General features: G+C 40.8%; 100 protein-coding genes, 2 tRNA genes and 1 pseudogene (1 of these 103 running past the window's edge). 60 read left to right on the forward strand and 43 right to left on the reverse strand.

Going from position 1 to position 115,343, the window contains the following annotated elements:
- Positions 1-418: 418 nt before the first annotated feature.
- Both gppA and rhlB read right to left on the reverse strand, forming a co-directional pair.
- Positions 419-1,912 (reverse strand): guanosine-5'-triphosphate,3'-diphosphate diphosphatase, encoded by a 1,494-nt coding sequence (gppA, locus tag H5158_RS02925; protein WP_182739426.1) that lies wholly within the window; start codon positions 1,910-1,912, stop codon positions 419-421.
- 47 nt (positions 1,913-1,959) lie between these two features.
- On the reverse strand, positions 1,960-3,237 hold the full coding sequence (rhlB, locus tag H5158_RS02930; protein WP_145239899.1) for an ATP-dependent RNA helicase RhlB: 1,278 nt from the start codon (positions 3,235-3,237) through the stop codon (positions 1,960-1,962).
- Positions 3,238-3,327: 90 nt separating this feature from the next.
- On the opposite strand from rhlB, the gene trxA reads away from it, so the two are divergent.
- Positions 3,328-3,654 carry a thioredoxin TrxA gene (gene trxA / locus H5158_RS02935; RefSeq protein ID WP_145239901.1) on the forward strand — a complete coding sequence of 109 codons (327 nt, stop codon included), beginning with the start codon at positions 3,328-3,330 and terminating at the stop codon, positions 3,652-3,654.
- 181 nt (positions 3,655-3,835) lie between these two features.
- Positions 3,836-5,095, forward strand: coding sequence for a transcription termination factor Rho (rho, locus tag H5158_RS02940; RefSeq protein ID WP_064666866.1), 1,260 nt, complete (start codon positions 3,836-3,838; stop codon positions 5,093-5,095).
- A 278-nt stretch (positions 5,096-5,373) separates the two neighbouring features.
- Here rho and H5158_RS02945 read toward each other — a convergent pair whose 3' ends face one another.
- Complete coding sequence (locus tag H5158_RS02945; RefSeq protein ID WP_182739427.1) at positions 5,374-8,190, reverse strand: tetratricopeptide repeat protein; 2,817 nt, start codon at positions 8,188-8,190, stop codon at positions 5,374-5,376.
- 79 nt (positions 8,191-8,269) lie between these two features.
- Between H5158_RS02945 and H5158_RS02950 the strand changes: the two genes are divergently transcribed.
- Positions 8,270-8,854 carry a DNA-J related domain-containing protein gene (locus H5158_RS02950; RefSeq protein WP_182739428.1) on the forward strand — a complete coding sequence of 195 codons (585 nt, stop codon included), beginning with the start codon at positions 8,270-8,272 and terminating at the stop codon, positions 8,852-8,854.
- Positions 8,855-8,861: 7 nt separating this feature from the next.
- Here the strand turns inward: H5158_RS02950 and dbpA are convergent, their stop codons facing one another.
- A complete protein-coding gene (gene dbpA, locus H5158_RS02955) occupies positions 8,862-10,250 on the reverse strand; it encodes an ATP-dependent RNA helicase DbpA (protein ID WP_145239907.1) in 1,389 nt (462 codons plus the stop codon).
- A gap of 224 nt (positions 10,251-10,474) precedes the next feature.
- On the opposite strand from dbpA, the gene H5158_RS02960 reads away from it, so the two are divergent.
- On the forward strand, positions 10,475-11,878 hold the full coding sequence (locus H5158_RS02960; protein ID WP_182717463.1) for a M20/M25/M40 family metallo-hydrolase: 1,404 nt from the start codon (positions 10,475-10,477) through the stop codon (positions 11,876-11,878).
- A 93-nt stretch (positions 11,879-11,971) separates the two neighbouring features.
- A complete protein-coding gene (locus tag H5158_RS02965; protein ID WP_182739429.1) occupies positions 11,972-12,910 on the forward strand; it encodes a tetratricopeptide repeat protein in 939 nt (312 codons plus the stop codon).
- A 78-nt stretch (positions 12,911-12,988) separates the two neighbouring features.
- On the opposite strand, the pseudogene H5158_RS02970 reads toward H5158_RS02965, so the two are convergent.
- Positions 12,989-14,938: pseudogene (locus tag H5158_RS02970) on the reverse strand (alpha/beta hydrolase family protein).
- 181 nt (positions 14,939-15,119) lie between these two features.
- On the opposite strand from H5158_RS02970, the gene H5158_RS02975 reads away from it, so the two are divergent.
- Positions 15,120-16,409, forward strand: coding sequence for a hypothetical protein (locus H5158_RS02975; protein WP_182739430.1), 1,290 nt, complete (start codon positions 15,120-15,122; stop codon positions 16,407-16,409).
- Positions 16,410-16,465: 56 nt separating this feature from the next.
- Here the strand turns inward: H5158_RS02975 and H5158_RS02980 are convergent, their stop codons facing one another.
- Complete coding sequence (locus H5158_RS02980; RefSeq protein ID WP_182739431.1) at positions 16,466-17,386, reverse strand: DUF808 domain-containing protein; 921 nt, start codon at positions 17,384-17,386, stop codon at positions 16,466-16,468.
- A gap of 123 nt (positions 17,387-17,509) precedes the next feature.
- Here H5158_RS02980 and H5158_RS02985 point away from each other — a divergent pair, with 123 nt between their 5' ends.
- Positions 17,510-17,794, forward strand: coding sequence for an MliC family protein (locus H5158_RS02985; RefSeq protein WP_182717466.1), 285 nt, complete (start codon positions 17,510-17,512; stop codon positions 17,792-17,794).
- A 76-nt stretch (positions 17,795-17,870) separates the two neighbouring features.
- Positions 17,871-19,892, forward strand: coding sequence for a methyl-accepting chemotaxis protein (locus tag H5158_RS02990; RefSeq protein ID WP_182717467.1), 2,022 nt, complete (start codon positions 17,871-17,873; stop codon positions 19,890-19,892).
- Between the two features lie 84 nt (positions 19,893-19,976).
- On the opposite strand, the gene H5158_RS02995 is transcribed toward H5158_RS02990, so the two are convergent.
- Positions 19,977-22,610: an EAL domain-containing protein gene (locus H5158_RS02995; RefSeq protein ID WP_182739432.1), complete on the reverse strand. Its 2,634-nt coding sequence runs from the start codon at positions 22,608-22,610 to the stop codon at positions 19,977-19,979.
- Positions 22,611-22,776: 166 nt separating this feature from the next.
- On the opposite strand from H5158_RS02995, the gene ubiD reads away from it, so the two are divergent.
- From ubiD to H5158_RS03020, 5 genes are all read left to right on the forward strand, one after another.
- Positions 22,777-24,243: a 4-hydroxy-3-polyprenylbenzoate decarboxylase gene (ubiD, locus tag H5158_RS03000; protein WP_145239922.1), complete on the forward strand. Its 1,467-nt coding sequence runs from the start codon at positions 22,777-22,779 to the stop codon at positions 24,241-24,243.
- Between the two features lie 86 nt (positions 24,244-24,329).
- Complete coding sequence (gene fre, locus H5158_RS03005) at positions 24,330-25,043, forward strand: NAD(P)H-flavin reductase (RefSeq protein WP_182739433.1); 714 nt, start codon at positions 24,330-24,332, stop codon at positions 25,041-25,043.
- Positions 25,044-25,145: 102 nt separating this feature from the next.
- Positions 25,146-25,469, forward strand: coding sequence for a hypothetical protein (locus H5158_RS03010; RefSeq protein ID WP_259398450.1), 324 nt, complete (start codon positions 25,146-25,148; stop codon positions 25,467-25,469).
- A 29-nt stretch (positions 25,470-25,498) separates the two neighbouring features.
- On the forward strand, positions 25,499-26,212 hold the full coding sequence (locus tag H5158_RS03015) for a YafY family protein (protein ID WP_145239926.1): 714 nt from the start codon (positions 25,499-25,501) through the stop codon (positions 26,210-26,212).
- Between the two features lie 108 nt (positions 26,213-26,320).
- Positions 26,321-26,734, forward strand: coding sequence for a CBS domain-containing protein (locus tag H5158_RS03020; protein ID WP_149982176.1), 414 nt, complete (start codon positions 26,321-26,323; stop codon positions 26,732-26,734).
- A gap of 30 nt (positions 26,735-26,764) precedes the next feature.
- Here H5158_RS03020 and add read toward each other — a convergent pair whose 3' ends face one another.
- The 8 genes from add to cyaY form a co-directional block, all read right to left on the reverse strand.
- Positions 26,765-27,766: an adenosine deaminase gene (gene add, locus H5158_RS03025; protein ID WP_182717469.1), complete on the reverse strand. Its 1,002-nt coding sequence runs from the start codon at positions 27,764-27,766 to the stop codon at positions 26,765-26,767.
- 125 nt (positions 27,767-27,891) lie between these two features.
- Positions 27,892-30,585 carry a CHASE domain-containing protein gene (locus tag H5158_RS03030; RefSeq protein ID WP_182739434.1) on the reverse strand — a complete coding sequence of 898 codons (2,694 nt, stop codon included), beginning with the start codon at positions 30,583-30,585 and terminating at the stop codon, positions 27,892-27,894.
- 38 nt (positions 30,586-30,623) lie between these two features.
- Positions 30,624-31,733, reverse strand: a complete 1,110-nt coding sequence (locus H5158_RS03035; protein ID WP_182717471.1) for a heme biosynthesis HemY N-terminal domain-containing protein — start codon at positions 31,731-31,733, stop codon at positions 30,624-30,626.
- Entirely contained in the window at positions 31,730-33,595 is a 1,866-nt protein-coding gene (locus H5158_RS03040) for a uroporphyrinogen-III C-methyltransferase (protein ID WP_182739435.1), read from the reverse strand. The genes H5158_RS03035 and H5158_RS03040 overlap by 4 nt, the downstream gene beginning before the upstream one ends.
- Entirely contained in the window at positions 33,596-34,534 is a 939-nt protein-coding gene (gene hemC, locus H5158_RS03045) for a hydroxymethylbilane synthase (RefSeq protein ID WP_149982317.1), read from the reverse strand.
- Positions 34,535-34,596: 62 nt separating this feature from the next.
- The gene (locus H5158_RS03050) at positions 34,597-35,499 is read right to left on the reverse strand and encodes a DUF2914 domain-containing protein (protein WP_182739436.1); all 903 of its coding nucleotides are present in this window, start codon (positions 35,497-35,499) and stop codon (positions 34,597-34,599) included.
- Positions 35,500-35,524: 25 nt separating this feature from the next.
- The gene (locus H5158_RS03055; protein WP_149982182.1) at positions 35,525-36,181 is read right to left on the reverse strand and encodes an alpha/beta hydrolase; all 657 of its coding nucleotides are present in this window, start codon (positions 36,179-36,181) and stop codon (positions 35,525-35,527) included.
- Positions 36,178-36,501 (reverse strand): iron donor protein CyaY, encoded by a 324-nt coding sequence (cyaY, locus tag H5158_RS03060; protein ID WP_145239944.1) that lies wholly within the window; start codon positions 36,499-36,501, stop codon positions 36,178-36,180. The genes H5158_RS03055 and cyaY overlap by 4 nt, the downstream gene beginning before the upstream one ends.
- Positions 36,502-36,649: 148 nt before the next feature.
- Here cyaY and lptM point away from each other — a divergent pair, with 148 nt between their 5' ends.
- From lptM to H5158_RS03100, 8 genes are all read left to right on the forward strand, one after another.
- On the forward strand, positions 36,650-36,844 hold the full coding sequence (gene lptM, locus H5158_RS03065; protein ID WP_149982183.1) for an LPS translocon maturation chaperone LptM: 195 nt from the start codon (positions 36,650-36,652) through the stop codon (positions 36,842-36,844).
- Positions 36,844-38,097, forward strand: coding sequence for a diaminopimelate decarboxylase (lysA, locus tag H5158_RS03070; RefSeq protein ID WP_149982184.1), 1,254 nt, complete (start codon positions 36,844-36,846; stop codon positions 38,095-38,097). The genes lptM and lysA overlap by 1 nt, the downstream gene beginning before the upstream one ends.
- Positions 38,098-38,159: 62 nt before the next feature.
- Positions 38,160-38,990, forward strand: a complete 831-nt coding sequence (gene dapF / locus H5158_RS03075; RefSeq protein ID WP_145239950.1) for a diaminopimelate epimerase — start codon at positions 38,160-38,162, stop codon at positions 38,988-38,990.
- Entirely contained in the window at positions 38,987-39,619 is a 633-nt protein-coding gene (locus H5158_RS03080; protein WP_182717475.1) for a DUF484 family protein, read from the forward strand. The genes dapF and H5158_RS03080 overlap by 4 nt, the downstream gene beginning before the upstream one ends.
- Positions 39,616-40,581 (forward strand): tyrosine recombinase XerC, encoded by a 966-nt coding sequence (locus H5158_RS03085; protein WP_182717476.1) that lies wholly within the window; start codon positions 39,616-39,618, stop codon positions 40,579-40,581. The genes H5158_RS03080 and H5158_RS03085 overlap by 4 nt, the downstream gene beginning before the upstream one ends.
- A gap of 12 nt (positions 40,582-40,593) precedes the next feature.
- Entirely contained in the window at positions 40,594-41,307 is a 714-nt protein-coding gene (locus H5158_RS03090; RefSeq protein WP_182739437.1) for an HAD-IA family hydrolase, read from the forward strand.
- 17 nt (positions 41,308-41,324) lie between these two features.
- A complete protein-coding gene (locus H5158_RS03095) occupies positions 41,325-42,437 on the forward strand; it encodes a retroviral-like aspartic protease family protein (protein WP_182739438.1) in 1,113 nt (370 codons plus the stop codon).
- 8 nt (positions 42,438-42,445) lie between these two features.
- A complete protein-coding gene (locus H5158_RS03100; RefSeq protein ID WP_145239960.1) occupies positions 42,446-42,802 on the forward strand; it encodes a HopJ type III effector protein in 357 nt (118 codons plus the stop codon).
- On the opposite strand, the gene H5158_RS03105 is transcribed toward H5158_RS03100, so the two are convergent.
- The gene (locus H5158_RS03105) at positions 42,795-43,205 is read right to left on the reverse strand and encodes an N-acetyltransferase (RefSeq protein ID WP_182739439.1); all 411 of its coding nucleotides are present in this window, start codon (positions 43,203-43,205) and stop codon (positions 42,795-42,797) included. The genes H5158_RS03100 and H5158_RS03105 overlap by 8 nt on opposite strands.
- Before the next feature lie 46 nt (positions 43,206-43,251).
- Complete coding sequence (locus H5158_RS03110) at positions 43,252-43,557, reverse strand: DUF6482 family protein (RefSeq protein WP_145239964.1); 306 nt, start codon at positions 43,555-43,557, stop codon at positions 43,252-43,254.
- Positions 43,558-43,642: 85 nt separating this feature from the next.
- On the opposite strand from H5158_RS03110, the gene H5158_RS03115 reads away from it, so the two are divergent.
- The 3 genes from H5158_RS03115 (at position 43,643) to H5158_RS03125 (ending at position 46,012) form a co-directional block, all read left to right on the forward strand.
- On the forward strand, positions 43,643-44,335 hold the full coding sequence (locus tag H5158_RS03115) for a pseudouridine synthase (protein ID WP_145239966.1): 693 nt from the start codon (positions 43,643-43,645) through the stop codon (positions 44,333-44,335).
- An 81-nt stretch (positions 44,336-44,416) separates the two neighbouring features.
- Positions 44,417-44,791 carry a BlaI/MecI/CopY family transcriptional regulator gene (locus tag H5158_RS03120; protein ID WP_145239968.1) on the forward strand — a complete coding sequence of 125 codons (375 nt, stop codon included), beginning with the start codon at positions 44,417-44,419 and terminating at the stop codon, positions 44,789-44,791.
- 9 nt (positions 44,792-44,800) lie between these two features.
- Positions 44,801-46,012 carry a TonB family protein gene (locus H5158_RS03125; protein ID WP_182739440.1) on the forward strand — a complete coding sequence of 404 codons (1,212 nt, stop codon included), beginning with the start codon at positions 44,801-44,803 and terminating at the stop codon, positions 46,010-46,012.
- 147 nt (positions 46,013-46,159) lie between these two features.
- Here H5158_RS03125 and H5158_RS03130 read toward each other — a convergent pair whose 3' ends face one another.
- Entirely contained in the window at positions 46,160-46,543 is a 384-nt protein-coding gene (locus H5158_RS03130; RefSeq protein ID WP_145239972.1) for an MAPEG family protein, read from the reverse strand.
- Between the two features lie 273 nt (positions 46,544-46,816).
- On the opposite strand from H5158_RS03130, the gene H5158_RS03135 reads away from it, so the two are divergent.
- A complete protein-coding gene (locus tag H5158_RS03135; protein ID WP_145239974.1) occupies positions 46,817-47,698 on the forward strand; it encodes a DMT family transporter in 882 nt (293 codons plus the stop codon).
- Between the two features lie 56 nt (positions 47,699-47,754).
- Here the strand turns inward: H5158_RS03135 and H5158_RS03140 are convergent, their stop codons facing one another.
- From H5158_RS03140 to H5158_RS03150, 3 genes are all read right to left on the reverse strand, one after another.
- Entirely contained in the window at positions 47,755-48,072 is a 318-nt protein-coding gene (locus H5158_RS03140) for a multidrug efflux SMR transporter (RefSeq protein WP_087531228.1), read from the reverse strand.
- Positions 48,072-49,604, reverse strand: coding sequence for a bifunctional GNAT family N-acetyltransferase/carbon-nitrogen hydrolase family protein (locus H5158_RS03145; RefSeq protein ID WP_145239976.1), 1,533 nt, complete (start codon positions 49,602-49,604; stop codon positions 48,072-48,074). Before H5158_RS03145 ends, H5158_RS03140 begins: the two co-directional genes overlap by 1 nt.
- A 308-nt stretch (positions 49,605-49,912) precedes the next feature.
- Positions 49,913-52,204, reverse strand: a complete 2,292-nt coding sequence (locus H5158_RS03150; RefSeq protein ID WP_182739441.1) for a penicillin acylase family protein — start codon at positions 52,202-52,204, stop codon at positions 49,913-49,915.
- Positions 52,205-52,369: 165 nt separating this feature from the next.
- Between H5158_RS03150 and H5158_RS03155 the strand changes: the two genes are divergently transcribed.
- The 3 genes from H5158_RS03155 to nadE all read left to right on the forward strand — a co-directional run bounded on the left by H5158_RS03155 (position 52,370) and on the right by nadE (position 57,344).
- Positions 52,370-55,735, forward strand: coding sequence for an ATP-binding protein (locus H5158_RS03155; protein WP_182717480.1), 3,366 nt, complete (start codon positions 52,370-52,372; stop codon positions 55,733-55,735).
- A gap of 38 nt (positions 55,736-55,773) precedes the next feature.
- Positions 55,774-56,397, forward strand: coding sequence for a YceH family protein (locus H5158_RS03160; RefSeq protein ID WP_145239982.1), 624 nt, complete (start codon positions 55,774-55,776; stop codon positions 56,395-56,397).
- Between the two features lie 110 nt (positions 56,398-56,507).
- Positions 56,508-57,344: an ammonia-dependent NAD(+) synthetase gene (nadE, locus tag H5158_RS03165; RefSeq protein WP_149982194.1), complete on the forward strand. Its 837-nt coding sequence runs from the start codon at positions 56,508-56,510 to the stop codon at positions 57,342-57,344.
- Here the strand turns inward: nadE and H5158_RS03170 are convergent.
- Entirely contained in the window at positions 57,341-58,237 is an 897-nt protein-coding gene (locus tag H5158_RS03170; RefSeq protein ID WP_182717481.1) for a sulfite exporter TauE/SafE family protein, read from the reverse strand. The two genes, nadE and H5158_RS03170, sit on opposite strands and share 4 nt — an antisense overlap.
- A gap of 218 nt (positions 58,238-58,455) precedes the next feature.
- Here H5158_RS03170 and folM point away from each other — a divergent pair, with 218 nt between their 5' ends.
- Genes folM through folX form a run of 3 tightly spaced genes read left to right on the forward strand, consistent with a single transcriptional unit; the run spans position 58,456 to position 60,113 of the window.
- Positions 58,456-59,175 carry a dihydromonapterin reductase gene (gene folM / locus H5158_RS03175; RefSeq protein WP_149982195.1) on the forward strand — a complete coding sequence of 240 codons (720 nt, stop codon included), beginning with the start codon at positions 58,456-58,458 and terminating at the stop codon, positions 59,173-59,175.
- Between the two features lie 19 nt (positions 59,176-59,194).
- A complete protein-coding gene (gene folE, locus H5158_RS03180) occupies positions 59,195-59,749 on the forward strand; it encodes a GTP cyclohydrolase I FolE (protein WP_145239988.1) in 555 nt (184 codons plus the stop codon).
- Between the two features lie 4 nt (positions 59,750-59,753).
- Positions 59,754-60,113 carry a dihydroneopterin triphosphate 2'-epimerase gene (folX, locus tag H5158_RS03185; RefSeq protein WP_145239990.1) on the forward strand — a complete coding sequence of 120 codons (360 nt, stop codon included), beginning with the start codon at positions 59,754-59,756 and terminating at the stop codon, positions 60,111-60,113.
- On the opposite strand, the gene H5158_RS03190 is transcribed toward folX, so the two are convergent.
- The 5 genes from H5158_RS03190 to H5158_RS03210 form a co-directional block, all read right to left on the reverse strand.
- Positions 60,110-60,544: a YqaA family protein gene (locus tag H5158_RS03190; RefSeq protein ID WP_145239992.1), complete on the reverse strand. Its 435-nt coding sequence runs from the start codon at positions 60,542-60,544 to the stop codon at positions 60,110-60,112. The two genes, folX and H5158_RS03190, sit on opposite strands and share 4 nt — an antisense overlap.
- A 66-nt stretch (positions 60,545-60,610) precedes the next feature.
- Positions 60,611-60,982, reverse strand: coding sequence for a DUF4870 domain-containing protein (locus H5158_RS03195; RefSeq protein ID WP_182739442.1), 372 nt, complete (start codon positions 60,980-60,982; stop codon positions 60,611-60,613).
- A 185-nt stretch (positions 60,983-61,167) separates the two neighbouring features.
- Positions 61,168-63,348 carry a S9 family peptidase gene (locus tag H5158_RS03200; RefSeq protein ID WP_182739443.1) on the reverse strand — a complete coding sequence of 727 codons (2,181 nt, stop codon included), beginning with the start codon at positions 63,346-63,348 and terminating at the stop codon, positions 61,168-61,170.
- 170 nt (positions 63,349-63,518) lie between these two features.
- The gene (locus H5158_RS03205; protein ID WP_182739444.1) at positions 63,519-67,910 is read right to left on the reverse strand and encodes a S8 family serine peptidase; all 4,392 of its coding nucleotides are present in this window, start codon (positions 67,908-67,910) and stop codon (positions 63,519-63,521) included.
- 204 nt (positions 67,911-68,114) lie between these two features.
- Positions 68,115-72,170: a S8 family serine peptidase gene (locus tag H5158_RS03210; RefSeq protein WP_182739445.1), complete on the reverse strand. Its 4,056-nt coding sequence runs from the start codon at positions 72,168-72,170 to the stop codon at positions 68,115-68,117.
- A gap of 248 nt (positions 72,171-72,418) precedes the next feature.
- On the opposite strand from H5158_RS03210, the gene H5158_RS03215 reads away from it, so the two are divergent.
- Positions 72,419-72,889, forward strand: a complete 471-nt coding sequence (locus H5158_RS03215; protein WP_145240002.1) for a DUF2721 domain-containing protein — start codon at positions 72,419-72,421, stop codon at positions 72,887-72,889.
- Between the two features lie 125 nt (positions 72,890-73,014).
- Complete coding sequence (locus H5158_RS03220) at positions 73,015-73,467, forward strand: cytochrome c (RefSeq protein WP_149982199.1); 453 nt, start codon at positions 73,015-73,017, stop codon at positions 73,465-73,467.
- A 68-nt stretch (positions 73,468-73,535) separates the two neighbouring features.
- Here the strand turns inward: H5158_RS03220 and H5158_RS03225 are convergent, their stop codons facing one another.
- The gene (locus H5158_RS03225) at positions 73,536-74,192 is read right to left on the reverse strand and encodes a cytochrome b/b6 domain-containing protein (protein ID WP_182717488.1); all 657 of its coding nucleotides are present in this window, start codon (positions 74,190-74,192) and stop codon (positions 73,536-73,538) included.
- Positions 74,193-74,315: 123 nt separating this feature from the next.
- On the opposite strand from H5158_RS03225, the gene H5158_RS03230 reads away from it, so the two are divergent.
- Positions 74,316-75,020, forward strand: coding sequence for an AzlC family ABC transporter permease (locus H5158_RS03230; protein ID WP_259398451.1), 705 nt, complete (start codon positions 74,316-74,318; stop codon positions 75,018-75,020).
- Positions 75,020-75,319 carry an AzlD domain-containing protein gene (locus H5158_RS03235; protein ID WP_149982202.1) on the forward strand — a complete coding sequence of 100 codons (300 nt, stop codon included), beginning with the start codon at positions 75,020-75,022 and terminating at the stop codon, positions 75,317-75,319. Before H5158_RS03230 ends, H5158_RS03235 begins: the two co-directional genes overlap by 1 nt.
- A gap of 27 nt (positions 75,320-75,346) precedes the next feature.
- On the opposite strand, the gene H5158_RS03240 is transcribed toward H5158_RS03235, so the two are convergent.
- A complete protein-coding gene (locus H5158_RS03240; RefSeq protein WP_149982203.1) occupies positions 75,347-76,501 on the reverse strand; it encodes an iron-containing alcohol dehydrogenase in 1,155 nt (384 codons plus the stop codon).
- A 173-nt stretch (positions 76,502-76,674) separates the two neighbouring features.
- Between H5158_RS03240 and H5158_RS03245 the strand changes: the two genes are divergently transcribed.
- Positions 76,675-77,547: a LysR family transcriptional regulator gene (locus tag H5158_RS03245; protein ID WP_149982204.1), complete on the forward strand. Its 873-nt coding sequence runs from the start codon at positions 76,675-76,677 to the stop codon at positions 77,545-77,547.
- Between the two features lie 95 nt (positions 77,548-77,642).
- Positions 77,643-78,134 carry a glutathione peroxidase gene (locus H5158_RS03250; RefSeq protein ID WP_145240017.1) on the forward strand — a complete coding sequence of 164 codons (492 nt, stop codon included), beginning with the start codon at positions 77,643-77,645 and terminating at the stop codon, positions 78,132-78,134.
- Between the two features lie 49 nt (positions 78,135-78,183).
- On the opposite strand, the gene H5158_RS03255 is transcribed toward H5158_RS03250, so the two are convergent.
- Entirely contained in the window at positions 78,184-78,372 is a 189-nt protein-coding gene (locus H5158_RS03255) for a PA3496 family putative envelope integrity protein (protein WP_145240019.1), read from the reverse strand.
- Positions 78,373-78,779: 407 nt separating this feature from the next.
- On the opposite strand from H5158_RS03255, the gene H5158_RS03260 reads away from it, so the two are divergent.
- Positions 78,780-79,577 carry a YggN family protein gene (locus H5158_RS03260; RefSeq protein WP_182739446.1) on the forward strand — a complete coding sequence of 266 codons (798 nt, stop codon included), beginning with the start codon at positions 78,780-78,782 and terminating at the stop codon, positions 79,575-79,577.
- Between the two features lie 83 nt (positions 79,578-79,660).
- Here H5158_RS03260 and H5158_RS03265 read toward each other — a convergent pair whose 3' ends face one another.
- On the reverse strand, positions 79,661-81,103 hold the full coding sequence (locus H5158_RS03265) for a PLP-dependent aminotransferase family protein (protein ID WP_182739447.1): 1,443 nt from the start codon (positions 81,101-81,103) through the stop codon (positions 79,661-79,663).
- Positions 81,104-81,219: 116 nt separating this feature from the next.
- Here H5158_RS03265 and H5158_RS03270 point away from each other — a divergent pair, with 116 nt between their 5' ends.
- A complete protein-coding gene (locus H5158_RS03270) occupies positions 81,220-82,155 on the forward strand; it encodes a DMT family transporter (protein ID WP_145240025.1) in 936 nt (311 codons plus the stop codon).
- Positions 82,156-82,228: 73 nt separating this feature from the next.
- Here the strand turns inward: H5158_RS03270 and H5158_RS03275 are convergent, their stop codons facing one another.
- On the reverse strand, positions 82,229-83,086 hold the full coding sequence (locus H5158_RS03275) for a diacylglycerol kinase family protein (RefSeq protein ID WP_220491219.1): 858 nt from the start codon (positions 83,084-83,086) through the stop codon (positions 82,229-82,231).
- Between the two features lie 323 nt (positions 83,087-83,409).
- Here H5158_RS03275 and H5158_RS03280 point away from each other — a divergent pair, with 323 nt between their 5' ends.
- The 4 genes from H5158_RS03280 to H5158_RS03295 all read left to right on the forward strand — a co-directional run bounded on the left by H5158_RS03280 (position 83,410) and on the right by H5158_RS03295 (position 84,926).
- Positions 83,410-83,550 carry a hypothetical protein gene (locus tag H5158_RS03280; RefSeq protein WP_169019719.1) on the forward strand — a complete coding sequence of 47 codons (141 nt, stop codon included), beginning with the start codon at positions 83,410-83,412 and terminating at the stop codon, positions 83,548-83,550.
- Between the two features lie 211 nt (positions 83,551-83,761).
- Positions 83,762-83,852: transfer RNA gene (locus tag H5158_RS03285), tRNA-Ser, on the forward strand.
- Between the two features lie 51 nt (positions 83,853-83,903).
- Positions 83,904-83,996 (forward strand) — tRNA-Ser (locus tag H5158_RS03290).
- Between the two features lie 453 nt (positions 83,997-84,449).
- Entirely contained in the window at positions 84,450-84,926 is a 477-nt protein-coding gene (locus tag H5158_RS03295; RefSeq protein ID WP_182730731.1) for a hypothetical protein, read from the forward strand.
- Positions 84,927-85,166: 240 nt separating this feature from the next.
- Here the strand turns inward: H5158_RS03295 and H5158_RS03300 are convergent, their stop codons facing one another.
- Together H5158_RS03300 and H5158_RS03305 are read right to left on the reverse strand one after the other, a co-directional pair.
- On the reverse strand, positions 85,167-85,955 hold the full coding sequence (locus H5158_RS03300) for an amidohydrolase (RefSeq protein WP_182717490.1): 789 nt from the start codon (positions 85,953-85,955) through the stop codon (positions 85,167-85,169).
- Entirely contained in the window at positions 85,943-87,085 is a 1,143-nt protein-coding gene (locus H5158_RS03305; protein ID WP_145240033.1) for a methionine aminotransferase, read from the reverse strand. The genes H5158_RS03300 and H5158_RS03305 overlap by 13 nt, the downstream gene beginning before the upstream one ends.
- A 90-nt stretch (positions 87,086-87,175) precedes the next feature.
- Here H5158_RS03305 and H5158_RS03310 point away from each other — a divergent pair, with 90 nt between their 5' ends.
- The 4 genes from H5158_RS03310 to H5158_RS03325 are packed head-to-tail and all read left to right on the forward strand — an operon-like array spanning position 87,176 to position 89,378.
- Complete coding sequence (locus H5158_RS03310; protein WP_149982209.1) at positions 87,176-87,793, forward strand: methylthioribulose 1-phosphate dehydratase; 618 nt, start codon at positions 87,176-87,178, stop codon at positions 87,791-87,793.
- Positions 87,790-88,476, forward strand: a complete 687-nt coding sequence (gene mtnC, locus H5158_RS03315; protein ID WP_145240037.1) for an acireductone synthase — start codon at positions 87,790-87,792, stop codon at positions 88,474-88,476. Before H5158_RS03310 ends, mtnC begins: the two co-directional genes overlap by 4 nt.
- Complete coding sequence (locus H5158_RS03320) at positions 88,473-89,015, forward strand: acireductone dioxygenase (protein WP_145240039.1); 543 nt, start codon at positions 88,473-88,475, stop codon at positions 89,013-89,015. Before mtnC ends, H5158_RS03320 begins: the two co-directional genes overlap by 4 nt.
- Positions 89,016-89,039: 24 nt before the next feature.
- Positions 89,040-89,378, forward strand: coding sequence for a gamma-glutamylcyclotransferase family protein (locus H5158_RS03325; RefSeq protein WP_145240041.1), 339 nt, complete (start codon positions 89,040-89,042; stop codon positions 89,376-89,378).
- Here the strand turns inward: H5158_RS03325 and mtnA are convergent.
- Complete coding sequence (mtnA, locus tag H5158_RS03330; protein WP_182739448.1) at positions 89,375-90,400, reverse strand: S-methyl-5-thioribose-1-phosphate isomerase; 1,026 nt, start codon at positions 90,398-90,400, stop codon at positions 89,375-89,377. The genes H5158_RS03325 and mtnA overlap by 4 nt on opposite strands.
- 132 nt (positions 90,401-90,532) lie before the next feature.
- Here mtnA and mtnK point away from each other — a divergent pair, with 132 nt between their 5' ends.
- Positions 90,533-91,750: an S-methyl-5-thioribose kinase gene (gene mtnK / locus H5158_RS03335; protein WP_182717494.1), complete on the forward strand. Its 1,218-nt coding sequence runs from the start codon at positions 90,533-90,535 to the stop codon at positions 91,748-91,750.
- Between the two features lie 89 nt (positions 91,751-91,839).
- On the opposite strand, the gene H5158_RS03340 is transcribed toward mtnK, so the two are convergent.
- Positions 91,840-93,321: an FMN-binding glutamate synthase family protein gene (locus H5158_RS03340; RefSeq protein ID WP_182717495.1), complete on the reverse strand. Its 1,482-nt coding sequence runs from the start codon at positions 93,319-93,321 to the stop codon at positions 91,840-91,842.
- 180 nt (positions 93,322-93,501) lie between these two features.
- Positions 93,502-95,280 carry a DUF885 family protein gene (locus H5158_RS03345; protein WP_182739449.1) on the reverse strand — a complete coding sequence of 593 codons (1,779 nt, stop codon included), beginning with the start codon at positions 95,278-95,280 and terminating at the stop codon, positions 93,502-93,504.
- Positions 95,281-95,635: 355 nt separating this feature from the next.
- On the opposite strand from H5158_RS03345, the gene H5158_RS03350 reads away from it, so the two are divergent.
- From H5158_RS03350 to H5158_RS03405, 12 genes are all read left to right on the forward strand, one after another.
- A complete protein-coding gene (locus H5158_RS03350) occupies positions 95,636-96,622 on the forward strand; it encodes a diguanylate cyclase domain-containing protein (RefSeq protein ID WP_149982319.1) in 987 nt (328 codons plus the stop codon).
- Between the two features lie 115 nt (positions 96,623-96,737).
- Complete coding sequence (ubiE, locus tag H5158_RS03355) at positions 96,738-97,493, forward strand: bifunctional demethylmenaquinone methyltransferase/2-methoxy-6-polyprenyl-1,4-benzoquinol methylase UbiE (protein WP_145240051.1); 756 nt, start codon at positions 96,738-96,740, stop codon at positions 97,491-97,493.
- Between the two features lie 40 nt (positions 97,494-97,533).
- Complete coding sequence (locus H5158_RS03360) at positions 97,534-98,139, forward strand: SCP2 domain-containing protein (protein WP_149982215.1); 606 nt, start codon at positions 97,534-97,536, stop codon at positions 98,137-98,139.
- A gap of 17 nt (positions 98,140-98,156) precedes the next feature.
- Positions 98,157-99,761 carry a ubiquinone biosynthesis regulatory protein kinase UbiB gene (gene ubiB, locus H5158_RS03365; RefSeq protein ID WP_182717497.1) on the forward strand — a complete coding sequence of 535 codons (1,605 nt, stop codon included), beginning with the start codon at positions 98,157-98,159 and terminating at the stop codon, positions 99,759-99,761.
- Between the two features lie 80 nt (positions 99,762-99,841).
- Positions 99,842-100,081 (forward strand): Sec-independent protein translocase subunit TatA, encoded by a 240-nt coding sequence (gene tatA / locus H5158_RS03370; RefSeq protein WP_182739450.1) that lies wholly within the window; start codon positions 99,842-99,844, stop codon positions 100,079-100,081.
- Between the two features lie 5 nt (positions 100,082-100,086).
- Complete coding sequence (tatB, locus tag H5158_RS03375; RefSeq protein ID WP_149982218.1) at positions 100,087-100,419, forward strand: Sec-independent protein translocase protein TatB; 333 nt, start codon at positions 100,087-100,089, stop codon at positions 100,417-100,419.
- A 47-nt stretch (positions 100,420-100,466) separates the two neighbouring features.
- Positions 100,467-101,210, forward strand: coding sequence for a twin-arginine translocase subunit TatC (tatC, locus tag H5158_RS03380; RefSeq protein WP_149982219.1), 744 nt, complete (start codon positions 100,467-100,469; stop codon positions 101,208-101,210).
- Entirely contained in the window at positions 101,211-101,741 is a 531-nt protein-coding gene (locus tag H5158_RS03385; protein WP_182717498.1) for a hypothetical protein, read from the forward strand. It begins immediately after the preceding gene.
- Positions 101,741-102,523, forward strand: coding sequence for a TatD family hydrolase (locus H5158_RS03390; RefSeq protein WP_182739451.1), 783 nt, complete (start codon positions 101,741-101,743; stop codon positions 102,521-102,523). Before H5158_RS03385 ends, H5158_RS03390 begins: the two co-directional genes overlap by 1 nt.
- A 2-nt stretch (positions 102,524-102,525) precedes the next feature.
- Positions 102,526-104,376: a diguanylate cyclase gene (locus tag H5158_RS03395; protein WP_182739452.1), complete on the forward strand. Its 1,851-nt coding sequence runs from the start codon at positions 102,526-102,528 to the stop codon at positions 104,374-104,376.
- Positions 104,377-104,385: 9 nt separating this feature from the next.
- Positions 104,386-105,393, forward strand: coding sequence for a porphobilinogen synthase (gene hemB, locus H5158_RS03400; protein ID WP_182717501.1), 1,008 nt, complete (start codon positions 104,386-104,388; stop codon positions 105,391-105,393).
- A gap of 142 nt (positions 105,394-105,535) precedes the next feature.
- Entirely contained in the window at positions 105,536-108,280 is a 2,745-nt protein-coding gene (locus H5158_RS03405; RefSeq protein WP_182739453.1) for an ExeM/NucH family extracellular endonuclease, read from the forward strand.
- A 78-nt stretch (positions 108,281-108,358) separates the two neighbouring features.
- Here H5158_RS03405 and H5158_RS03410 read toward each other — a convergent pair whose 3' ends face one another.
- The 6 genes from H5158_RS03410 to H5158_RS03435 all read right to left on the reverse strand — a co-directional run.
- Positions 108,359-108,790 carry a hypothetical protein gene (locus tag H5158_RS03410; protein WP_182717503.1) on the reverse strand — a complete coding sequence of 144 codons (432 nt, stop codon included), beginning with the start codon at positions 108,788-108,790 and terminating at the stop codon, positions 108,359-108,361.
- A gap of 401 nt (positions 108,791-109,191) precedes the next feature.
- On the reverse strand, positions 109,192-111,276 hold the full coding sequence (gene fusA / locus H5158_RS03415) for an elongation factor G (RefSeq protein WP_182717504.1): 2,085 nt from the start codon (positions 111,274-111,276) through the stop codon (positions 109,192-109,194).
- A gap of 165 nt (positions 111,277-111,441) precedes the next feature.
- The gene (nagA, locus tag H5158_RS03420) at positions 111,442-112,605 is read right to left on the reverse strand and encodes an N-acetylglucosamine-6-phosphate deacetylase (RefSeq protein WP_182717505.1); all 1,164 of its coding nucleotides are present in this window, start codon (positions 112,603-112,605) and stop codon (positions 111,442-111,444) included.
- Complete coding sequence (locus tag H5158_RS03425) at positions 112,602-113,531, reverse strand: ROK family protein (protein ID WP_145240076.1); 930 nt, start codon at positions 113,529-113,531, stop codon at positions 112,602-112,604. Before H5158_RS03425 ends, nagA begins: the two co-directional genes overlap by 4 nt.
- Positions 113,524-114,660 carry an SIS domain-containing protein gene (locus H5158_RS03430; protein WP_145240078.1) on the reverse strand — a complete coding sequence of 379 codons (1,137 nt, stop codon included), beginning with the start codon at positions 114,658-114,660 and terminating at the stop codon, positions 113,524-113,526. The genes H5158_RS03425 and H5158_RS03430 overlap by 8 nt, the downstream gene beginning before the upstream one ends.
- A gap of 17 nt (positions 114,661-114,677) precedes the next feature.
- On the reverse strand, positions 114,678-115,343 hold the 3' portion of the coding sequence (locus H5158_RS03435; protein WP_182739454.1) for a D-tagatose-bisphosphate aldolase, class II, non-catalytic subunit. 618 nt of this gene lie beyond the right edge of the window; the window shows 666 of its 1,284 coding nt (coding positions 619-1,284); its start codon lies off the right edge, out of view; the stop codon is at positions 114,678-114,680.

Here is a 115,343-nt window from a genome sequence, read left to right on the forward strand (position 1 = left end):
CTCAGTTTCAATTGAGACTCTAAATTTTTTGCCTTGCTTAGCTATCTAAAAGAAAGTTAAGCTGGGCTGGTAGAAATCAATCTGTACGAGTGCCCACACAGATGATTGCTTTATATTGTTAAAGGACGTTGCGACATTGTCGCTAGGGATGCGTATAATACATCCTTTATTTTTCGAGTCAACACTTAGTTTTAAGCTTTCTTGCGAATATTTAAAACCGAAGTTTTATTTAACTCTCTGAGTTGTTCGTGCTTCGCTATGCGTTGGCGTTTCCCGTCTCAGTGGGGTCGCATTATAGGGAGATCCAAAAACAGATCAACACTTTTTTTGATCTTTTTTGATTTAATTGACTGTTCGAACAAATTTAGTGCATAAAGGTGGTTTTTAATACAATAAAAGGGCTTTTACAGCCCTTTTGTTACTTAACAATAAACTTCCAACCAGCTTTTGCTTGCTGTTTAGACTCTTGTTGGAGCTCACTTGCCATTAGCGGGTGCGCTTTTAGCCAATCATTTTCAAATATTAGTGTTAGAGCGTCATTATTAACAGTTAATACTAATTTTGGTAATACATCATCTTGGCGACGCATTGATAAGATCACTGCGATCCTAAGCAACCGTGTTACATACTGAGTAAGCTGAGCATGGCAGCCTAAATACTCAAAAACATTCTTTTGCAGATCTGAACGATGTGCATTCGCTACAGCCGCAATAATTTTATGCTCCGATTGTGAAAAGCCTGGCATATCGGTGTTTTCTAAAATATAAGCGGTGTGCTTTTGATATTGCTTATACTCAATTAACAAACCAATCTCATGCAATTGCGCAATCGCTTTTAGTAAAGGCAGGCCACTATTGTTGAATAGTGGCCACTGCTCGCTGACTTGAGCTGCGAGGTGACTGGCGAGTTCTGCAACTCGGTTCGCTTGTTTTTGATCGACATGATAACGGCTCATCAGGCCATCAACAGTGCGCTTTCGAATATCATGATTATGAAACTCAGGGACCATGCTATAAAGCACACCTTCACGAAGTGCGCCTCCTGCTAATCCCATTTTATCAATTTCAAGCGCTTCGAATAAAGCAATTAAAATAGCGAGCCCTGACACAAAAACTAAACGTCTTTCTTCACTAAGCCCAGGTAAATCGAGCTCAGCGATGGTCTCATAGGCGATCGATTGCTTTTTAATTTTATTGAGTTTATCTAAACTCAGTGTTTCATCGAGTGATTGTGCCACCATAATTTCTTGGATAGCTTGTACAGTACCCGATGCACCTGATGCAATCTCCCAACCCGCCACTTTATAACTTGGCGCTATATCATCAATAACTACTCGTGCGGCTTTAATAGCAGCATTGAAATTAGCGTCATTGAGTTTACAGTCTTTAAAGTAACGTTCTAGGTAGGTAACACAGCCCATGTTTAGGCTTTTATAATGTAGTGCGTCGAATCCCTTACCTATAACTACCTCAGTACTGGCACCGCCAATATCTATTACTAGTTGGCGACCACTACATGAAGATGTATGCGCAACGCCTTTATAAATAGTGCGCGCTTCTAGCTCACCACTAATGACATTAATTTTATGCGCAAGGATTTGCTCGGCTTTGATTTTAAATTCATCAGCATTCGTTGCTAAGCGCAAAGTAGCGGTGGCAACAATAGTAATGTTGTTTTTAGGGATATCTTGAAGACGCTCTGCAAATAGTGCGAGACATTCCCAGCCTCGTTGCATTGCTTCTGTGCTCAGTAAATTATCATCATTTAGCCCTGCGGCTAATCTGACTTTGCGTTTAACTCGGCCTATTGTTTGTAAGCCGCCAGCAATTGACTTAGCGATCAACATGTGAAAACTGTTAGATCCTAAATCAATTACTGCATAAACATTTTTTTGCGGTTTAAGTTGCCCCACCGTTCAAAAACCTCTAGTTACTACTACGACTATAACGACGGTCGCAATTACGACCGTGCTTTTTGGTAACTATTGTTTGGTCTACGTCCGCTGTTGTTACTACGACTACGTGGGCCTGTTGAATAATTACGCTTTCTTTGAATAGTAGGCTTAGTTAAATCATCAAGCAATGCACTTTTATCATAATGTGATAAAGGAATGCTGTGCTCTATGTATTCTTCAATTTCATGAAGATTATATGCGTACTGCTCACATGCAAAACTAATTGCCTTACCTGATGCCCCAGCGCGTGCTGTACGGCCAATACGATGAACATAATCTTCACAATCATCTGGTAAGTCGAAGTTAAATACATGACTCACTTCAGGGATATGTAAGCCACGAGCAGCAACATCTGTTGCCACAAGGAAGTCTAAATCACCTTTAGAGAATTGCGCTAAAATTGATTGGCGTTTTTTCTGATTTACGTCACCAGTGAGCATTCCCACCCGGTGTCCATCAGACTTTAACCATGCATAAACCGTTTCACAGCTATGTTTAGTATTTGCAAACACAATGGCTTTCTCAGGCCATTCTTCTTCAATCAAAGTTAATAACAGCTTAACTTTATCTTCTTGAGAAGGATGAAATAACTCTTCAACAATGCGCTTGCCAGTTTTCACATCAGGTTCAATTTGTACATGCTCTGGGTTTGTCATGTGCTCAAACGCCAGTTCTTGTACGCGATACGATAACGTTGCTGAAAATAATAAATTAAGGCGTTGTGATGTATCCGGCATACGGCGGAACATATAGCGAATGTCTTTTATGAAACCCAAATCAAACATACGATCGGCTTCATCAAGTACCACTACTTCGATTTCATTGAGGGTGTAACACCCTTGTTTATATAAATCGATTAAGCGCCCTGTGGTGCCAATTAAAATATCAACGCCTTTTTCTAATTGTGCACGTTGTTTTTCGTAATCTTCGCCACCATATACTAAACCTAAGTTAAGATTACAGTGTGGCGCTAAAATTTTTGCATCTTTGTGGATCTGAATCGCAAGCTCCCGAGTAGGGGCCATGATCAGGGCTCTTGGATGTTTACTAGGTGCTTTGCTAGATTGTAATAACCGATGGCAGGTGGCAGTTAAAAACGCCAACGTTTTGCCTGTACCTGTTTGTGCTTGACCCGCAATGTCGCGGCCATCACAAATAAAAGGTAGGCATTTAGCTTGTATGGGTGTGCAATATTCAAACCCACTTTCGGTTAACCCGGCAACCACTTCCGGTGCAATAGCAAAGTCTGAAAACTTTTTATCGGTCAAATGTGTCTTAGTCATAGCGTTTAAGCATAACGTTTAAACTTGCAATAAGAAACAAGAGTGTTTAAATACGCATTAAATAATTCGCCTAACTTATCGGAGAGCGCAATGAGCGAGAAAATTATTCAATTAACTGACGATGGCTTTGAAGCTGACGTTTTACAATCAGACAAGCCTGTATTAGTTGATTTTTGGGCAGAATGGTGTGGACCGTGTAAAATGATCGCGCCAATTCTTAATGAAGTGGCAGAAGAGTTTGATGGCCGTGTTGTAATCGGTAAATTAAACATTGACCAAAATGCGGGCACACCACCTAAATTTGGTATTCGTGGTATCCCTACGTTACTTCTTTTCAAAGAAGGCCAAGTTGCGGCAACTAAAGTGGGTGCACTTTCTAAAACTCAACTTGTTGAGTTTTTAGAAAACAACATCTAAAAATATGCCTAAAAAAAGGGCAACTGCCCTTTTTTTTAATTTTTTTTGTATAAAGACTGGACGCCTAGCGAATGACCTGCTAGTTTATAAAGCCAACTAATCCTTAGTTTACCAACAAACCTCTCTCACTAATCAATATCGATTATATGAGCATGATAACTGTAATAAAGAACCCACCAATATGCATTTACGCGAATTAAAAGACAAGTCGATCAAAGAACTTGTAGACTTAGCTGAGTCCATGGGGCTCGAAAACGTAGCCCGCTTAAGAAAGCAAGATATTATCTTTGCTATCCTTAAAGCCCACGCCAAAAGTGGAGAGAACATTTTTGGCGGTGGTGTATTAGAAATCTTACAGGATGGTTTTGGTTTCTTAAGATCATCAGAAGCCTCTTACCTTGCTGGTCCTGATGACATTTATATATCACCTAGCCAAATTCGTCGTTTTAGTATGCGTACTGGTGATTCTATAATGGGTCTCATACGTCCACCTAAAGACGGTGAACGTTACTTTGCATTACTAAAAGTAAACGAAGTAAATTTTGATAAACCTGAAAACTCTCGCACGAAAATTCTTTTTGAAAACCTTACCCCGCTACATGCAAACGAACGTTTACGTATGGAACGCGGTAATGGTAGCACCGAAGATATCACTGCTCGAGTACTTGATTTAGCCTCTCCAATTGGCCGTGGTCAACGTGGTTTATTAGTAGCACCGCCTAAAGCGGGTAAAACAATGCTACTACAAAATATTGCGCAATCGATTACCCATAACCACCCAGATGCGACATTGATGGTACTACTTATCGATGAGCGTCCAGAAGAAGTTACTGAGATGCAACGCCTAGTAAAAGGTGAAGTTATTGCATCAACGTTTGATGAACCAGCAAGCCGTCACGTACAAGTTGCTGAAATGGTAATTGAAAAAGCAAAACGTTTAGTTGAGCACAAAAAAGATGTAATCATCTTACTGGATTCAATCACACGTTTAGCACGTGCTTATAACACGGTAATTCCTTCATCAGGTAAAGTACTTACTGGTGGTGTTGATGCTAACGCCCTGCATAAACCAAAGCGTTTCTTTGGTGCTGCGCGTAACGTTGAAGAAGGCGGTAGTTTAACTATTATCGCAACTGCGCTTATCGATACTGGCTCTAAGATGGATGAAGTTATCTACGAAGAGTTTAAAGGTACTGGTAATATGGAATTACACTTAAATCGTAAGATTGCTGAAAAGCGTGTATTCCCTGCAATCGACTTTAACCGCTCAGGTACCCGTCGCGAAGAGCTACTGACTAAACCTGATGAACTACAAAAAATGTGGATTTTACGCAAAATAGTTCATGAAATGTCTGAAATTGATGCCATGGAGTTTTTAATTGATAAACTCTCTATGAGCAAAACCAATGATGAATTTTTTGATTCGATGAAGCGTCAATAATTCTCTTTACTAGATTCTAAAATGCCTGTTAATACAGGCATTTTTTTTGCCTATCCCTAAATCTCACTCCTATTATAAATTTGTTTTATTAATCTCTTTGCTCTGTTTCCTATAGACGAAAATCATCAGACTGCGCAGTATTGAGTAAATATTAAAACTGCGATTATTTAAATCTAGCACACAGTAATGCCACTCAATAAAACGCTCAACTCGCTTTATTGGTTAGTAGTAACTTATAGCCTTAATGTAACGACCCATTAAGCTTATATATCGCTCTTTTAAGTCAGCTGTTGTGATAGCTGCTTAATCAAATCATCTACTAATTCTTTTATGTCGGCATCACTGCTGGGGTTATGTTTTTGTGATAAGAGTGATTTATCTAAGCACATCGCTGCATTAGCTACATCAGTTAATGAAAATATCTGTGCGGCACCAAGGATACGATGGCTATCTTGCTGTAATGCAATATAGTCCTTTGCTGCAAGGTGCTGTGTAAGTGACGCTATTTCATCATCAAAGCTGGCAATAAAACTCGTCACTAAATCGCTAATATCAGGATTAGCTAAAGGTAGCGTGCTGGTGCTATTTAAATGCGCTGCGAGTGCCTGATAAAACGCTTCTTTTTCTATTGGCTTACTTAAATAGCCAGTAAATCCCATCGCTAAGTAATTATCTATTTCATGACTCATTGCATTAGCTGTTAAAGCAAAAATAGGTTTATTAAAACCACACTTATTTAACAGTTCAAATGCACTAAGGCCATCCATTACTGGCATCTGTATATCTAATAAAACAACATCTGGAAATTCACTGAGGCACTGTTCAACTGCTTGCTCACCATTACTTACTGAGATCACTTCAAGGCCAATCGACTTTAAAAAGCGCGTTATTAGTCTACGATTGTCGGGATGATCTTCTGCTAATAATACTCGCCCAACTAGACCTTTAGTTGCAGCTGGTTTTGAGTTGTCGGTAGCAAGAAGGGTTGGCGCATACTCTTTACATGGCACATTAAAAATAAACTCACTGCCATTACCATGCTCACTTTCAACACTAATATAACCCCCCATCATAATTGCTAATTGCTGGGAAAGACTCAAACCAAGTCCTGAACCACCGAACCTGCGAGTGATGGTATTATCGCCTTGTTGAAAACATTCAAAAATGTTTTTTATTTGCTCTGTATTCATACCAATCCCCGTATCAATCACTTTAAAGCATACGCCTTGTTCGGTGTGATTAATATCCAGAGTAACACTGCCGTGCTCGGTAAATTTGATCGCATTAGTCAGTAGGTTTATTAGTATTTGCTTGACGCGGATCATATCTAACTTAGTCCAATAACTCGAGCCTAAGTGATTTTCTAATAGCAGCGTTAAGCCTTTGCTTTTAGCCTGCATACTTGACATAGCATAAACATCATTTACAAGCTCCACGAGGTCAAACTCGCTAACATGTAAATCTAAACGGTTTGCTTCTATCTTACTAATATCGAGCACATCATTAATCAAATCTTTTAAATGATCGCTATGTTTTTTAATAACTAACAATTCTGTTTGTAATTGCTGGGGCTGATATAAACCATGCAATAAGTCGTCTGTTTGCCCTAAAATAGCGGTAAGTGGTGTGCGTATTTCATGGCTGATATTAGCCAAAAACTGGCTCTTAACTTGATTCGCGGCACGTAGCTCTTGTGCCACATATTGTAATTCTTGAGTACGTTGCTCAACTTTTTGCTCTAATTGGGTTTTGGCCTTTTTTTCGATTGCACGGCGATATAATACAACTGCACAGATCAATACCAACATCAGCACAATAGACAGTAAAATAGTTAACTGTGAGCGTTTTTCAATCTTTAATTCTTGTAGGCTACGCTCTTGTTTAAGCTGTTTAATTTCTTGGTTTAACTGGTTCGACTGAAACTGAGACTGAAATACATTTAACGCTTTCATAACCTCTTCACTGGTTATGCTACGTTGATAATCGACAAACTGTTGGTGCAGATGAATAGCCCGCTTATAGTCACCGGCACCAGCACTTAACAACGCCTCGATACCTAAGCCGTCTTTAATGCGCAATTCATCTTTATATTCTTTGGCTAGTGATATTGATTGTTGTAAATTTTGCTCCGCAATATCAATATCCCCCATCACTAATTGCACTTTAGCTAAAACATGTAAGGAGGCTAATCGTAAGGATTGATTATCTATTTGCTGGGCGTACTTTTGAGCTGCTTGTGCGTGATACAAAGCTGCATCCAACTCATCTATTTTTAAATTTATGTTAGCTAAGTTGGTATGCTGTACAGATAACTGATAGGCATCATTTACACTTTGATAATAGCGTAAAGCGAGCTGGTAATAGTGCAACGCTAATTGATTTTGACCCGACTCAGTATAAGCAACACCCATATTGCCATAGGCACGAGCAATCCCCTCTTCATCACCCAATTGCTGAAATACATCGAGCACTTCGCGATAAATTTCGAGTGCCGAATCATAGCTAGATAAACGAATATAGATGCCCGCAATGTTATGAAGAATATCAGCTTTGTCTTGCGCGCTACCATCTATTTCATAAAGTGCTTTTGCCTGCTGGTAATGATCTAAAGCAAGCTCCATGTTGTGCATATTAAAATATGCAAGGCCAATATTACTTAGCAAATTGGCTTGTTTTAATGGACTCTTTAAACGTACCGCTAAGTTTAACGCACGGCTGTAATCAATAATGGCTTGTTGTAATAAACCTTGAAAATATTGCACCACGCCCTGCATTTTTATTGCTCGAAAATGTAACTCAGGCAGATTTTCAAATGTACTATGCTGCTCAAGCAACTGATAATAATGCAATGCTTGGGGATAATTACTCAACTCAAACGCATGCTCTGCTAGACTAGAATAAATAGCAACTTGTTGTTGATTTGATAATTGCGTAGACAATAATTGGGTAGCTAACAGCTGCTTTTCAGACCATTCATCCGTAACTTTAAATTGTTCAAAAAGTGCGATTGGTTGTTGAGCATTACCTGATTGAGAAAAAACGCCAAGCACACTAATCGAGCAAATAAATAATAGGCGCTTAAACTGACCCAGCATAATTTTTTCCTTGGAATTTTGTTAGCAGTAGAAGCTATGATAGTTTAGTCAAGATACACCAATAACTAGACTGTAAACAATGCTTAACCCACTGATTGATGAGATTTTCGAGTTAATTTTAACGAAGCACATTTGGAAGGTTCACACTTTAGCATTGGAATTATCTGAGCGTGGTGTAATTAATGACTTAGATACAGATCCATACCGTGATCTGTTTAAGCGTAACTTTTTAATTATGAATGCACTTTATCAACTGCAGCAACAACTGTTGCCAAATCAATATTTATTGGTAGCCAGTTTACATATAGAGCTCACCGATAATCCAGATAAGATAACCATTGCAGCGCATGACTCATTACAAGCGTACTATCTAGATTGGCAAAATTACGATGCCTCGATAACAGAAGTTAAATCACTGTTAGATAAATTTTGGCGTACTTTTCGTGCATCACCAACAATAAATACGCTTGATCAACAACAACGCCAGACATTATTAAAGCACTGGGAATTACCTGACGATTTTTCTATGCAGGCATTGCAAAAGCGCTGGCGGCAGTTGGCAACACAATATCATCCAGATAAACAACATGGTAATGCAGAGCAGTTTAAACAGTTAAAAAATGAATATGAGCAGCTTAGGGCAAGCTGCTCAAAAGCATCATAAGCAATAATTAACGAGTTAAACGACGGGCACGAATTTTACGGCCTTTAATATTACCTTCCGTTAATTTTCGTAGCGCGGGCTTTGAGCTATTACGTTCGACAGCCACAAAAGCCACATTATCAAGCACATTAATTTTACCGACTTGACGTCCGGCAACACCATCTTTACCGGTTAATGCACCTAAAATATCACCTGCGCGTACCTTTTGCTTTTTACCTGAATCGATCATTAGTGTCACCATTTGTGGTTTGTATGGTGGCTTTTCAAGTAGGCTAAACGGCGGTAATTGTTCTGGTAAAAAATCACATTCATAATGGTCACCAATTTGTGCCACTTTGAATTGTTCTGCATCGCCATAAATAGAGCATGCAATGCCTTTTTTACCAGCACGACCAGTTCGACCAATACGGTGTACGTGGGTTTGTGGGTCATGGGCAAGGTGGTAGTTAATCACCATATCCATATCATCGATGTCTAAACCACGAGCGGCTACATCAGTGGCCACTAAAATCGAGGCGCTTTTATTAGCAAAGTGGATCAAGGTGCGCTCACGATCTCGCTGCTCTAAATCACCATGCAATGACACGGCACTGAAGCCTTCATCAGCTAAATCATCACACACCTGTTGAGTTTCGACCTTGGTATTACAAAACACCACACAACTTTCTGGTTGAAACTTCAGCAGCAACAATTTTAATGTATTAAAACGTTGTTTGTTATTATCCATTTTATAAAAGTACTGTTTAATAGTACTTTTTTCTTGCTCTTCTTCAACCTTCACCATAACAGGATTGCTTAATACACGCTTGGCAATCGCTTCTATTGCGCGCGGAAAAGTGGCGCTAAATAATAAAGTTTGACGCTGTTTTGGAATACGCTCAATAATTGCATCCAAAGTGTCTTGAAAGCCCATATCAAGCATTTGATCGGCTTCATCAAGTACTAGCGTGTCTACATCATCTAAACGTAGCGTACCTTTGCGAATATGATCATCTACACGCCCAGGTGTGCCAACAATAATATGTGCACCATGCTCTAGTGAACCAATTTGTGGACCAATCGACACGCCACCACATAGAGTTAATATTTTTATATTGTGAATACCACGCGCTAATTTACGCATTTCCACAGCTACTTGCTCAGCCAACTCACGGGTTGGACAAAGCACTAAAGACTGTATACGAAAACGCTTAACATTAAGCTTGGCCAACACACCTAAACTAAATGCGGCAGTTTTACCTGAGCCAGTTTTAGCTTGTGCAATGATGTCTTTACCTTCAAGCACTGGCGGCAGGCTTTGCGCCTGTACAGCGGTCATTTGGGTGTAACCTAAAGTCGATAAGTTATCGACCAAACCTGATGGTAAAGCGAGTGATGAAAAAGCTGTAGCGGTCAAAGTAATTTCCAGTGCAATAAGTAAACATGAAAAGCCGCTGCAGATGCCCGACTTAGTTATGCTGCATAATAGCAGAATATACAAATTGCTACCATTAAGCTGACCATATTCTCAATAAACATTCACCATAACATCGCCACCGATAGGCATTTATCTCATCTACTTTTGTTGCTCAGTATTAAATGCTTTAATAACTCTCACTTGAAAATATAACCAGGTCAATAATGAAAAAAATCATCACCGGATTACTGCTAGCCGGCAGCTTTTTAGCCAATGCCGCCGAGCCTGAATTTACCGCAAAGCAACTTCAGCAAGTCACCGAACTAAGAACTAATGCCAGTAACAGCGAGTTAAGCTATCAATTGCTTGAATCGCTTACTACTGAAATAGGACCTCGCTTACCTGGTACAGAAAATGATAAAAAAGCCGTTGCGTGGGCCCAAGCTAAATTTAAAGAGCTTGGTTTTGATAAAGTATGGCTAGAAGAGGCAACCTTCCCTGAGTGGCGTCGTTTTAGTGAAAGTGGCAAAATTTTAACGCCAAGCGAGCAACCTTTGCACCTAACAGCATTAGGCCACAGCGTTAGCACACCGAAAGATGGCATTACCGCTGAAGTTGTATTATTTGAAACGCTTGATGAACTTATCGCAGCACCAGCAAACAGCTTAAAAGGTAAAATAGCTTATATAAATTACCATATGAACCGCCATATTGATGGCAATGGTTATGGTCCTGCTGTTCGTGCTCGCTCAACAGGTTCAGTTGAGGCTGCAAAAAAAGGCGCGATTGGTTATATGATGCGTTCTGTTAGCACCGCACATCACCGCTTTGCTCATACCGGTGGCAGTCACTATCAAGAAGGTGTTACGAAAATCCCTAATGTGACCATTGCTAATCCTGATGCAGATCAGCTAGCTCGCTTAGTTGCACTAGGTAAAAATGTTACCGTAAATATCAATGTGCAAACTGAAGATCGCGGCCAAGGTACTGGCTATAACGTGATTGGTCAGTTCAATGGCACACAAAACCCTGAACAATACGTACTGATTGGCGGTCATTTAGATTCTTGGGATTTAGGCACTGGCGCACTTGATGATGGTGCAGGCGTTGCGTTAACCATGGCTGCTGCCAAACATATTAGTGAAATAAAACGCCCTAAACGCAGCATTCGTGTAGTATTATTTGCCGCCGAAGAGCTAGGATTATGGGGCGCTAAAGCTTATTTTAAAAAGCATGCAAATGAACTTGATAAAATTGTTGCCGCCGCTGAATCTGACTTTGGTGCTGATGTTGTGTATGGCTTTGAATCGAATGTATCTGCAGCCTCGTTGCCAGTAGTGCGTGCAATAGCCAAGCAACTTGCGCCGCTAAATGTTGAATACATAGGTAAAAATAGCGCTAATGGTGGGCCTGATTTAATTCCATTTAAAAATGCCACCAGCGCGCCAATTTTTGAGCTGCACCAAGACGGTACTGATTACTTTGACTACCATCACACTGCTGATGATACGCTTGATAAGATCGATCCGGCTAAACTTAAGCAAAATACCGCAGCATATGCTGTATTTGCGTTAATGGCAGCTGATGCTAAAACTACAATTAAAGCAAAGCCTGTAGCAAGCAAATAAGCTAACCAAACATACTTTCTTACAGTTTTCTGCTTTGCATCTAACCTTCCTTGTTTTAATTTAACGTAAAACAAGGAAGGGAAAAAAGGTCATATGCTACTATTCAATACCAGCGATTCATTGTCGTTTTTCAGCCAAACAAAAACCTGCCCACACTGTCATCATGATGACTATCGACTACAAAACCACAGCCGCTTTTTGCGTTTTTCAATTGTCCCTATGCTGCCATTAGCATGGCATTATCAATACCAGTGTAGCCATTGCCAGCACAATGTGCAGCTTTCAATTATGCAACTGCCATGGTTAGAAAAGCTTTCTTTGATCAAATATTTTATAGGCTCGATATTACTTATCTGGTTATCTATTTACTTTTATACACAACATCTTGATGAGCTAAAAGCCAAGCAAGCAATACTCAGCCAGCCACAAGCATTCGATACTTACTTGGTACATGCTGATAAGTTTTCTAACGAACCATTGCGCCCTGAAAACCTAAAAGTAGCCCAAGTACTCGAGTTTGATGACCAAAATATCACCTTTCAAATCAGCAATTATCGCTATAAACGCGACAGCGGCATTACTATGGCTATGCGTACCAGCTTATTGATACAAAAAGGTTATTTCTCATCAAAAACAATAATTTTACCGCGCAGCGAAGTACAGCGTTTATATGATGAAGGCGCTATTTATGATGTACTACGCCCTTATGCATATAGCTTATATGGTGGTTTTGTGATGTTCCCACCACGCCCTAAACCGCTATATGAAGGGTTGAAGCTTAATAAAAATAATCAGCAAGGCATCATCTATTACAAAGATGGGTTATTTCCTGAAGCGTTCGAAAGCTTTTTACTCGCCAGCAAAGAAGGCTCACAATGGGGTCAGCTTAATACTGCGCAAATGTATCGTGATGGTGAGGGGGTAGAAAAAGATATCAGCCAAGCTATTTATTGGTATCAACAAGCTGCAGGGCAAAATAACCACAAAGCCAAAGTACAACTCAAAGAGCTGTGCCTTGAGCATTCCTGTTAATATACCCAAACTACCCACAACGAGTGGATATAAATATGGCAAGCTTTTAGCTTGCCATTTAACACGTAAATACGACTGTTATATTGTTAAGTGTTGGTCTAAAAAGGTCAGCACTTGTTGATAATAACGAGTGCGATGTTCTTGCTTATAAAAACCATGCCCTTCATCTTCAAGCAGTTCATATATATAAGGATGTTTAGCTTTTTTAAGAGCCGCAATCAGTGATTCGGCCTGTTCAATCGGTGCGCGCTGATCTTCACCACCATGTACTATCAGCACTGGAGCCTTTAACTTATCAATATTATAGCTAGGTGAAAAAGCCTTTAGTTGCGCTTCATCTGTACCCAATACATTCTGTAAATAACGTTGGCCACTATCGCGCTCTGCAACATCCCCTTCTTTAAACATTAAGGGCAAATCATAAACGCCAACAACGCCAATCGCACACTTAAACATATCAGGTTCTAAAATCGCACTTTGTAACGCTGAGTATCCACCAAAGCTCGCGCCCATAATGCAGATATTGTTTTTATTAACTGTACCCTGCTCAACTAAATACTTCACACCATCTATAATATCAAATTGAATTTCAGCTCCCCATTTTCGATGCCCAGCATGCTCAAAGTTACGGCCAAAACCACCTGAACCTCTAAAATTAACTTTTAGTACGGCCATACCACGGCTTGCAAGCAACTGTGCATCAGGGTCGAATCCCCACCAATCGCGCGGGCCATGTGGACCACCATGTGGCATAACCACTAAAGGTAAGTTTTTTTCTATGGTATTATTCGGTACTGTTAAGTAGCCATAAATAGTTAAACCATCTCGACTGGTATAACTTACAGGCTTGGTCTGCGCCATTTGTTCTGCATCAATTCAACTACGGGATGCAAACAAAAATCGTAAGTTATTACTTTTGGCATCGAATAAATAATATTGTCCAGGGTTACGATCATTAGAGGCATAAATAATATTAGTGTCACCATCTTCAGTACTACTAACGAGTTGCACTTGTTCACCAGGTAAAGCGGAGATTAATGATTTTAAACGCATGCTTTTATCTGATTGCCCATCGACAAAAGCATAAGTTGGATAACCTAGTTCGGTTTCAATAGCAAATAGCTCTTTTGATGCTTCATCGACCCATATTTGCTTTGGTGAGACTTTCTCTTCTTTATGAATTAAATCAACTGCTCTGGTTTTTAGATTCAATTTATATAAGCCTTGAGCTTCACCACTTATTGATGCTGTGATATAGACAGCATCACCACTACTATCAAAAGCGTGCAACTCCACATCACTGTAAGTCAAATCACCTAAATCAAGTGCTTGCCAATCTCCACCTGACTTTTCACGGGTATGTATTGTAGACTTAATATAATCATCACTGGAAACAGCCACTCTGACATTTCCTTCATGGTCGGTCAAAAAGTTGGCCATACGTGACGGGGAGCGCGTAACTTTACGACGCTTCCCTGAAAAAATATCAACCTCATAAACAACCGTGTGCGGTTCACTACTTGATGTCCACGGGTAAGTCACTATAAGCATTTTATCTTCATCGTGGATTAAAGAATCCAGCAAATAAGAGGTGCCATAAAGTGGTGTGGCTTTTTTGATATGAGAGCCAGTTTGCATTTCGCCAAGATAGCCAACTAAGTACTTAGCTTTTGAGCCATCAGCATTCACGCCATATAATTCACCATAATATTCAGGGTGATCTTGCCAGCCGTGTAAGTATTCTTTTGCAACTACAACCCGATCATCACTTACCCAATGATAAGCACCAACTTGGGCATTGCTCTCAAAATTAATAGCGTGGTGAATTGTAAATTTTTTAGCATCTAAAATAACCAGCATCTTTTTACCTTCAGGTTGCATAATTACTGCAAGGTAGCTTCCCTTAGGAGAGATTTTAACTTGGCTATATTCACTGCTGCGGCTGAAGTCATCGACTGCAGGAGCTGATTGATTTGCATCACTCATGAAGCTGACAACACACAAAGCAATAACAACAATCAACTGCATCATTTTGCTCATACAACATCCTTTTAAATTTATATTTTTATAATTGCTACAATTGTACCCAATAAGGTTTTAAATAGATATCCATCCAAATACGTAAGTAAAGAACGAAGAGTACTTATTTACTTTATTAAAGTTACACTATAACATTACCGATATATTATAACAAAACACCGGACTGTTTATGATTTTACCTAACTTTAAAACTTGCTTAATTGCCTCTATGGTTGCTGTACTGTGTGCCTGTAACAGTGAAATTGATGACCTTGTAGATAAAAATGCTGAGCAGAAAGATGACCATGACCACACCGAAATCACTACAAAAGGGCGATTAGCGATTAGCCATGCTGATATTGCTAACGTATCTGTTTTTAACGCTGACAACAACTCGTTGCTGGAGACCTTTAATACCAGCAACGTAATAAGTGGTCTATATGCCAGTCCTAATTTCCGTTATGCAGTATTGATCCAGCGAGCAGAAAATTATGTTGAGTTCATTGACGGTGGATTATTTACAGAAGATCATGGTGATCACCAACATGGTTATGAACAGCAACCCGAGCTGCATGATTTAATCTTTAGCGATAGTAAACCAACCCACTTTGATGTCAGTGAACAGCAAGCTGCACTGTTTTTTGATGGCGATCTTGATGCAGGGATCCCTGCAAGCTTTGTGTTATTAAGTGATGAATCACTTGCTGCTGGGAAAACGTTAGCAGCACATAGCTTTAACAATGCCATGCATGGTACAGCGCAAATTCGCGGTGAATCGGTAATCACAACTTATCGCAGCGAAGATATAACTAGCGTGCTGCCAAATTATGTTGAACAACTGCATATTCATGGTGATCACTTTCATCAAGAACAGCGGTTTGCAGTGGATTGCCCTGCACTACATGGCAGTGCGCAAAATCACCAGCATATCGCTTTTGGCTGTAGCGATGGTGTATTAGTTATAACTGAAAAAGATAATGTGTTTAACGCAGCCAAAGTAGCTAATCTCAACAACTTTGCTGAAGGTACGCGTATTGGCACAATTAAAGCGAGTGAACACAGCGAACTATTTTTAGGTATTGCACAAAGTAAGCTTTTTTACACCATCGACCCAGCATCAGCTGAAATGACACAGCTTGCATGGCAACAAAATACTGAAAATACCGTATTAGCAAGTGCACTGGATAGGATTACCGGCGAGTTTTATGTACTTGAAAGTGATGGTTTCTTGTCAGTGCTACATGCTGAAGATGATTGGCAAGTCAGCGCACGCTTTAAAGTACTCGAAAACCCAGCTGGTAACTATGCACTCGCGGCCTCAGCGGCCGACGATACTTTATATATCAGTGATGCAAACAACCAAACAGTATTAAGTATCGACACCCATGAGCAAACGACTAAAACTATTCTTAACCTTGATTTTATCCCTAATCAAATTACCTGGTTAGGTATAGCTGCTGAATCAAAACATGAACACTAATTAATTCAAGCAAATAACTTTCATAGCATTCCCTTGCTAATTCATTGCCAGCAAATTTACTGTGCTGGCTTTTTTGCTTTCATGCTGACAATTCCATGATGAACTAACACAGCAATCGCACCGGCTAATACACCTAATAAACCATCGAACAGTAAAGGCGCAATAATCTCTCCCAGCGTACCTAAGTTTGCCAGTGCAAACTCAGCAACAGCGGTTTGCCAATGATGCAACACACTAATACCATGCACTAAAATTCCTCCACCCACTAAAAACATCGCTACCGTACCTGCAAATGCTAAAAACGCCATTAAACGTGGTGCTGCGGCTAATAAACCTTTACCTAATAATGCTTTAAAACGGTTTCCTGTTTGCTGTGCTTGGTTAAGCAAATACAAACCAGCATCATCGAGTTTTACAATCCCTGCCACTAACCCATAAACGCCTATGGTCATGATCACCGCAATAACACTTAAGACTAGCGCTTGATTTAGTAAACTTGCACCCGCCACGGTGCCTAGAGTGATAACTATTATTTCTGCCGATAAAATAAAGTCGGTTCGAATAGCCCCTTTTACTTTTTGTTTTTCGTACTCAACTAAATCTAAATTTTCGACAGCATCTACATCATCATTTTTCGTAGCTGGTAATAACTTTTCAACTAACTTTTCTGCACCTTCAAAACACAAAAATAATCCACCAACCATCAATAAAGGTGTAATAAGCCAAGGCAGCCAAACACTTATTAATAACGCTGCAGGAACTAAAATAGCTTTATTTAAAAATGAGCCTTTCGCTACCGCCCACACGACCGGTAGCTCACGATCGGCAGTGACTCCTGTCACTTGTTGCGCGTTTAAAGCTAAATCATCCCCTAATACACCCGCCGTTTTCTTCGTGGCGACTTTACTCATAGTGGCAATATCATCTAATAAAGTGGTGATATCGTCCAATAATGTCAATAGGTTAGTACCTGCCATCTCATTTCCTTTGCAGTTAAAAAATTTATAATAATCAACATAGCCTAAACGAGTATTTTCACCAAAGGTTAATTTTCGTTTGCTATGCTAGTTGCTCAACACATTTAGCCAAGGTACTTGTTAATGTATAAAACCCTATTAATTGCACTCGGTGTTATTAGCCTCAGTGCATGCACAGAACAATTAAATAGTCAGTCTTTCTCATGCGATAGCCAGCTAAGCGCCGTTATTACCAGTAATGATGAAGAAAGTGCCACGCTAAATTACAATCAAGTAGATCATTCGCTGACCAAACAAATCAGTGCCTCGGGCGTAAAATATACCAATGAAGATGTGCTGTTTTGGACCAAAGGGAATGAAGCAATGTTGATAATTGATGGCAACAAATATCATTGTAATTTAGAGTAATACAATCGCTCGCCAAACTTATAATTTATAAAAATACTGCTACACTCATAAATAATTAAGTATTTACGGGTTCACTATGCACGCTATTGCTATTAAAACGAAACTAATTTTTGCCTTTGCCACAATTGGTTTTTTAATGCTCGCCAGCAGTAGTTTTTTTTACTGGTCATTAGGACAAATTAATCACGCCACTTCGGATATAGAAACTTTAGCTGTACCGGTACAACAGCAAAGTCATGCCTTGCGGTTATCGCTGTTATCAATCACCAAATTTAATGCCGTTGCATACAGCCAAACAAGTAAAGCCAGTTTGCAACAGCAGCAACAGAGAACTCATGAAGAACAAGCTTTATTTAAAACCAAGCTAGAAGAATTAAGCTCTCAGCTACACGACCAACCGCAAATGCTGCAATTACTATCGAAAATAACACAACGCTATCAGCAATTTAGTACCACTAGCGCAACAATGTTTAACACCAAACAACAAGGCCTAACAGCAGCAACTCAGGTTACCTCATTAGCAAATGATTACGCTAATAATCTTGCTGACTTAAGTAGTGGCTTACTTGATTTAGAACTAATCGAAGTAACACCGGAGCAACAATCGTTATTAGCCGCTATTGTTGGTACCGCGACCCGCATTGACGACTTACTATTCACCTTAGGCAATAATGTTAAGAGCATCAACCACATTAGTTCCCTACAAACACTCACAGAACACCAACAAGATACCGCTTTTTTATTAGACAATATCCAATCTAATTTTACATACCTACAACAGCAAGCGAGTGAGTTAAAAAATCAAACAAATTTCAGCAACCTAAAAGACCTTCTCAGCTTAATTAATCAACAGTTGGCAACACTGTACCAGCAACAAAGTACTCTTTTGACCAGCAAAGTTGCGACCGAGCAAGCCTTTGCTGCATTCCAGCAACAGTTTCAACTTACCGAGCAGCTCATTATTGAGTTAAATCATTTAGCCGATAAACGCTTTGATACCTTGCAGGCGGATGCTCAGTCGGTGATCACTACAGGTTCGCGACTCGCGATTATTATAAGTTTAGTGCTTATTTCGTTTGCAGCCTTGATCTGCTTTTTAACCACCAAAGCAATGTTAAAACCACTCAATGCTGTAAATAAAGCACTATCACGTATCGCTTCTGGGGATTTATCGAAACGTACAAAGCCCCATAATGATGATGAATTTGGTGTACTTTTAAACAATATCAATCAATTAAGCGATGATCTAAGTACATTACTAAGTGCGATAAGTGATAACGCCCACACCTTAGATCAATCAGCAATTCAAACCAGTGCACAAGGCCAACATATGACCGAAGCAGCACAGCAGCAATTAGATCGTATTGCAGAGGCCGACTCGGTGGCGCATAGCATGCATAGTAATTCCCAAGCGGTCTGTGAACGAGCTGATAACACCTCTAATGAAGTTGCTAACGCTTCGCAGTTTGCCAATGATGTAAATCAGATTGCTGATCGTAACAGCCAGCGTATTGCAGCGTTACTGACTCGGCTTGATCAAGCTGTACAAAGTACTAATGAGCTAACCCAACACACACAATTAATTGGCGCAATCGTGGATACAATTAGCAGTATTGCTGAACAAACTAATTTACTTGCGCTAAACGCTGCTATTGAAGCTGCCCGTGCAGGAGAAAATGGCCGAGGCTTTGCTGTTGTGGCAGATGAAGTTCGCTCTTTAGCTGCACGAACGCAAAACTCGACTAGCGAAATACATACAATGATCCAAACACTGCAACATCAGGCCAATACTGCTCATCATGAAATTAACGATGGGCAACAACAAGCAAAAGAATGTGTAGCAAATAGTAGTGAATTAAACCAAGCGGTGGATAAAATAAAAAGTACTTTAGTGACAATTAACCAAATGAGTATGCAAATTGCTAGTTCATCACATCACCAGCTTGATAACAGCAATGAGATAAAACAGATTATGGCGCAAGTAACGGTGCAAGCACAAACGAATGCCGAACATGCAAAGTCACTCGCCAATCAAAGTGAAGACGTTAACCAACTCGCTCACTCATTAACCAGCGCAGTAGAAAGATTTAAGTTCTAACTCTGAATATAAAACCCATCTGCAGCTATTGTGATAATGATAAATACACGCCACAGAAATAACGTTGCAGTGGCGTGTAGCAACTTATTTATTATTTTGCTCCGCGATAAACTCCCTAATGTATTTATCAAATAGTGCCGCAGGCAGTGGTTTGCTGTATAAAAAACCTTGAATATAATCACAATTTAGAGCGTTTAAAAAAGCCAGCTGTGCAAAGGTTTCAACTCCTTCGGCAACAACTTTGAGCTGTAGGTTACTAGCCATTGAAATTATTGCACTAACCATCGCACAATCTTCAAGATCATCCGGTAAGTCTTTTATAAACTCCCGATCTATTTTTAACTTACTCAGCGGAAAACGCTTTAAATAACTCAACGATGAGTAACCGGTGCCAAAGTCATCAATTGCTAAACCCACGCCGGTTCCGCGTAATGCTTGCAACTGCTGCAAAATATTTGAGCTATTATCAGCAAGTAGCGTTTCTGTAATTTCAAGGGTTAAACACTGAGCTGATAACTGCGTTTCCTGTAGAACACTTTTAACTAACGCTTCAATATCTTGGCGAATAAATTGCACGCTAGACATATTTACCGTAACAAAAAACTGATCACCGAAACAACCACACCACTTAGCAGCTTCGCGGCATGCTTCTCTGAGTACCCACTCACCAATTGGAATGATTAATCCTAACTCTTCACATACAGGAATGAATTGTGCCGGCGAAACATCGCCAAGCTCCGCACTATGCCATCGCAATAATGCTTCACAGCCGACCGTTTTTTTATCGTGGCTAATAATTGGCTGAAAATAAACGGCAAACTCGTTATTACTAAGCGCTTTATGAAGAGCATTTTCGAGCCTACTGCGAGCAGTCGCTTGTTCATGCAAGCCACTGGTAAAGAACTCAAAGCAGTTTCGCCCTTGCGCTTTAGCTTTGTACATAGCGCTATCAGCATTACGTAGTAATATTTTTCGATCGCTGCCATCGTCGGGGAAAATAGTGATCCCCATACTGCCGGATACAAATACATCTTGCTCACCAATTTTAAATGAAGAACTAAGCGCCAGCAGAGCTTTTGTAGCTAGTCGCTCAATATCTGCTAACTTATTGATCCCTGGCAGTAATAGCGCAAACTCATCGCCACCTAAACGGGCAACTACGTCAGAGCTGCGCATACATGCTTTAAGCCTTTTGGCAGCCTCAAGTAATAGTAAATCACCACTATTATGCCCTAAGGTATCGTTAACGCTTTTAAACCGATCTAAATCAATAAAACAAATTGCCAAACGCTTATTATCAGCTGTCGCACGGATCATTTCTTGATCTAGCTTGCTATTATAATGATAGCGATTTGCCAAACCCGTTAAGGTATCAAAATTAGTTTGTAGCCACATTTCCTGTTCATTTTCTTTGCGTAAAGAAATGTCGTTAAATAAGGCAACATAAACTTCAATGTCTTTTTCCTCGTCAAATACTACCGAAATATTGACCCAGCTCGGGTAAATACTACCATCTTTGCGGCGGTTCCATATTTCACCTTCCCAGTGCCCAGCCTCATTTAAACGTCGATATAACACTTTAAAAAACGATGGTTTATGATGGCCCGAATTTAATATTGCAGGTGATTTACCAAGCACATCTTGTTCTTGATAACCGGTGATCTGTGTGAAAGCTTTATTTACAGCTTGAATTTCATTATCACGATTAGAAACTAAAATACCTTCATTAGTTGTTGAAAATACCGTGCTCGCGAGTCGTTGTTGTTGAAGTGCTTTTAATTTTAAAGTGATATCACGAATTAAATGTATTTCACCAATTTTGCTATTTTTTTCGTCGATAACTGCGGTTACTCGTGCCTCTCCCCAAAATACCTCTTTAGCTCCGTGAAATTGACACTCACTATCAACCCCAACTACTCCTTTCGAACACTCAGTAAATGAGTAAATATTTTTATCCTTCAGTGGCTCGCCTGCCGTTAACTTTTGCACAGCCGCAGTATTAGCTGTAATGACCCTATGCTCGGCATCCGTGTAAACGAGCAGATCATCAATACTATTGAAAATCGCTTTTAGCGTCGCACTGTCTTTTTGCGCCGATTTTTTAGCTCGGCGTAATCGCAAAACTAACCAAGTTAAAGTCGCTAGCAGTATTATCAGTACAGAAATAGATATTAGCGCTAACAGCAATTGATCGGTGCGTTTTTGTTCTATTTCATTAGTTTGAATGGCAACCAATTGTTCAAGATTTTCTTGATAATGCCAAAGCGCTTTTTCAAGGTTACGTTGAGATGAAATATCATGTATGACAGAAAATAAAAAATCTTTATTTTCAATTGTAAATGGGGCTGAATAAACGCTAACGGTACGTGTTTCACCGCTCGCTAATCGGTGTTTGAAAACAAAATAGTTTTGCCCTTTACTCAGAGCAGCTTGGCGTTCCTGTGCAACTTGTTGCTCAGTAAATATATTAATTTGCTGGATACGCATTGTTTGCAATTGCGCAATACTGTAACCATAAAATGCTGCCGCTGCTTTATTAGCAAATTTAATTTCACCCGTTTGCGGTTCTACCACTAACATCACGGCACTGTGCTCATTAAAAAGCGGCACATTGAGCGCGGAATTTAATGATTGCTTAGCACTTACTTGATCTACAAAGGTAATTACACAGCAAAGAAGAACAGCCTTGATAAATGTTTTTACGATAAGCCCACCCATTAATCAAAAACTCATTTCAAACATTTGTCCTAAACTATAGCTTACTCACCTTATAATGTAACAAAAATGATCGCTTAAATGCGCTCTAAAAACACCTCATTAATTCGCTTAACGTCTTTATTTAAGTATAATGCCAACAGTCTTTTAAGCTTTAAAGCGGCCCACAATGAAATACAAAGATCTACGTGATTTTATCGATTTATTAGAAAAAAAAGGTGAACTGAAGCGTATTCACCAAGAAGTTGATCCTTATCTTGAAATGACCGAAATTGCCGACCGCACACTACGTGCTAAGGGACCCGCTTTATTGTTTGAAAACCCTAAAGGTTATGATATCCCCGTACTAGCTAACTTATTTGGTACACCAGAGCGTGTTGCCATGGGAATGGGTAAAGAACACGTTAGCGAACTACGGGAAGTCGGTAAGTTGCTGGCATTTTTAAAAGAGCCAGAGCCACCAAAAGGCATTAGAGAAGCATTTAGCCAAATTCCAGTGTTTAAGCAAGTATTAAATATGCCTGCCAAAGAAGTTAAAAAAGCGCCTTGTCAGCAAGTTATTCTAGAAGGCGATGATGTTGATTTAACTAAGCTGCCAATTCAACACTGCTGGCCTGGTGATGTGGCTCCATTAATCACTTGGGGTTTAACCGTCACCAAAGGACCTTTCAAAAAACGCCAAAACTTAGGTATTTACCGCCAACAATTACTCGGTAAAAATAAAATCATTATGCGCTGGTTATCACACCGTGGCGGTGCTCTCGATTTTCAAGAATGGTGTAAAGAAAACCCAGGCCAACCTTATCCGGTATCGGTAGCATTGGGTGCTGATCCTGCGACAATCCTAGGTGCCGTCACGCCAGTGCCAGATACCTTGAGTGAATACGCCTTTGCCGGCTTGCTACGTGGTAGCAAAACAGAAGTAGTTAAGTCGATCTCCAATGATTTACAAGTTCCTGCCAGTGCTGAAATAGTTCTTGAAGGCTATATAATGCCGGGCGAAATGGCACCTGAAGGCCCTTATGGCGATCACACGGGTTATTACAATGAGGTTGATAACTTCCCTGTTATGACCGTGACCCACATGACACATCGTAAAGATCCTATTTATCACAGCACTTTTACTGGTCGTCCACCAGATGAGCCGGCAATTTTAGGGGTCGCACTCAATGAAGTCTTCGTACCTATTTTACAAAAGCAATTTCCTGAGATAGTCGATTTTTATCTACCGCCAGAAGGCTGTTCATATCGTATGGCGATAGTGACAATGAAAAAACAATATCCAGGTCATGCCAAGCGCGTGATGATGGGGGTATGGTCGTTCTTGCGTCAGTTTATGTACACAAAGTTTGTCATTGTCTGTGATGATGACGTTAACGCACGTGATTGGAATGACGTGATCTGGGCGATTACTACACGTATGGATCCCGCCCGCGACACTACTCTAATTGAAAACACTCCGATTGATTATTTAGACTTTGCATCACCGGTTTCAGGTCTTGGTTCAAAAATGGGTATGGATGCCACTAATAAATGGCCCGGCGAAACCACTCGTGAGTGGGGCGAACCCATTGTGATGGATCAAGCGACTAAAGATCGCGTCGATGAAATCTGGCAAAGCTTAGATATTCTTTAACAGCTCTTTTAGAGGCTATAAACTCACTATGCGGATATGTTATTATTGTTCAAATAAAGTGCGTATCCGCTAATTTAAGGTAAAACATGCAAACATTACACGCTGAAGTTGTCGCTATCAGCCCACTCACTGAATTTGTTCACAAAGTAATTTTAAAACCTGTTGAAAGCGTCACCTTTGAAGCTGGCCAATATTTGCAAGTAGTGCTTGGCGAAAAAGACAAGCGCGCGTTTTCAATTGCCAGCCGCCCTTCACAGTCTGATGAGCTAGAACTCCATATTGGCGCATCTGCAGTTGATTCATATGCAATGCAAACTTTAGAGCATCTTCGCCAAGCCCATGCTGAGAAAACTCAGGTGTTGATTGAAGCCGGCTTAGGCATTTCACAGTTGCGTCTCCAATGCGAACGCCCAATTATTTTACTCGCTGGCGGCACTGGGTTTTCATACGCAAAATCTATAGCTGATCATTTAAGTGAAATCGGTTGTGAGCGTCCGGTATTGTTCTATTGGGGTGTGCGTGAAGAGTCAGCCTTGTATGCGCATACTGAAATGCAAACATGGGCCGATAGCCGTGAAAACTTTACCTTTATACCAGTAGTTGAAAACCCAACAGCTAGCTGGACAGGCCACACAGGCTACGTACATAAAGCGGTGATGAACGATATCGTATCGCTTGCCCCATATGATATTTACATGGCAGGGCGTTTTGACATGATAGGTATTGTCCGCGATGATTTCCTAGCACATGGTGCAATTCGCGAAAACATGTACGCCGATGCATTTGCATTTATAAAATAGTATAACCAGAGTAACCAGCTTAATTTTTATCCGTAAGCTGGTTACTGACACTCCCTGACAGCCCGCTATGATTTACTTAGCTCTTCTTAAACAAGGAGAACTATGATGACCACAAATTTAATCGAAGTTGTAAATTTCAAACTAAAGACTGATACAAATTTAGCGCAGTTCCATATCGCTAATAATGATTTTCAGCGTTATATTGATAACCAATCAGGCGTACTTTACCGCTCCCTTGCTAAACAAGCCGATACCCAGCAATATAGTAGTATCATTTATTTTGCTACGGTTGCTGATGCCCAAAAACTGCGTGATACATTTTTTGATAATGCTATTTGCCAACAGTACACTTCTCTCATTACAAAAGAATCGATAAAGCTGGAGCGTTTTGAAGTGCTTAGCCAAACAGCTTGCCAACAAAGCTAACACTGTATTTTTGAAAACAAGGATAACCAATGCACAAATCAGAGCGGCTATTTCAATTAGTAAACATACTTAAGAGTCGCCGCTTTGCGATCACTGCAAACGAACTTGCCAATAAATTACAGGTATCTCAGCGAACAATTTATCGCGATATTCAGCACTTACAGAGCTCGGGCGTGCCCGTTGAAGGTGAGGCAGGCACTGGCTATTTAATTACCGATTACGACCTACCACCGATGATGTTTACTCTTGAGGAGCTACAAGCACTGTTGTTAGGTAGTAAAATGGTCAGCGCTTGGACTGATCCACAGTTAGCGGCGAATGCCCAAGCTGCAATGACTAAAATTAATGCTGTGTTGCCTAACAAGTTAAAGCAACGCGTTGCAGAGCTGCCGTATTTAGTCTCTGCATTTCATCACGATAAAAGCCACCAAACGACCACTTTGATACTTCGTAAAGCCATCACTAATAAAACCTGCATTGAATTTCATTATCTAGATGTTAATCAACGACCAACTCAGCGTATTGTCGACCCTTTAGGACTGGTATATTGGGGCGCAAAGTGGACTCTTATCGCTTATTGTCAGTTGCGCAGTGACTACCGAGAGTTTCGCTTAGATCGTATTCAAAGCATTATTCCACTCGCCAAGGCATTTGATACTAATTCACAAAAAAGCTTAGCGCATTATATGGAGTTAGTGAAAGCCAAATACCAAACTCACTCTGATGGTCTGGCTCATAATTAAATTTAGCTGTGATTGTTGTTACCTATCAGCGCAATCAACATAAACAATTTCACAAACGGCCAATCCTTAACCATACTTTGAATAACTCATTAATTGGGAGAGACCCAAATGTTAAACACCAAAGTAAAAGATTTTATGCAGCGCAAGTTACCGCATATAACCCCTGAAACCGAGATGACCACAGCAATTGCAGAACTACAAAAATTCAAACTACTGGGAGCGCCAGTGTTTGATGATAATAAATGTTTAGTGGGCTTTATTTCTGAGCAAGAACTGCTAAAACCGTTAATGCAAAATAGTTATTTTTGTGACGGTGTGGTTAAGGTTTCACAACTGATGCAAACCGAGGTTGTAACCGTCAACGGCGACACCAACATAATGGAACTTGCAGAGCAAATGAAAACCGGTAAGCCGAAAAACTACCCTGTTGTAGAAGGCACTACGGTCATAGGCATGATAGGCCGTAGTGATATTCTTAAAGCCATGTTTGATAACTACCTAAGCTGCCAACGTGAGCATTAGGCGCATAATTTAATGGCTTGTGCATCGTAACTATCGAGCAGCGACTGCTTGCTTTAGTTGCTGTTTTTCAGCATCACTCAAGTATGCAATATCAAGTGCATTGGCTTGGGCTTTTTCCATATCAGCCTGAGTAAGGCCTGCAGCAGGTCCTGCAACCATGTATTCATGTTCAATTTCGATGCCTTCCACTGCGGGATCATCGGTATTAATACACGCTAAAATACCATGATCTAAGAAGCGCTTCAGTGGATGCACATCTAAACTGGCTACTGTGCTGGTTTGCACGTTACTAGTTAGGCACGATTCAATACCTATGCGTTTATCACGTAGGTAGTCCATTAGCTTGGCATCTTCAATAGCTTTGACACCATGGCCAATACGCTCAGCACCTAGCTCATTGATTGCTTGCCAAATACTGGCAGCTCCCAGAGCTTCACCGGCGTGAATCGTTGCGCTAAGGTAAGCATCACGTACTTGCTTAAAGTGATCGACAAATAACTCGCCCGGAAAGCCAATTTCATCACCAGCTAAGTCCACTGCAACTAAATCATTTTTAAACACGAGTAAGGCATCTAACTCTTGCTGGCAAACTTTAGTGCCATAAGTACGTGATAATATACCAATCAGGTTAGCTTTAACCGTGCTACTTTGAGTCGCACTTTTAATACCATCAACTACAGCTTCAACCACACCTTGTGGATGTAAGCCTTGGCTTTGTGCCATGTAGTAAGGGCTAAAACGCAGCTCTACATAATCAAGACCTTGTGCTTGCGCATCTTCAATATTTTCGATAGCAATACGCCGACACGCATCGTAATCACCCAATACCGTGACGCCCCAGTCAAGCTTTTGTAAAAAGGCCATTAAGTTAGGCTCAGGATCGATAACTTGCACATGCGGTATTAAGTCTGCAACATTATCAGCAGGCAGCTTAATATTGAACTGACGACCTAAATCAAGAATAGTTTGCGCGCGGACATTACCATCTAAATGGCGATGGATATCTAGCAAAGGGAGTTTTTTATTGATCATAATTAGCACTCAGTTCAGTTAATTTGCGCGGATCATACGCACTTAAATCGGTAATTCAAGTTTAGATCATTTTGTTTGTATTATTGAGGTCATTTGTCAGCCCCGATCGATAAAAGTACTAAAAATTAATCAGTACTCTGTTGTAGGTAATGCCATATGGTTTTAAATAGCTTTTCGGCATCGATTGGTTTTGTTAAATAGCCATCCATACCAGCTGCGAGAGCTTTTTTAACATCATCATCATGAGCATTTGCTGACAGAGCAATAATAGGAAGCTGATGTATAAATAGCTCATCACGAATCACTTTAGTGGCTTGCAAACCATCCATATTAGGCATTTGAATATCCATAAGCACTAAATCATAACGGGTTTCAGAGACCTTCTCAATGGCTTCAAAACCGTCACTGGCAACATCAGCAATACACCCTTTGGTTTTTAATATAGCGGTAGCAACATGTTGGTTTAGCGGATTATCTTCCACCAATAGGATCTTAAATTCAGCAAGCGATAAAGTACTCGTGTCAATCTCAGCAAAGAGAGGCTCTAATTGCTCGGCTTTAGTGAGAGGCGAGATACGTGGTAAGGTAAAAGTGAAAGTTGAACCTTGTCCTTCCTCACTTACTAAACTAATATTTCCTCCCATCAATTCAACCAACTTTTTGCAAATACTTAACCCCAAACCTGTACCGCCGAACTGTCGCGAGGTAGAGCTATCGGCTTGTGCAAATGGTTGAAAAAGTTGCTGTTGAGCTACTTGGCTAATACCAATACCAGTATCACTGACACTAAAGTAAGTGACGTCTTGCTGCTGCCATACTTTGAGTGTGATTGTGCCTGTAGCGGTAAACTTAATCGCATTATTTAATAAATTTAGCAAGACCTGCTTTAAACGTATTGGGTCGCTATCTAGCTGTAGATCTGCGCTGTTATCTAGTTCTAATATTAATTTCAGCGACTTAATGTCAACGTCGAATTGCACCAAATTAACTAATTCATCAATAAGCTGATTTAACTCGATAGGCTCTTGTATTAAATCGAGTTTGCCAGCTTCCATTTTAGAGAAATCGAGTACATCATTTAATACTCGCAGCAACACACTCAGCGCACCATCAGCTTGTTCAATATAATGGCGGGCTTGTTGCCAATCTTGCTGCTGCAACGCTAAATAATGCAGACCTTTAATGCCATTGATCGGAGTACGTACTTCGTGACTCATATTCGCTAAAAACTGGCTTTTGATTTGACTTGCTTCATCTGCTTTTTGTTTTTCTTGACGCAACACTCGTGTTTGTTGAGCAACTTGCTCGCGCACCTGAATATTGGTGCCGGTCACTGAGATTAAAAAAGTGATCAGTAACCAAACAAATAACATCCCTAATATTTGTGCAAACCAGTACATTATCCATGACGTTTGTGTTGTTGGTTCAAATAACTGAACTTGCCAAATTCGCTGCCCGATAACTAACTGGTATTCACTCAGCAGTTCGCTATCGGTGCGAGATGCGCGGTAGATTAGTTGTCGCTGCTGCGCATCAGTCACATCGTAGAAGTGCATACTTATTTGACTGCGATGATTAAACTGCAAAGTATCAGCCAAGCGCGCTAAGTTAATAACGCCAACCACAAAGCCCCTAAAATCACCTTGCATATCTAAGTCACCAAAAACCGGAAAGAAAAATAATACCCCAGTATCATCATTGTTGCTTTGTACAAGCTTCATCGGCTCGCTAATAATCAACTCATTCAATGCTTTTGACATCATCATCACATCACGGATTTGCGCATTTGAGGCTAAATCAAAACCTACTACCCCTTCATTACCCAACATCGGATGTACATACTGTACAGGGTAATAACTGTCCCGTTTCGTCACACTCTGCCATTGTTGCTGGGGTGATTGCTCTTTTATATAAAATTCATTAAAGCCTTCTAGACGAATTTGTTGTTGGTATTGAGCAACCGTTGATAAAGGTACATTTGGCACCCATTCTAGGGCAAGTACTTCATTGCTGTAATTAAGTTGAGTTGTAGTAAAACGCTTAAATTCAGCGTAACTGACTTCATCACTACTGGCAAAAAAAGTAGAAAGCAGAGCTAAATGCGCCGATACCTCATCTAATTTATGATTTATTTCCAACCGCACTTCAGCTACTTTTGCTTCTTGCTTTTGAATATCTTTGTCTTTTTTCACACTTGCCGCAGCATAAAAGCTAATACTTATAACGACATAAATAAGGATTGAAGGTAAAATTACTTGTAAGCGATGGCGCATCTGCTCGTAATTAAAAGCCGCCAATATTAACGGTGTAAAAATTAACACCCCAATACTGTCGCCAATCCACCACGCCACAAAGTTATCAAAAGCGGTATGTACCGGTATTATATTATTGGACACCAATAAGCTAGTGCCTATCGCTGCAGCAATCACACAGCAAGCAGGCCCTGCAATGATCAAGCTTTGTACACTGTGTTTTAAAGAGGATAAGTCTAGCGGAGCTTTAATTATTTTAACGATGCAATAGCAGCCTACCCAGGCCTGCAAAACGGCTGCAAAAGATACAGCTAAAGCTTGTAAGAAAACCTGCCAATGCAGAATATCAGCAACACGATCGAGATGAATCATATTGGTGAGTAAAGCACCGAGCAAAACCCCAACTAAGGCGCGTCGCCCGCACAATAAAAACCCTGCAAGGGCAATGCCTGATGGTGGCCACGAAGCCACAGCATAACCATCAATAGCGAGCAGCGAATTACTGAAAAACCCAGTAATAAAATAAGCAAAAGTTAAACCAAACGTCAGAGTAAATATATTTTGCAATGCTCTGGCGCTCCTATTCAGGCCTCAACTAACTGTAATTACAAATAAAGGTCGAGTGCTTTTTGGGGTTGTGCGCTTTTACTATAACTAAGCTGTGCTTGTACTAAATATTCTTTGCTGTTCTCTGTGTTTAACGCTTTATCGAACACCCGAGCAGCAAGCTCATACTCACCATGAGCATTAGCTAAGCATGCAAGTGCCAGTAACAATGCTTGATTATCCGGCTCTTTTTTTAAAGTATCTTGTAAACTCGCCTGTAACTTTAATGCGTCTCCAGGGGCGGACACTTTTAATATATGTGCAAGCTCAATATGCTGCTCTGGTTTTTTCAGCATTTTAAGTAAACTTAATTCAATCTCATTTAAACGCCCAGCTTTTGCCATCGCAGCTAAGTAACAGCTATGCGCTTTTACTTTTACGTTTTTAGATAGTTGCTGATACTTATCGGTTAATTGCGATTCTGGCTGTGCCATAAAGTAGGTGGTTAATAATATCGACCATTGGCTATCTGTTAACGCTTTTTTACTTAGTAAACGCGGCATAAACTGCTCAAGCGCAGTCCATTTTTGCTGTTGCACAAGTACTTCGGCATACAATTTCAGCTCCAGCGCGGTGGCTTTTTTAGCTTCCGCTAACGCTTTTAATTCACTGCTTACTGTGCTGCAATCACCACTGGCTAACCAGAGTTTAGCCGCTTTTAGTTGGTTTTCTGGTGAAATTTGGTCAAGTAATCCAATCGCTTTGCTTGTGTCATTATTTTGTAAAGCCGCTTTAGCTAATAACGCATAGCGCACATCTTGCCAATTATCAGCCACGCTATTGTTCCCCAATGCCAGTTCTAGCTGTTCGCTATCACCACTGATCAGACTCCATACAGCTTGTTCAATCGCCGCTTGTTTACGCTCCTCACTACGGGCAAAAAAACGATGGCGAGTATTGCTGTATAAAGACAAAATATAACGAATAAGCTTATAAGTTAAATACAAACCCAGCGCGATAACCAAAATGGTCGCGCAAAAAGCAACGATAGACCCTTCAATAGTAGTTTTATTAAACGAAATTAATACATAACCCACTTCACCTATTAACATAGGCGATAAAGCAAGTAATACAGCAACTGCTAAAATAACCAATATTAAGCGGATCATTTTACCCACTCCTTGATCTGCTCAGTACTTTGCAAAGTGATAGCTGGACTAAAGTTTAACTGCTCTTTGCTCAACTCCTGCAGCGCTTTAAGCGTACTTTTAGTTAGTGCTTCATCATGTTGGAAATAATCTTTTACTAATACTTCGGCTTGACTCAGAGCAGTAAAATAAATACTGGCTTGTTTAGTCAAAAGCGCATCTTGAGCTTGCGATAAATATAAACTTAATCGCTGTTGGATCAAATGACGCTCGTACTCTGTCAATAAAGGTTCAGTAGCGATATCTTCACGTTGGCGAATTTTAATAAAGTTATCTTTAAATTGCTGCCACGAATTAGCTAAATTTTGCTGCCAATCACTAACGTTTTCGCTCAATACATGTTGCTCTTTTTGATCTACTTCTTGTGGTAATGCCACCGCATTGAAAACGAGCTTATCTACTTGCCCAAGTACACCGTGCAGCTTTAAATAAATTGCTTCTATTGCAACCGGCTCAACAGTGCTAAGCGCTTGCAAATCTTGATAAATTGCTTGGCGAATAGCGCCAGTTCCTGGATGCTCTGCTAATAACGTATCTAATCGAGTTAATACTGCCGCCGCTCCATTATAATCATGCTCAGCCCACAGTTTAAACTCAGCCATACGCTGCAAACTAGTCACCTCTTGTGGATTAAGACTATATGTTTGTTGCTCTGCACGCTGCAAGGCGGCTGCTAATTGTTTTGCCGTGTTATCTGCATTTTCAGCTAAGCTAGCAGCAACTTTTTGCTCACTATTAAACAGCGCTTGTTGCAAGGTTTGCTGCGCAACTTTCACTGCTTGCAGCTCTTTACCGAGTAATTGGTTGTCAGCTGATAACTGATTAACTAACAGATTTGCTTGCTGTTGTGTATGAAGTTTTTGGTAAAACTGAAAACCAACACCAGAGGCCACAATCAACGAGATAAGTAATGCTAAGCTGCCAGTTTTACTTATTTTTTGTTTGTTTTTTTGGTTCGTTTCTTGTTTCATAGCAAAGTCTTTTTTTGTTGCCGAAGCAGAGTCTGCAACCTTAGCATTCGCCTTGGTTGAACTGCTTGGCGTTGCTTTAGGGTCAGCAAGCTGTGATGTTGGCTTTGTATCTTCACTCATAATGTTACCTTCGCTAATACAAGTAAACATAGCGCTATCGCTTGCACCTGCAGCAATGTGTATATTTGCCGAGTCAATCTGTTGCGCCGCAAGGTATTCACTAATGCGAGCACTGGCAACATAAAACTGGCACTGTCTGATCCACTCTAATTGTTTTGCGCCCAGTTCACGAAAAATCGCATCAACTGCCGCATTACTTGTTATGACTATACCTTTAACATCAAGGCTTTGCCAGTGGTCTAGCCAGTCAGTTGCATTACCTTCTACAGGGCCTCGTTGATAAACCACTAAATTATTTAAAAATGCCCCACGTTGCTTTAAGTTTTTTGCAATCGTTGCTCGGCCATATTTACCTTTGACCAACACTATATTTAGACCATCAACTTGCTGTAATGATTTTAAAGCCAGTAATCCTTCAGAATCATGCAGTTTAGGCACGGCTGCTCGTACGCCAAATGCCTGCCAAATGGCTTCTGCCGTTTGTTCACCTACGGCATAAAATTGCGCTTTAGTATTGATATCGGGTTTAAGTGCCAACAATGCTTTGACAGCATCTTGGGAGATAAAAATAATTTTATCTGCATTCAGTAAAGGGGTCAGTTGAGTATTATCTGGGGTTAAGTAATCAATTTTCAAAACCGGAAATAAAGTCGCCTGATAACCCCCTTGCGACAGTTGCTCTGCAAGGTCGGCGCCTTTTCCATGTGGGCGAGTTATCAGGATCTGTGACATTTATGCGTCTCTATATACTTCAGCTAAAATTTTATCTGCGCCTAAAGCAAGTAACTGTTCAGCCAGTTGCACACCAAGCTGTTCAGCATCAATTGCTTTACCACTGATCTCAGCGCGTAAAATTTCGCTGCCATCAATTGCGCCCACTAAACCACGTAAATGTACTTGCTCGCCATCAACTAAAGCATAAGCGCCAATTGGCACTTGGCAACCACCTTCTAAACGGCGATTCATTGCACGTTCGGCATTAACACGAATACGTGTCTCGTTATGCTCAAGTGGTGCGAGTAACGCTTGGGTAACCTCGTCATCAATACGGCATTCAATACCTACAGCGCCCTGACCATTCGCTGGTAACGATTCTTCTGGTTCAATAAATGCTTTAATACGGTCATGCATCTGTAAACGAATTAAGCCAGCAGCAGCTAAAATAATCGCATCATATTGGCCATCATCAAGCTTAGCTAGGCGAGTATTGACGTTACCGCGTAAATCACGAATTTCTAAATCAGGACGCAGTTCACGAATTTGACACTGACGACGCAAACTCGATGTACCAACAATAGCACCTTGTGGTAGCTGTGCAATGTTAGCAAAGGTATTTGACACAAATGCATCGCGTGGATCTTCACGTTCACAAATTGTATGCAGTGCTAACCCTTCAGGAAAATCAACAGGTACATCTTTCATTGAATGCACAGCGATATCTGCACGGCCATCTAACATGGCCTGCTCAAGCTCTTTAACAAATAGTCCTTTGCCACCGATTTTTGCAAGTGGTGTATCAAGAATAATATCTCCTTGCGTCGACATTGGTACTAGCTCAACAGTAATGCCGGCATGGAAATGCTCTAGCTGTGCCTTTACAAATTCAGCCTGCCACAGTGCTAATGCACTTTTACGCGTGGCGATACGAATAAGTTGAGGTTTTTTTGTCACGTTTTCAGTCATAAAAGGAGTCCAATTAATTTTCTTTGCTGAGCCTAAAGGTGAATAAACACTTACTCAGCTAAAATGCGAAATTCTTTTTGTGCCAATAAATGGCCCTGTTCGTCAACAACATCAACACGCCAGTTGCCAACTTGTTCAGGTAAAATAGTTTTATTAGAGTAAGTGCGATACCGAGGAGACGTTACACCAAGCTCAATACTAGCTAGCACTTCATTTTCATAGCGCCAAACATGCTTGACCGTCTGCCCTTGCATATTTTTAAGCTCACTAAAAAATGCCATTGTTTCAGTAAATTCATTTAAACGCACATCCGCTTTAAAAACATTAACGGGTTCACGATCAACCACTTCACGGGTCAATACTGCGCGGCTTACTTTGTCGGTATCAATTTTTGCACCAAGAGCAACGCTGGCAATATGTGCGGATGTAGCAAAACTATCTGGTTGCTCCGCACTAACGTCACTTTCTACTGGCTCATTATTGGTATTTGTAGCAACAATAGTATTAGCTGCAAGTGCTTGGCTTTGTTCGGGCTGATTACTATCAACAATTTGCTGCTCTGGGCTATCAGTTATCATCGCCATTTTTAGCGATTCACTTTTATCATCCACTACACTAGCATCATTACCATCATCAGCAATATCAGTGAGTGTCGACGCTTCGCTGATTACCTCAAACTCTGTATTGTCTGCTACCGTTGTTGAAGATGCTAAAGGCGCGTCTTCTTCGCTTGTCTGTGCAACAGACTCGGCGGGGCTATCAAGGGGTTGTTGTTGATCATTTTGCTCAGCATTAACGGAGCTCAACAGGCTATAAGTAAAAATAACTAACGCAAATATCATCAGTAGCGTAACGGTAACAATGCGCTGCCAATGCCATTGATAGGTTACCTCAGGCGCGATAGGTGCAGCCTCTCGACTCATACTTGCAGTGATCACTATTTTTTGTTTCATTTTAGCCTCGGCTACTCAACACTATTTAACTTAAGCGCGCGATCAACCAGTGGCGAATAGCCATTAGTTCTTCCCCGCAGAGCTGATGGCCCATTGGGTAATCTTGCCAACTTACATCCATGTTATGCGTTGTAAGTATGTCAAACGCATGACGACCTGCATCATAAGGTACTACTTGATCTTGGCTACCATGAGCCATAAATACCGACAAATCTGTATGTTTAGCTTCAGCCGTTAACTTATCTGGCACGCACATATAAGTCGAAAGCGCCATTACACCTGCCAGTTTCTGAGTTAAACGCGGTGCTAAATGTAGCGCAATAACGCCACCTTGAGAAAAACCAGCCAATATTATTTTATCTGCAGGAATACCTTTACCAAGCTCTTGCTCAATCAACTGCTCAACCTTCGCCGCTGATTCGCGTACCCCAGTTTCATCAGCACGCTTGTCTAGATCCATAGATTTAATATCATACCAAGAACGCATTGCCATACCACCATTTATGGTGACCGGTTGTACCGGAGCATGTGGGAACACAAACCGCACACCTAATTCATCAGGCAATGCAAGTTGCGATGCGACAGGTAAAAATCCATCGCCTGAATCGCCTAAACCATGTAACCAAATAATCGTTGCTTGATGCTGGCCTTTTGCCGCGTATTCTACAAACTCTAAACTCATAGTGCTGATTGCCATTCTACCGTTTGGCCAGCTTGACGCGTTGTTGCTTCATTCATAAACTGCCAAAATTCTGCGCCCGAGCGATTATCAATCCACTTATCGCCACGCAATTCAAAATGGTGACCATTAAACTTAGTCGCAACCCATACTTGATGCAAAGGAGCTTGCTTATTAATCACAATTTTACTGCGATCAGCAAAAATAATCTCCAAAATACCTTGTGCAGATTCATAGTCTAAGTCAGCTTCACAGTCATCCACTTGTTCTTCAATGGTAAACATAAGAGCTTCGGCTAATTGGTGGTATTCATGATCAGTCATTATTATTTCCTTTTACGGGCATTTAGCCAGATATTCGGTACGAATTGCATGCAGCTAGTGTAACAGGAATAAATTCATCCGCGAATAGCTGCATTTTTTAGATATTCTGTTAATCTGCGATTATAAAGCCAGCAACACGATTAATCTAATGAAAGAGATGCATCTTAAACAATTAAAACGACTTTCCCCACTTGGTGTACTACTCATCACTTTAGCTGGCTGCGGACAAAGCGGGCCACTGTATTTGCCAGAAGATAAAGCCGAGCCAAATAAACCACAACAAGTAACAACTCCAGTTACGCAAACACAGTCATCAACAACTGAATCGAAACAGGACCAATAATGGACTTTTTTGACTATAAAAATAATCAGCTGCATGCTGAAGACATCGCTGTCAAGGAGCTCGCCGCACAATACGGTACGCCTTGTTATATATATTCTCGCAAAACCTTTGAGCGTCATTACCTTGCCTTTGCACAGGCCGCGACCAATCATAAAAACTTAGTTTGCTATGCTGTAAAAGCCAATTCAAACATTGCTGTTTTAAATGTGCTGGCACGTTTGGGCTCAGGTTTTGATATTGTTTCTAAAGGTGAGCTTGCCCGCGTCATTGCGGCCGGAGGCGACGCTAGTAAAGTGGTTTTTTCAGGGGTTGCCAAAACAGCTGACGAAATTGCCTACGCACTCAAGCTCGGGATTAAATGTTTTAATGTTGAGTCTGTCTCAGAGCTAGATCGTATTTCCCACGTTGCCAGCGAACTTAATTTAGTCGCGCCAATTTCAATTCGTGTAAACCCTGATATCGATGCGAAAACCCATCCGTATATTTCAACGGGTTTAAAAGAAAATAAATTCGGTATCGATATTCTTACTGCAACAAGTGTTTATCAGTATGCTGCGTCATTGCCTGGCCTAAAAATCACCGGGGTTGATTGTCACATTGGCTCACAGCTGACTGAAATCAAACCATTTCTCGAAGCACTAGACAAAGTACTGGCTCTAATTGACGATTTAAAAGCCAACGGTATTGAACTCAGCCACTTAGATATTGGCGGCGGTTTAGGCGTACCATACAATGGCGAAGCGCCACCGCATCCAAGTGAATATGTGGCACATATCACCGATCGTTTAACTGATTATCAACACTTAGAGCTTATTTTTGAACCGGGCCGTGCGATTGCTGCCAATGCGGGTATTTTGGTTACAAAAGTTGAGTTTATAAAACAAAACCAAGATAAGTTTTTTGCAATCGTTGATGCCGGTATGAACGATATGTTGCGCCCTGCTTTATATCAAGCATGGCAAAAAATTGTGCCGGTAACGCCTCGTAATGACGACACACCCACATACAACTTTGATATTGTCGGTCCGGTGTGTGAAACCGGTGACTTTTTAGGTAAAGATCGCCTGTTAGCCTTACAACAAGGTGATTTACTTGCCCAGCGCAGCGCTGGTGCCTACGGCTTTACCATGAGCTCAAATTATAACTCACGGCCACGTGTGGCAGAGATCATGGTCGATGGCGAGCAGAGTCATTTGATCCGCGCGCGTGAAACTCTGGAAAGTCTATGGCAAGGCGAGAAAATTTTACCATAAACTTTTTGTAACGAGGCTGCTCTGTGGCATGATTAGCGCAGAGCAACCCGAATTAGAGCGCTATGTTAGTTAATTTTTCCAAAATGCACGGCCTAGGCAACGATTTTGTTGTAATTGATAACATTACACAAAACGTTTTCTTGTCACGAGACCAAATAAAAAAACTGGCAGATCGCCATTTCGGCATCGGCTTTGACCAACTATTAATGGTTGAAGCGCCTTATTCTCCCGATCTTGATTTCCATTATCGTATTTTTAATGCTGACGGTAACGAAGTAGAACAATGCGGCAATGGTGCTCGGTGTTTTGCCCGTTTTGTACGGATGAAAGGCCTTACTAATAAACATAAAGTCACCGTATCTACCAAATCAGGTAATTTAACCTTATACATAGAAAAAGATGGCCAAGTCACCGTCAACATGGGTCACCCTAATTTCGAACCGAGCAAAATTCCACTCAAAGCGACTAAGCGTGAACTGACTTATATTATTCGAGCAGAAGAACACACCGTATTTAGTGGTGCAGTATCAATGGGTAACCCACATTGTGTACTTGAAGTTGATGATATAGAGACAGCTGACGTCAGCACTTTAGGCCCGCTACTTGAAAATCATGAACGTTTTCCACAGCGCGTTAACGTGGGGTTTATGCAAGTGATTAATTCTGAGCATATTAAATTGCGAGTTTGGGAACGTGGCGTTAACGAAACGCTCGCCTGCGGTACAGGCGCATGTGCAGCAATGGTAATTGGCCAAATTCAAAGTAAATTATCCACTACAGTACAGGTCGATTTACCGGGCGGTAGTTTGCAAATTCGCTGGCAAGGTGAAGGCCATCCAGTGCGAATGACCGGCCCTGCAGAGCATGTATTTGATGGGCAGGTCGCTTTATGAGTAACTCAAACGACCAAGTAACTAGTGAGCAAGTGAGTGAGTTTTTACAACAAAACCCATTGTTTTTAGCTCAAAATCCAGCACTATTAGCCCAACTTGAGCTGCAGCAAGTACAAGGCGCAACCTCATTGGTGCACATCCAACAGCGTCAATTGCGTGAACACAACACCATGTTGAAAAGCAAAATTGACAGCTTAATTAAGCACGCAAAAGAAAATGAGCTAATTTATAGCTTGTTCAGCGAGTGTCATCGCCAGCTTTGGACTAACTACGACTTTAAAACTTTAGCAATAAACTTACGCAATATTATTTGTACTAATCCGGCGATTAATGAATGCCACTTGCTTAAGTATGATAAAAAGTTTGCGCAACTAATTGAACACCGCTTAGAGCATAATGGCGTTTATCTGGGTCGCGTAAATCAGCAAGAGCGAGATTTACTGTTCAGCCCTGCTACACAATCAACTGCGCTCTATTTAATTGGTAACAGTCAGCACCCTATCGCTATTTTGGCCTTTGGCAGTGATGATGCAAACCACTTCGAACCGGCAAAAGATAGTTTATTTGTACTTGAGTTTGTTCGCTCACTGCAACTTAGACTGTTGGAATTGGAACTAGAGCAGGCATGAGCGAGCAGCAGCCGCCAAATGTTGAGCAATTATGTGACAAACTAAGCGATAAGTGGCGCACGCCAATCCTATTATTTAGTGATTATCTGCGCTTCGAAAGACAATACTCACCACACACTATCAGCCAGTACACCAGCCAACTTAACTTCGCTGCATTGTATTTCAGCAAACTGTGTAATGATTGGTCAAGCGTACAGGGTGAGCATATACGCCGTTACAGCATGCAACTTAGAAGCAAGCAACTAAGTGGCCGTACGATTAGTTTAAAGCTCAGCTGCATTCGCAGTTTGTATAAGTTTTTAAAAACCAAAGATATCAGTCAACAAAACCATTATCATAATCCGGCAGAAGCAATCAAAGGCCCCAAGTTTGCCAAACCCCTGCCTAAAAACCTTGATGTAGACCAAATGGCACGGTTACTTGATATTCACGATGATGATCCTCTTGCAGTTCGCGATCAGGCGATGATGGAGCTGATGTATTCATCTGGCTTACGCATTAGTGAGTTAGTTGGTGCCAATATACAAGATATAAATCGCAGTGCGGGGGAAATATTAGTCCGCGGTAAGGGCAACAAAGAACGCCTGTTACCAGTGGGAGGCAAGGCGCTAGAATCATTAAATAAATGGCTTAAACTACGCCCTCAATTTGCTCATCCAGAAGAAATTGCAGTATTTGTCAGTAGCAAAAAGTGCCGTATTTCAGCACGTCACGTTCGGCTTCGCATGCAAGAGTGGGGAATAAAACAAGGTATTAGCAGCCAAGTACACCCACATAAATTACGCCATTCATTTGCATCACATATTTTAGAATCATCGGGTGACTTGCGAGCAGTACAAGAGTTATTGGGTCACAGCAGTTTATCGGCCACCCAAGTGTATACCCATTTAGATTTTCAGCATTTAGCTAAAGTGTATGACAACACGCACCCTCGCGCTAAAAAACGTTCAAATACCGACTAGCAAGGAGCTTATATGATCCGCTTTAATCGTGCCATTTCACCTTTTACCGTATTGAGTTTTGACTTAGACGACACCTTATACAATAACCATCCGATAATTACAGCAGCCGTTCAAGCACAGATAAATTATCTAAATGCATTGCCAAACTGGCAAGCACAAGGTAAAGACTATTGGCAACAATGCCGTGAGCAGGCGCTACTTGATAACCCCGAGTTAGTCGACAATGTTACGCAGTGGCGCAAAAGCACTCTGCGTACAGCACTGGCAAAGCTCGGTTATCAAAACGCAGAGCTCGAACACCATGCTAATAATGCTTATCAAGCATTTGCTGATGCCCGCAGCCAAATTGTGGTGGATGATAAAGTGCTCGATTTACTTTCACAACTGAGTAAACGCTATCGCTTAATTGCTATTACCAATGGTAATGTAGAAATTGAACGTTTTAACTTAAATGGTGTATTTGAACTGGTTTTACAAGCAGGTATTCACGGTAAAGCTAAACCTCATACCACGATGTTTGAACAGGCCGCCGCAGCGCTTGGCGTACCAACCCGACATATTTTGCACATCGGCGATAGTTTAGACACCGATGTACAAGGTGCGCATAATGCGGGTTGTCAGTCACTTTGGTTAAATGACCAACCAGCTAAATATGCCTACAAAGGCTTAGCCGATATTGAAATAACTGATATTCAAGCGCTTAAACACTTTTTAAGCCAGCCATAATATTCTAGGAGCGAGCAATGAAAGGGACTGCTGTTACTAAATTTATCACGCTGCTGCTACTGCTATCAGTGGCACTTAATGGCTATTTATTGTGGCCACAACAGCAAGCAACAGCCCCACAAGCAGCCGTTAAATTGTCGCCATCAGTTATCGTTGAAAACAATCAGCAATCACTCTATCAGCAAGCTCTACAGCAATTTAATCAGCGACAGTTTACGGCTGCCTTAGCCAGCTACCAAGCATTAACTACAAGCCAGCCATTACAAGCTGAACAACTTTACTTTTTATGGTTAGATAAACTCGATAACTGGTTAAAAAATAATGAGCTCACAGCTGCTGAGACTTTTTTGCAATTATTTTTAAATAGCTATCCATACGATATACATATGTTGCAGCTTGATGCCGAACGTTTAGTGAAAAACCAGCAGCTACACCAAGCTATTGTTGCGTTATTCTCATTGCAATCACTTGCCAATGAAAGCCAGCAAGCAGCCATTAATATGCGTTTAATACAATTGACCATCGCACAAATAAAAACGCTTACAGAGCAGCACGCGTGGCAAAAAACCATTAATCAAACCTTAGTGTGGCTTGATTATGATAACGAAAATCCTAATTACTTATTCGCACTCGCTAATGCATATTACCATCTCGGTGACCTGCTAAGCGCGCAAGCAACATTAGATCGCTTTCCTTTGGAGCATCCATTACAAGCGAAAGTTGCTGAATTACAAACACGCATAGCACAAGCGCAAAGCGGTATTGATCTGGTGCCATTACGTCCATACGGCGCACACTATTTATTAGATATGCAAATCAACGATGCGCTCAACACCCAACTAATGATAGATACCGGGGCAAGCTTTACCGTATTACCAAATAACGTATTTCAAGCATTACGGCCAATACCCGACTATATTGATAGCTTAAGCATCAATACCGCCAACGGCCAAGTAATCGCAAAACGTTACCAACTTGATTCAATTTTAATTGGCCAGCAATATATTGAAAACTTTGAAGTGTTAGTAATTGATAACCATAGTGGGTATGGATTACTCGGCATGAATTTTTTACAGTTGTTTAAATTTAATATTAATCAACAAACTAATCAGCTAGAGTTAGCTAAATAAGGATGACTATGACACTCAACGATTTTTTAAGCCGTCTGGCTAATGAGCCACACACCATTGCATTTGCCGATACGATGGCAGTGATTGAAGCAAACTATACTTTTACAGCCTGCGCATTCAATAACCACGGCTTAAAAAGTGCCGTTGGTGAAAATAATGGCTCATGTAAAATTTTTGCTTTTGCTAAACTAAACCAACTAAGTAAACAAAATACTCTAGATTGCTTTGGCGCGTTTTATCGTGATGATGTACTTGGCAATCCTAATGAGCACGATCACATGAACATTCGCACATTTATGTTAGCACCAGAAGTAACCCCCTTCTTGGGCATTACTTTTGATGGCGAACCATTAACAGCTAACTAAGTGATTTTTCCATAAAGTAGCGGGTGCCAGAGCGAGGATAATTATCGAGTTGATATTTAACTTCATAACCACGATGTTCATAAAATGGTTTAGCTTGAAAATCTAAAGTATCAAGCTGAACTTGCAGCGCACCTAACTGCTTACCCTTTAATTCGATCGCGCTAAGTAACGTACTAGCTAGGCCTTGACCGCGTGCTTTTTCATCACACCAAAGCCAATTTATTTGTAACCAGTTACCAAATAATTGAGCAGCTACAGCCGCCACCACTTGCTGATTTTCATCAACAAATTTACACCCCAATGGCAGTCTTTGTGCATCAAAGTGAGCTTGATTATAAGCAACTATTTGCTCACGCAATAACTGTTCTAATACCTGTGAATCATCATTTTCAAACTGATACATGGTCGCTTTTTACCAAGTTAAAAGGTCAGTTTAAATGACTAGCAAGTTAATATAAATGATTTTTACCGTAAGGCACCTCAAGCATATTACTGCCCACTTTTTCACTCTGGCCACACATTTCATCGTATGCACTGGTATGACGCAATACCATTTGCGCATAACTAAGGTGGTCGAGTCGTTTTTGAATATGCAATGGACTTAAGCCACGAATAAACTCCCCTTGCTCATCCGTTACATAATACTCAACATTGTTGATCATCACCGACACTTGGTATAAAGCCATTTCCAATGAGTGAACAATAACTTTTTGCAAAGGCTGATGGTTTTTAAGTTCTGATAATTTTATCGCCATGGTGAAACCCTTTTTACAGTGGATTAAGTTATCTGTACGTTGCTTTGATATACTTTGATCAATTTAAACCGAAGCGACTTAATTTATGAGCGAGAAAACTCGTCTAGCTAAATACCTTGCCCATGCTGGCGTTTGTTCTCGTAAACAAGCCTCGCGGCTGATTGATGAAGGTGTGGTGAGCGTAAATAACCGCCCAGCCAATCATATTGATCACGTTGATGATAACGACGATATACGCGTCAATAACACGCGTGTACAAGGTAAAGCAACGCGCGTTTATTATGCCTATCACAAACCGGTAGGAATTGATTGTAAACTCAATCAACATGACCCTAGCAGCTTAATTCACCATCTACCAACAGACACCCGCGTATACCCCATTGGCAGGCTAGATAAAGATTCTCGTGGTCTGTTAATACTGACTAATGATGGTGAATTTTGTAATCAGCTGATCCATCCTGACTTCCACCAGCCAAAACGTTATTTAGTCACTGTTGATAAACCGCTTAATGATGGCTTTAGCCAAAAAATGGCAAATGGTGTGCCTGTTGATAAACATATCACACTGCCATGCACCGTGGAGAAAGTAGCCGACTGCCAATTTAGTATTATTTTAAAGCAAGGGCTGAATCGCCAAATCCGAAAAATGGCCCATTACTGTGGCTATAAAGTGATTGACCTTTACCGAGAACAAATTGCCGAGCTTAATTTGGCCACCCTAAGCCTGCCAGAAAATACCTATCGTAAAATAAATAAATCTGACATTTTAAAAAACTAATTATTTTTATATAAAATAGTTGCAAAGTTTGATTACAGGTGTAATCTTAAGTTAAAGATTACACCTGTAGGCAATATATATATGATTGAATTATCAAAAGCAGAATTTGAAGTGCTCGATGCACTTTGGCTGAACTACCCTGCTACAGCAAGCCAAATTATCGAGCGTTTAAGCGATGATAAACAATGGCACGAAAAAACCATTAAAACCTTACTCGGTCGGTTAGTAAAAAAAGGCGCACTCAGCTTTGAAAAAGATGGCCGCCAGTATATTTACACTCCTTGCATGGAACGCGCTGAATACACGCTAAAAGAAAGTCAAAATTTTATTGAGCGTTTTTTTAGTGGCCGTATCGCGCCGTTAGTCAGCGGTTTTGCTAAATCTGAGCAACTTTCTCAACAAGACATCAACGAACTTAAAAAGGTGATTGATGACTGGGAAAAACAGCAAAAGTAAGGGCTTAATATGTTAGAAAACACCTTTAACTGGCTTCTTGAGCAGCAACTATTAATCAGCTTACTGATACTCAGTTTGCTGGTTTTAGAACGCTATTCACTAAAATGGCTCAATGCTAACTTTGTCTATAAGTTATGGCTAATGTTACCAATCACATTACTGCTAGCAAATATGCCAGAGCATTTTAAGCCGCTGCCAAACAACGTCATTAGCACTATGCTGATCAGCCCCAAGCAAGGTTTTTCAACAACGATTAGTATTAGTTGGGTACTAGTTTATAGCGCTATATTTAGCATACTGGCGTTAACTGCCATCGTGGTACACCTGCGGTTTATCAACCAATTACGATTAACCAATCTTGATGATAAAGTGCTGATTGACGCACATCCCGACATGCAACTATTACAAAGTAGCGCCGTTAGTACACCAATGGTTATAGGGCTATTCAGTAATCAGCTAGTCCTACCAACCGCCTATACACAACACATTGATAGCACTGCGTTAACGCTGATCATTGAACATGAAAAAGTACATATAAAACGCGCCGATAATTTATTTAATGCGCTGGCATTAATGGCCACATTGCTGATTTGGTTTAATCCACTGGCTTGGCTTGGCTACATGAACTTTAGACGCTTGCAAGAGCTGTCGTGCGACGAAAAAGTACTGACCAATAAAACTACTCAACAACGCATTTTATACAGTAAAGCTCTGATCAACTGTGCAGCAAATAGCCGTGCAGGGTTAATAGCTTACTCACACTATGGAGATAAAAACACGATGTTACAACGACTCAATCAAATCAAACACACCGGCAATAGCTCAATGATTGCCAAAGGCGCTTTACTTATTTTTGCAGCGGGTATGATCAGCAGCTTTGCTATCGCAAAACAACCTGAAGCAATAAGTAAGGTGCAAGCTATTTCACCCATCATGCGTATTGAGCCTATTTACCCGATACAGGCAGCTGAACAAGGTATCAGCGGTTCAGTAGTATTAAAATACGATATTAGCCCAGCCGGAAAGACACAAAATGTGTCGGTTGTGAATGCCAAACCTGAAAGAGTATTCGATAAAGAGGCAAAAAAAGCGCTAATGCAATGGCAATATAAGCCTTCAAATTCAGGCTTTAAAGATGTATTGGTACAGTTAGACTTTGCAATTGACAGTAATTACAAATCAGAACAACTGATTGAAAAGGTGACTGTTGCGGCTAAGTAAATTTTAACAACCAAAGACCCTAAAGCAAGCGCCTTATTGAAGCCGCTTGCTTTAGCGTTTTAAAAAACAAAGCTTATACCAATCGACTTAAATATTTAACCATTCTAGCGAGCTAAATAAATGGTCAGTAACTTAACACGATTGGTATTACAAGCACACAACAATCATAGCGACTGCAGCAGCTAAACCAACCAGCCATGATAAAGAACGCAGTACGTCTAAATTTAGATAGTAAAAAGCACAATATAGAACGCGGGCAATAATATGAGTAATGGCTAATAGCTCAGTAACTTGGTGAACATTATTGGTGCCCAGCACGGTGGCTAACGCTACAGCAAACACGGCCAATGATTCAAAACAATTTTGATGTGCTGCCAGCGCCCTTGCGCCAAATCCGGTGAGCTTAGACTGTTGCTCTCTTGGCTGCTTATTATCGTAGCCATCGAGCTTGTTCATTGCAAATGCCACGGGGGCCTTGGCAAAGTAAGGCATCAGTACAGCAAGTAGTGCGCAAATAAGTAATATCGTCATCGTTACTCCTAATCATAGTTTTCATTAACTTAGCACAGCTAAACTGATCGCGTAATTGACTTGAGTAATAAAAAAGCCGCAATGACTTATATGAAATAAATACAAGGCATTGCGACTAACAATAACATCGCGATAACTATAGCCCAAAAAGTTGGATTTGCAGCTGTGGCATATTGTCGCAGCAAAGATATTTTCATTTTATGGAATCTTAGTTCGCTTTAGAGCTCTGGCACTGGTAACTTATCCGCCTCTGTGAATTGCTGTTTTTTCATTATGACTTGGATCTTTTTAACTATTTTAGCCGCTTTTATGCAGTCGTGGCGCAACGCTTTACAAAGTAAACTAAGTGCGCATGTGAGTGTTGCAGGCGTCACCTTAGCGCGCTTTATACTTGCAAGCCCACTTGCTTTGGCATACCTCATTTCATTATATCTCTATCAAGATGCTCCCTTACCCACCTTCAACCTCGCTTTTATTAGCTACATTGTCGGCGCGAGCATAGTGCAAATTATTGCAACAGGATTAATGGTGACGTTATTTAAAATGAATAACTTTGCTGTTGGTGCTGGTCTTGCAAAAAGTGAAGCTCTTGTTGCGGCTATACTAGGAGTATTATTTTTTGGCGCAACGCTATCTTTATTAGGCTGGCTTGGCGTGTTTATTGGCTCAATTGCAGTATTACTATTAAGTGGAATTGCTAACATTAAGCACTTTAGCTTAAAAACAGCCTTACTAGGCTTGGCCTGTGGGACAGCATTTGCACTCTCCTCATCATGGATACGCGAAGCAAGCCTAAACTCAGGCCTGTCGTTTCCTTATTCCGCAGCATGGGTTTTACTGCTTATTATCAGCCTGCAAACTATCATGCTATGTGGTTATATTACAGTAAGGGAACGCTCAACATTTCGAGCTATGTGGAACCATAAAAAAACCACCAGTGCGGTGAGTTTTTTTAGCTGCATAGGCTCGATTGGTTGGTTTAGTGCGATGAGTTTACAGCATGTTGCCTATGTCAAAACCTTAGGGCAAGTAGAAGTATTTTTTACAATCTTGATCTCAGTTTTATGGCTCAAGCAGCCTTTAAAACGTCAAGATACCGCAGGGCTGGTGTTAATTGCTATAGCCGCAGTATTAGTCATGTTACCTTCGATATAAACAACAAAGGCGGCTCACTGCAACATGGCCGCCTTTCGATTTTTTAATTCACTGAATTAATGGCTGATTTTCAATGTGATAACGCCGCTAATAATCATTAATACACCGGCAATACGGCCGAATGTTGCTGCATCATTATAAAATAGTATCCCTACTAAAAATGTTCCTGCCGCGCCAATACCTGTCCACACAGCGTAGGAAGTCCCCATCGAAATATCACGCTGTGCCAGCCATAACATAAAACCACTGGCGACCATAAACGCCACTGCAATGCCAATACCTAACCAGCGATTTTCACCCTCTTGCGACATTTTTAATCCTACAGGCCAGCCAATTTCCAGCAAGCCTGCAATAATTAAATAAATCCACGCCATTAATTTTCTCTCTTTTTCAATATTACATCGTACAGATCTTCACGACGATCTTTTAAGTTACGCACCGTGCCTTCACTGTGCAGAACTTTTAATTTATCCATATCTAAATCACTAAATAACAGCATTTCAGTATTGGGGGTTGCTTCATTAAGCGTAGCATCATGAGGGAACGAAAAATCAGACGGTGTTAATACCGCTGATTGTGAATACTGCACATCAAGACTTTCAACTTCTGGTAAGTTACCTACCGATCCGGCAATAACCACATAGCATTCGTTTTCAATGGCCCGCGCCTGCGCGCAGTGGCGTACTCGTAAATAACTATTTTTGGTGTCGGTCCAAAATGGCACAAACAGAATATCGAGACCTTGTTTTGCTAAAATACGTGACAATTCAGGAAATTCAACATCGTAACAAATTTGAATACCCACGCGTCCAGCATCAGTATCAAATACCGCAATTTTGTCACCACCTTGAATCACCCAGTCATTTTGTTCATGAGGCGTGATATGAATTTTACGTTGTTCGTCAATTTTACCACTGCGATGGCATAAATAACTGACATTATAGATTTTATCGCCTTCAGCAAGCGGCATTGAGCCGGTGATAATATTCGCATTATACTCAATCGCCATACGCGACATCGCATCACGAAAAGTCTCCGTGTATTCGGCTAAATAACGAATAGCCTCAGTCTGATTTCTTTGCTCTGTAAGCCCCATTAGTGGCGCATTAAAAAACTCCGGAAAAAGAATAAAATCACTTTTGTAATCAGACACTGTGTCTACAAAATATTCGACCTGCGTGAGCATTTCTTCAACCGACTCAACACTGCGCATTTGCCATTGCACTGCGCCTACTCGCACTATCGACTTCGTTGATTCAAGTACCGTGTCGGTCGGTTCAAACATAATGTTATTCCACTCAAGTAGCGTGGCATAACCCACCGAATTTTGATCTTCCGGTAAATACTTTTTAAGTAAGCGTTTAACCTGGAAATCATTCGACAATTGAAAACTTAAAATTGGATCATACAGCTCTTTATGATCGACTTTGGCAATATATTCTGTTGGACTCATGTCACTGCTATGATTGTAATAACGCGGAATACGTCCGCCCGCCAAAATAGCCCGCAGATTATACTGACGACATAATTCTTTACGCGCATCATAAAGCCTGCGCCCTAAACGCATACCACGATGAGTAGGCGAAATAACCACATCTAAGCCATACAGCGCATCACCATCGGGGTCACTAAATACCCGGTCATGGCCGTCAACAATATCTTCATAGGTGTGCGGATTAGAAAAGCGCGTGTAATCAACTTGCACACTCAACGCAATCCCTACCAGCACGCCATCATCCACCATGCCCAACTGCCCTTCAGGGAACTGGTCAATCAGTCTAAATATAGTATGGCTTGGCCATGCACCACCTAAATCTGGATAAGCCTGATCCATCAAAGTTTTTACTTGTGGATACTGCTCTTTAGTTAAATTACAAATCTCAAGATGGGTTTTCTCTGCCGACATACACAACTCCTTTAGGCGTAGGACATTAAATTTGATAGTTCAATACGCGCATAATACGTGATCAGCTCTGAACGCTTGCTTAGTGCAGCATACCTAGCGCTGGTTTATTTTTAAGATAGCACCAACAACAGTGTTGAAGTAAGTATAAGTAGGTATAAATTTTTAGTTTTACACCTCTTTGCTCAGCTAACATTAACGCTGGTTTAGCGGTTTTCGACCTAAAGCTTAGGTTAATTGCACTTTATAAGAGTAAAAGTAATGGCCGAAATCAAACGGCCACTACCTCAAAACAAACTGGCTTTACTCATTTAAAGCTCATTTGCAGGTAATATTGTGATCTCATGCATTAGTGTTTGCGGTAATAGCGGCGTTGGTTTTGCAGCTACGTAGTCATCAAATCCTGCGCGATAAAATGGCGATAGTGGATGACCTGATTGGCCACCGGGAATGGCCATTATGGCGTTTTCTAAATGCCCAGGTTGAGCAATAAATCGCTGTGACGCACCAAAACTACGCCCCTGCACTGCTGGCATATAACTGTCGCCAAATCCTGGCGCTGTCGGCATATTTAATAATTTACTTAGTTGTGGTATTTGCTGTGCGAATGGATGCTCAATAACCAATTCATTAACTGTCCCCCACTGCCAACCTTTTAAGTTACTGCCAAACTCTTTACTTAACTTACTGACAACTTGACTAAATGAATCAGTTAATTGTGCATCCCAATCAGCAAATTGTGGATTTAACCAGCTATCTGGTTGCTGCTCAATAAGCTGCCATATTGCCGGCTCTAAATCACGTTTAACATACTTCAATGAACCGCCCTGAGCCTGTAAATTTGCTTGCATAGCCGTAAATACACTATTGATAACTTCATCACGATAACGCCTAACCAGCGTGTAGCCTATTGACGTTGCACAGGCGCAACCTTGCCAGTTCTCTAACTCTTTTATGTACTGCTGATTAGCCGAACTATTTCTATTAAGCTGTTGCAGCAATAAGCTATGCCACGGTTGTAAAAAGCGCGCCTGATTATCATGCTGCAACTGGTTAAAATTAGCTTCATTAAAATGTTGCTTTTCATACAATCTATCACGAATTTGACTAGATCGTGCTCCCAAGGCATAACCACCATTACCAAAACGCTGGTCATCCAAAGCCGATACAACGCGAGAGTTCCCAGTCCATAAACGGCCATCAACAGGATTTTTAACTTCCGGCCTTTGCTGTTCATTATGCTGCCAAAGTGTTGAGTAGTCATTTTCCTGAACAGCTAGTTCACTGGGCTTAATACGCCCTGGAATGGCTCCCATATTTTTCCAACCCGCATTGCCTTGGCTATCTACCACCATTAAGTTTTGTACTGGAATACCCACTTCACTGGCAATCAGCAGCGCGTCATCGACAGTTGTTGCTTGTTCTAATTTCAATAAATCCATATCGACTGCATAAGGTTGATGGCCAACCCAGCTAAGCGCATAAGGCTTGCCATTTATTTCTCGCACTGGACCATACTCACTCAATGTCAGCTTATATTCTTCAATTGACCCATCGGGTAGTGCTATTTGCTCAACTTCTTGCCATGTTTTACTGTTATCAGTTAATGCTACCCAATCGGCAGTATCGAGGTAACCATTAGTAAATCCCCAGGCAATATTGTTATTAGTTCCCACCACAATTGCTGGTGCGCCAGGCAAGGAAACCCCTGTCACTTGGCTCACTTTTCCTGACATTGCATAGTTAAGTTGCGCACGATACCAAATAACCGGCACCGCCATCGACAAGTGCATATCATCCGACAGCATCCCAGCACCTGTGGTAGTTAACTGCCCAGTCACCGCCCAGTTATTACTACCACGTTCTTGATTTGCATCAATCCTGAGTAAAGCTTGTAAGGTTTGCTTAGGAAATTCAGGAATAGTTAAATTATAAGGTGCGAGTGTGCTGCCATCTAAAGCCGCTTGATATTGACTGGGTTGAGTTAAAAAACTGACCATTTCTGGGCCATAAATATCGGCAATTTGAATTAACGCTTGGTCACGTTCGAAGGTCGCCGTTTGTAAATCTAAGTACATACTGTAAATCACTAACAAACTGTCTTCACTGCGCCAAGGCTTTTGCTCAGCGCCTGTTAGTAAATATTCAAAACTGCTAAAACCTACCTGTGCTAAGCCTTCGTTAACGCCAGCGGCATAACTTGTTAATAATGCTTGATCTGCTTGAGGCAATTGCTCAACAATCGCAGCGCTGCGTTTTCGTAACTGGTGGAAGCGCATTTTTTTATCCAAACCTAATGCTGCTTTGCCAAACAGTTCACTCAATTCACCTGCAGCATTACGGCGCAACAAATCCATTTGAAAAAATCGGTCTTGACCATGTGCGAAACCTAAACCATACGCAGCATCAAGGCGGTTCTCAGCTGAAATAACTGCTTGACCCAGTTGGTCTCGGGAGATTTTTACCGCTTGGCTGACGTGGTTACTACGCCCATTACCATCAAGCGCCGGTAAGCTAACTGACAGTACACCATAAATAACTGCTGTTGCAGCTAATCCTAAAATTACGATTGCTAACACCAACCACTTGATAATTTTAAACATGAACCAGTCCTTTTACTCTTGATTAGCTCTATCATAACCATAGTTTTATGAAAAAAGTGCGGTAATTTAAATAAAAAAACAAATAGCTCAATTGATCGGACTATTTTTATTTCCGTGATAAATTGACTATAGTTGAACAGCCAAATATAAAAGCACAAGTCGCTAATGCCATTGTTAAAAACAGATGATCACAAACAAGTCTACAAATTTAAACTGATATTTTGGTGCTCGCTCGTTTTTATTTTATTAATCAGTTTAGTGCTTGATCAGATCAGTTATAAACGTGCCCAAGAATCTCATCGACTATTAATTTTATCTGAAGTAAGTAGCTACCGAACTCAACTTGAATCAACATTAGTATCGAATATTCAATTAGTGCGTGGTTTAGCTGTTGCAGTTGCTGCAGAGCCTAATTTAGATCAACAACGTTTTGCCCAAATTGCCGCACCATTATTCGACACCTCATCTGAATTACGCAATATCGGTGGTGCACCTAATATGGTGATCCGCATGACTTACCCATTGGCAGGCAATGAAAAAGCCATAGGGCTAAACTTTTTAGAGAACAAAGCACAACGTGCAGATGCAATTCGTGCGCGTGATAACAATGAAATAGTTATGGCAGGCCCACTTACATTAGTGCAAGGTGGTGAGGCATTAATTGCCCGAGTCCCTGTTTACCTTCCCCCTGACAACCATTTTTGGGGACTGCTCTCGGTGGTACTCGACATAGACAAAATATATGAAAGAGCGGGTATTTTCGAACTAGAAGAAGACTATGATGTCGCCATCCAAGGACGCAATGGCTTGGGTCTAAAAGGAGAGTTTTTCCGTGGTAAAGCGGATATTTTAGAGCGTAACCCTCTGGAATTTACTTTAACCTTTCAAGGTGGCGAGTGGGAAATTTTTGTTACTCCTAAAGTTGGTTGGGCACCTCCAAATTCTGCGATTTGGCCGCTGAGATTAGCAATATTTACTATTTGCGGGCTATTAATTTTAGCCTTTTTATTATTCTTAAAAATGCTCAATCGCCAGCTAAGAAATGAAAAAATGCTAGTGACAATGAGTAGTCTTGCAAAAATTGGCGCTTGGTCATTTAACCTTGAAACACAACAAGTATATTGGTCAGATATGACCAAAAACATTTTCAAATATCCGCTAGACGAACAACCGAATTGGCCAACGAACTTTACTTACTTTAAAGAAGGCGAAAGCCGTGACACGATAAAAAAGCTCGTTGAGCGAGCGATTAAATATGGTGAAAGTTACGAAGTTGAGCTCGAAGTTATCGATTCTAAAGGTAATGCTTTATGGGTGTTAGTGCATGGTGAGGCCGAAATCCGTAATGGCCGTTGTATTAAGATTTTTGGCTCTTTACAAGATATAAACGTCCGTAAATGCATTGAATTAGAAAGCAGTAAAACTGCTTTGCACAATGAGGTACTCGCCTCACTTACCGTTAATAACGCAGTGCTAACTGGTAATTTAAAACAAGCAAAAGATATTATTACACAATCAATTTGCGATGCATTTAATGTTGAACGTGCCAGTATATGGCTGTTCAATGATGCAAGAGATCAACTGCAATCATTTGCCCATCATGGTAAACACACCCCAAAGAACACTGCGTTACCAGCATGGCAGCAAACTGAGTTAAATGATTTTTTTACAGCGATTGATAATCAAGCTGTGATCCGCGCCTCAAATGCACTGAGCAATAAATTTACAGCCCCGCTTACAGCGCACTATTTAGCTCCTTTCGATATAAAATCAATGCTTTGTGTATCTATTCCTACTGGAAGCGGGGCGATTGGTATTGTTTGTGCTGAGCATTGTCAGTATCCGCGGGCATGGTCGCGTAACGAAGAAAGCTTTTTAATTGCCGTTGCCGCTTTAATTGGCAGTTTATATTCTAGCGAGCAACGTATAGAAACCGAGCAACAATTAGTCACAGCAAAAGAAGCAGCGGAACAAGCTGTAACCGCTAAAGGTGAGTTTTTAGCGAGCATGAGCCACGAAATTCGCACCCCGATGAACGGTGTGCTCGGGATGCTTAATATTGTGCAACAAACTAAGTTAGATCCTCAGCAAACGCACCATATTGAATTAGCACAATCATCAGCACAATCGCTGCTTAATATAATTAACGATATTCTGGATTTCTCAAAAATTGAAGCTGGTAAATTAGATATCGAAGAGATTGCCTTTAATTTACCGAAATTACTAGGTGAAGTGGTCGAGTCATTTGCCCTTAAAGTAGAGCAACATAATACTAAACTGATTTTAGATGCCACTAAAATTAATGTAAATAAGATTGTTAGTGACCCAAATAGGCTTCGCCAAATTATTAATAATTTACTCGGTAATGCCGTTAAATTTACTCATAATGGTGAAATTATCGTGAGCGCAAACTTAAAAAATACCACTAACGGGACTTTTTTAGATTGCTCAATTATTGATACCGGTATTGGTATTAAAGCCGACAAACAAGCTTCATTATTTGATTCTTTCACTCAGGCCGATACCTCAACTACTCGCCAATATGGCGGCACAGGCTTGGGCCTGGCGATTGTTAAGCAGCTTTGTAATTTGATGGATGGAGAAATCAATGTCACGAGTGTTTATGGCCAAGGCAGTACCTTTACTTTTTCCATTAAAGTACAGCCGCTACTGGGTAAAGAACAAGACTTACCGAGTCATTTAATTAAAAACAAACATATTTTAATTGTCGATACTTGCCCGTTAAATAGCTCAATTGCGCAAAAACAGCTAAACGTGTGGGGAGCGCGTGCGCATATCCTCAAAAACTACCTAGCCTTGAGTTATTATCTCAATTCGAGCGATGAATTGATTGATGCTGTGCTGCTTGATTATAGCTTTTTTCAGCAAGCCGACGCTGCTGCAATTAATGCATTGAAAATTTACCTAAGCGAGCATCACGTAAAACTGATCCTTATGGCGCCAATGAGTTTCTCACAAGAAGCACATGCAAACTTGCCAATCGAAGCCGATTGCATGATTTTTAAACCACTAACGCCTTCGGACTTGTTTGATTCTTTGGCGAATGAAAAATTTATCGAGCAACAACAAAATAACAATGCACTACCAGCAAGTATTGCAATCAACAATACACACTTTGTAAATCAAGACAAAATCCTGCTGGTAGAAGACAATAAAGTAAATCAAGTCGTTGCCTGTGCATTACTAAAACAAGCAGGCATTAATTTTGATATCGCTGAAAATGGTCTGGAAGCTATTGAAAAACTAAAAAGCAAAACCACAGAACCATACAAGCTATTGTTAATGGACTGCCAGATGCCAGAAATGGATGGTTACCAAGCAACTAAGGCTATCCGTAATGGGGATGCGGGTGAATACTACAAAAACGTAACTATTATTGCGTTAACCGCAAATGCTATGCAAGGCGATAGAGATAAATGCCTCAGTGCAGGAATGACTGATTACCTAACCAAACCACTCGATTTTGATGCGCTTAATCCGAAACTGCAACAATGGCTTGGTAAACAATAAAGGTGTAAGCTAAGGCATAACAAAAAGAAGGATTTATTATGCAACTCACTGCTATTGAACAACGTGTGATCGGCTGCCTACTTGAAAAACAAAGCACCACACCAGAGCATTACCCGCTGTCACTAAATGCATTGACCAATGCGTGCAATCAAAAATCGAACCGAGAGCCAGTGCTCACGCTTAGCGAAACTGAAGTACAAGAGGCGCTAGACTCGCTAGTTTCCCAGCGGTTAGTTACATTAGACGAAGGGTTATCTGGACGCGTAACTAAGTTCGCACATCGCTTTTGCAATACTGAATTTGGTAATTTACAGTTAACGGAGCAACAGCGCGCTATTATTTGTTTAATGCTGCTACGTGGCCCACAAACCCCTGGTGAATTAAGAACCCGCAGTAATCGGCTCGCTGAGTTTAATAATGTTGCTGAAGTTGAGTCGGCATTAAATGCCTTGATGACTGCCGAACATGTGACTAAACACCCACGAGAACCCGGCAAACGTGAAAGCCGTTACAGCCATTTATTTGCTGATCCACAAAGTGCTGTTGCAGTAGAACCACCTGAATTGCCAGCACTCAAAGCTGACGAGTTGAATGAGTTACTTGCTGAAATTGATGAGCTAAAAGCTGAATTACAAAAAATTAAGCTACATTTAGGGCTTTAAATTAAACCCTTTGAATTAGATAATAATTCCAATTACATTAAATAGAGATCATGCTTTTAAGCTAATTGGTATAACCATGACAACCAGTAATATTATTAGGAGAGCTCAGCATGCGCGCTGAAATAGTGGCAGAAATGAAAGTCCAGCCAAATATAGACGTCAACAACGAGATCACACGCCGCGTAAACTTTATAAAAAACCGTTTAGTGGCAGCACATTCACGCTCTTTAGTGCTGGGGATTAGTGGCGGTGTAGATTCATCTACCTGTGGTCGCTTATGCCAACTCGCCGTTAACGAATTAAATGCGCAGCAACAAACCGACAAGTATCAATTTATTGCGGTTCGCTTACCGTATGGTGTGCAAGCTGATGAAGCTGAAGCGCAATTGGCTGTTGATTTTATTCAACCAAATAAACGTCTAACAGTGAATATAAAACCCGCAGCAGACGGCATGCATGAGCAAGCATTAGCGGCAGTAGTAGGTTGCGGTGATGCACTGCCGGAACAAGCACAAATTGATTTTATTAAAGGTAATGTGAAAGCCCGCCAACGCATGGTCGCGCAATATGAAATTGCCGGACTGTGCCAAGGCCTCGTTGTTGGTACTGATCATAGCGCCGAGAACATTACTGGCTTTTATACTAAATTTGGTGATGGCGCATGCGACTTAGCGCCATTATTTGGCTTATCAAAACGCCAAGTACGCGCATTAGCCAAGCAGTTAGGTGCACCCGATTTACTCGTTAATAAAGCCCCAACCGCCGACCTAGAGTGTGATCGCCCAGGCCTTACTGATGAAGAAGCCCTTGGTTTAAGCTATGAACAAATTGATGACTTTTTAGAAGGCAAAGAAGTCAGTGACGAGGTAAGTGAAAAACTCATCGCAATTTATCTACGCACTCAACATAAACGCCAAGCTATTCCAACCATTTACGACGATCTTTAGGCTGTCATAAGCTCATAAACCGTAAATGACACTTCTAGGGCAATTAACAATAAGAAAAATGTGATTAATTGCCCGCTTTTCACTTTAGCACAAACATAAGCCCCTAACGGTGCTCCGACCACAACCACTGGAATAGCCGCTAATAAATACGACTGTATTTCGCTGCTTAAGCTATTGAAGAACCATACGTTCGCAATGCTTGCCACCACAGACGTTATTGCCATGATAATCACCGAGGTTGCAGTCGCTTTTTGAATATTAGCGTTGCAGGCGATAATCAATAACGCAAAAATAGCAATGTCAGCTCCCGAACCAACTAAGCCAGATGCAACTCCTCCAATAACAGCAACTAATGCAACTTTAAATGTACTAACGTGTATATCGGTTTGACTACATACATGTTGCACCCTGCTGTAAATACGCCATAAAAGAGTTAATGCGAAGCATATTAAAAGTACGCTAAATACTCCTTTAACCACCAGTCTTGGTAATTGATCGGCAATAAAAGTAAGGCTTAGTAATACGCCAACTAATGCAGCAGGAGCTGCGATTAATACCACTTGGCGATAATATGGAATACCAGTAAAAATAATGGTTAATGCGGCCGCACTCATACCAAAACTTTGAATAGCTAACGAGAATACTTTTGCCGTTACAGGATCTATTGCCAGTAACTTAGTCATCACAGGAAATGCTACTGCGCCACCACCAAGTGCAGTGCCACCAGCAACAAAAGACCCAAAAGCCATAGTCACAACAATGCTAAACTCTGCGATAACACTTTGTAGCGCAGCATTTGCGCCTTGCCAAGCAATTAATGAACAATACACGCCAGCAACAAATAACCAGGGGATCATACGCAGTTTATGGATCGGTTTAGGTGGTGATTGCATAGTTACAGATCATAAATTGAAGTTTTATTATTATGCCTGACAATCATCGCAGAGCAAATGATCGCAACTGTTCGTTACGGCGTACAAACAGATTGTTATATGAGTGCAATATCTTTGCAGTAAAGATGAAATAGTTCTGTAATTTAGTTTATAGTTGTTAGTAAACACATGGTAATCCAGCTCATCGCATTAAAAAACCTAAGGATTTGTATTTAGTTATGACATCGCCCATTTTAATAACAGGTGCCGGCCAACGTATTGGTTTAGCACTGGCAAAACATTTTATAGCCCAAGGGCAAGCTATTATCGTTACTTACCGAACTCGCCATCCCGCTATTGATGAATTATCTGCCCATGGTGCTGTATGTGTTTACGCAGACTTTAGCACTGACAACGGCATTAATGAGTTTGTCAGTCAATTAAAGCTGCACACAAATAGCTTAAAGGCGGTGATCCACAATGCCTCGAGTTGGGATTGCGAAGCGAATAATCCAGATAGCAGTACGCTATTTGATAACATGATGCGGATCCATGCTAAAGCACCTTACTTAATTAACTTAGCGCTTAGCGAGTTACTGTTAAATTTCCAGCAACAGCAGCAACACCCTGCTGATATCATTCATTTAACTGATTATGTTGTTGAAAAAGGAAGTCCAAAGCATATCGCATATGCCGCAAGTAAAGCCGCCTTAGAAAATATGACAAAATCATTTGCAGCTAAGTTTGCCCCGAATATTAAAGTGAACGCTATCGCCCCTTCATTAATTATTTTTAATGATCACGATAGCGATGAGTACCGAGAAAAAACCCTTAAAAAATCATTAATGGGCATCGAGCCCGGTTGTCGCGAAATTATAAACAGCGTCGATTTATTGCTTAGCAGCCATTACATCACGGGACGTTCTTTACCCGTAGATGGTGGCAGACATTTAAAATAACGGATTAATCGAGAAATTTATGCACGATCAATTAAAAAATAGTTACCACGAAATTATTACTGCTGTAGGTGAAGATCCACAACGTGAAGGCCTATTAGACACGCCAAAACGCGCCGCCAAAGCGATGGAATATTTGACCAAAGGCTATCGTCAAACATTAGAAGAAATTACCAATAATGCGGTATTTACTTCTGATGCAGATGACATGGTTTTAATTCAAGATATAGAGCTTTATTCGATGTGTGAACATCATTTATTACCATTTGTAGGGCGCTGTCATATTGCTTATATTCCTAACGGCAAAGTGCTGGGTTTATCGAAATTTGCGCGTATTGTTGATATGTTTGCACGCCGCTTTCAAATTCAAGAACAACTGACTCATCAAATCGCTAAAGCGGTTGAAGAAGTCACCGGTGCTAAAGGCGTTGGTGTAATAGTGGAAGCAAAACATATGTGTATGATGATGCGTGGGGTTGAAAAACAAAACTCAAGTATGCGTACGTCGGTAATGCTAGGTAACTTCAGAGCCGATCCAAAAACCCGCAATGAGTTTTTACAACTTGTAAAAGGCTAATCCTATGGCCAATGCAATTATCCATGTAACTAACTTACGGCTGCGCACTTTTATTGGCTTTAATCCCGATGAACGTGAGAAAAAGCAGGATGTAGTGATCAATTTAGAAATTCACTATCCTGCAGAGCAAGCCTGTGAAACGGATCAAGTTGAACAAGCACTTAATTATAAAGTGATCACCAAAGAAGTGATTAGTATTGTTGAACAAGGTCACTTTTTATTGCTTGAAAAACTAGTGGCAGAAATACTCAGTGTTTGCCATAGCCATAGCAGCGTGAATTATGCAAAAGTGCGAGTTGATAAACCTCACGCTTTGCGTTTTGCAGATTCAGTATCGCTAACACTCGATTGGAGTAAAGCTTAAAGCAACTTATCCAGCCCAACGGCAAAGGCTAGTACAAGCAAGTAACGTGCGCCTTTGCCAAGGGTAACCAGCCATAAAAATGTCCACCAGCGCACTTTAAAAATGCCTCCTACAACTGTTAGCGGATCACCAATAATTGGTAGCCATGCCAACAACAGGCTATAAACACCATACTTTTCAAAGCGCTCTGCAGCCTTATCGATACTTGCCTGTGACACGGGAAACCATTTCCGATCCTTAAAACGTATGACTTGCGTGCCTAACCAGTAATTAACGCAACTACCTAGTACGTTACCAACTGTGGCACTGAGCCATAACAACCAAAGTAAATATTCTCCTTTGGTCACCATTGCTGTGAGTACCACTTCTGATGAGCTTGGCAATAATGTTGCCGAAATAAACGCAGTAAAGAACAGAGTTAAATAAGCCATCTAAGCCTTTATTAATGCATATAAAAAACCCAGCATTTGCTGGGTTTGATAAAAATGAAGAGTAGTTTATTTTATCAATTGTAAGCTAAATGGGTAGTTAAACTCTTTACCGTCATTAGTTTTGATTGCGCCAATCACCACCATAATAAACGAGAAAATAGCGACTATAGGTAATAAAATTACCCCGATAACTGCAAACATCAAAATCAAACACACTATATATGCTATGAACATAGTGATTTGAAAGTTAAGCGATTTACGCCCATGTTCAGCCACTAATGGCATTTCGTCTTTTTTTATTAACCAGACAATCAGCGGACCGATGATACTACCCATAGGTATAATAAATCCGGCTAATGCGCTTAAATGACATAACATCGCCCACATACGCTCATCTTTACTCGTTATAACTGATTCAACCTGTTGATTATCTTCCATTACCATCTCCTTATTTCGTTAATACCTATATGCTGACCTTTTTCAGTCTTAATGTCTAGATTTTAATCAGCGTCGTCGATACTGCTAAGCTCGAGCAAGTGTGCAAAACCACAACACTTAATTTAGACAAAAAATTAAGGCGTAACCTAAGTCACGCCTTAATTGTAAAACACTAAAATCAGTTATTACTTTTTAATACCAGCTAGATCTAAGATAAATGCATAATTTAGAGCTGTATCTTGAAGGCTTTTAAAACGCCCAGATGCGCCACCATGGCCTGCTTCCATATCAATTTTAAACAGTAGTTTATTATCATCGGTTTTAAACTCACGTAATTTTGCAACCCATTTTGCTGGTTCAAAATATTGCACTTGAGAATCATGCAAACCTGTGGTGACCAACATATTTGGATACGCTTGTTTACTCACTTGATCGTACGGTGAGTAAGACAGCATATAATCATAATATAGTTTGTCATTTGGGTTGCCCCACTCGCCGTACTCGTTGGTTGTTAATGGTAAGCTCGCATCTAACATAGTGGTCACTACATCAACAAATGGCACAGCCGCAACCATCCCCTGATAAAGCTCTGGTGCTTGGTTTGCCACGGCGCCCATTAATAAGCCGCCCGCACTGCCGCCCATCGCGAATATTTTATCTTGCGCACCATACTGCTGGGTAACTAAGCCTTTGGTTACATCAACAAAGTCATTAAAAGTATTCTTTTTATTGAGTAGCTTGCCATCTTCATACCAAGGACGACCGAGCATCTGCGAGCCACGAATATGCGCGATAGCAAATACAAAGCCTCGATCAAGTAAACTCAAACGACTACTAGAAAAACTTGGATCCATGGTTACCCCATACGACCCATAGCCATATTGTAACAATGGATTAGTGCCATCTTTTTTGAATTTATCTTTGCGATAAACTAAACTCACCGGTACTTTTACGCCATCTCGCGCAGTAATAAATAGTCGCTCCGATGCATAATTATCGGCATTAAAATCACCGATCACTTGTTGCTGTTTTAACAGTGTTTTCGTTGTGCTATTCAAATCAATATCATACGATGAACCAGGCGTCGTCATACTGGCATAATATACTCGTAAGCTTTCGCTATCTAATTCATTATTACCATATGTTCTGACCATATAACTGCTGTCATTAAAGCTCAGCTGCTGTTCATCACCCGACTTTAAGTTGCGTATCGTTAAACGAGATTGCCCCATTTCACGCTCTTTATACACTAAATGATCAGTGAACAAATCGATGCCTTCAAGCTTAATATCATCACGCGCGGCGATCAGTGTTTGCCAATTCGCTTTGTCGTGCGCTTTATCTTTATCCACCGTCATTAGCTGAAAGTTTACTGCGTTAAGGTTAGTGACTATGTAATAAGTATCACCGAGTTTAGCAATATCATATTCTAGGTTTTCTTCACGTTCAATTAAGCGCTTTGGCTGCGCCTTGACGTCATTAGCATCAATTACCGACACACCTGAAGCGTTAGTACTGCCATGCCAAATATAAATTTCTTGTTTGTCTTTACTCTTACCAAGGCCAGTGTAATAACTTGTGTTAGTCTCTTCGTACACTAACTCATCTTGTGCTTGTGACGTACCTAAGGTATGGCGATAAACCTGATAACCTAACAATGTCTGTAAGTCTTTTTTAATGTAATAAAAAGTTTTATTATCATTCGCCCAGACGATATCACCATCTGTCCCTTCGAGCTTATCTTCTAGTAATTTACCGGTCTTTAAATCTTTCACTAAAATAGAGTAGATTCGTCGACTTACCGTGTCTTCACCATATGCTAATAAGTGACCATTTGGGCTGACAGATAAACCTGTTGCCGCGAAATAGTCATGGCCTTTTGCCAACTCATTTACATCTAATATAACGTGTTGATCAGTGCCCTTATCATCGCTACTGCGAACATAAGTCGGGTATTCATTATCCCCTCGCGTTTGCGATGAATAATAATAATCGCCACTTTTAGTTGGCACGGAGTCATCATCTTTTTGAATGCGCCCTTTTAACTCTTCAAACAAAGTAGTTTGTAAAGCTTTAGTATGCTTTAGCATCGCATCAGTATAGGTATTTTCTGCATTAAGGTGTGCTATGACAGCTGCATCTTTTCGTGCATCGTCACGCATCCAATAGTAATTATCGGTGCGCGTATCACCATGAATAGTCATTTCGAAAGGGATCTTATTGGCTACCGGTGCAGTTACATTAACCACTGCAGCTTCACTCTGTACAGCCTCGGATTTTATATTATTTTGTTCTGGGGCTTTATTACAGCCCGCTAAAATAGCTAACGACAAAGCCGCTAACGCAAATGATTGACGTGTTTTCATAGTATTCCCTAGAGTTATTATTATTCCACTACTAGCAATATATCTAACTAGCTGTTGATTACCTATATTAGTTTGTAAAGCAATGTAAAAAGGGAGCCTAAGCTCCCTTTGTTTGATTAACTTTGCTCGTTAGTCACTGATAATTAAAATGACTAACTAAACAATTACTTTTATTTACGGCGGCGCATAAATGCAAATGGTGCAATAAGCAATGTTAACCATGCTAGTGAACCGCTGTCACCGTCATTATTATCGTCATCTTTGCCCACAATATTCTTTACTCGTACTTCAACAGCAACAGCTTTAGAGTTATTACCCGCACTATCAACAGCGATAACACTAAATGTAAAGTTACGCTCATATTCATAATCAATACTACCTGCAACAACAATTTCACCCGCAGCATTAACAGTGACTAAGTCAGTGCCTGACACAATAAACTTAGTAACAGGACTTACATCAGCATCTGGATCACTAAAGTTAAGTTTACCAATCACAGTGCCAAGCGCTGTATTTTCATCAACACTAAAGCGTTGTTTATCAGCAATAACTGGCGTGTTTTCTAATGCGTCTTGCGCTACAGTGATTGTTACTTCAACAGCTGCAGATTGATTACCAGCACTATCCGTTGCACTAACCATCAGCTTTATCTCAGGTGTTGCATCATAATCAACGTCACCCACCACTGTGATTTGGCCAAGTTCATCAATTGCAATACCGTTATGACCTGCCACTGTGTAGCTTACAATTGGTGTTACTGCTGTATCTGGATCAATAGCACGTATTTGACCAATCACAGTGCCTACCACGGCATTTTCTTGCACTTTAAAAGTTTGCCCGGCTTCGATAATTGGCGCAACTTCTGCTCCTTCATCAGCGACATTTAACACGTTAATCGTCACAATTTCAGCAGCTGACTGATGACCATCTTCATCAATTGCGACTATCTCTAACGTAATAGTACTTTGCTCTTCAAAATTAAGTAGTTGAGCAACGGTTAGCATCCCCGTATTATCAATCGTGATTGCATCACTTCCCGCTACAGTAAACATAGTGATTGAACTGTTATCTGGATCTGTGAAAGCTAATTGAGCAAATGCGGTAGCTACTAGGGTGTTTTCTGCAACAGAGAATACTTGGCCAGAATTTATAATTGGGGTTACTTCGCTCGCTTCATCTGCAACATTGGTAATGTTAATAGTAATAACAGCAGGCTCTGATGTATTTCCCAAAGTATCGATGGCAACAACGACTAGTTCAGCGATGTGCTTACCAACTTCAAAATCAACTAACTCGCTGTTTGATACAAGAATTTGCCCTTTATTATCAACACTAAAGCCTTGATGAGTTTGCGATTGCACATAAAACTCAGCAATCGCTAAATCTCTATCTGATTCCACAACACTCAAGGTGCCAACGAGATGGCCGTTTTCCGCATTTTCAACAACATCAAATGATGCATTTGCAAGCTTAGGAGCCTGCGTTTTTGGTAACACTAAGTCTTCAGCAGTCACTAATTTCAGTACATCTTGTAATGACGATGCTGTAAAAGCAAATGGCGCACTAGCATTCACAATCGCTTTTTCACCTGGCGCAAGTTGATTTACGACTGTATCACTGCCATCCACCGCAGTTAAACTCACTGACGCTGAAGAACTAAAGGTCGTAGCGCCAACTAGACTATCTGTTTCAAAGTACACGCCGCCACCATAAGATGGATAGCCTACAGATGCCTTAATATTTAACGGATCACCTAAATTATCACGTGTTAACCCCAGTGTGCTGCTACATACCGAGAAGGTAATGGTATCTGCACCAGCTGATTGATATAACGGTGTCAAAAACCGAAGCGTTTCTGCGCCAGCGTCATCGATAGTACCAATAACAGTACGTGAACGCCCTGGCGAAGTCGTTTTACGACCTCGGTCATTGTAGTTCTGCATAAGGAAGTCATAGGCACCATCGTTGTTGGTGTCTATATCTAAACGATAACCTGCTTGGAATACATGAGTGATCTCATCACGTAACTGAATCGATGCTGTAACTAATACACCAGATTCACATCCTTCAGCTGCTATTGCATTGAATGTCGTTGCAAGAATATTGAACGGTGCCTCTGCTGCTGACTTAACTTTACCAGTTGCAACAATATTTTCTGTCATTGTTGAAACTGTTGTTGCCCCGGTATTCTCAACGATAAGTTGCATCTCATTACCAACCACTTCCGGAGCAATACTTAATTCACTAGCCGCTTTTGGTAGCGCATGATAAACAACATGTAGCGCATAATCTGAATCAGTATCATCCACATCGTCAAACACTAAGGCGCCGTCAAACTCTGCGAGCGTTAATGCGGCGCTTCGTGCAGCTACCGACTCGGCATCAAATGGGTTTTCCAGTTTCCACTCGTGCAATTTACTAGGATCAACCGTTAGCGTTACATCAAACTCTGTAGTTTGACCTGCGGGAATTGTTACGCTGGCTGGAATATCCCAACTGATTGCACCGCTGTTTTTATCATTTGCGTAACGTGCTTCAGTCCGTAATTTGTAGGTTTTTTCTTGTGTCGAGAAATTTTTCACGGTGACTGTTTTGCTGATTGACCTAACGCCAGTAAAATTTTCTAAGCCAAACGATAATGCCGCTTGTTTAGTTTTAAACTCGGTATTATCAACCCATGCTGCAACAGGCAGATTAACCGCTTTTTCAACGTTAACTAAACCAGCACCAATCATACTAATTGGTGCTAATTCAGAATCTGGATTTGTGCTAAGCGGCTCATTAGTCACATTTAGATCTGCCGTATTCATTAATGTTGCTTTAATTTCAAAGGCATTACGCTGTGGGTGTGCTGCGCGTACTAACGCAACCGCACCGGCAGTAATCGGTCCTGAAAAGGATGTACCTGAAGCTGGAGCTAGTTGATCTTGCGTACCAGTTGCTGCAACCATAATGCTTGTACCTGGCGCTGTGATTTCAGGTTTTAATAAACCATCCATTGATGGACCGCGCGATGAAAAGGTTGCCACAGCACCTGATGTTACTTTACGCTCAACAACTAAGCTATATGCAGCCTTGCCTGATGCTTTAAGCTCCGCTTTTATCGCTGCCCCGGCAGCATAAGTAATGCCAATATTTGGGATAGTAACCGTGGCATCAAATCCACCCATTGAAGCAGGAGTACCGTCATCTTCGTTATTTGCAATAAATACAAACGATGCGCCGCGCTGTTGTGCATGCAGTACTTTTTTCGTGAAATTACATTCACCACGATCTATAAGCACCGCTTTATTATTAAAATCGGTGTCTTCTGAAAATGCTTCACAGCCATTTTGATTTGCGGTTGGGTAAACAAGTTCAGCATCGGTATCTGCCATAGCAAATGCGGTTTGCGGACCAAAACCTGAAACTTGAAAAACAACCTCTTCTCCAAGCACGGTACCTGAAGCAATCCCAATATCTAATGTTGGATGCGTCATCGCACCAACTGCAAGTGCGTTTGGCGTGGTACTTGGTCCCCCAATACGAAAAGGATGATCGCCATCATTGCCTGCTGAGATAACAACATTTACACCTAAATCAACCGCTTTTTGAATTAAGTATTGAGTACCTCCGTCAGTTTCAGTGCCACCAAACTCGCCACCTAAAGACATATTAATAACATCTACGCGGTCAGAGATATCGCCATCACCATTAGGATCCATTGCCGCTTCTAATGCTGATGCTTGTGCTGCACTTGGACAACCACCACCACACACTGAGTACACATATAACTCTACTTCAGGAGCAATTCCAGTAACAGAGTGAGAAACAGACGTACCATGACTGGTCGGTTCATCAACATCGGGGATCACGACTACAGGATCATGTTCAATTGGATCAGCATCGTCACGAATAAAGTCGTAGCCACCATGTACGATGCCTTGCGGCCAAGCTACAGAAGTAGGATCAGCTTGAGCTGCGTCATACGCCTCTACGGTACCAGCACCACCAAAAACGTTGTGCGTGTAGTCAACACCTGTATCCAGTACCGCTACCGTTTGACCTTTACCTGTTACAACCCCATTTGCAACCAATGGTGAAGCTTTTAAATAATCTGCAGATGCGGCGACATGTAATTCATAATCATACATTGGCAGCACTTTCTCAACTCGGTAGTCACGGGCAATTTTTTCTAACGCCTCAGGACTTGCTTGTACAATCAAAGTAGGCGCCAGCACTTTAGTTTGGCCAATTACTTTTGTACCAAAATCTAGACTACTTAGTTCAATTGTCACTGCACTTTGCACTTGCTCAATTTGTGCAATGGTTGCACGGCTGTCACCTATTTGATAAATACCTTGCGCCATTAGATCGGCAGCGGTTGTCGCTCTTAGCACAATCATATGAGCTGATGGTAACTGTTCTTTAACATCGGTTTCATTAAATGTAGCTGTAGAGAAATTATTGAGAGCGGTAATACTGTGTGCTGCTTGCACTGTTTGTGCATTTACCGATGCCGCCATTAGTGCTGATGATACTGCAATTGATAAGGCTGTTTTTGTTATTAACTTGTTAGACATAAATTCCTCTGATGAGATTATTGTTATTAAATGCTCCCAAAAAGAAACATTAAGTCCCGAATACTACACCAGCAAGAAACAAAAAAACAACATTGAAACAAAAAATGTAACCATTTTAGGTAATAACAATAAATTTAAAACAAAAAAAATACCGCCCAATGGCGGTATTTTAACTAAAGCTATATGCCTTTAGAGGCTATATTACTACTTTTGTTTACGGCGACGCATAAATGCAAACGGTGCTACAAGCAGCGTTAACCACGCTAGCGAACCAGAGCTATCATTGTCGTCATCATCGTTCGCACGTAGATTGTTAACGTCAATCTCAACACTTACCGCTTTCGATACATAACCTTTGCTATCTTCAGCTTGAACACTGAAAACAATCTCTTTATCAAACTCATAGTCAATTTCACCCATAGTCACAATTGAACCATCTAACTGAACACTAACTAATGTTGTTCCAGATACAATAAAACGAGTAATTGGCGAAATATCCATATCAGGGTCTGAGAATACCAATTGACCCAACACGGTACCAATGGCAACATTTTCATCAGTTCTGAATTTTTGACCACCCTCAATGACTGGGGCATGAGATTTAGGATCGGCGGTTACATTCAACATAACTTGCACAACCTCAGACTCTAAGCCGCTGTCATCCATTACTGTTACATCAAGAGTCATAGTTGGAGTTGCATAATAACTTAGGCTGCCAGTGACAACTAGCTCACCCTTATTATTAATACTAATTAAGTTTGTGTTTGCAACCGTACCACCAGTAACCATTGTTGCCGCACTTTCAAACAAACTATGATCAAGCATGCCAATCACTGTACCTTCGGCTGCGGATTCAATAATACTGAAATTTTGCCCTTTTGCTACAACTGGTAACTCATCTGCATCATTGGTAATCGTTACTTTAATATCGGCTGCTGCAGATTCAGTACCAAGTAAATCAGTCGCCTTCACTGTTAAAATGATTTCTTTAATGTCAGACTCAAAATCCAACATACTCGTATCTTCAACCATGATATCGCCAGTTTCAGCATCAATCATTAAGCCTGGAGCAGACATACTCACAACAGTAAAGTTTGTTATACGTAGTGCTGGAGTATCTTCAAAACTAAGTCTACCAATAGTAATACCATCAAGTGCAGTTTCATTAATTGTAAACTCTTCTACAACGAGATTAGGCACAGCTGGAACAGCCGGAACACCAGTTACTGAATTAGTATATACATCTGTCCCTGTAGCTGAGGTCAATGCGAAATTACCATCAGCTCTAATTACAGCCTTCTGACCTGGAGCAAGTTCAGATAATTTAGTGTCAGCGTCTTCTGTCGATTCCAAAGTAACCACCGGATTACCTGTAAACACAGTAGAACCAACTACACTATCGGTTTCAGAGAACACACCGGCTTGATAATTTGGATAACCAACTGAAGCTGCAATGTTAATTGTGCTGCCCAGCATATTTGCATCTAAGCCTAACAAATTACTACATCCAGAGAAGGTCACTGTATCTTCACCAGCAGCATGATACATCGGTGTACCCCACTGCCACACATCCTCACCTGCGGCATCGATTTCACCAATTAATGTACGGCTGCGCCCAGGTATTGCTGCATCACGGCCAACATCATTAATATTCATCATAAAGTGATCATAAACACCATCATTATCAATATCGAGATTCATACGAACACCGATTTGACGCATGTGGGTAATTTCATCTCGTAATTGAATTGAAGATGTAATGAACACACCTGACTCACATGTCTCAGACGTATAAGCAGCAAATGTAGTTGAGAGAATATCAAAGTCAGCGTCGCGGTTCTCTTCACTTGTAGCAACCACTGATTCTGCAGTTGGTAATATCGTAGTCGCCCCCACATTGGTTACAACCAACTCACCAACACCATTAACTTCTTCATATGAAAAAGCTAATTCAGCACCGGCTTTAGGTATCGCATGGTAAACAATGTGCAAGTCATGATCTGTGTCGGCTGTTGAAGTATCATCAAATACCAGCGCACCATCAAACTCAGCCATTGTCAGTGACGGACTACGAGCAGCTAGATCATCTTGGCTAAATGGGTTTTCTAATGTCCACTCATGAAGTTTAGATGGATCAACTGTCATGGTTACTTCGAATGTTGTTACCGTATTTGCCGCAACAGTTACACTACGTGGAATATCAAAGCTAACAGCACCTGTATCCACATCATTCATATAACGCTCTTCAATACGAAGGTCATATGTTTTGTCTGCATCAGAGAAGTTTTTCAGCGTCACTGTTTTTGTAAAGCTGGTTGTTTCTGTCATGCGTTCTAAACCGAACGATAGCGCCGCTTGTTTAGTTTTGAATGTTTCATCTTCAACCCATGCCGCAACAGGTAAGTTAACAGCTTTGTCAACATTTACTAAGCCTGCACCGATAGAACTAATTGGTGCAAGTGGAGAATCTGGGTTAGTACTAATCGGCTCTACGGTTATATTTAAGTCAGCCGCATTCATGATTGTCGCTTTAATTTCAAGTGCAGTACGATCTGGATGCGCTTCACGAACTAATGCAACAGCACCAGCAGTGATCGGACCTGAAAATGAAGTACCTGTTGCGGGTGCTAATTGATCTTGTGTACCAGTTGCCGCTACCATGATATCAGTACCTGGCGCTGTAATTTCAGGTTTTAGTAAACCATCCATTGATGGACCACGAGATGAGAACGATGCAACTGCACCCGCTAGCACTTTACGTTCAATCGTTATGCTATATGTTGGCATTTCACCGGCTGTTAAAGCAGCTTTCATTGCTGCCCCTGCAGCAAAATTAATACCGACATTAGGAATTGTTACTGCTGCATCAAAGCCACCCATTGGCGCAGGCGTACCATCATCAACATTATTTGCTACAAATACAAACTTAGCACCACGATCTTGAGCGCTTAATACTTTTTGAGTGAAATTACAGGCACCACGGTCAATAATTACCGCTTTGCCAGTAAAGTCAGTTTCAGCAGAAAATGCCACGCAGCCATTTTGGTTTTCTTCAGGGTAAACAACTTCAGCATCGGCATCTGTCATTACAAACGCAGTTTGTGGACCAAAACCTGACGGCTGAATTGTGGTCTCTGCACCTTCAACAGTGCCAGATGCAACGCCAACATCATTTGCAGGATGCGTCATCGCGCCAACAGAGAGTGCATTTGGCGTCGTAGAAGGACCGCCAATGCGGAATGGGTTATCACCATCATTACCAGCAGAAATAACAACGTTCACACCTGCATCTACGGCTTGCTGAATTAAAAACTGCGTACCACCACCGATGTATGTGTCACCAAACTCTCCACCTAAAGACATATTGATTACATCAACTCGGTCTTCTGAATCACCATCACCATTTGGATCCATAGCGGCTTCTAATGCCGAAACCTGTGCTGCACTTGGACAACCACCGCCACACACTGAATACACGTATAGCTCCACCGCTGGTGCAATACCAGTGACAGAGTGAGATACAGATGTACCATGGCTAGTTGCTGCATCTTCTTCTGTTGGAGTAGCTGGATCATTTTCAATTGGATCAGCATCATCACGCATGAAGTCATAACCACCCATAACTTGACCTTGTGGCCAAGTCACTGCAGTTGGATCTGCTTGAGCTGCTTCATAAGCTTCAACAGTTCCTTCACCACCAAAAATTTTGTGAGTATAATCAATACCTGTATCTAGTACTGCAACAGTTTGCGTTGCACCTGTTACTGTACCATTTGTTACTAATGGTGACGCTTTGATGTAGTCAGCAGTTGCTGCAACATGAAGGTCGTAATCAAACATAGGTAAAACACGCTCTACACGCGAGTCTTTTGCAATTCTATCTAGTGCACCTTGGCTTGCTTGAACAATTAACGTCGGCGCCAAAATTTTAGTTGAACCAAGTACTTTTACATTGCTATCAAGGGTAAATAGCTTATCTTGAACTTGGCTTTGTAACGTTGCAACTTGATTATAGCTCTGACGAGCATCAGAAACATTGTAGACACCCTGCTCCATCATATCAGCTGCTGTTTTTGTTTTTAAAACAACAAGGTATGCTGATGGTTGATTTTTATTTACAATATCGGTCTGTGATACTGGCGTGTAGCTGGTATGCTTAAGTACGCTGTTATTTATTGTATTTGCATTTACAGCGCCTGTAACTAAGATACTTGTTACAGCGGTTGCAACCGCCGTTCTTTTTATTAGATTCTTAGACATGATTTCCCCTAGGATATGTTATGTATTATTGTATTTATTGGTGATCATAAATTAAGTGCGAGACTAATATAGAACTTCAACACCCAAAATAACAACAACTCGATTACATTAAAATTACAAAGGCAAATAGAAAACCGAAAAAATAACACTAAACATCTGTTTTTAATGTTTAAAAACTGAAAAGTGAAAATGTAAATGTTTGTAAACAAATAGAACTAAAGCACACCAATATACCTAAAAGGGAACCAATGAACTCTGATGTTATAAATATTTTAACAATGGCAAAAGTAATCCAAACAGCCGTTGCGCCGGTTTTTTTAATTACTGGTATTGCTGCTACGCTGGGCGTTTTATCTAATCGCTTAGCTCGAATTACCGACCGTGCTCGTCAACTTGAACGAAAATTAAAGGTAAGTACCGATGAAGAGTTTAATTCATCGCTAACAACCGAGCTACGAGCACTGCTGAAACGCTCTCGCTGTATCCATATTGCCTTTAGTTTAAGTGTATTAAGTGCGGTACTTGTTTGCGCCGTGGTCATGCTGTTATTTTTGTCTCATATCCAATCAGTTAATTTAGGTGTTTCCATCGGCAGTTGTTTTGTTGGCGCAATGGCACTACTTATTTGTGCATTTATGTCATTACTGGGTGAAGTATTTTTAGCAACCCGTAGTATGCGCAGAGGAATGATCTTTGCTGACATTGATATAAATAATTAAGGCATGATCTTAGTTTTATAATTCAATAACAGTTCAGTTTAACCGCAATACACTTGAATAATCTGACTTGCTGATATACAACAGCTGCTATACAAGCAATGAATTACATATAAGGGGCAAAAGGAATGAAGTTAAAGCAATTATTTTTAGGTGCAACACTTTGTGCACTAACATTTGGTGCAACAGCAAACTCTGTATTTGAAGAGCCTAGTGACGCCATTGAGTACCGCCAAGCGGCGTTTTCAATGATCCGTGTCCAAATTGGTGATATGGGTGACATGCTAAAGGGCAAAGTACCTTTTGATGCTGAGCGTTTTAAGCACCGTGCAAATAATGCCGCTGCATTATCAAAAATGCCATGGGAAGCATTCGTTGCAGGCAGTGATAAAGGCGAAACATCTGCATTACCTGCTATTTGGAGCGATAACGAAACCTTTATGAAAAAAGCGGTAGCATTCCAACAATATGCTGATGAACTAGCCGTTGCCGCGCAAACAGGTGATAAAAAAGTAATTGCTAAAGCATTTGGCCCATGGGCTAAAGGCTGTAAAGATTGCCACACATCATTTAAAGACTAATCTTTAATGCGATCATCTTAAAACTAAAACGGCGCTTAATTAGCGCCGTTTTTGATCTGTTGAACCGTTTAACTAAACAAGTAAGCCACAGGTTCTGCGCCCCATGTCATCAGTAATGCCGCAAATACAACGACAAAAATAATTATCGCAGTCCACGGTGATTTTGTTAGCTCTTCATTACTATCATTATTTTTTTCAGCGGCATAGCCCGTAACCATTGCTTTGACTAAATTTTTGCCTTTAATGCGATAAATTACAATTGCCACAATATGGAGAATAATCGCGTACAACAATAAATCAAAGTTTTTATGATGCACCCAGCCGGCCCATTCAACTACATTACTTGATACATACTGCACTAATGGGCCATCTGTCAAAATGTCATCAGTGGTCATTAAGCCGCTTACTAACTGCGCCAGTAATAAAATAAAAAATGCCAACACCATGTAGCTGCCCGCTGCGCCATGGCCAGGTTTATTATCTGTTTGTTTAAATGATTTTAGTGCTGCGCTAGGTAAATGAAACAATGCACTTAACTTAGCTGTTTTGCTACCAATCAAGCCCCAAATAAGGCGTGTTACTAGTAGCGCTAAGGTGAAAAAGCCAGCCACAAAGTGTAATTCCATCATGCCTTCTTCAGCACTAAAATACAGCGCCGCAATTGCAATAACTAACAACCAATGGAAACTGCGAATAAACCCATCCCATACTTTAATTTTATGCATGCTTAACCTCTTTTGCGTAAAAGCTTATTATTTCAAACTTTTGTTAATTTAGCATCTTTGCTGTTCAGGGTTAATTGATCTATGGCAGACTAAGGGCATTAATTACCGTAATGAATAATATTAATGACACTTAGCACCAAACGCGCACTCCTAAAAGGCTTTTTAGATATGCTACCACTGTGTTTAGCAGTGATCCCCTGGGGGATTTTATGTGGTTCACTGGCAATACAAAATGGCTTTAGCGCATTTGAAACCCAAGCTATGTCATTATTAGTGTTTGCCGGTTCCGCCCAACTAGTCGCTATAGAGCTAATGGCTGGCAATACGCCTTTATTAACTATTTTATTCACCACCTTCATAATTAGCTCACGGCACTTTTTATACGGCTTAGCGGTGCGTCATAAAGTGATTGATCAGCCGCTGCGTTGGCGCTTACCGGTAAGCTTTGTACTCACTGATGAGCTGTTTGCGTTTTCCCATCATCGCAAAGCTTATCGAACTAAAACTCGCTTGATCTACGCGCTCAGTGCCGGCTTTAGCTTTTATATTACTTGGAACTTGTGGACATTAATTGGCATCGTAGCGGGCAGTCTGCTACCTGATCTCACTAATTTAGGCTTAGACTTTGCTATTGCTGCAACTTTTATTGCATTAGTAATTCCTGGTATTAAAAATCTCGCTACATTGGCAACGGTTGTAAGCGCTGGTGTTGTCGCTACCGTTTTAAAAAGCCAGGGGTTTGAACTATGGTTAGTAGCCGCGGCACTATCGGCGATGACTATCGGTTACCTTATTAGCCGTATCCAAGATAAATTGGAGCATAACTGATGATGAGCACTATTTTACTTATGGCGTGTATTACCTTTTTTACCCGTTACTTATTTTTACATCGTGACCTACCATTTAAAGTTGGCCCGAAAATGCAGCAGTTTCTAAGTTTTAGCGCACCGGCGGTACTTACCGCGATTTGGGTACCTATAGTGTTTGTAACAGATGAGGGAATAAATTTAGATTGGCAAAACCCATACCTCAGTGCGGCAATAGCAGCCATTATTGTCGCGTATAAAACGCACAACATTTACTACACAACACTGGTTGGTATGGGTTTATTTTTGATCTTAAATTAGCACATTAGTAATGCGCTAAAAGTAGCTTTAAACGCTGGCTAATAAAATAGCACGGCTTTTATCTAGAGTGACCTGACCACGTTCGCCAATAGCCGTCATACCGTGGCGTTCAAGTTGCTCAACAATTTTATCAGCGACTTCTTCGCCTAAGTTATAATCACTTAAACGCGTTGGCATATTCACACTGTGAAAAAACGCTTCAGTTGCATTAATTGCTTGTTCAATTGCTGCATCTTCATCACTGATATCTAATCCTAAAACGCGTTCTGCGTACTGTAAGATTTTACCGCGCTTAGTTTCTGTTTGCTCAGCCATCATACGAGGTAATACAATCGCAAGCGTTTGCGCGTGGTCAAGGCCATACATCGCAGTCATTTCATGGCCCAACATATGAGTGGACCAATCTTGTGGTACACCCGCTCCAATTAAGCCGTTTAATGCCATCGTTGCTGACCACATAATATTTGCACGTACTTGATAGTTATCAGGCTCACTGAACGCTTTAGGGCCCTCTTCGATTAAGGTCATTAAAATACCTTCAGCGAAACGGTCTTGCAGCTTAGCACCTACATCGTAGGTTAAATACTGCTCCATAGTATGCACAAATGCATCAACAATACCGTTCGCCACTTGGCGCTCAGGCAATGAAAAAGTCACTGCAGGGTCGAGTACTGCAAATTTTGGCAATACAAATGGACTAGCAAATGCAAGTTTTTCGTGAGTGTCAAGATTTGAAACAACACTATTGCCGTTTGACTCAGAGCCCGTTGCAGGTAACGTTAATACCACACCAAGAGCAATAGCAGATTTAATCTCGCCACCTTTTGATAAAATATCCCATGGCTCGCCGTCATAATTAGCTGCTGCGGCAATAAATTTACTACCATCAGCGACTGAACCACCACCAACTGCAAGAATGTAATCAACTTGCTTTTCTTTAACCAAAGCAACGGCTTTCATACATGTTTGATAACTTGGGTTAGGCTCAATACCGGCAAACTCAAACCACGTATGTTCACTTAACGCATCGACGACTTGATCATAGACGCCATTACTTTTAATACTGCCGCCACCATAAGTAACTAATACTTTTGCGTCTGCAGGGATCTCATTTTTAATTAAAGCGATTTGTTGTTCGCCGAAATGAATTTTGGTTGGGTTTGCAAAACTGAAATTTAACATGCTTGCTCCATTGCTTAGAGATGCTCATTATTTAGTGTGAGCTAAAATTTGGTGACCATCTAATTGTAGGGATTTAAGCATTAATTTAAAGACTAAGCTCAGAGAATCACTTTTGCACAGCTGCAACAATAGATGGTATAAACTATAATTACTTAATATTTGAGAACTAAATTATGTGGCATGGCCTTGATGAATTTTTACATGTGGTTGAACATGGCAGCTTTACCAAAGCAGCCAAAGTCATGGAAGTATCAACTTCACATATTAGCCGCCAAGTACAGCAACTTGAAAACCGCTTAGGCTCATTGCTATTTCAACGTACTACCCGAAAAATAAGCCTCACCGATGCCGGCCGCGAATATGCCGTAAAGCTCAAAGCAATTAAACAAGAGCTAATTGATGCTAATAATCAACTGCAAGGTGAGCAACGTAAACCCAAAGGGATCATTAGAATTTCTGGTGCTGGTGAATTTGTTGCATGTCATGTAGCACCTAAAATTGTTGAGTTTGTAAAACGCTACCCTGAGGTTGAAGTAGATATGGACTTCAACAATCGTAATGTCGACTTAGTTGAAGAAGGTTTTGATTTAGCGATCCGTTTTGGCCGCATGCAAGACTCTAACTTAATTGCACGACCACTTAGCCCGCGAATCATGACTCTCGTTGCCAGTCCAGAATATTTAGCACATCACCCAACCCCAACTACGCCTCAACAATTAACCGCTCATAATTGCTTAATTGCCATGGGGAAACGTTGGCGATTTAATTTTGCCGGCGATATTAAAGAGGTAAAAGTTGCCGGCAACTGGCGCAGTAACCATCCGCGCGCACTATTATCTGCGACATTAGCAGGCTTGGGCATTGCCCATTTAGCCACTGATATTGTTGATAAGTATATTGAAAACGGGCAACTAATTACCTTACTTGATGAGTTTCAGGTAACAGACAATGCCTCTTGGTTAGTGTATCCACGTAAAGATTTAATGCCGTACAGAGTGCGATTATTGATTGAACATTTACTCACAAGCTTTAATCATGCAAGTTAAAATAAAATGGTCTATGCAATATGATGATAATTTAAGCTGTATGTCTGTCACAACTCAGGATAGAATTTAACAAACAACAATAACAAGAGAGCAACATGAACGACTTCTATCAACTTTCAGCCAGCAATCTGCAAGGCCAAAGCATTGATTTTTCAGATTTCGCAGGCAAAGTTGTGTTAATTGTCAACACTGCCAGTAAATGTGGCTTCACTCCACAGTACGAAGGTTTACAACAATTACATGCAAAATACGCTGATCAAGGGTTAGTAATTATTGGTTTTCCGTGCAATCAATTCGGCAAACAAGAGCCTGGCGGCGCAAAAGAAATAGCGCAAGGTTGTTTAATTAACTACGGTGTTGATTTTGTGATGATGAGCAAAATTGATGTTAATGGCGAAAACGCCCACCCCGTATTCAGGCATTTAAAATCAGCCTTACCTGGATTTTTAACCCGCAAAATAAAATGGAATTTCACTAAGTTTTTAGTTGGCCGCGACGGCGAGGCAATTAAACGCTTTGCACCATTTACCAAACCGCAACAAATCGAAGGTGCTATTATCAAAGCCCTTAAAAGCAGTAATATCTAAACTCTAAAAGCAATAAAGAGGCAAATTGCCTCTTTATTTAAATTATCTCTTAGTCGTTTAAATACTCATCTAAGTCATCATCGCCCAAGTTTTTACGCAAGCGTTTTTGCTCAAGGTAGTCTTCCAACTTTTTCTTAACCTTTTGCTTATTCTTGTCGTGTTGATTACGCCCGACCATTTCGTACTCGTCTTCAACAAAATCGTCATCTAGCGCATCGTAACTAAATGTCTTACCCACAACCCACTCCATAAAGTGTTTGAGACCAATTAAGGATTTTTTATCACTATCATTGGTAAATTAAAAATGTTCAGCACTATTTCATCGTATGAAAAAGCACCAAAATAAAGCCATAACGCAATTCTAAAATAGTGTTATGTCGATATTGTGAATAAATAGCGCTAAATTTGAGTTCTGGAAAGTGAGAGTTTTTTATCGAAACGATAAGTATCTTTTATGCATTAATGCAAATTAGTCAAAATGACTAAAAAATGGCTTTTTTATAACATTTAACTGCAATTAAAAAAGGGCAAAAAACAATTAACCCATTGTTTTTAAATGCCAATAATTATTGGCATTAAACTTGATAAGTATTAAATACGTTAAATGCGTACTGGTCATAATCAACAAATTAGCAGGAAATAAAAATGAAAAAATTACTATTAATAAGTTCTTTATTCATTGCCACAGGGGCAATGGCACACAATGACAATGAGACGAATATTTCTTTTAGCGGCGACACATGTGACGTTGAATTTAAAAATGATGTGCGTATTAAGCCAAATGAATTAGAAATTTTTACAGCTGATAACCACACTATGACTTTTATAAATAGTGGCGAGTTAATGATTGATGGCCAAACTTTGGCACTCAACAGTCAACAACACCAAGCGATCAGTAATTATTCAGACAGTCTGCGTAGCCAATTACCAGAAGTCGCGAACATTGCTCTTGAAGGCGTTAAAATTGCCGGGGTCGCCATTGAAGAAGTCGCCAATGCATTTAATATCGATGGCCTAGATAGCATTAATGAATTAATGGCTGATATTCAGGTAGAAGTACAAAACACCTTTTACCAACAAGGCGCTTTTGTAATGGGCCAACAAAGCTTTAGCCAGTTTGGCGAAAACTTTGAAAGCCAATTTGATGAGCAAATAGAAAGCGCTGTACAAGCTGCGATGATGCAATCGATGGGTAGTATTTTAATGGCTGTAGGTTCAGAACTAATGGGCTCTGGTGGCGATATGCAAGCCTTTGAACAACGCATGGAAAATATGGGGGCTGAAATTGAAGCCAAAGTTGAGCAACAAGCTAACCAACTTGAAAAACGCGCTGATGCACTGTGCGGTAATTTTTCAACCATTGCTGATCAAGAGCAACAATTAGTTAAACTAGTCCCAGAATTGAAAGACTACCAATTATTTAGTTATAAACAAAATAACTAGCTTGAACTCAGGTTCTAAACGCTAAAAGTTTGATATCCCTTTAGCAGCACTCTTTTTTAAAGGTGCTGCTTTTTTATGCCATGCTATTTCTTCGCTAAATGCACTAACTCACCTAGCTTTATAATAGCTTGTTCAATTTTTTCACCCCATGGCAAACCATAACTTAATCGAATACAACTGCGATATTTATTAGTGGCTGAAAAAATATAGCCCGGAGTAATGCTAATGCCACTTTCTAATGCCAGTTGAAATAGTTTTACACTATCGTAAGCCGCACCTAAATCAATCCAGATCACACATCCGCCTTGCGGATCGCTGATCCTAGCGGTACTCGGAAAGGCCTGTTGTAAACACCAGATCATTCGTTCTTTATTAGAACGTAGACGCTGTCGCAGTAGTTTTATATTACGATCATAATCACCACTGACTATAAATTCATATAACGTCCATTGATTGATCAATGAAGTAGAACAACTCAATGCACGCTTATAGCGACGCGCTTTGGCAGCAAACTTTCCGGCAATCAACCAGCCAACACGATAACTCGGCGCCGCAGTTTTAGAAAACGATGCACAGGTTAATACCAACCCTTTTGTTGAGTAAGCCTGAGCGGGTGTACCACGCTGTGGGGTAAAATGTAAATCACCATACACATCATCTTCAATTAGCATCACATCTTGAGATTCCAATAACTCTACTAATTGTTTACGCTTATGATCAGGCATAAAACTACCCACAGGATTATTGATCGAAGTAGAGAACACACAGGCTTTAATATCGTGATCATGTAAAGCCAGGCTCAGATCATCAAGCCAGATCCCATCATCAGGACACAGCGGGATCTCGAGCGCCTTGAGGCCCAGGCTTTCGATCAATTCAATGATACCAAAATAACAAGGTGACTCGATCGCCACCACATCACCTACTTTAGTGACACATTTTAGCGCGATCGCCAGTGCTTCTTGAGCACCGTTGGTGATCACAAGTTCTTGCGAGTCAACACCAATGCCAAAATCTAAATAACGATGGATTAACTGCTTTTTCAATGGTGCAAAACCATCCATCGCACCATAATTTATGGCGCGACTGCCGGCAATCGACATAACCCGGCGCATCGTACGACTTAGCATTTTATCAGTTGGAGCGGCAGCAACAGGATTAGCAATGCCAAACGGTACGACATCGGCTTGATGAATTGCATCATACACTTGCTCAATTAATACCTGCATGTTGACCGAAACTGGCTCACGATTGAGTTTAACCCGCTTTGGCCGTGCTAACTGGGTGTGTGCCGTTTTTAAAAAATAGCCTGACTTTTCTCGTGCTTCAACCAAACCTTGTGCCTCAAGTGATTGGTAAGCCAATTTCACCGTCGGAATACTGACATTAAGCTTAGTGGCCATTTTACGTAATGAGGGGAGTTTTTCGCCTGGTAATAGCGTCCCCTGCTCACTCAGCTCACGCACCAGCTGCATTACTTGCTGATATAAAAAGTCATGGTTGGTTTTGCTGATCACCAGCGACATAGTAGACACCTTAAAGCCGTACAATCTGTATAGGTTGCATTTATAGTTTTCTGTGTATGTTAAGTATACAGAAGTATCTTAAAATAAACACTTAATCGACATAATGGACCAAGGCCATGAAAAGTATCGTGCTTTATGCACTAACCGTTTTAATTTGGGGCTCTACCTGGCTCGCAATCGAATTTCAACTTGGCGATATCGCCGTTGAAGTTTCACTATTTTATCGCTTTAGTTTGGCTGCAATTCTAATGTGGGTATGGGTGAATATTAAAAAATTACCGATGAATTATAGTCGTCGCGATCATGGCTTTTTCGTATTACTAGCACTGTGTAACTTTGGCCTTAATTACTTAGTACTTTACTGGGCACAACATTATTTAACGTCAGCCATGGCATCAATCGCCTTTTCAATGTTGTTATTAATGAACATTGTAAATACCCGATTATTTTTTGGTAAACCCATCGCTAAACGTATTTATACGGGTGCATTGATAGGGGTATTAGGCATCATCAGTCTGTTTTGGCCACAATTACAGCAGTTCGACTTGAGTAATGGGGCGTTGGTCGGTTTGCTACTTGCCTTAGCTGGCACCTTTGTGGCTTCATTAGGGAATATGATCAGCGTGCGTAACTCTCAACAACGTATTGGCGTCATGCAGGGCAATGCATGGGGCATGTTATACAGCGCTATTGGTTTATTTGTATATGTAATCATCAGCGGTGCCGATTTTAGCCTGTCGGCCCCAGCAAGCTACTGGTATTCATTAGTTTATTTATCGGTGTTTGGGACGGTTATTGCATTTGCATGTTACTTTGCACTACTAAAAAATATCGGCCCAGAACGTGCCAGCTATGTGATTGTGTTATTTCCATTAGTTGCAGTGACTTTAAGTACATTATTTGAAGGTTTTAGTTGGCAAGCCAATACGTTTATCGGCTTTAGTTTAGTACTGCTTGGTAATGCTATTGTCCTGACTCCAACAAAAAGAATTAAAGCGTTTATTGAGTCTAATAAAGCATCATTTGCTAATAAACGCTCCATCCCCAGTTAGAATGCGTATATACGCAACTAACGCCAAAAGCGCCTACTTGTTAGGCGCTTTTTTATTACTAACATATTACTCGTCATTTAGCATTGGGCATACAAAAACGCAACGCGAGCGGATGAATAGTCACCACCGCTGGGGTAACGCCTACCAGCTCACCATCTGCTTCGATTGGTAAATCAGGCGTATTTATATAAGCAATTTCTAAGCGCTGGTAGTTGAGCTCTTTCATACCGTGGTGCTTACGTAGCAATAAGCGCACAAAACTGTAGAGGTTACCTAACAAACCACGCGTAGGCACGCGATAGCACTCTAAATAGCCACTATTCAATTGTGCTTTTGGCGCTATCATCAACCCCCCACCAAAATAATGATGATTTGCAAATACAGTAATCAAATTACCATATTCGCATTGCTGCCCTGCAAAACTCCCAGCCAAGCGAGAAGGCTGATAAACGAATAAACACTTAAAGCCAGCTAAACTATAACTTAAAGCGGATAATGCAGGCTTGGTTTGCAATGCCTGTACTACATGCGCATCAAAGCCAACCCCCGCAATATTAATAAAGTAACGGCTATTTATTTGGCCAATATCGATTTTTACTTGATGCTCACTAAAAATAACATTACGCCAAGCTGAGTTTGAACAGCCAAAGCCGCGTGCAAAATCATTACCCGTCCCCTGAGGCAATAACGCCAACGAGCAACTCAATCCCATCAATGCGTTTACAGCCAAATGCAGGCTGCCATCACCACCGAGCACAACAACGCGCTTTTGTGACTGAGCCAAAAACGTTATTTTTTGGCAATCATTAGTAAAATGTCCTGTGGTGTAAAAAACAGTGTAACTAATTTGACGTTTTTGACACTGCTCTAATAACCAAGTGCAATTTTTTTTATGTTTTTTTTGCGTACTTGGTTTAATAATTATTAGCATCTGGATACCAGCCTATTCAAAAGTAGGAAAATAGACATATTCAAAAAATAAATTAATCTGAATAATTAGTCACTTTATTTATTATCTAATGCATTAAAATATCAGTGGCAGTGTAATATTGCTTTTAAACAAGTGATTTAGGCGACTTTAAATTTCATAACCATGCATAATACTCAGTACGCACTATCTGAATCATACCTTAATAAAAACAATTCGGATTAGTTATTTCTATCCGACCACCCTAATTTTTATCGTTTTATTTTTGTGCAAAAAAAGCTCAGAATAGCCGTGTTGTCAAAACAGACATAACCCGGAGCAAAGTAATGAACCCAGTAAATACATTAAACGAAAATGCAGCTACCCATGTTGCAGTAAAACCGACCAACCGCAAAGCAAAAATGCTTGCCAGACTTAACCGTTTCGGCAAAAAGCTAGCTCTTGGCGGCGCAGTTCAATACAAGTAATCACCCAACCATGATTACTTTAGCGGTGCAGCAAACACCCAACCACTAAATGAAACTACTTATTTAGCTCCCTCGTTTGCTGCAACCCCTTCTTTAAACTCCCTAAAAACTCCTTTTTTATAAAAAAACCTCTTTTTTAGAACAAAAAAACAGCAAACGATCTTTTTCCTATTTACACACCCCAATCACCTGCGTATTATTCTTTCCCAACGGAGAGATGGCAGAGTGGTCGAATGCACCGGTCTTGAAAACCGGCAGGGGTTTATAGCCCCTCTAGGGTTCAAATCCCTATCTCTCCACCATTATTACGTTTTGGTGGTTCACTCGATTATCAAAATGACAATTTATGCGCCGGAGAGGTGGCCGAGTGGCCGAAGGCGCTCCCCTGCTAAGGGAGTATAGGGTTTGTAGCTCTATCGAGGGTTCGAATCCCTCCTTCTCCGCCATTTAATAACGAAAAAAGCCCCGCAATTTATTGTGGGGCTTTTTTTGTTGTTAAAAATGGCAGAAGGCGGGTGAGAACCCTCGACCAGGGTTCGATAAAATTTCAGGAACATTTTAGGCCGCTGCAAGCGTCGCGAAGCGATTGGTTACATGGACGTAAGCAAGCCCATCCCCACGTTTGACACAAATTTCAGAATGAAAAGCCTATTGTTTTATGTCCGTAACCTTTACACCAATGAAGGCGGGTGAGAACCCTCGACTAGGGTTCGACCAAACTTTGTCTGGAACAAAGTTAAACGCACGCAGTGCGGCCAGAAAACTAAACTCTAGATCCCTTCCGCTAAGTTGTGTAATGTAATATCAAATAGAACACATAAGTCAGCTCTTAAACCAAATTCAAAAATCGTTCTGACTTTTCTTTTTAAAAACACCAAAATATTTTCTAAGGCTACAAGTTGAATAACAGTGAGGACAAAGAAAGTGGTATTTTATATGCAGTTTTTACAACTGTATTATTGTACTTCCTTTTCAAAATCACTTTAATTTACACAATAGTTTCAGACCGATATGCTTCTTGTCTAAGCTCTCGCTGGGACAACATTGAAGTAGTTATTACTCCTTTTTCAGCATTCTTAATTTTAGCAATATTGAGTTGTATTTGGTTGTTCCTTAGTTGTTTAAAATATAAAAAGAAAGTAGGTAAAGCAGCCTATCTAGTATTTTTTTTCGCAGCGATATTCTATTATTTTTGGTTTAAAGGTTTTTACGGCTTTTGGTTACTAATGGAGTATGAGCAGGACAAAATAACCCTATCTCAATTTTTTAACAAAACTGGGGGCGATGAGTTATTTAAATTATATGATGGGCATCACGAAATTCAGATATTGTGCCAACCATATAATCACAATGCAGATAAAAAACCGGATAACTAACTGATACATCATAGTAATGCAATAGGTTGCTACCTTTTAAATCAATACTTTAACCTAGCCTAGGTATTCTCTCGTAACGATTGGGTGAGCAGGTAAAAATTCATCGCAGATAAACGGCCTTGTATTGATACAAGCCTGTAGATTATTTTTTTGTTGTATGTTGTCGGGTTTCGCTGCGATCAAACTCACCTACAATGCTTCTGCGTAAAACGGGTAAAGAGGCTAAACAGTCTCTTTATCTTAATAACCCAAACTAAACCCATCGGCATCTAAATGCGCTGGGAAACTTTGCTTAAAGAGCTCAAGCGGCTGTTTGTCCAAAGTGATAATAACAACATCAGCTTTGTTATCAGTAGCGGCTGCTAACGTATCACCTTTAAAGTCATACACTGCCGTGCCGCCATTGTGCGCGACGCCATTAGCATCATCACCAATACGATTAACGCCAATCACATAACACTGGTTTTCCATCGCCCGCGCCATTAGTAAGGTGTCCCATACTTTGCGCCTTGCAGCAGGCCAGTTGGCGACATTAACCATCACATCGTAGTCATTGCGATTGCGCTGAAAGACCGGAAAACGTAAGTCGTAACAAACTTGCGGTAAAATTCTAAAGTCATTAAGGGTGAACACTTCACGTTGCTGCCCTGCGGTTACAAAATCGCCCTCTTTGCCCAAGCAAAATAAATGCCGTTTGTCGTAATACTTCACTTCGCCATTGGGCCATGCCCAATAAAAGCGATTAGCTTTTTTATTTCCTTGCGTTACCAATACCGAGCCTGCAATTACCGCATTGCTTGATTTTGCCGACGCGATCATCCAATCAAGCACTTTGCCTTGCTTTAACTGATGATCCGGCTCTGCGCAATCAAGGTTAATAGCAAAGCCGGTGGCAAAGGTTTCTGGCAATAAAATAAGCTCTACTGATTTATCTATATCAGCTATTTTATTGCCAAAGTGTGCCAAGTTGGCGTCTTTATCTAACCAATTAAGCGATGTTTGTATCAGTGCTATAGTTAAAGTTGACATAAAATCTCCGCGGCTTGTAATAGCGTGGCGTCATTTTTGGCAAAGCATAAGCGAATAACTTTATCGTTGCTTGGTTGCTGATAAAACACGCTTAGTGGAATGGCTGCAACGCCTGCTTGTTCTACTAACCACTGGCAAAATTCTACGTCATTTAAATCCGATACATCGCTGTAATCAAGCAGTAAAAAGTAGGTGCCTTCACTTGGTAAAATGGTAAAGCGGCTATCTTTTAGTGCTTTACTAAGTACATCACGCTTTTGTTGATAAAACTCACTGAGCTCATCCACATGCTCACCTTGCTGTTCTAACATATCGGCTAATGCATGTTGTGCCGGCGTAAAGCTTGAAAAAGTCACATATTGGTGAATTTTACGAAACTCGACCGCAAGTGCAGCGGGTGCGATGCAGTAACCCATTTTCCAGCCTGTGCTATGAAAAGTCTTGCCAAAGCTTGAGATCACAAAGCTGCGAGCAAACAATTCGTTATCACGCAGCACACTTAAATGCGGTTGCTGATCAAAAGTAATATGCTCGTATACTTCATCACTTATCAGGTATAAGTCATGCTTAATTACTAAGGCTTTTAGAGCATTAATATCGTGCTGTTTTAACGTTTTACCACTTGGGTTATGTGGAGTGTTGATTATAATAGCCCGCGTTTTGCTATTGATAGCCGCAGCCACCGTTTGCCAGTCAATTGCATAACTCGGAGCATGCAGAGCAATATTGACTGACTTACCACCGGCCAATTCAATCGCTGGCTGGTATGAATCATAAGCGGGGTCAAACACAATGACTTCATCACCTTCGCGCACCAGCGCCTGAATGGCAACAAACAAGGCCTCGGTCGCGCCAGAGGTTACCGTTACTTGCTGCGCGGCATCTATTTCAGCTGCATATTTTCGTTTTGCTAACTGGGCAATTTGTTGCTGCAGGCGCGGCACACCAGATGAAGGTGAATATTGATTAACTCCTTCAAGCACATAATGATTAAGCTGTTTTTTAAGTAGCTCAGGCGCATCAAACTCAGGAAACCCCTGCGATAAATTAATCGCTTCGAATTGATTTGCTAAAGCAGTCATTTGACTAAAAATACTGGTGCCTAAATTTGGCAATTTACTTTCAAACACTGGTTACCCTTAATGATGGTTTTGCGCCCAAAGCGATGCTATCATTGCTGTTAACAGATGTATAGCCGTCTAAAGAAGTATGAGGAATGTATGCATAACAATACCGCTATTTCAGAACTTATAGAAGCAGGAAAGTGGATCAGTCAACGTGGTTGGGTGCCAGCTACGGGTGGTAATTTTTCAGCGCGAACTAACACCGGTTTTGTGGTTACTGCCAGCGGTTTTGACAAAGGTCAATTAGGGTCGCATACCTTTATTGAACTGGATCATGTCGGTAATCGTAGCGCTAGCGCCGCCAAACCCTCAGCTGAAACCGAATTGCATTTGTGCATGTATAAACTTATTCCTGCTGCTAATTATGTATTGCACACTCATTCGGTTGCTGCGACGGTATTATCTCGGGTTATTAAAGGTCACAGCCTAGACTTACACGGCTACGAAATGCAAAAGTCACTAACCGGCATTACTTCACATTTAGACACCTTGAGTATTCCAATCTTTGATAACGACCAAGATATTGATCGCTTGAGTTTATTAGTGAGCGATCACCACTTACACACGCCTATTGAGCACGGCGTGCTTATTCGCGGCCACGGTTTGTATGTAGTGGGTCGCACTATTGGTGAAGTACGCCGTCAATTAGAAGGCCTTGAGTTTTTATTTGCATGTGAGATAGAACGCTTAAAATTAGTAGGATTAGAATCATGATCAAAGCACTGCTGACCGATATTGAAGGCACTATTACCCGTATTTCGTTTGTTAAAGACGTACTATTTCCATATGCCGCAAAGCAGCTCCCCGAATTTGTAAAAACTCATCAAGAGCAAAGCGCTGTAGCTGAACAAATTTATGCCGTAAAAGCGGTTATTGAACAGCCAGATGCCAGTATTGATGTCGTAATTAACACTTTACTTGAATGGATCCGTGACGATAAAAAAATCACTCCATTAAAACAGTTACAAGGTTTGATTTGGCAAACTGGCTATGAAAATGGCGATTTTACCGGCCATTTATACCCAGATGCCTACCACTTTTTAGTTGCACAGCAACAAGCCGGCCAGCAGTTGTATGTGTATTCATCAGGGTCAGTAAAAGCACAGCATTTAATTTTTAACTACTCTGACTTTGGTGATATTCGCTCCTTATTTACTGATTATTTTGATACTCAAGTCGGCGCTAAACAAGAGCAACGTTCATATCACAATATTATTGAGCAACTACCTTTTGCCGCTAATGAAGTGTTATTTTTAAGTGATGTGGCAGCCGAGCTTGATGCCGCCAAAGCCGCAGGTTTAAAAACCTTGCACCTGATCCGTGATGGTCAAGCAAGCTCGCCTGCGCATAACTATATTAACGATTTTAGCCAATTCACTGTGGAGCATTTAGCATGAGCCAACTGACTATTTTTGCTGACTGTAACGGCAATAATGCTTTATTAAACACTCAAGATACAGCACAAATTGCCACCGAGCTTAATAAAGTAAATGTACGATTTGAGCAGTGGCAAGCAACAAAAATGATTACTGCTGATACTAGCCATGAAGCTATTATTTCCGCCTATAACGCTGATATTGAAAGCTTAAAGCAACAAGGTGGTTATCAAACTGTAGATGTTATTTCGCTGGCAAAAGGCAATCCGAACGCTGCAGAATTACGTGCTAAGTTTTTATTTGAGCACACCCATAGTGAAGACGAAGTACGCTTTTTTGTAAAAGGCCAAGGATTATTTTGCCTGCATATTAACGACAAGGTTTACCAAGTACTTTGCAAGCAGGGTGATTTAATTTCAGTACCAGAGCTTACTCCCCATTGGTTTGATATGGGCAGCGATCCTGAATTTACTGCGATCCGTTTATTCAATAATACCGAAGGCTGGGTGGCACAAAGCACCGAATCTGAGATTGCTAAGCAGTTTCCTTTATTGGACTAGATATCTGTTAATAATGGAGTTTAAATGGAAAAGTTGTTTTCATACGGCACACTGCAATTAGAGCAAGTACAGCTTGATACCTTTGGCCGCTTGCTCGAAGGCCAAGCCGATACACTACAAGGTTACGTAGTAGGCGAAGTTGAGATCACCGACGCCGCCGTGCACAAAAGCAGCGGCCAGCGTTTTCATCCAGCATTAATTAAAACAGGCCTGCCAACAGATACAGTAACTGGCACTATTTTTACTATCACCTTAGAGGAACTTGCTAACGCGGATAGCTACGAAGTTAATGACTACATCCGTATTGAAGAGTCATTTAGCAGCGGCATTAATGCATGGGTGTATGTGGCAAAAGGCTGTTAAACCAGCCTTTTTAATTCACCAACTAAAACTTGTTGTTGGTCATAAACGCCAGTATCGAGTACCCAGCCGGTAATAAGCTTAGCGGGGGTTACATCAAATGCGGGATTATATACGTTAGCATTTGTAGGTGCCCATAGCGCTTCACCAAAGCTTCCGCTTACACCGCGCACTTCTGCGCTGTTACGTTGTTCTATTTCAATGTCTGCACCGCATGCTGTGTTTACATCGAGGGTTGTTAGCGGCGCTACTACATAAAATGGGATGTCATGAAAATGCGCCAGTACTGCTAAGTTATAAGTGCCTACTTTATTAGCAAAGTCACCATTTGCAGCAATACGATCTGCACCGACAAAAATTTTATCAACCTTGCCAGCAGCCATTAAACTCGCTGCCATATTATCGCAAATTAAGGTGTAAGGTACTTGCCAGCGCTCAAGTTCAAACGCGGTTAAACGCCCGCCTTGCAATAATGGCCGCGTTTCATCCACCCATACATGAATATCGCCATGACGTTGCTGCGCTTTATAAATAACACCAAGAGCAGTACCAATACCTGCGGTTGCTAAGGCACCAGTATTACAATGTGTGAGAATATTATCGCCGCTGCTAACCAATGCAGCACCATGATTTGCCATGCTTTCACACAAGGCGATATCTTCATTAAACAGGATAACAGCTGCGCTTACAATTGCCGTTACATAATCATCTTGTTGTAACGCAATACGTAACTTTGCCATACAATGCATTAAATTAACCGCGGTTGGCCGAGTGGCTTCTAAATCATCAATCGCCTGCGCTAATGCTACTTTAGCGGTGCCTTGCTCTGCCAAATGGGCAACTAGCAAACTTGCTCCTAAACCAATTAGCGGTGCGCCGCGTATTTTTAAGCTTAGAATTAAATCCCTCATACTGGCTACATCATCACATTCGTGCCATACCTGCTGATGCGGCAGTAGGTATTGGTCTAACACGCTTAGTGTATTGTTTTGATATTTTAAACTGCTCGCTATGAGGTCTTGCATGATTGATCCTGAATAATCGTTAGGCTGAGGTTATTTTACAGTAGTTTTTAAAACGCACAACCCAGAAGTGTAGACATCTAAACGGTTGAAGGTATAGAATGCTATCGTTTATCATTTTCTGAGAGTACGCCGATGGCCGAATACGTTGCCTTTAATGCACAGCATGCGATTGATTATATTAAAAATCTTGTAACTAAAGATGGATATGATTTGTTTGATCCTGACCAAACGTTATCGGCGTATGAGTTTGGAGATGGCAATTTAAATCTCGTTTTTAGAATAAGCGACGAGCAAAGTAATAGCGTTATTTTAAAGCAAGCCTTGCCTTATGCGCGCTGTGTGGGTGAGTCATGGCCATTAACGCTTGACCGAGCACGCATTGAAGCTGAGGTTTTACTCAATCACGGCGCATTAAGCCCTGACTACACAGCAAAAGTATTGCATCATAATCCAGAGCAAGCACTGACCATTTTAGAAGATCTTGGTCACTTACAAATTTTGCGTAGCGCACAAATAAACGCAGAGCAATTTCCGCTATTAGGTCAACATGTGGCTCACTACTTAAGCCATACCGGTTTTTATAACTCAGACTTTTACCTAACCGCGCAAGATAAAAAAGCCAAAGTCAGTCAGTTTACTAATCCAGAATTGTGCCAAATTACTGAAGATTTGTTTTTCAACGATATCTTGCGTGAACATGAGCGTAATAACTACCCAAGCGAGTTGCAAAGTACAGTCTATAAATTACAAAATAACACCGCATTACATTTAGCGATCGCAAAACTAAAAGCTAAATTTTTATCATGCCCGCAGACGCTATTACATGGTGATATGCATAGCGGCAGTATTTTTGTCGATCAAAACACCACTAAGATGATCGACCCTGAATTTGGCTTTTTTGGCCCAGTTGGCTTTGATATCGGCTCATTTATCGGCAATTTATTATTAAACTACTGCGCGCAAAATGCTCGTATTAGTGAATTTGTTACACGCCGTAACTATCACACCCATTTACTGACTTGCCTGCAAGAGAGTTATTCTTTGTTTGAACAACAGTGGCTGACATTTATTGCAGAGCAAACCACAGATAACAATTTAAAAGCCGCTGGTTATGGCGAGTATTTTATGCAACAAGTATTACAAGACGCGATTGGTTACTGTGGGACAGAACTAATACGCCGCACTATCGGCTTAGCACACGTTGCTGACATTGATGGCATTGAAGATGCGCAGGCGCGTTTAGACGTACAACGCCACACTTTAGCGCTGGGTGAGCAGTTAGTACTCAACGCCCACACTTGCAATAACAAAGAAGAGTTTTTCTCTTTATTGATAAGCCAACTAAATTAAATTTATAAAAATAGCAAAAGGCACTTTATTTAGTGCCTTTTATCAACCTATTTGGGCGGGACCTAGCTTCTATTACCTAGTATTTTAAATTACTGATAATTTTCATACATTTTATCAAGCGGCTCTGACAGGCCGTTTTCTTGCACAACGCGCACATGCTGGCGGCCAAGTTCACGGGCACTAAATACCCCGCATGAGTGAGCAATTAAACCCGCACCATAATGAATGTACTTATTGTAGTTTGCTACGCGCTGCGCTTTATCGGCGACATCTAAGCCACGTTGCAACCGCTCGTTGTGTGTGGTTATCCCTGTTGGGCAAGTGTCTTTATTACATTGCAGCGCTTGAATACAACCCAAAGCAAACATATGACCACGTGCCGATACAACAAAGTCTGCGCCCAGCGCGAGCGCCCATGCAACCTTAGACGGCACAATCAGTTTGCCTGACGCAATAACTTTAATTCGCTCTCGCAGGCCATGCTTTTCGAGCATATTAACAACCAAAGGTAAACTTTCTTTCAGTGGTAAACCCACCGAATCCATCAGCGGTTGTGGTGCAGCACCGGTACCGCCATCAGCACTATCGATAGTAATAAAGTCGGGCGCAGATTCAATACCACGATGATTGATCTCAGCAAACAAGGTTTCCAGCCATGCATAAGCGCCAATAACCGCTTTAAAGCCGGTTGGCTTGCCAGTCGTTTCGCGCACCGAGGCAATCATATCAAGTAAATCTGCAGGGTTTTTAACTTCAGGATGACCATTTGGGCTAATTGAATCATGACCTTCTGGGATACCACGAATAGCCGCAATTTCAGCAGTCACTTTTTTGCCTGGCAACATACCGCCTTTACCAGGCTTCGCACCTTGGCTCATTTTAATTTCAAACATTTTTACTTGTTCATGCGCAGCTATTTGCTTGAGCTTCTCATGACTTAATTTACCTTGTTCATCGCGCACACCATATTTAGCTGTGCCAATTTGAAACACAATGTCGGCACCTCCTTCTAAGTGATAAGGGCTTAAACCACCTTCACCAGTGTTCATCCAACAACCAGCGAGTTTGGCACCTTGCGATAACGCACGTACAGCAGGTTTTGATAACGCACCAAAACTCATACCTGAAATATTGAATAGCGATTTAGTAATATAAGGATTTGGACAATGCGGCCCTAAGGTAACTGCACTAGGTTCAAGCGCTTCTTCGTCCAAGGTAGGAAACGCGCAGTTCATAAACATCACGGTCCCGGTAACTTCTAGGCTCTGAGTTGAGCCAAAGGCGGTGGTACGATCAACATTTTTAGCCGCTTTATAAACCCAACTACGATCGGCGCGATTAAATGGCATTTCTTCGCGATCCATAGCGAAAAAGTATTGACGAAAAAACTCACCTTGGCGCTCAAAAAAGTATCTAAACCGACCTATTACCGGATAATTACGTCTAATCGCTTGTTTAGATTGAGTGACATCACTGATATAAAAATAAATAACAACTAAAACTAAACACCCAAATACCACTATAAATAAGCTGGCAAACACATCAATGCTAAAAACTATTAAATTACTCATGCAGCGCCCCTTGCTGGTTGTTTTCTCATTTCACTAATACTTATACTAAAAACTTAAGCTAAGTAGCGAATATATTAGTAAAAATCTTATTACAGTAGAGAGCATATAAGCAGATTAAATTTCAAGCAAAGGATTTTAATGGATCACTGCACTGAATGCAGCGATCCATGTCGATAGAAGCTAGCTTTTTTGTTTAGTTAACTCAGTTTCAATGTATCGATGGATTTGATCTTCTAATACTGACATTGGCACAGAGCCATGACGAAGTATTTGATGATGGAACTCGCGTACATCAAAGTCTTGCCCTAATGCTTGCTCTGTTTCTTTGCGTAAGCGTTTAATAGTCAGCTCACCAATTTTGTATGATAGTGCTTGTGCTGGCCATGAAATATAACGATCAGTTTCGGTTTTCACATTGTGTAAAGACAACGCCGTATTTTCGCTCATAAATTTCATCGCACGATCGCGACTCCAGCCGTACATGTGCATGCCAGTATCAACCACTAAACGGGCTGCACGCCACATTTCATAAGTTAAACGACCAAAGTTACTATATGGATCTTGATAAAAGCCCGCTTCAATACCTAAGTATTCAGAATATAATCCCCATCCTTCGCCAAATGCTGATAAATAAGCATCTTGACGATAACTTGGTAGGTTTTCTAATTCAGCATTAAGGGAGATCTGTAAATGATGCCCTGGTACAGCTTCATGAAAAGTAAGTGCTTCTAAAACATATAAAGGGCGCTTATCAAGTGCATAAGTGTTTACCCAGTAATAACCCGCTTGATCATCACGACTCGACCCAGAGTAACGGCCAGTCGTGTACTTAGGCGCTATGCTTGCTGGCACCGGCGCAACACCATAAGGCATGCGTGGTAAGGTGTGAAATAGCTTAGGTAATTGTGCATCCATTTTTTTAGCTATGTACGATGCTTCTTTTAATAACTCTTCCGGTGTTTTAGCGTAAAATTGCGGATCAGTACGTAAAAAGTGCACAAATTCAGCAAATGTGCCTTTAAAACCAACTTGCTCAATAATCTTATCCATTTCAGCACGAATACGTGCCACTTCTTTTAACCCCAGTTCATGGATTTCTTTTGGTGTCATATCTGTAGTGGTGTAATACTTGGCACGATTAGCATAAAACGCAGCACCATTTGGTGTAGCAGAGATACCAATTTCAGTACGCGCACCTGGCTGATACTCTTCATTAAAAAACGTTAAATAATTTTTATAAGCAGTAATCACTTGTTCTTTAATGATTTTTTTAGCTTGTTGCTGTAAAGCAAAAAACTCACTATCACTCAAACCAGCGGTATTATTTAAAAATGGTTTATAAAATTCAGACTCAGTAACGTCATCAACAATATAGGCACTGATAGAATCTTGATAACCAATTAATACAGCCTTAGGTTGAGTTAAGCCAACTTCCAGCCCTTTACGCATCCAACCGATATTTTGCGCAAAAAACCGAGGAACTTGCTGCAAACGCTGTAGATAAAGTTGGTAATCAGCTAGTTTTTTATAATCTGAACTCGACACCATAAAAGATAAACTCGAGTGAAAGCCATATTCAGAAGTAAGCGGCATATAGTGGCTGTTAAATACATATTCATCGATACTATTTTGTACTTGGCCGCGAATTATAGTGAGGTTAATACGGTTTTCATCACTGAGTTTGTCTTTATCTATTGCGTCTAACTGCGCTAATAATTCAGTGTTATGTTGGTATTTCTTTTCAAGAAACTCCGCAGATAAATTAGTTAACAAATAGCCATCAACACCCTCAGGGTTGCTATACGTGCTTATACTTTTACGGTAATCAACAATTGATTGCGCCACTTGCGTAAATTGTTGGTCGCTATCTATCGTGGTCATTTGGCACGCACTTAATGTACATGCCAAGGCGATACTTAACAGAGAATGACGCATAACCGATGAAGGTGATTTTTTCATAATAATAGGGATCTGCTACTTAAAACGTGATGTTTAACCTAACCTAGACAGATCAAATAACCAAAAAAATGCGACCAAGGGCGATAAATATAAGGTTAAATTAACCGCGACTATTGGCTAGTAGTTAATCAGCATTTTTATTGCCTAGTAAGATTGTCGAGAAAACCAGCTAATGAACGAGAAAAATGGAGATTTCGCTGCCAAATTACATATTTTTGCTTTTAAATATCCCCGATACAGATTAATGTAAGGCAATCTCATACGCTAGGATCGCGTCAAGACCTCATGGAGAAGGTTATTTAATTTCGCTGTTACGTGTATTTAATTGGTGTATACAATGATGTTCCATGATTCCATGGCTATTGCTCAAGAAAAAATGACCAAGGTATGTATCTTTTTAGAACACCATATATTACCACCGACCCCTCTCAATTATCACGTTGTCTATACCTATATCAGCCAAGTTAATTCTGATTTAAATACCACTATCGATCGTGCAATTGCCCAAGGCCAAGAAATTGACTGTGTTTATATAGAGCAACTGTATTTCGATTATATGGATCAAGCTCATCAAGCTGAAACCAAAATGGTACGCAATGTTGATGATGTTATTAATTCATTATCACGTAGCGCGCACTCAACCGAAAAAGATATCATTCGCTTTGCAAGTCAGGTCAGCGAATGCGTGCATTTATTAGATGAAAATAATGTTAGCCAAAGCAAACTCGCACTTGAGACATTAAATAAGCAAACTGCCCACCTGCTCACTCAACATAAACAATTTAAAATAGAGCTGATCAAAGCAAAGCGATTACAAGAGAAAACCCAACAACAACTCGTACAATTACGTAAACAACACATCACCGACCAGCAAACAGGCCTTTTTAAACGTCATTATTTAAACCAGCAAACACAATTATGGTTAAACCAAAAAAAATCTGTGTGTGCAATTGCCATCCAAATCGATAACTTAGATCACTTTATTGATAACTACGGCGATATCATTGGTGAAGTAATTTTAAGTAAAGTAGCTAAACAAATTCAAAAGTATGTATTTGAAAGTGGCCTGCCAGGGCGTACTGGCAAAGATGCTTTTACTGTATTACTGGCCGATATCGACCCTGAAACTGCGAATGTAATTGCTGAAAAAGTCCGTAATGGAGTCGAGAAACTGCGATTCGTCAGTTCTAAAAACGGTATTAAGCTACCAGCAATCAACCTGTCATTAGGGATTGCCAAGCACTTAGACGAAAAAGATTTTAATAATCTTGCCCGTAAAGCCTCTAATGCAGCACATAAAGCAAGATCGCTTGGCCAAAGCAGCTTTATTGCCGGACAGTGAGCCACAACGAATAAATAATAAACCTTGATCCACAAGCAATTTCCCCCATATTCAAATTGCACCATGGCGTAACAATCAAGTACACTAGTCTTTATTACTACGATAGAGATTAATCATGAACGAGAATCCTGAAAAGACCACGCATTTTGGTTATAAAACCGTTGCCGAAACCGAAAAAGCTTCTATGGTTGCCGATGTATTTCATTCAGTTGCTACTAAATATGACGTAATGAATGATCTCATGTCGTTTGGTATTCATCGTTTATGGAAACGTCAAACCATTGCCAGCTCAGGTGTGCGTAAAGGCCATCATGTGCTGGATTTAGCAGGTGGTACCGGCGACTTAACGGCAAAGTTTAGTCAACTGGTTGGTGATACTGGGCAAGTAGTATTAGGTGATATTAACTCATCAATGCTTAAAGTGGGCCGCGAAAAGCTACATAACCTAGGTCTAGTCGGCAATATTGACTACGTACAAATGAATGCTGAAGCACTGCCTTTTCCTGATAATAGTTTTGATTTAATTACCATTGCCTTTGGTTTACGTAATGTTACAGATCAAAATAAAGCACTTCGCTCGATGTACCGAATCTTAAAGCCTGGTGGTCGTCTACTGGTATTGGAGTTCTCCAAACCAGAGCATCAAGTGTTAAGTAAAGCCTATGATTTTTACTCATTTAACTTACTACCTAAAATGGGAGAGTTAGTTGCTAACGACGGTGAATCATACAAATACTTAGCTGAATCAATTCGTATGCACCCAGATCAAGAAACACTAAAAGCAATGATGAACGAGGCTGGATTTGAGCAAACCACCTATCAAAACCTCACCGGTGGTATTGTAGCATTACATCGTGGCTTCAAATATTAAGCGTCACACCAGCTAGTAACGTTTATTGCTAAGGTATTGTATGTTAAATAATTTCATAGTCGCACTAGTCGAAGGTATTTTAAATACGGCACTTAAGCTCGACCCCACTCTTGGCGATAGGCTGTCATCAATTGCCCAACAACGCTTATTAATTGATATACGCGATTGGCAACAGCAGTTTTTAGTGGTGTTTACTGGCCAGCAACTGCATTTATACAACACTACCGAAACGCAATATGACTGCATGATAAGCGCCGATATTAATACGTTAATGGCACTTAAAAACCCTGCGATGCTGACTCAGTTAATCCGCCAAGATAAACTCGATTTGCAAGGTGATCTAAATATTGCACAAGGGTTTAGTAATGCTTTCGCTGCGCTTAATATCGATTGGCCTGAACACTTATCTGATTATCTTGGTGACGCAGCGGCACAGCAACTATGGCAGTTAGTTAAACAAACTCAACAGCAAGGTCAAAAAGCCAACAAGAAACTCTCTACAACGCTCACTACTTTATGCCAAGACGAGCTCAAAGTGACTATTCATCCTTTAGAGCTTGAGCAATTTAAGCAACACACGCGTCAACTCAAAGCACATGTTGCGCAACTTGAGTTACGTATCAACCAACTACTTCAAGCAAAATGAATCAGTAAGGATTATCTGTGTCAGCTGCTCGGCTTTATAACATCACAAAAACCCTCCTTAGCTATGGTTTGGATGAACTGATCCCATCACAAAAAATACCTTGGTATGGCAAAGTTGGCCGTGCATGTCTATTTTGGCTAACCAATAAACACCCAGAAAAACCAGCAGGGTTAAGACTGCGTTTAGCATTACAGCAATTGGGGCCGGTGTGGATAAAGTTTGGCCAGATGCTATCTACTCGGCGCGATTTATTACCACTAGACATCGCTTTAGAGCTGGCCTTACTACAAGATCAAGTACAGCCATTTGATGGTGTGTTAGCACAACAACTAATTGAAAATGCACTTGAAATCGATGATATCAGTGAATACTTTAGCGATTTTGAGCAAACCCCTTTAGCTTCAGCATCCATTGCCCAAGTACATACTGCTACTTTAGTGGATGAACATAATCAACCACAAAAGGTGGTTATTAAAGTTATTCGCCCTGATATCAGAGAACAAATTGACGCTGATTTAGCATTAATGGAACAATTTTCCAAAGTAGTGGCCAAGTTAATCAATGAAGCGAAAAGGTTACGCCCAGTTGAAGTAGTCAAAGAGTATAAAAAAACCTTACTTGATGAACTTGATCTGATGCGTGAAGGCGCAAACGCCATTCAATTAAAGCGTAATTTTGAGGGTTCTGATTCGCTTTATATTCCCTATGTTTACAGTGACTATAGTCGCGTAAATGTACTAGTCATGGAGCGAATCTACGGTATTCCAGTGTCTGATACTGAGGCATTAGTTGCGCAAAACACCAATATGAAACTACTGGCCGAACGCGGTGTGGAGGTGTTTTTCACCCAAGTGTTCCGTGATAGTTTTTTTCATGCTGATATGCACCCTGGTAACGTATTTGTATCCTATGAGAGCCCTGAAAACCCTAAATTTATCGGTATTGATTGTGGCATCGTGGGCACGCTAAACAAAGAAGACAAACGTTACTTAGCCGAAAACTTTATTGCCTTTTTTAATCGCGATTATCGTCAAGTCGCACAATTACATGTAGATTCTGGCTGGGTACCTAAAGACACCAGCGTGGAAGAATTTGAGTTTGCCATTCGCACTGTCTGCGAGCCGATTTTTAATAAGCCATTAGCAGAGATTTCATTTGGCCACGTCTTAGTTAATCTATTTAATACCGCTCGTCGCTTTAATATGCAAGTTCAACCCCAATTAGTTCTACTACAAAAAACCTTGTTGTATGTTGAAGGCCTTGGGCGTCAGCTATATCCACAATTAGATTTATGGAAAACAGCTAAACCCTTTTTAGAAGACTGGGTAAAGCAACAGGTTGGTCCTTGGTCGGTATTGAAACAGGTATACGCAAACTTGCCATTTTGGGCAGAAAAAATGCCTGAGTTACCTGATTTGATTTATCACAACCTAAAACAACAGCGCAACAGCCCTGCACCACTGCCACAGCCATCATACAAGCCATTATTACTTGGTCTTTTTGCTGGTTCAGCAATGATAGTCTCTGGGTTATGTTATTTGCAGCATGACCTTGTCGCTGCAGGTATTGCTGGGATATGCTCTTTAAGCGGCTTTATACTTGCTTGGCGCAGCGCAACATAAACTAAGTGCTATTTAGTGCTCGGTGAGTATAATCAGTACAATAATTTTAATTCACAGTATTTAAATAAGTGGAGAACATCATGGGTTTTGGCGGCATTAGTATTTGGCAATTGTTAATTGTTTTAGCAATCATAGTGTTACTTTTTGGCACAAAAAAATTGCGTGGCATTGGCGGTGATTTAGGTAACGCTGTAAAAGGGTTTAAAAAAGCAGTCTCTGAAGATGAGCAAAATAAACCAGCAGAACCAATTGAACAAGCAAATAACCCAATACAAAACAAAGAGTCTGTTAATAAAAATAAAGAAGACCATAAGGCTTAATTAGCATGGGTATGTGGGAACTTGTTGTGGTGTTAATCGTCGGCTTAGTGGTACTTGGCCCTGAGCGTTTGCCGGTTGCTATTCGTACTGTTAGCCGTTGGGTAAAAACTATAAAATCGTTGGCTAATTCTGTTAAGGCTGAAGTCAACGAAGAATTAAGAGTGCATGAGTTACACCAAAATTTAAAAAAAGCTGAACAACAAGGCATGCAAGACTTAAGTCCAGCAATAAAAGACTCGGTCAGCGAATTACAAAAGGCAGCGGACTCAGTCACCCACAGTTATAAAAAAAGATCTTCTGAGCAAACAGATAAAGTGAATATTGATGAACAAAAATGAAATTATTTTTGTTGGCTATGGTCTATATATCGGTAACGAGTTAAATTATGACTGAACAAGTTAAATCAGGCTTTGTAAGTCATTTAATTGAATTGCGAAATAGGCTTATGAAAGCCTTATTAGCTATATTGGTATTTTTTATTGCGCTGGTTTACTTTGCGAACGATATTTACGGTTTTGTAGCGGCCCCATTAGTTGCGCACTTACCAAGTACAGCAACCATGATCGCTACTGATGTAACAGCACCATTTTTTGCGCCGTTTAAGTTAACCTTATTTGTCGCTTTATTTGCAGCGTTTCCATTAATATTACACCAAATATGGGGCTTTATTGCGCCAGGGTTATACCAACATGAAAAACGCATGCTAATGCCTGTTTTAGCATCTAGCATTATACTTTTTTATAGCGGTATCGCATTTTGTTACTTTGTAGTACTACCCATAATTCTTGGCTTTTTTACTAGCGTTGGCCCAGAAATGATGACGTTGGCACCAGATATTAGTAGCTACTTAAGTTTTGCGTTGAAGCTATTTTTTGCTTTTGGGGTCGCTTTTGAGATTCCAGTAGCGATAATGCTGCTGTGTTTTAGTGGCGCTACCACAACACAAAGTTTAAAAGAAAAACGTCCTTATATTGTGGTCGGTGTTTTTGTTGTAGCTATGTTTTTAACGCCACCGGATGTACTATCACAAACATTATTAGCATTTCCCATGCTACTGTTATTTGAATTGGGTTTAATCTTAGCATCCTTTTATAGCGCTAAACCCCAGCAAAATGAGTCTGAGGAATAAATGAAAAAACAACTACTACCAATACTTGCCTTATTAAGCATTCCTACTGTTCATGCCAATGAAGTTAACTTACAAGCTTTACAAGCATGTACATTTGTAGAAAATGACTTCAATCGTCTGCTTTGTTATGACAACACTATGGCGGGTAAATCATTAAGTAAGCCAGCAACAACAAAAACCTTAACCCCACCTACCAACTCAGCAGCCCCTAACGTTGGCGCACCAACAGCTGCAGCAGTAGCCAATGAGCAAATAGCTAAGACTAAAAATGACGATTTTGGTTTAGAACACAAAGAAGTAGCAAGAGATAATGACAATGAAATATCAGCCGTCGTTAGCAACGTCAAAGAAGCGCCATACGGTGAATTAATTATTAGTTTAGACAACGGTCAACAATGGCGTCAAATTGGCTCAGATAGCTTGCGTATCGACCAAAATGATACCGTGATTATTGAACGTGGTATGTTCAACTCCTTTTTATTAAAAAAAGCAGGCCAGAATCGTTCGATCCGCGTTAAGCGCACTAATTAATGACCACATCACTCATTGATGCAGGCGTAAATCTTACCAATCATCAATTTGATGCTCAACATTCGGCTATCATTGCTCGCGCAAAAGCGCAAAATGTTAGCCAAATGCTGTTAATTGGCTGCGATATAAACTCCAGTCAGCAAGCGATTAACTTAGCACAACAGTACAAGCTACTTGCTACCGCCGGTGTTCACCCCCATGACGCAAAATCAGCCGATGGAAAACTAGAAACACAACTGCGCACTCTCGCTGCACACCCTGAGGTTGTTGCGATTGGCGAATGTGGATTAGATTACAATCGCGACTTTTCTCCCCGCGAGACTCAACGTTCCGTGTTGCACCGACAACTCACTTTGGCAGTAGAGTTAAACCTTCCGGTATATTTACATGAGCGCGATGCGAGCGAAGATATGCTGGCAATATTGCAACAATATTCGGTGCGTGGAGTATTACATTGTTTTACTGGTGATCAGCACGCCTTAGAACAGTATTTATCGCTCGGTTTATACATTGGTATTACCGGTTGGGTCTGTGACGAACGTCGCGGTAAATCACTGCAACAACTGATACCAATGTTGCCATTAGAGCGCCTATTAATAGAAACGGATGCACCGTTTTTGATCCCTCGCTCGTTAACACCAAAACCCAAATCGCATCGCAATGAGCCAAGCTATTTACCACATATATGCCAAACTATTGCGTCCTTAAAAGGACTAGAGTTTGCAACTGTTGCAAAGCAAACTACACTTAACTTCCAACAGTTATTCAACCACAAGGGCTGATAATGAAGCGTGTTTGGTTGCTGCTTTATAGCTTTGTATTTATTTCATTTACGGCCAACGCAACGCAGATCACCTTAGATAAGCACTTTAAACACCTTGTGAATATACCTTTCGAATATTCCCTGCAGCCTTTCACAGCAGAGCAAGCTAAGCTCGCCTCAAATCAGCAATGGCAACAGCTTTCAGAGCAATCGCTCAATTTAGGACTCACTAATCAAGCCGTATGGCTACGCCTGCAACTGGTTAACGCTGAGAATTCAGAGCTACCAATTTTATTGTCCATTGATAATCCGTTATTAGATAAAGTTGCTGTATACCATTACTTTAAGCAAAACAGATTATTGTTTAAAGAAATTGGTGATGTATTACCACTCAATAACCGACAAATTAATACAGAATCATTATTAGTAAAGCTAACACTGCCACCGGCAAGTCAGTCAACATTACTTCTTCGAGTTGAAAGTCTAGATGGTGTTAGAGTGCCGTTAAGTCTTTGGCAGCATGACGAATATTTAAAAGATAAAAGTAAGTTTAATTTAATGTACGGCCTGCTCGTCGGATTTATTTTATCGTTGGCAGTCACTTGCTTGGTCATGTTTGGCTTTTCACGAAAACGTTACTTTGCACTCAGTGGCAGTATTTTAATCACGTTATGGTTATTACTGATTTACTTATATGGCTTTGGTTATCGCTATTTCCACCCGTCTTTGCCTAGTTTGCAGCAGCTAGCCGTGCCTAGCATGCTGATATTAACCACTTGCTTATTCAAGCTATTATTTGAACAATTGCGCCTGCCCACAAAAACAGCGCTGCAACCCTTACACAAATGGAGTAACTGGTTACTTTTTATCAGCTTATTTTTTATCTGGTTGCTCCCTACAAATATCATGCTTTATTACAGCCTAATTGCACCGGTGTTGATTATGTTGTTACACATAACTGCGTTAGGGATCGATATTAAGCAACAGCGAACGCAGCCTCTGAGTGCGCTTTTATGTAGTATGTTAATGTTCTTAACTGCGCAGATCTATCTAATAATTGTCGTATTTGACATCTATGATTTTAATACCCGTGGTTTACCGTTTGTATTTTTTAGCTTTTTAATCTGCTCACTCAGTTTAAGCTTTGCTACCATCAAACACTTTTTAATCGAACGCGATGCTCAAGTTACTGCACAGCAGAGTAAAATAGCCCAAAGTGAAGCACAAGATGCTTTATTGCAAGAGCGTTTAGCACTACAAGAACAAGCTAGGTTAGATTTAGAAGCAAATATAGAAGAGCGAACGTTTGAACTTCAGGTCACCCTGCGAGAGCTTGAAGAAAAGAATCGCGCACTTGAACAAATCAATATGGAAGATCCATTAACACAAATAAAAAATCGCCGCTATTTCGATAAAAAGCTAGTAATGGACTTGCGTCGCTCTCGTCGGGAGCAAACATCTTTAAGCGTGATAATGCTCGACATAGACCACTTTAAGAGCATTAACGACACCTACGGGCACTTAATTGGCGACCAAACTATCCGTGCTGTAGCTGACATTATAAAAAGCCATTTAAAACGCCCACTTGACGAAGTAGCCCGTTATGGTGGCGAAGAGTTTGTGATCTTACTACCTAACACCATCCTCGGCGGTGCAGTAGAAATAGCAGAGCAAATCCGCCAAGCAATCATGGATGCCACAATTACAGTGGCAAACACCCAGATAAAGTTTACCATTAGTGCTGGTGTATATAGCGCCATTGCAGAAGACATTCATAATCCGGGATTATTCACCGACTGCGCCGACAAAGCACTTTATCATGCCAAGCAAAGTGGGCGTAATCGTGTAGTTAGTTTTCCAATTTTAGACTAGGAGCAAATAATGGCCCAATCAGGTCTCGACCTTTTCCCTTATACTCGCATGCGCAGAATGCGCCGCAATGATTTCTCGCGCCGCTTGATGGCCGAAAATCAACTCAGTGTAAATGACTTAATTTATCCAGTATTTGTACTTGAAGGTAACAATCGCCGTGAAGCCATTGCATCGATGCCAGGCATAGATCGCTTGTCGATTGACTTACTGCTGATTGAAGCAAAAGAGTTGGTTGAATTAGGTATTCCTGCAATCGCTATTTTTCCGGTCACCCCTGCGGACAAAAAATCATTGCTTGCTGAAGAAGCTTACAATGATGATGCACTGGCACAACGCACTGTACGCGCACTCAAAGAAGCCTATCCAGAATTAGGGGTAATCACCGATGTGGCGCTTGATCCATTTACTGTGCATGGACAAGACGGCATTATCGACGATAATGGCTATGTAATTAACGACATCACGACTGAAATATTAGTTAAACAAGCGATATCTCATGCACAAGCGGGTGCAGATATTGTTGCCCCTTCAGATATGATGGATGGCCGCATTGGCGCGATCCGCGAAGCGCTCGAGGCCGAAGGTCACATTCATACACGCATTATGGCTTATTCAGCTAAATACGCCTCAAGTTACTATGGACCATTTCGTGATGCAGTCGGTTCGGCTGGTAACTTAAAAGGTGCGGACAAAAAAACCTACCAAATGGACCCAGCTAATTCCGATGAAGCCATTCGTGAAGTAGCGCTGGATTTACAAGAAGGTGCTGACATGGTGATGGTGAAACCCGGTATGCCTTATTTAGATATTGTACGCCGAGTTAAAGATGAATTTGGTGTGCCGACGTTTGCTTATCAAGTGAGTGGCGAGTACGCGATGCATAAAGCGGCGATTGATAATGGCTGGCTTGCTGAAGAAGCCACAATTATGGAGTCCTTGCTTGCTTTCAAGCGTGCTGGCGCTGACGGTATTCTTACCTATTTTGCAAAACAAGCTGCACAACTGCTTAAAAGATAAGCCTCATAGATATTTAATTTAGAAAAGGGCGATTCACCGCCCTTTTTATTTTCATATTATTAACATTTTGTATTTTCTTTGTCATAAATTTTCCTTAAACTGTTTGTCCCATTCGGGACACAATACACGGGAAAAAATAATAATGTTCAAAACAAAAATAACGCCATTGGCGCTTGTTATTGCAAGCCTCAGTGCACCAGCTTCTGCTAATTTAATAATTTCAGAATATGTTGAAGGTGGTAGTAACAATAAAGCAATTGAGCTTTTTAATACCTCTGGCGAAACACTATCGCTTGATGGCTATAACATCTCACTTTTCGCCAATGGCAATGGCGACCTGACAGCTCCAAATAATACACTTGCTCTATCCGGTAGCTTAGCCGCCAATGGCACCTATGTAATCGTAAATGCAGGCTCTGCAGACGAGCTTAAAGCTAAAGCTGATATTGAAGCAACCGTTACTTATTTCAATGGTGATGATGCATTAGTACTTACGAAAGACGGCACTATTGTTGATAGTTTTGGTCAGTTAGGCGTTGACCCTGGTAGCGAATGGTCAGCAGGAGGTGTTAGCACCAAGGACAAAAGCTTACGTCGCAAGCTAAGTATTACTGCAGGTCGTAGCGATGCTACTGCGTCATTTGATCCTAGTGAACAATGGCTACAATTTGATAAAGATGACTTTTCTGGCCTAGGCTTCCACGGTGAAAACAACCAACCAGATCCCGAGCCAGAACCGGAGCCGTTAGTACCATTAGAATGCGGCGCAGCTAAAACCTTGATCAGCGCTGTACAAGGTGAAGGCGGTGATAGCCCTCTATTAAACACAGAAATTGAGCTGGAAGGCGTAGTAACTGCTGATTTTCAAGGTAGTGAGCAATTAAGTGGCTTCTTTATTACATCACTTGATGCAGATATTGATACAAACCCACTTACTTCTGAAGGTGTCTTTGTTTATTTTGCTGATACCGATGTCAATGTTGGTGACCATGTGCGCGTCAAAGGCAGTGTTGCTGAATACTTTAATGCCACCCAAATTGGTGATGTTAGTCAAGTAGAAGTGTGTGCTAAAGGCTTAACGCCAACAGCAACAAGCATCACTCTCCCTGTTAATAATGTAGCCGATTTAGAAGCTTATGAAGGCATGCTGGTTTCACTAGAACAACCGCTGGTCGTTAGCAACAACTATGGTTTAGGCCGTTATGGTGAAGTAGGTCTTGCCACAGAACGTTTATATCAAGGTACACAAATAGCCCTTCCCGGTGATGCTGCTAACGCTGTTGAAGCCGAAAACATCAAGAAACAAATCTTACTTGATGATGGTTCAACGAAACAAAATCTTGACCCAGTTTCTTACCCAGGTACTGGCTTAGACGCTTATAACACATTACGTTTAGGTGATTCTGTGAACGCAATCACTGGTGTAATGGGTTACAGCTTTGATCGCTATCGCATTCACCCAACAGTACAACCAACTTTTGTTGCAACTAATCCACGTACAGATGCACCAGAACTGCACGCTGATGCAGATCTTCGGATTGCAAGCTTTAATGTGCTTAACTACTTCAATGGTGATGGCCAAGGTGCTGGTTTCCCAACCAGTCGTGGGGCTGATAGTGAAGCTGAATTTATTCGCCAACAAGCGAAAATTGTCAGTGCACTTGTTGCTATAGAAGCTGATGTTATCGGTTTAATGGAAATCGAAAACGATGGTTTCGGTGCAAATAGCGCTATTGCTAGCCTTGTTAATGCGTTAAACGATGAAGATAGCAATAATGAATACGCCTTTGTTAATTTTAACGTAGATAAAATTGGTACTGATGAAATTACCACCGCACTTATCTACCGTGCAAATAAAGTCGCACAAGTTGGCACCGCAGCTATCACAACCCAATATCCATTTGACTATAGTAACCGCCCACCTATTGCACAAAGCTTCAAATCTCTTCAATCAGAAGAAGTATTTACTGTTGCTGTAGCGCATTTAAAATCCAAAGGTAGCTGTGGCAGTGCTAATGGCAACAATGCTGATTTAGGTGATGGCCAAGCATGTTGGAATGAGATCCGTGTAGCGGGCGCCAATGCTTATGCTGACTGGCTTGATAGCAAGCCAACTGGTGTAGACGATGAAGACATCATTTTAGTAGGCGATATGAATGCCTATGCGATGGAAGATCCAATACGCGCATTTGCTGATAAAGGATTTAAAAATGTCGTCGCAGAATTAGATGGTAATACTCTTGGCTATTCATATAGTTTTTCTGGCCGCATGGGTAGCTTAGATCATGCTGTTGCTAGTCCAAGTTTACTTGCTAAAGTTGTCGCAGCGACAGATTGGCATATCAATGCTGATGAGCCGATCAGTCTTGATTATAACGTAGAGTTTAAATCTGATTCTCAAGTTGCTAGCTTGTATTCAGAGAGTGCTTATCGTGCCTCTGATCATGACCCTGTAATTATTGATATTCAATCTACCCCTGCTGTAGAGCCAACGCCTGAGCCACAAGCTCCAGTGCTAGAGCCTGAGCAAAGCTTTAACATCAGTGAAAATAGCCCTATTGGCACTGTCATTGGTCAATTGAGCTTTAGTGATGCCGATGCACAGTACACACCCGTTATTGGCTTCATTGTATCTGGCCACGATGCAGTAACTATAAATGAGCAAGGGCAACTAATCGTTGCTGGTGATTTAGACTATGAGTTTGAAAGAAAAATCACATTAATGGTACAAGCAAAAGACAGTGCTGGTAATTTATCAAATGCGCAGCTTGTGTACATTAATATTGCTAATGATGAAACTGATGACGAAGACGATGACTCAGGTTCATTATTTTGGTTAACGTTACTGGCGTTACCACTAACACTCCTGCGCCGTAAAAAAGCGTAGTATAAACTAAACTCTGCTTGAATAGCTTTATTCAGCAGAGTTCAGATTAGTAAAAAGGCCGCTAAACTGCGGCCTTTTCTATGCATTACATTCAGTATGCTGTGAATTATTACAGCGATTCTTCTTTTTGCTATACCAACACCTAATTGACTGCTGGGCTTGCTCGTCAAACTGCCAGTTATAAAAGTGGATTACTTTGTTATTTTCTAAAGAAACCGATAATACAGTCAGTAATTTTAATGAGTTAAATTGAATATCAACAATTTCATCTGCATTAATATATTTTTTACTTAACCCTTGAGAGTAGTAAATACCCGCTTTATAGCAATGCATAAAACGCAAGTTGGCGATACTTAAAATTGAGATAATAAAAATAACAGGAACAATAATTAGGGCTAAAAAAGTCTGATTAACAGCAAAGATGATTGTTAGCAAAAAAGCAACTGCACAAAGGGTTAGTATCATAACTAACTGCAACAGCCAGTTTGGGCTCAATTTAATTGCATTCATATAAACGTCCTAAAAAAGTACACATATATGTCTCTTTATTCGAGAGACTTCCATTTCTCTAATATGCGTATATGGGTGGCATAAGCGGGTATTCTACCTGTATTAGTAACTAAGATTCAAGTAATTGCACTACTTTTTACCTAGTTATAAATAACTAGTTTAATTAGTAAAACAGCCAGCTTTTAAACTACAACTTATGAGTGGAATGACGTTTAAACTGCAGTAATAAATAGTTGATTCTTTTTCTATTATTTAACTGTTTGCTTAAATAACTACTAAAGAGTGCTAACTACTCATTACTAGCATGACAACAAAAAAGTATTCGATTGTTGGAGGGATAATATTTCTGGCAATAAAAAACCCGCAACAGGTGCGGGTTTTTTTAAGAGTTTAAAGGCTAATTACTTAGCAGCTTTTTTCTCTTTTTCTGCAGCGATTACAGTTTCAGCTACGTTTTGTGGACATGGTGCATAGTGTGAGAACTCCATAGAGAACTGACCACGACCTGATGTCATTGTACGTAATGAACCGATGTAACCGAACATTTCTGATAACGGAACGTCAGCTTTAATACGAACGCCTGTTAAACCAGCTTCTTGGTCTTTCATCATACCACGACGACGGTTAAGGTCACCGATTACATCACCAACGTGATCTTCTGGAGTGAACACGTCAACTTTCATGATTGGCTCAAGAAGTTGTGCGCCCGCTTTAGGGATCGATTGACGGAAAGCGCCTTTAGCAGCGATTTCGAATGCGATTGCAGATGAATCCACGGCATGGAAGCCACCGTCGAAAAGTTCAACTTCAACGTCAAGCACTGGGAAGCCAGCTAGCACACCTTCGCTCATCATTGACTTGAAGCCTTTCTCAACTGCAGGCCAGAATTCTTTAGGTACGTTACCACCAACAACTGATGATTTAAACGTGAAGCCTGAAGCAACTTCGCCTGGCTTGATACGGTAGTCGATTTTACCGAACTGACCAGAACCACCTGATTGTTTCTTATGCGTGTAGCTATCTTCGATTTCACGAGTGATAGTTTCACGGTAAGCAACCTGTGGTTGACCAACGATAAGGTCTACGCCGTAAGTACGCTTAAGGATATCAACTTTGATATCTAAGTGAAGCTCACCCATACCTTTAAGGATAGTTTCGCCTGAATCTTCATCAGTCTCAACTTGGAAAGATGGATCTTCTGCAACCATTTTACCGATAGCAACACCCATTTTCTCATTACCGCCTTTATCTTTAGGCTGTACAGCAATCGAGATTACTGGAGTTGGGAATACCATTGGCTCAAGTGTTACTGGGTGCTTAGGATCACAAAGAGTGTGACCAGTTTGCACGTTTTTCATACCTACGATTGCAATGATGTCACCAGCTTGTGCGCTAGTTAATTCGTTACGGTCGTCTGCTTGCATCTCAACCATACGGCCAACACGCTCAGTTTTACCAGTAAACGCGTTAAGGATAGTGTCACCCTTATTAAGTTTACCTGAGTAAATACGTACGAAAGTTAATGCACCAAAACGGTCATCCATGATCTTAAACGCTAACGCTTTGAATGGTTCATCTACAGATACAACTGCAAACTCGCCGTTTTCGTTACCTTCTTCATCCATAAGCGGTTGAGGATCAACTTCTGTAGGAGATGGTAAGTAGTCAACAACAGCGTCAAGTACTAATTGCATACCTTTGTTCTTGAAAGCAGAACCACAGTATGTAGGGAAGAAAGCAAGGTCACGAGTACCTTTACGGATACAACGCTTGATATCTTCTAAAGAAGGTACTTCACCTTCCATGTATGCTTCCATTAGGTCATCGTCTTGCTCTACAGCAGTTTCGATTAGCATTTCATGGTATTCATCAACTTTGTCTACCATGTCTGCTGGAACGTCTTCGATCGTGTAGTTCTCTGGAAGACCAGTTTCGTCCCAGATGTATGCTTTTTTAGTTAAAACATCAACAACACCACAGAACTCATCTTCGATACCGATTGGTAACGTCATGATTAGTGGGTTTGCGCCAAGTACTTTACGTACTTGCTCTGTTACACGGTAAAAATCAGCACCCATACGGTCTAATTTATTTACGAAAATAACACGTGCAACTTCTGATTCGTTAGCATAACGCCAGTTAGTTTCTGATTGTGGCTCAACACCACCAGAACCACAGAATACACCGATGCCGCCATCAAGTACTTTTAATGAACGGTATACTTCAACTGTGAAGTCAACGTGTCCAGGAGTATCGATAACGTTAAAACGGTGATCTTTCCAGAAACAGCTTACAGCCGCAGACTGGATAGTAATACCGCGCTCAGCTTCTTGTTCCATGAAGTCAGTTGTTGATTCACCATCATGAACCTCACCAGTTTTATGGATTTGACCAGTAAGCTTTAGGATACGCTCAGTAGTCGTGGTTTTACCCGCATCAACGTGCGCGAAAATACCAATGTTTCTGTACTTCGATAAATCTGCCATTATTTTACTCTTAATAAAGTCGAAAAATTATTCGGCGGGAGTATAGCATTACTTATAGCGAACATCACCATACATGTCGCTTAAAATGCAATCAATTTTATAATATTTTACTTTCTATGGGTTTTGAAGCGCATAGCCACACTAAAGCCGAGCGCTTTAGCCATTTTATGCACTTTTAAAAAAGCACCGCTGACCCTTCACATAAGTCGCCTGAATACTAAAATCGCTGTTTAAAATAGCAAAATTCGCATGCTTACCTTCCGCTAAAGAACCAACTTGGCTGGCAATATTAAGAAATTGCGCGGGCACAATGCTGGCCATATTTATCGCCTCACGTAGCTCTACACTGCCTAATTGATGCATATTTTTAACTGCTTGCTCAAGCGTTAAAGTGCTGCCAGCTAACGAGCCGGAGGCAGTTCTCGCCACACCTTGTTGCACAACAACATCCATTTTACCCAATTTATACTCACCATCATTTAGTCCACCGGCATTGATACAATCACTGATCAAAGCGATTTTTTGTGGACCTTTTAGCTTATAGATCAGCTTTAAAATTGTAGGATGAAGATGTACACCATCTGCAATCACTTCAACAAATGCGTCATCATTCATCAATACCGCGCCGGCACAACCTGGATCACGATGATGAATGCCACGCATCCCATTAAAAACATGCACCCCACCGCATGCGCCATGCTCAAGTGCGCTTTGAGTTTGTTCATAATTGGCATCACAGTGACCAAGCATTACCCTAATTCCTTGCGCTGTCAGGTATTCAATTAATGCATTTGCGCCTGGCTTTTCTGGCGCCAACGCAACCACTTTTAAGCTACCCATGGCTGCATTAATCATCGCTTCTAGATGCGACTGCGATAGCTCTAAAAAGTAATCTTGATTGTGCGCGCCTTTATGAACTTCACTGAAAAACAGGCCCTCACTATAGCCACCTAGCACCTGTGCCCCGCTAGGTTGCTGCGTGTATGCCTGACCAATTACACTCATAGCATTAAGTGTTTGTTGCCAATCGGTGGTCACAGTCGTTGCTAAAAAGCCTGTCACTCCATGCTCTGCAAGTGAGCATGAAATCGTTTCAATACTACTCATTTTACAATCAATCACATCACAACCTTCGCGACCATGAATGTGTAAATCAATTAAGCCTGGAATAATTGCAGCATTACCATAATCATCAATAGGCACACCTGCCGTAGGGTTTTGCGTAAAGTGACTAATAATGCCATTTTCAACTAACATGAAGTGATTTTTAAGTACTCGTTCTTGACAATAAATTACATCAGCTTTGACGTAAAACACTGATCCAATCATGCCAGCGCTCCCACTTGTTCTTTGGCCAAAATAGCGGCACCGCGAGCGCCACTGGCATCGCCAAATTCAGCAAGCACTATTTTTGGCACCCGAATATCAGCAAATACATACGGTACGATTGCCTCTTCAAGCTTGCTCATTAGTTCATCAACTAAAGACATACCGCCACCAACTACAATCACCTCAGGGTCATAGGCCATAATAATTGCCGCAAAAGTACTGCCAATTAAATCCAAATAACAGGCAAAGCTTTGTTGGCAAAATACGTCGCCTTTTCTCAACCCTTCAACAATTTCAAAAGTAGTTAATACTTCGCCAGAAAAGTGCTGGTAAATTCTCGCCAAGCCAGGGCCTGCAATATAACTTTCAATGCACCCTGTTAAACCACAGCCACATTTTAAAATAGGTAACTGGTACTTCTGCTGTAACACTGCAGAAAGTGCGTAATGACCGTATTCACCTGCAATTCCCTGGGCGCTTTTATACAATTGACCATCAATACACAGCCCACCACCCGCACCAGTACCAAGAATTGCACCGAACACTCGGGTATGTTGCAAACCAACGCTGCTGCGCGCTTCTGAGAGTGCAAAACAGCGGCAATCGTTTTCGATCGCAACCGGGCGATTTATTAACTGAGCTAAATCTTGCGCGGCATTTTTACCGGTCGCATGAGGCACGTTAGCCGACAGTACTTGTTGGTTTGCATTAACAATGCCAGGCATACCAATACCGACCGCACCGTGACATTGATATTTATGATCAGCACTTAAAATCATACCAACTAACGCATTTAGAAAGTCTTGATAACTATTTTGCGGAGTCGCAATGCGCCATGATTCAAGTTGCTTTAATGAAGCGTCAAATACAGCAAGTTCAATTTTACTACCGCCAATATCAATGCCATAAATATACTGCTTAGTCATTAATATCACCTTGTTTTAGCGGGTAAATCGTCACCCCTTGCACCACTCTGTTTACTTCACCAGTTGGGCATGGGTTATCTACTGTAATGCCTAATTGCCACGCTTTATAGAACGACATTATTTGCGCGCAGACCATATAATATAAGCCATTAAATACATCGTCTAATTGCTGCATCACCGCGTCATCTGGCAGCGTCAAGGCGTGAACATCAATAGCTTTATTATCGCGACGTAACTCATTCAACAAATCAATATCGTACTGCTTGGTATAGGTATTAGTTGAGCCAAATAAAACAATTAAAGTTTTATCATCAACCAATGATTTTGGGCCGTGACGAAAACCAAGCGGGGATTCAAAATACCCCATAACTTGACCCGCACTTAATTCTAATAATTTTAATGCTGATTCTTGCGCATAGCCTTTTAAGGATCCTGCGCCTAAATACACTAAGCGATGCATAGGCAGTTCAGCCAATGTTTTTAGTTCAGCTAATTTACCAGCAATATTTTTTTCAACCGCTTCTGCAATAGTTAAAACAGCGTTATCTGCATCACTAAATATTGCCACACTTGCCACCAACATTGAGGTAAAACTACTGGTCATAGCGAAGCTGTGATCAAGTGTTTGCGTAGGCATCAATAACGAGAAATAGTTTTCATCTTGCGCTACTTGTTTATGCAGTGCTCCATCGGGGTTACAAGTAATAAATAGATGCGCGCAGTGTTTTACATAGTTATTCACTACATCAACAGCGGCAACACTTTCAGGACTATTGCCAGAGCGTGCAAATGACACTAATAAAGTTGACTTATTTGGCTGTAAATACTGCTCTGGGCAGGCAACAAGCTCTGTGCTACTAACACTTCGACAAGCAATATCCAATTGTTGATTCAAGTAACCAACAACCGCCTCACCAACATAAGCTGAGGTACCGGCACCGGTAAAAATTATTTGCGCATTTGGCTTATCTAATACGCCCGCAAGCCAACTATCTAGCTGCGCTCGTGCAGCTTTTACAATACTGAGCGTTGCTCGCCAACAATCGGGCTGCTGCATAATTTCTTTTGCAGTCCATAAACTATTTTTAGCTTCTAAAAGGGTTTCATCAATTGCTAAATAACTAGACATTACTACCTCACTTACGTCTATTGTTGTTTAAAACACGCATCTGCGTAGCGACTGGTTACTTGCATTATGTGATGAAGTACCAAAGATTTAGGGCTGTTTTGCAGGGTGTTATTTCGCACTGCAAGATACTGCAATGGCATATATTGGCTTAGTAACGGCAGTGGTATCGGTTGTTTTTGTAAATTACTAAATAGCTTATCAACGGCAGCTTGATTGCCTTGTTGTCCCCAGTAATAACGGATTCGATCACTAAAACTAAAGCGACGATAAAGCTGCTGCACTGATTTATCAACTTGATAAAAACGCTGCCAATTTTTCGGAAACTGCTGCATATCGGCATCAATAACAGTGCGTATATGTGAACATTGCTCGGTGTCTATTAGCGCATCTTCAATATGGCTTAATGCAAATAATGCCTCACGCAAAGCAAAGGTAAGCTCTGGGCCCACTTTTAAAATCGCAAAATGATCATTTACTAATTGTTGATACGCGATGGGCGTTTGATAATCAGTTGAATGTGCTTCAAAGGCAATGCCATCAACGGCCTTTATATATTGCTTTAGCCGTTGCGCTTTAGCGCTATCATAATCAAATACTTGCGTGTTATCGAATTCCACACCTGGCTGTACAACTAAGCCAACTACTCGCTGCCATGCCGATGATAACCCCTGCTGTAAAAATGC

The organism is Pseudoalteromonas sp. SR45-6 (assembly GCF_014163545.1).
In the GTDB taxonomy this organism is placed as follows: domain Bacteria; phylum Pseudomonadota; class Gammaproteobacteria; order Enterobacterales; family Alteromonadaceae; genus Pseudoalteromonas; species Pseudoalteromonas rhizosphaerae.

What these genes read in the sequence shown, in the direction of transcription:
- rhlB (WP_145239899.1), bottom strand. Translation starts at nt 3,237, where the DNA reads ATGACTAAGACACATTTGACCGATAAAAAGTTTTCAGACTTTGCTATT.
- trxA (WP_145239901.1), top strand. Translation starts at nt 3,328, where the DNA reads ATGAGCGAGAAAATTATTCAATTAACTGACGATGGCTTTGAAGCTGAC.
- rho (WP_064666866.1), top strand. Translation starts at nt 3,836, where the DNA reads ATGCATTTACGCGAATTAAAAGACAAGTCGATCAAAGAACTTGTAGAC.
- H5158_RS02945 (WP_182739427.1), bottom strand. Translation starts at nt 8,190, where the DNA reads ATGCTGGGTCAGTTTAAGCGCCTATTATTTATTTGCTCGATTAGTGTG.
- H5158_RS02950 (WP_182739428.1), top strand. Translation starts at nt 8,270, where the DNA reads ATGCTTAACCCACTGATTGATGAGATTTTCGAGTTAATTTTAACGAAG.
- H5158_RS02960 (WP_182717463.1), top strand. Translation starts at nt 10,475, where the DNA reads ATGAAAAAAATCATCACCGGATTACTGCTAGCCGGCAGCTTTTTAGCC.
- H5158_RS02965 (WP_182739429.1), top strand. Translation starts at nt 11,972, where the DNA reads ATGCTACTATTCAATACCAGCGATTCATTGTCGTTTTTCAGCCAAACA.
- H5158_RS02975 (WP_182739430.1), top strand. Translation starts at nt 15,120, where the DNA reads ATGATTTTACCTAACTTTAAAACTTGCTTAATTGCCTCTATGGTTGCT.
- H5158_RS02980 (WP_182739431.1), bottom strand. Translation starts at nt 17,386, where the DNA reads ATGGCAGGTACTAACCTATTGACATTATTGGACGATATCACCACTTTA.
- H5158_RS02985 (WP_182717466.1), top strand. Translation starts at nt 17,510, where the DNA reads ATGTATAAAACCCTATTAATTGCACTCGGTGTTATTAGCCTCAGTGCA.
- H5158_RS02990 (WP_182717467.1), top strand. Translation starts at nt 17,871, where the DNA reads ATGCACGCTATTGCTATTAAAACGAAACTAATTTTTGCCTTTGCCACA.
- H5158_RS02995 (WP_182739432.1), bottom strand. Translation starts at nt 22,610, where the DNA reads ATGGGTGGGCTTATCGTAAAAACATTTATCAAGGCTGTTCTTCTTTGC.
- ubiD (WP_145239922.1), top strand. Translation starts at nt 22,777, where the DNA reads ATGAAATACAAAGATCTACGTGATTTTATCGATTTATTAGAAAAAAAA.
- fre (WP_182739433.1), top strand. Translation starts at nt 24,330, where the DNA reads ATGCAAACATTACACGCTGAAGTTGTCGCTATCAGCCCACTCACTGAA.
- H5158_RS03010 (WP_259398450.1), top strand. Translation starts at nt 25,146, where the DNA reads ATGATGACCACAAATTTAATCGAAGTTGTAAATTTCAAACTAAAGACT.
- H5158_RS03015 (WP_145239926.1), top strand. Translation starts at nt 25,499, where the DNA reads ATGCACAAATCAGAGCGGCTATTTCAATTAGTAAACATACTTAAGAGT.
- H5158_RS03020 (WP_149982176.1), top strand. Translation starts at nt 26,321, where the DNA reads ATGTTAAACACCAAAGTAAAAGATTTTATGCAGCGCAAGTTACCGCAT.
- add (WP_182717469.1), bottom strand. Translation starts at nt 27,766, where the DNA reads ATGATCAATAAAAAACTCCCTTTGCTAGATATCCATCGCCATTTAGAT.
- H5158_RS03035 (WP_182717471.1), bottom strand. Translation starts at nt 31,733, where the DNA reads ATGATCCGCTTAATATTGGTTATTTTAGCAGTTGCTGTATTACTTGCT.
- H5158_RS03040 (WP_182739435.1), bottom strand. Translation starts at nt 33,595, where the DNA reads ATGTCACAGATCCTGATAACTCGCCCACATGGAAAAGGCGCCGACCTT.
- H5158_RS03050 (WP_182739436.1), bottom strand. Translation starts at nt 35,499, where the DNA reads ATGAAACAAAAAATAGTGATCACTGCAAGTATGAGTCGAGAGGCTGCA.
- H5158_RS03055 (WP_149982182.1), bottom strand. Translation starts at nt 36,181, where the DNA reads ATGAGTTTAGAGTTTGTAGAATACGCGGCAAAAGGCCAGCATCAAGCA.
- cyaY (WP_145239944.1), bottom strand. Translation starts at nt 36,501, where the DNA reads ATGACTGATCATGAATACCACCAATTAGCCGAAGCTCTTATGTTTACC.
- lptM (WP_149982183.1), top strand. Translation starts at nt 36,650, where the DNA reads ATGAAAGAGATGCATCTTAAACAATTAAAACGACTTTCCCCACTTGGT.
- lysA (WP_149982184.1), top strand. Translation starts at nt 36,844, where the DNA reads ATGGACTTTTTTGACTATAAAAATAATCAGCTGCATGCTGAAGACATC.
- dapF (WP_145239950.1), top strand. Translation starts at nt 38,160, where the DNA reads ATGTTAGTTAATTTTTCCAAAATGCACGGCCTAGGCAACGATTTTGTT.
- H5158_RS03080 (WP_182717475.1), top strand. Translation starts at nt 38,987, where the DNA reads ATGAGTAACTCAAACGACCAAGTAACTAGTGAGCAAGTGAGTGAGTTT.
- H5158_RS03085 (WP_182717476.1), top strand. Translation starts at nt 39,616, where the DNA reads ATGAGCGAGCAGCAGCCGCCAAATGTTGAGCAATTATGTGACAAACTA.
- H5158_RS03090 (WP_182739437.1), top strand. Translation starts at nt 40,594, where the DNA reads ATGATCCGCTTTAATCGTGCCATTTCACCTTTTACCGTATTGAGTTTT.
- H5158_RS03095 (WP_182739438.1), top strand. Translation starts at nt 41,325, where the DNA reads ATGAAAGGGACTGCTGTTACTAAATTTATCACGCTGCTGCTACTGCTA.
- H5158_RS03100 (WP_145239960.1), top strand. Translation starts at nt 42,446, where the DNA reads ATGACACTCAACGATTTTTTAAGCCGTCTGGCTAATGAGCCACACACC.
- H5158_RS03105 (WP_182739439.1), bottom strand. Translation starts at nt 43,205, where the DNA reads ATGTATCAGTTTGAAAATGATGATTCACAGGTATTAGAACAGTTATTG.
- H5158_RS03110 (WP_145239964.1), bottom strand. Translation starts at nt 43,557, where the DNA reads ATGGCGATAAAATTATCAGAACTTAAAAACCATCAGCCTTTGCAAAAA.
- H5158_RS03115 (WP_145239966.1), top strand. Translation starts at nt 43,643, where the DNA reads ATGAGCGAGAAAACTCGTCTAGCTAAATACCTTGCCCATGCTGGCGTT.
- H5158_RS03120 (WP_145239968.1), top strand. Translation starts at nt 44,417, where the DNA reads ATGATTGAATTATCAAAAGCAGAATTTGAAGTGCTCGATGCACTTTGG.
- H5158_RS03125 (WP_182739440.1), top strand. Translation starts at nt 44,801, where the DNA reads ATGTTAGAAAACACCTTTAACTGGCTTCTTGAGCAGCAACTATTAATC.
- H5158_RS03130 (WP_145239972.1), bottom strand. Translation starts at nt 46,543, where the DNA reads ATGACGATATTACTTATTTGCGCACTACTTGCTGTACTGATGCCTTAC.
- H5158_RS03135 (WP_145239974.1), top strand. Translation starts at nt 46,817, where the DNA reads ATGACTTGGATCTTTTTAACTATTTTAGCCGCTTTTATGCAGTCGTGG.
- H5158_RS03140 (WP_087531228.1), bottom strand. Translation starts at nt 48,072, where the DNA reads ATGGCGTGGATTTATTTAATTATTGCAGGCTTGCTGGAAATTGGCTGG.
- H5158_RS03145 (WP_145239976.1), bottom strand. Translation starts at nt 49,604, where the DNA reads ATGTCGGCAGAGAAAACCCATCTTGAGATTTGTAATTTAACTAAAGAG.
- H5158_RS03150 (WP_182739441.1), bottom strand. Translation starts at nt 52,204, where the DNA reads ATGTTTAAAATTATCAAGTGGTTGGTGTTAGCAATCGTAATTTTAGGA.
- H5158_RS03155 (WP_182717480.1), top strand. Translation starts at nt 52,370, where the DNA reads ATGCCATTGTTAAAAACAGATGATCACAAACAAGTCTACAAATTTAAA.
- H5158_RS03160 (WP_145239982.1), top strand. Translation starts at nt 55,774, where the DNA reads ATGCAACTCACTGCTATTGAACAACGTGTGATCGGCTGCCTACTTGAA.
- nadE (WP_149982194.1), top strand. Translation starts at nt 56,508, where the DNA reads ATGCGCGCTGAAATAGTGGCAGAAATGAAAGTCCAGCCAAATATAGAC.
- H5158_RS03170 (WP_182717481.1), bottom strand. Translation starts at nt 58,237, where the DNA reads ATGCAATCACCACCTAAACCGATCCATAAACTGCGTATGATCCCCTGG.
- folM (WP_149982195.1), top strand. Translation starts at nt 58,456, where the DNA reads ATGACATCGCCCATTTTAATAACAGGTGCCGGCCAACGTATTGGTTTA.
- folE (WP_145239988.1), top strand. Translation starts at nt 59,195, where the DNA reads ATGCACGATCAATTAAAAAATAGTTACCACGAAATTATTACTGCTGTA.
- folX (WP_145239990.1), top strand. Translation starts at nt 59,754, where the DNA reads ATGGCCAATGCAATTATCCATGTAACTAACTTACGGCTGCGCACTTTT.
- H5158_RS03190 (WP_145239992.1), bottom strand. Translation starts at nt 60,544, where the DNA reads ATGGCTTATTTAACTCTGTTCTTTACTGCGTTTATTTCGGCAACATTA.
- H5158_RS03195 (WP_182739442.1), bottom strand. Translation starts at nt 60,982, where the DNA reads ATGGAAGATAATCAACAGGTTGAATCAGTTATAACGAGTAAAGATGAG.
- H5158_RS03200 (WP_182739443.1), bottom strand. Translation starts at nt 63,348, where the DNA reads ATGAAAACACGTCAATCATTTGCGTTAGCGGCTTTGTCGTTAGCTATT.
- H5158_RS03205 (WP_182739444.1), bottom strand. Translation starts at nt 67,910, where the DNA reads ATGTCTAACAAGTTAATAACAAAAACAGCCTTATCAATTGCAGTATCA.
- H5158_RS03210 (WP_182739445.1), bottom strand. Translation starts at nt 72,170, where the DNA reads ATGTCTAAGAATCTAATAAAAAGAACGGCGGTTGCAACCGCTGTAACA.
- H5158_RS03215 (WP_145240002.1), top strand. Translation starts at nt 72,419, where the DNA reads ATGAACTCTGATGTTATAAATATTTTAACAATGGCAAAAGTAATCCAA.
- H5158_RS03220 (WP_149982199.1), top strand. Translation starts at nt 73,015, where the DNA reads ATGAAGTTAAAGCAATTATTTTTAGGTGCAACACTTTGTGCACTAACA.
- H5158_RS03225 (WP_182717488.1), bottom strand. Translation starts at nt 74,192, where the DNA reads ATGCATAAAATTAAAGTATGGGATGGGTTTATTCGCAGTTTCCATTGG.
- H5158_RS03230 (WP_259398451.1), top strand. Translation starts at nt 74,316, where the DNA reads ATGACACTTAGCACCAAACGCGCACTCCTAAAAGGCTTTTTAGATATG.
- H5158_RS03235 (WP_149982202.1), top strand. Translation starts at nt 75,020, where the DNA reads ATGATGAGCACTATTTTACTTATGGCGTGTATTACCTTTTTTACCCGT.
- H5158_RS03240 (WP_149982203.1), bottom strand. Translation starts at nt 76,501, where the DNA reads ATGTTAAATTTCAGTTTTGCAAACCCAACCAAAATTCATTTCGGCGAA.
- H5158_RS03245 (WP_149982204.1), top strand. Translation starts at nt 76,675, where the DNA reads ATGTGGCATGGCCTTGATGAATTTTTACATGTGGTTGAACATGGCAGC.
- H5158_RS03250 (WP_145240017.1), top strand. Translation starts at nt 77,643, where the DNA reads ATGAACGACTTCTATCAACTTTCAGCCAGCAATCTGCAAGGCCAAAGC.
- H5158_RS03260 (WP_182739446.1), top strand. Translation starts at nt 78,780, where the DNA reads ATGAAAAAATTACTATTAATAAGTTCTTTATTCATTGCCACAGGGGCA.
- H5158_RS03265 (WP_182739447.1), bottom strand. Translation starts at nt 81,103, where the DNA reads ATGTCGCTGGTGATCAGCAAAACCAACCATGACTTTTTATATCAGCAA.
- H5158_RS03270 (WP_145240025.1), top strand. Translation starts at nt 81,220, where the DNA reads ATGAAAAGTATCGTGCTTTATGCACTAACCGTTTTAATTTGGGGCTCT.
- H5158_RS03275 (WP_220491219.1), bottom strand. Translation starts at nt 83,086, where the DNA reads ATGCTAATAATTATTAAACCAAGTACGCAAAAAAAACATAAAAAAAAT.
- H5158_RS03280 (WP_169019719.1), top strand. Translation starts at nt 83,410, where the DNA reads ATGAACCCAGTAAATACATTAAACGAAAATGCAGCTACCCATGTTGCA.
- H5158_RS03300 (WP_182717490.1), bottom strand. Translation starts at nt 85,955, where the DNA reads ATGTCAACTTTAACTATAGCACTGATACAAACATCGCTTAATTGGTTA.
- H5158_RS03310 (WP_149982209.1), top strand. Translation starts at nt 87,176, where the DNA reads ATGCATAACAATACCGCTATTTCAGAACTTATAGAAGCAGGAAAGTGG.
- mtnC (WP_145240037.1), top strand. Translation starts at nt 87,790, where the DNA reads ATGATCAAAGCACTGCTGACCGATATTGAAGGCACTATTACCCGTATT.
- H5158_RS03320 (WP_145240039.1), top strand. Translation starts at nt 88,473, where the DNA reads ATGAGCCAACTGACTATTTTTGCTGACTGTAACGGCAATAATGCTTTA.
- H5158_RS03325 (WP_145240041.1), top strand. Translation starts at nt 89,040, where the DNA reads ATGGAAAAGTTGTTTTCATACGGCACACTGCAATTAGAGCAAGTACAG.
- mtnA (WP_182739448.1), bottom strand. Translation starts at nt 90,400, where the DNA reads ATGCAAGACCTCATAGCGAGCAGTTTAAAATATCAAAACAATACACTA.
- mtnK (WP_182717494.1), top strand. Translation starts at nt 90,533, where the DNA reads ATGGCCGAATACGTTGCCTTTAATGCACAGCATGCGATTGATTATATT.
- H5158_RS03340 (WP_182717495.1), bottom strand. Translation starts at nt 93,321, where the DNA reads ATGAGTAATTTAATAGTTTTTAGCATTGATGTGTTTGCCAGCTTATTT.
- H5158_RS03345 (WP_182739449.1), bottom strand. Translation starts at nt 95,280, where the DNA reads ATGAAAAAATCACCTTCATCGGTTATGCGTCATTCTCTGTTAAGTATC.
- H5158_RS03350 (WP_149982319.1), top strand. Translation starts at nt 95,636, where the DNA reads ATGGCTATTGCTCAAGAAAAAATGACCAAGGTATGTATCTTTTTAGAA.
- ubiE (WP_145240051.1), top strand. Translation starts at nt 96,738, where the DNA reads ATGAACGAGAATCCTGAAAAGACCACGCATTTTGGTTATAAAACCGTT.
- H5158_RS03360 (WP_149982215.1), top strand. Translation starts at nt 97,534, where the DNA reads ATGTTAAATAATTTCATAGTCGCACTAGTCGAAGGTATTTTAAATACG.
- tatA (WP_182739450.1), top strand. Translation starts at nt 99,842, where the DNA reads ATGGGTTTTGGCGGCATTAGTATTTGGCAATTGTTAATTGTTTTAGCA.
- tatB (WP_149982218.1), top strand. Translation starts at nt 100,087, where the DNA reads ATGGGTATGTGGGAACTTGTTGTGGTGTTAATCGTCGGCTTAGTGGTA.
- tatC (WP_149982219.1), top strand. Translation starts at nt 100,467, where the DNA reads ATGACTGAACAAGTTAAATCAGGCTTTGTAAGTCATTTAATTGAATTG.
- H5158_RS03385 (WP_182717498.1), top strand. Translation starts at nt 101,211, where the DNA reads ATGAAAAAACAACTACTACCAATACTTGCCTTATTAAGCATTCCTACT.
- H5158_RS03390 (WP_182739451.1), top strand. Translation starts at nt 101,741, where the DNA reads ATGACCACATCACTCATTGATGCAGGCGTAAATCTTACCAATCATCAA.
- H5158_RS03395 (WP_182739452.1), top strand. Translation starts at nt 102,526, where the DNA reads ATGAAGCGTGTTTGGTTGCTGCTTTATAGCTTTGTATTTATTTCATTT.
- hemB (WP_182717501.1), top strand. Translation starts at nt 104,386, where the DNA reads ATGGCCCAATCAGGTCTCGACCTTTTCCCTTATACTCGCATGCGCAGA.
- H5158_RS03405 (WP_182739453.1), top strand. Translation starts at nt 105,536, where the DNA reads ATGTTCAAAACAAAAATAACGCCATTGGCGCTTGTTATTGCAAGCCTC.
- H5158_RS03410 (WP_182717503.1), bottom strand. Translation starts at nt 108,790, where the DNA reads ATGAATGCAATTAAATTGAGCCCAAACTGGCTGTTGCAGTTAGTTATG.
- fusA (WP_182717504.1), bottom strand. Translation starts at nt 111,276, where the DNA reads ATGGCAGATTTATCGAAGTACAGAAACATTGGTATTTTCGCGCACGTT.
- nagA (WP_182717505.1), bottom strand. Translation starts at nt 112,605, where the DNA reads ATGATTGGATCAGTGTTTTACGTCAAAGCTGATGTAATTTATTGTCAA.
- H5158_RS03425 (WP_145240076.1), bottom strand. Translation starts at nt 113,531, where the DNA reads ATGACTAAGCAGTATATTTATGGCATTGATATTGGCGGTAGTAAAATT.
- H5158_RS03430 (WP_145240078.1), bottom strand. Translation starts at nt 114,660, where the DNA reads ATGTCTAGTTATTTAGCAATTGATGAAACCCTTTTAGAAGCTAAAAAT.